At 70.2% G+C, this 115343-nt stretch carries 93 protein-coding genes, 2 pseudogenes and 1 riboswitch (1 of these 96 running past the window's edge); of the genes and pseudogenes, 52 read left to right on the top strand and 43 right to left on the bottom strand.

The window, feature by feature from the left end:
* The 7 genes from NE235_RS02615 to NE235_RS02585 all read left to right on the top strand — a co-directional run.
* On the top strand, positions 1-105 hold the 3' end of the coding sequence (locus tag NE235_RS02615; RefSeq protein WP_252799039.1) for an NAD(P)/FAD-dependent oxidoreductase. Its footprint begins 1047 nt before the window's first position; only the last 105 of its 1152 coding nucleotides appear in the window; its start codon lies beyond the left edge, outside the window; the stop codon is at positions 103-105.
* Between the two features lie 111 nt (positions 106-216).
* The gene (locus NE235_RS02610) at positions 217-1704 is read left to right on the top strand and encodes a hypothetical protein (RefSeq protein WP_252799038.1); all 1488 of its coding nucleotides are present in this window, start codon (positions 217-219) and stop codon (positions 1702-1704) included.
* Positions 1701-2495: a hypothetical protein gene (locus NE235_RS02605; RefSeq protein WP_252799037.1), complete on the top strand. Its 795-nt coding sequence runs from the start codon at positions 1701-1703 to the stop codon at positions 2493-2495. The genes NE235_RS02610 and NE235_RS02605 overlap by 4 nt, the downstream gene beginning before the upstream one ends.
* Positions 2496-2506: 11 nt before the next feature.
* A complete protein-coding gene (locus NE235_RS02600; RefSeq protein WP_252799036.1) occupies positions 2507-7045 on the top strand; it encodes a coiled-coil domain-containing protein in 4539 nt (1512 codons plus the stop codon).
* A complete protein-coding gene (locus NE235_RS02595; RefSeq protein WP_252799035.1) occupies positions 7042-8118 on the top strand; it encodes a DUF2399 domain-containing protein in 1077 nt (358 codons plus the stop codon). Before NE235_RS02600 ends, NE235_RS02595 begins: the two co-directional genes overlap by 4 nt.
* 52 nt (positions 8119-8170) lie before the next feature.
* A complete protein-coding gene (locus tag NE235_RS02590) occupies positions 8171-8788 on the top strand; it encodes a hypothetical protein (protein WP_252799034.1) in 618 nt (205 codons plus the stop codon).
* 125 nt (positions 8789-8913) lie between these two features.
* Complete coding sequence (locus NE235_RS02585) at positions 8914-10713, top strand: WD40 repeat domain-containing protein (RefSeq protein ID WP_252799033.1); 1800 nt, start codon at positions 8914-8916, stop codon at positions 10711-10713.
* Here the strand turns inward: NE235_RS02585 and NE235_RS02580 are convergent.
* Positions 10710-11174 (bottom strand): MarR family winged helix-turn-helix transcriptional regulator, encoded by a 465-nt coding sequence (locus NE235_RS02580; protein ID WP_252799032.1) that lies wholly within the window; start codon positions 11172-11174, stop codon positions 10710-10712. The two genes, NE235_RS02585 and NE235_RS02580, sit on opposite strands and share 4 nt — an antisense overlap.
* 127 nt (positions 11175-11301) lie before the next feature.
* On the opposite strand from NE235_RS02580, the gene NE235_RS02575 reads away from it, so the two are divergent.
* Positions 11302-12039 carry an SDR family oxidoreductase gene (locus NE235_RS02575; RefSeq protein WP_252799031.1) on the top strand — a complete coding sequence of 246 codons (738 nt, stop codon included), beginning with the start codon at positions 11302-11304 and terminating at the stop codon, positions 12037-12039.
* Positions 12040-12119: 80 nt separating this feature from the next.
* Positions 12120-12509, top strand: a complete 390-nt coding sequence (locus tag NE235_RS02570) for a VOC family protein (RefSeq protein WP_252799030.1) — start codon at positions 12120-12122, stop codon at positions 12507-12509.
* 31 nt (positions 12510-12540) lie between these two features.
* On the opposite strand, the gene NE235_RS02565 is transcribed toward NE235_RS02570, so the two are convergent.
* Entirely contained in the window at positions 12541-13263 is a 723-nt protein-coding gene (locus tag NE235_RS02565; protein WP_252799029.1) for an alpha/beta fold hydrolase, read from the bottom strand.
* A 144-nt stretch (positions 13264-13407) separates the two neighbouring features.
* Between NE235_RS02565 and NE235_RS02560 the strand changes: the two genes are divergently transcribed.
* Positions 13408-14349 (top strand): helix-turn-helix domain-containing protein, encoded by a 942-nt coding sequence (locus tag NE235_RS02560; RefSeq protein WP_252799028.1) that lies wholly within the window; start codon positions 13408-13410, stop codon positions 14347-14349.
* Here the strand turns inward: NE235_RS02560 and NE235_RS02555 are convergent.
* Both NE235_RS02555 and rox read right to left on the bottom strand, forming a co-directional pair.
* Positions 14295-14723: a hypothetical protein gene (locus NE235_RS02555; protein ID WP_252799027.1), complete on the bottom strand. Its 429-nt coding sequence runs from the start codon at positions 14721-14723 to the stop codon at positions 14295-14297. The two genes, NE235_RS02560 and NE235_RS02555, sit on opposite strands and share 55 nt — an antisense overlap.
* A gap of 98 nt (positions 14724-14821) precedes the next feature.
* Positions 14822-16252, bottom strand: coding sequence for a rifampin monooxygenase (rox, locus tag NE235_RS02550; RefSeq protein WP_252799026.1), 1431 nt, complete (start codon positions 16250-16252; stop codon positions 14822-14824).
* 216 nt (positions 16253-16468) lie between these two features.
* On the opposite strand from rox, the gene NE235_RS02545 reads away from it, so the two are divergent.
* Together NE235_RS02545 and NE235_RS02540 are read left to right on the top strand one after the other, a co-directional pair.
* Positions 16469-16630 carry a hypothetical protein gene (locus NE235_RS02545; protein WP_252799025.1) on the top strand — a complete coding sequence of 54 codons (162 nt, stop codon included), beginning with the start codon at positions 16469-16471 and terminating at the stop codon, positions 16628-16630.
* A gap of 36 nt (positions 16631-16666) precedes the next feature.
* Positions 16667-17089: a phosphatase PAP2 family protein gene (locus NE235_RS02540; protein ID WP_252799024.1), complete on the top strand. Its 423-nt coding sequence runs from the start codon at positions 16667-16669 to the stop codon at positions 17087-17089.
* A gap of 10 nt (positions 17090-17099) precedes the next feature.
* Here the strand turns inward: NE235_RS02540 and NE235_RS02535 are convergent, their stop codons facing one another.
* The 4 genes from NE235_RS02535 to NE235_RS02520 form a co-directional block, all read right to left on the bottom strand.
* The gene (locus tag NE235_RS02535; protein ID WP_252799023.1) at positions 17100-17573 is read right to left on the bottom strand and encodes a hypothetical protein; all 474 of its coding nucleotides are present in this window, start codon (positions 17571-17573) and stop codon (positions 17100-17102) included.
* A 117-nt stretch (positions 17574-17690) separates the two neighbouring features.
* A complete protein-coding gene (locus tag NE235_RS02530) occupies positions 17691-18170 on the bottom strand; it encodes an ATP-binding protein (RefSeq protein ID WP_252799022.1) in 480 nt (159 codons plus the stop codon).
* Between the two features lie 190 nt (positions 18171-18360).
* A complete protein-coding gene (locus NE235_RS38040; protein ID WP_252799021.1) occupies positions 18361-19602 on the bottom strand; it encodes a PP2C family protein-serine/threonine phosphatase in 1242 nt (413 codons plus the stop codon).
* A 106-nt stretch (positions 19603-19708) separates the two neighbouring features.
* Positions 19709-20023 (bottom strand): DMT family transporter, encoded by a 315-nt coding sequence (locus tag NE235_RS02520; protein WP_252799020.1) that lies wholly within the window; start codon positions 20021-20023, stop codon positions 19709-19711.
* Positions 20024-20057: 34 nt separating this feature from the next.
* Positions 20058-20122, bottom strand: a riboswitch (guanidine-III (ykkC-III) riboswitch).
* A 177-nt stretch (positions 20123-20299) separates the two neighbouring features.
* On the opposite strand from NE235_RS02520, the gene NE235_RS02515 reads away from it, so the two are divergent.
* Complete coding sequence (locus NE235_RS02515) at positions 20300-22561, top strand: P-loop NTPase family protein (RefSeq protein ID WP_252799019.1); 2262 nt, start codon at positions 20300-20302, stop codon at positions 22559-22561.
* Positions 22562-22566: 5 nt separating this feature from the next.
* Here the strand turns inward: NE235_RS02515 and mscL are convergent, their stop codons facing one another.
* A complete protein-coding gene (gene mscL / locus NE235_RS02510; protein ID WP_252799018.1) occupies positions 22567-23016 on the bottom strand; it encodes a large conductance mechanosensitive channel protein MscL in 450 nt (149 codons plus the stop codon).
* 191 nt (positions 23017-23207) lie between these two features.
* Positions 23208-24326: an endonuclease/exonuclease/phosphatase family protein gene (locus tag NE235_RS02505; protein WP_252799017.1), complete on the bottom strand. Its 1119-nt coding sequence runs from the start codon at positions 24324-24326 to the stop codon at positions 23208-23210.
* Positions 24327-24571: 245 nt separating this feature from the next.
* Here NE235_RS02505 and NE235_RS02500 point away from each other — a divergent pair, with 245 nt between their 5' ends.
* The 4 genes from NE235_RS02500 (at position 24572) to NE235_RS02485 (ending at position 30659) form a co-directional block, all read left to right on the top strand.
* A complete protein-coding gene (locus NE235_RS02500) occupies positions 24572-26014 on the top strand; it encodes a hypothetical protein (protein WP_252799016.1) in 1443 nt (480 codons plus the stop codon).
* A gap of 7 nt (positions 26015-26021) precedes the next feature.
* On the top strand, positions 26022-28916 hold the full coding sequence (locus NE235_RS02495; RefSeq protein WP_252799015.1) for a DEAD/DEAH box helicase: 2895 nt from the start codon (positions 26022-26024) through the stop codon (positions 28914-28916).
* Positions 28913-30097: a hypothetical protein gene (locus NE235_RS02490; protein ID WP_252799014.1), complete on the top strand. Its 1185-nt coding sequence runs from the start codon at positions 28913-28915 to the stop codon at positions 30095-30097. Before NE235_RS02495 ends, NE235_RS02490 begins: the two co-directional genes overlap by 4 nt.
* Positions 30098-30200: 103 nt before the next feature.
* A complete protein-coding gene (locus tag NE235_RS02485) occupies positions 30201-30659 on the top strand; it encodes a DUF488 domain-containing protein (protein WP_252799013.1) in 459 nt (152 codons plus the stop codon).
* Here NE235_RS02485 and NE235_RS02480 read toward each other — a convergent pair.
* A complete protein-coding gene (locus NE235_RS02480; RefSeq protein ID WP_252799012.1) occupies positions 30653-31498 on the bottom strand; it encodes a hypothetical protein in 846 nt (281 codons plus the stop codon). The two genes, NE235_RS02485 and NE235_RS02480, sit on opposite strands and share 7 nt — an antisense overlap.
* A gap of 297 nt (positions 31499-31795) precedes the next feature.
* Between NE235_RS02480 and NE235_RS02475 the strand changes: the two genes are divergently transcribed.
* On the top strand, positions 31796-32881 hold the full coding sequence (locus NE235_RS02475; protein ID WP_252799011.1) for an HNH endonuclease: 1086 nt from the start codon (positions 31796-31798) through the stop codon (positions 32879-32881).
* A 73-nt stretch (positions 32882-32954) separates the two neighbouring features.
* On the opposite strand, the gene NE235_RS02470 is transcribed toward NE235_RS02475, so the two are convergent.
* Together NE235_RS02470 and NE235_RS02465 are read right to left on the bottom strand one after the other, a co-directional pair.
* On the bottom strand, positions 32955-34808 hold the full coding sequence (locus tag NE235_RS02470; protein WP_252799010.1) for a DUF262 domain-containing protein: 1854 nt from the start codon (positions 34806-34808) through the stop codon (positions 32955-32957).
* Positions 34809-34870: 62 nt separating this feature from the next.
* Positions 34871-37015, bottom strand: a complete 2145-nt coding sequence (locus tag NE235_RS02465) for a UvrD-helicase domain-containing protein (RefSeq protein WP_252799009.1) — start codon at positions 37013-37015, stop codon at positions 34871-34873.
* A 261-nt stretch (positions 37016-37276) separates the two neighbouring features.
* Here NE235_RS02465 and NE235_RS02460 point away from each other — a divergent pair, with 261 nt between their 5' ends.
* Both NE235_RS02460 and NE235_RS02455 read left to right on the top strand, forming a co-directional pair.
* Positions 37277-37792, top strand: a complete 516-nt coding sequence (locus tag NE235_RS02460; protein ID WP_308206006.1) for a DUF4365 domain-containing protein — start codon at positions 37277-37279, stop codon at positions 37790-37792.
* On the top strand, positions 37789-38901 hold the full coding sequence (locus NE235_RS02455) for a hypothetical protein (RefSeq protein ID WP_252799007.1): 1113 nt from the start codon (positions 37789-37791) through the stop codon (positions 38899-38901). Before NE235_RS02460 ends, NE235_RS02455 begins: the two co-directional genes overlap by 4 nt.
* Before the next feature lie 171 nt (positions 38902-39072).
* On the opposite strand, the gene NE235_RS02450 is transcribed toward NE235_RS02455, so the two are convergent.
* Genes NE235_RS02450 through NE235_RS02440 form a run of 3 tightly spaced genes read right to left on the bottom strand, consistent with a single transcriptional unit; the run spans position 39073 to position 41701 of the window.
* Positions 39073-39321, bottom strand: a complete 249-nt coding sequence (locus NE235_RS02450) for a hypothetical protein (protein WP_252799006.1) — start codon at positions 39319-39321, stop codon at positions 39073-39075.
* Positions 39318-39983 (bottom strand): restriction endonuclease subunit S, encoded by a 666-nt coding sequence (locus tag NE235_RS02445; protein ID WP_252799005.1) that lies wholly within the window; start codon positions 39981-39983, stop codon positions 39318-39320. Before NE235_RS02445 ends, NE235_RS02450 begins: the two co-directional genes overlap by 4 nt.
* Positions 39980-41701 (bottom strand): HsdM family class I SAM-dependent methyltransferase, encoded by a 1722-nt coding sequence (locus NE235_RS02440; RefSeq protein WP_252799004.1) that lies wholly within the window; start codon positions 41699-41701, stop codon positions 39980-39982. Before NE235_RS02440 ends, NE235_RS02445 begins: the two co-directional genes overlap by 4 nt.
* A gap of 657 nt (positions 41702-42358) precedes the next feature.
* Between NE235_RS02440 and NE235_RS02435 the strand changes: the two genes are divergently transcribed.
* A complete protein-coding gene (locus NE235_RS02435) occupies positions 42359-42631 on the top strand; it encodes a hypothetical protein (protein WP_252799003.1) in 273 nt (90 codons plus the stop codon).
* Positions 42632-42859: 228 nt separating this feature from the next.
* Here NE235_RS02435 and NE235_RS02430 read toward each other — a convergent pair whose 3' ends face one another.
* On the bottom strand, positions 42860-43744 hold the full coding sequence (locus NE235_RS02430; protein ID WP_252799002.1) for an ATP-binding protein: 885 nt from the start codon (positions 43742-43744) through the stop codon (positions 42860-42862).
* A gap of 364 nt (positions 43745-44108) precedes the next feature.
* Here NE235_RS02430 and NE235_RS02425 point away from each other — a divergent pair, with 364 nt between their 5' ends.
* Entirely contained in the window at positions 44109-44987 is an 879-nt protein-coding gene (locus NE235_RS02425; protein WP_252799001.1) for a helix-turn-helix domain-containing protein, read from the top strand.
* 162 nt (positions 44988-45149) lie between these two features.
* On the opposite strand, the gene NE235_RS02420 is transcribed toward NE235_RS02425, so the two are convergent.
* The 4 genes from NE235_RS02420 to NE235_RS02405 all read right to left on the bottom strand — a co-directional run bounded on the left by NE235_RS02420 (position 45150) and on the right by NE235_RS02405 (position 58477).
* The gene (locus tag NE235_RS02420) at positions 45150-46223 is read right to left on the bottom strand and encodes a DUF3644 domain-containing protein (protein ID WP_252799000.1); all 1074 of its coding nucleotides are present in this window, start codon (positions 46221-46223) and stop codon (positions 45150-45152) included.
* A 44-nt stretch (positions 46224-46267) separates the two neighbouring features.
* Positions 46268-50329 (bottom strand): Eco57I restriction-modification methylase domain-containing protein, encoded by a 4062-nt coding sequence (locus tag NE235_RS02415; RefSeq protein ID WP_252798999.1) that lies wholly within the window; start codon positions 50327-50329, stop codon positions 46268-46270.
* Positions 50326-53166, bottom strand: a complete 2841-nt coding sequence (locus tag NE235_RS02410; protein ID WP_308206005.1) for a helicase-related protein — start codon at positions 53164-53166, stop codon at positions 50326-50328. Before NE235_RS02410 ends, NE235_RS02415 begins: the two co-directional genes overlap by 4 nt.
* A gap of 109 nt (positions 53167-53275) precedes the next feature.
* The gene (locus NE235_RS02405; protein ID WP_252798998.1) at positions 53276-58477 is read right to left on the bottom strand and encodes a DEAD/DEAH box helicase; all 5202 of its coding nucleotides are present in this window, start codon (positions 58475-58477) and stop codon (positions 53276-53278) included.
* 741 nt (positions 58478-59218) lie between these two features.
* Between NE235_RS02405 and NE235_RS02400 the strand changes: the two genes are divergently transcribed.
* Together NE235_RS02400 and NE235_RS02395 are read left to right on the top strand one after the other, a co-directional pair.
* Complete coding sequence (locus NE235_RS02400; RefSeq protein WP_252798997.1) at positions 59219-60673, top strand: hypothetical protein; 1455 nt, start codon at positions 59219-59221, stop codon at positions 60671-60673.
* 273 nt (positions 60674-60946) lie between these two features.
* Entirely contained in the window at positions 60947-63463 is a 2517-nt protein-coding gene (locus NE235_RS02395) for a DEAD/DEAH box helicase (RefSeq protein ID WP_252798996.1), read from the top strand.
* Between the two features lie 217 nt (positions 63464-63680).
* Here NE235_RS02395 and NE235_RS02390 read toward each other — a convergent pair whose 3' ends face one another.
* From NE235_RS02390 to NE235_RS02375, 4 genes and pseudogenes are all read right to left on the bottom strand, one after another.
* Entirely contained in the window at positions 63681-64349 is a 669-nt protein-coding gene (locus NE235_RS02390; protein ID WP_252798995.1) for an RloB family protein, read from the bottom strand.
* A gap of 119 nt (positions 64350-64468) precedes the next feature.
* On the bottom strand, positions 64469-65740 hold the full coding sequence (locus tag NE235_RS02385; protein ID WP_252798994.1) for an AAA family ATPase: 1272 nt from the start codon (positions 65738-65740) through the stop codon (positions 64469-64471).
* A gap of 247 nt (positions 65741-65987) precedes the next feature.
* Positions 65988-67613: a restriction endonuclease gene (locus NE235_RS02380; RefSeq protein WP_252798993.1), complete on the bottom strand. Its 1626-nt coding sequence runs from the start codon at positions 67611-67613 to the stop codon at positions 65988-65990.
* Between the two features lie 193 nt (positions 67614-67806).
* Positions 67807-68711, bottom strand: a pseudogene (locus tag NE235_RS02375) (helix-turn-helix transcriptional regulator).
* A gap of 183 nt (positions 68712-68894) precedes the next feature.
* On the opposite strand from NE235_RS02375, the gene NE235_RS02370 reads away from it, so the two are divergent.
* Together NE235_RS02370 and NE235_RS02365 are read left to right on the top strand one after the other, a co-directional pair.
* Complete coding sequence (locus tag NE235_RS02370; protein ID WP_252798992.1) at positions 68895-69209, top strand: SDR family NAD(P)-dependent oxidoreductase; 315 nt, start codon at positions 68895-68897, stop codon at positions 69207-69209.
* The gene (locus tag NE235_RS02365; protein ID WP_252798991.1) at positions 69128-69847 is read left to right on the top strand and encodes an SDR family NAD(P)-dependent oxidoreductase; all 720 of its coding nucleotides are present in this window, start codon (positions 69128-69130) and stop codon (positions 69845-69847) included. The genes NE235_RS02370 and NE235_RS02365 overlap by 82 nt, the downstream gene beginning before the upstream one ends.
* A gap of 42 nt (positions 69848-69889) precedes the next feature.
* On the opposite strand, the gene NE235_RS02360 is transcribed toward NE235_RS02365, so the two are convergent.
* Together NE235_RS02360 and NE235_RS02355 are read right to left on the bottom strand one after the other, a co-directional pair.
* Positions 69890-70252 (bottom strand): beta/gamma crystallin domain-containing protein, encoded by a 363-nt coding sequence (locus NE235_RS02360; RefSeq protein ID WP_252798990.1) that lies wholly within the window; start codon positions 70250-70252, stop codon positions 69890-69892.
* 257 nt (positions 70253-70509) lie between these two features.
* Complete coding sequence (locus NE235_RS02355; protein WP_252798989.1) at positions 70510-70659, bottom strand: hypothetical protein; 150 nt, start codon at positions 70657-70659, stop codon at positions 70510-70512.
* Between the two features lie 22 nt (positions 70660-70681).
* On the opposite strand from NE235_RS02355, the gene NE235_RS02350 reads away from it, so the two are divergent.
* Entirely contained in the window at positions 70682-70921 is a 240-nt protein-coding gene (locus tag NE235_RS02350; protein WP_252798988.1) for a hypothetical protein, read from the top strand.
* A gap of 100 nt (positions 70922-71021) precedes the next feature.
* Here the strand turns inward: NE235_RS02350 and NE235_RS02345 are convergent, their stop codons facing one another.
* The 6 genes from NE235_RS02345 to NE235_RS02320 all read right to left on the bottom strand — a co-directional run bounded on the left by NE235_RS02345 (position 71022) and on the right by NE235_RS02320 (position 76394).
* Positions 71022-71399: a beta/gamma crystallin domain-containing protein gene (locus NE235_RS02345; RefSeq protein WP_252798987.1), complete on the bottom strand. Its 378-nt coding sequence runs from the start codon at positions 71397-71399 to the stop codon at positions 71022-71024.
* A gap of 1275 nt (positions 71400-72674) precedes the next feature.
* Positions 72675-72923 carry a beta/gamma crystallin domain-containing protein gene (locus NE235_RS02340; RefSeq protein WP_252798986.1) on the bottom strand — a complete coding sequence of 83 codons (249 nt, stop codon included), beginning with the start codon at positions 72921-72923 and terminating at the stop codon, positions 72675-72677.
* A gap of 132 nt (positions 72924-73055) precedes the next feature.
* Positions 73056-73418 (bottom strand): beta/gamma crystallin domain-containing protein, encoded by a 363-nt coding sequence (locus NE235_RS38035; protein WP_252798985.1) that lies wholly within the window; start codon positions 73416-73418, stop codon positions 73056-73058.
* Positions 73419-73995: 577 nt separating this feature from the next.
* On the bottom strand, positions 73996-74598 hold the full coding sequence (locus NE235_RS02330; RefSeq protein ID WP_252798984.1) for a G1 family glutamic endopeptidase: 603 nt from the start codon (positions 74596-74598) through the stop codon (positions 73996-73998).
* 418 nt (positions 74599-75016) lie between these two features.
* On the bottom strand, positions 75017-75493 hold the full coding sequence (locus NE235_RS02325; protein ID WP_252798983.1) for a hypothetical protein: 477 nt from the start codon (positions 75491-75493) through the stop codon (positions 75017-75019).
* 313 nt (positions 75494-75806) lie between these two features.
* Positions 75807-76394: an HD domain-containing protein gene (locus NE235_RS02320; RefSeq protein ID WP_252798982.1), complete on the bottom strand. Its 588-nt coding sequence runs from the start codon at positions 76392-76394 to the stop codon at positions 75807-75809.
* Between the two features lie 259 nt (positions 76395-76653).
* On the opposite strand from NE235_RS02320, the pseudogene NE235_RS02315 reads away from it, so the two are divergent.
* A pseudogene (locus NE235_RS02315) lies at positions 76654-77172 on the top strand (transposase); the annotation flags it as partial.
* Between the two features lie 184 nt (positions 77173-77356).
* On the opposite strand, the gene NE235_RS02310 reads toward NE235_RS02315, so the two are convergent.
* Positions 77357-77818 (bottom strand): beta/gamma crystallin domain-containing protein, encoded by a 462-nt coding sequence (locus tag NE235_RS02310; protein ID WP_252798981.1) that lies wholly within the window; start codon positions 77816-77818, stop codon positions 77357-77359.
* Between the two features lie 128 nt (positions 77819-77946).
* On the opposite strand from NE235_RS02310, the gene NE235_RS02305 reads away from it, so the two are divergent.
* Positions 77947-78189 carry a hypothetical protein gene (locus NE235_RS02305; RefSeq protein WP_252798980.1) on the top strand — a complete coding sequence of 81 codons (243 nt, stop codon included), beginning with the start codon at positions 77947-77949 and terminating at the stop codon, positions 78187-78189.
* Between the two features lie 67 nt (positions 78190-78256).
* On the top strand, positions 78257-79186 hold the full coding sequence (locus NE235_RS02300; RefSeq protein WP_252798979.1) for a LysR family transcriptional regulator: 930 nt from the start codon (positions 78257-78259) through the stop codon (positions 79184-79186).
* 43 nt (positions 79187-79229) lie between these two features.
* On the opposite strand, the gene NE235_RS02295 is transcribed toward NE235_RS02300, so the two are convergent.
* Positions 79230-80483, bottom strand: coding sequence for an ROK family transcriptional regulator (locus tag NE235_RS02295; protein ID WP_252798978.1), 1254 nt, complete (start codon positions 80481-80483; stop codon positions 79230-79232).
* A 197-nt stretch (positions 80484-80680) separates the two neighbouring features.
* On the opposite strand from NE235_RS02295, the gene NE235_RS02290 reads away from it, so the two are divergent.
* The 11 genes from NE235_RS02290 (at position 80681) to NE235_RS02240 (ending at position 93599) form a co-directional block, all read left to right on the top strand.
* A complete protein-coding gene (locus NE235_RS02290) occupies positions 80681-81751 on the top strand; it encodes a Gfo/Idh/MocA family protein (RefSeq protein ID WP_308206004.1) in 1071 nt (356 codons plus the stop codon).
* Between the two features lie 14 nt (positions 81752-81765).
* Positions 81766-82962 (top strand): ABC transporter substrate-binding protein, encoded by a 1197-nt coding sequence (locus tag NE235_RS02285; RefSeq protein WP_252798977.1) that lies wholly within the window; start codon positions 81766-81768, stop codon positions 82960-82962.
* Positions 82963-83015: 53 nt separating this feature from the next.
* Positions 83016-85751 (top strand): branched-chain amino acid ABC transporter permease/ATP-binding protein, encoded by a 2736-nt coding sequence (locus NE235_RS02280; protein WP_252798976.1) that lies wholly within the window; start codon positions 83016-83018, stop codon positions 85749-85751.
* Positions 85748-86449: an ABC transporter ATP-binding protein gene (locus NE235_RS02275; RefSeq protein ID WP_252798975.1), complete on the top strand. Its 702-nt coding sequence runs from the start codon at positions 85748-85750 to the stop codon at positions 86447-86449. Before NE235_RS02280 ends, NE235_RS02275 begins: the two co-directional genes overlap by 4 nt.
* 2 nt (positions 86450-86451) lie before the next feature.
* Positions 86452-87729: a C-glycoside deglycosidase beta subunit domain-containing protein gene (locus tag NE235_RS02270; protein WP_252798974.1), complete on the top strand. Its 1278-nt coding sequence runs from the start codon at positions 86452-86454 to the stop codon at positions 87727-87729.
* A complete protein-coding gene (locus NE235_RS02265; protein ID WP_252798973.1) occupies positions 87726-88742 on the top strand; it encodes a sugar phosphate isomerase/epimerase family protein in 1017 nt (338 codons plus the stop codon). Before NE235_RS02270 ends, NE235_RS02265 begins: the two co-directional genes overlap by 4 nt.
* Entirely contained in the window at positions 88742-89128 is a 387-nt protein-coding gene (locus tag NE235_RS02260; protein WP_252798972.1) for a C-glycoside deglycosidase beta subunit domain-containing protein, read from the top strand. The genes NE235_RS02265 and NE235_RS02260 overlap by 1 nt, the downstream gene beginning before the upstream one ends.
* A complete protein-coding gene (locus NE235_RS02255) occupies positions 89125-90126 on the top strand; it encodes a sugar phosphate isomerase/epimerase family protein (RefSeq protein ID WP_252798971.1) in 1002 nt (333 codons plus the stop codon). The genes NE235_RS02260 and NE235_RS02255 overlap by 4 nt, the downstream gene beginning before the upstream one ends.
* The gene (locus NE235_RS02250) at positions 90123-91580 is read left to right on the top strand and encodes a GMC oxidoreductase (protein WP_252798970.1); all 1458 of its coding nucleotides are present in this window, start codon (positions 90123-90125) and stop codon (positions 91578-91580) included. The genes NE235_RS02255 and NE235_RS02250 overlap by 4 nt, the downstream gene beginning before the upstream one ends.
* The gene (locus tag NE235_RS02245; protein ID WP_308206003.1) at positions 91577-93046 is read left to right on the top strand and encodes a GMC oxidoreductase; all 1470 of its coding nucleotides are present in this window, start codon (positions 91577-91579) and stop codon (positions 93044-93046) included. Before NE235_RS02250 ends, NE235_RS02245 begins: the two co-directional genes overlap by 4 nt.
* A gap of 61 nt (positions 93047-93107) precedes the next feature.
* Positions 93108-93599: a cupin domain-containing protein gene (locus NE235_RS02240; RefSeq protein WP_252798969.1), complete on the top strand. Its 492-nt coding sequence runs from the start codon at positions 93108-93110 to the stop codon at positions 93597-93599.
* A 19-nt stretch (positions 93600-93618) separates the two neighbouring features.
* Here NE235_RS02240 and NE235_RS02235 read toward each other — a convergent pair whose 3' ends face one another.
* Complete coding sequence (locus tag NE235_RS02235; RefSeq protein ID WP_252798968.1) at positions 93619-95115, bottom strand: glycoside hydrolase family 76 protein; 1497 nt, start codon at positions 95113-95115, stop codon at positions 93619-93621.
* 210 nt (positions 95116-95325) lie between these two features.
* Between NE235_RS02235 and NE235_RS02230 the strand changes: the two genes are divergently transcribed.
* Complete coding sequence (locus NE235_RS02230) at positions 95326-95685, top strand: DUF6086 family protein (RefSeq protein ID WP_252798967.1); 360 nt, start codon at positions 95326-95328, stop codon at positions 95683-95685.
* Positions 95686-95875: 190 nt separating this feature from the next.
* Here the strand turns inward: NE235_RS02230 and NE235_RS02225 are convergent, their stop codons facing one another.
* Complete coding sequence (locus tag NE235_RS02225; protein WP_252798966.1) at positions 95876-96751, bottom strand: hypothetical protein; 876 nt, start codon at positions 96749-96751, stop codon at positions 95876-95878.
* A 75-nt stretch (positions 96752-96826) separates the two neighbouring features.
* On the opposite strand from NE235_RS02225, the gene NE235_RS02220 reads away from it, so the two are divergent.
* On the top strand, positions 96827-97063 hold the full coding sequence (locus NE235_RS02220; RefSeq protein WP_252798965.1) for a winged helix-turn-helix transcriptional regulator: 237 nt from the start codon (positions 96827-96829) through the stop codon (positions 97061-97063).
* Positions 97064-97091: 28 nt separating this feature from the next.
* On the opposite strand, the gene NE235_RS02215 is transcribed toward NE235_RS02220, so the two are convergent.
* On the bottom strand, positions 97092-100481 hold the full coding sequence (locus NE235_RS02215; protein ID WP_289848088.1) for a phosphodiester glycosidase family protein: 3390 nt from the start codon (positions 100479-100481) through the stop codon (positions 97092-97094).
* A 183-nt stretch (positions 100482-100664) separates the two neighbouring features.
* Here NE235_RS02215 and NE235_RS02210 point away from each other — a divergent pair, with 183 nt between their 5' ends.
* The 8 genes from NE235_RS02210 (at position 100665) to NE235_RS02175 (ending at position 107909) form a co-directional block, all read left to right on the top strand.
* On the top strand, positions 100665-102131 hold the full coding sequence (locus NE235_RS02210) for an FG-GAP-like repeat-containing protein (protein ID WP_252798964.1): 1467 nt from the start codon (positions 100665-100667) through the stop codon (positions 102129-102131).
* A 169-nt stretch (positions 102132-102300) separates the two neighbouring features.
* Positions 102301-103113 carry an SAM-dependent methyltransferase gene (locus tag NE235_RS02205; protein WP_252798963.1) on the top strand — a complete coding sequence of 271 codons (813 nt, stop codon included), beginning with the start codon at positions 102301-102303 and terminating at the stop codon, positions 103111-103113.
* A gap of 95 nt (positions 103114-103208) precedes the next feature.
* Entirely contained in the window at positions 103209-104300 is a 1092-nt protein-coding gene (locus NE235_RS02200) for a hypothetical protein (RefSeq protein WP_252798962.1), read from the top strand.
* Between the two features lie 160 nt (positions 104301-104460).
* On the top strand, positions 104461-105144 hold the full coding sequence (locus NE235_RS02195; RefSeq protein ID WP_252798961.1) for a hypothetical protein: 684 nt from the start codon (positions 104461-104463) through the stop codon (positions 105142-105144).
* The gene (locus tag NE235_RS02190) at positions 105144-106109 is read left to right on the top strand and encodes a J domain-containing protein (protein ID WP_252799492.1); all 966 of its coding nucleotides are present in this window, start codon (positions 105144-105146) and stop codon (positions 106107-106109) included. Before NE235_RS02195 ends, NE235_RS02190 begins: the two co-directional genes overlap by 1 nt.
* 113 nt (positions 106110-106222) lie before the next feature.
* Entirely contained in the window at positions 106223-106798 is a 576-nt protein-coding gene (locus tag NE235_RS02185) for a hypothetical protein (RefSeq protein WP_252798960.1), read from the top strand.
* Positions 106795-107415, top strand: a complete 621-nt coding sequence (locus NE235_RS02180; RefSeq protein WP_252798959.1) for a DUF4352 domain-containing protein — start codon at positions 106795-106797, stop codon at positions 107413-107415. The genes NE235_RS02185 and NE235_RS02180 overlap by 4 nt, the downstream gene beginning before the upstream one ends.
* Positions 107412-107909 (top strand): hypothetical protein, encoded by a 498-nt coding sequence (locus NE235_RS02175; protein ID WP_252798958.1) that lies wholly within the window; start codon positions 107412-107414, stop codon positions 107907-107909. Before NE235_RS02180 ends, NE235_RS02175 begins: the two co-directional genes overlap by 4 nt.
* Here the strand turns inward: NE235_RS02175 and NE235_RS02170 are convergent.
* Positions 107863-108993: a hypothetical protein gene (locus tag NE235_RS02170; RefSeq protein ID WP_252798957.1), complete on the bottom strand. Its 1131-nt coding sequence runs from the start codon at positions 108991-108993 to the stop codon at positions 107863-107865. The two genes, NE235_RS02175 and NE235_RS02170, sit on opposite strands and share 47 nt — an antisense overlap.
* A gap of 42 nt (positions 108994-109035) precedes the next feature.
* Here NE235_RS02170 and NE235_RS02165 point away from each other — a divergent pair, with 42 nt between their 5' ends.
* Complete coding sequence (locus tag NE235_RS02165; RefSeq protein ID WP_252798956.1) at positions 109036-110235, top strand: epoxide hydrolase family protein; 1200 nt, start codon at positions 109036-109038, stop codon at positions 110233-110235.
* Between the two features lie 6 nt (positions 110236-110241).
* On the opposite strand, the gene galT is transcribed toward NE235_RS02165, so the two are convergent.
* From galT to mmsA, 4 genes are read right to left on the bottom strand one after another with little or no spacing between them, the layout of a single operon-like run.
* Complete coding sequence (gene galT, locus NE235_RS02160; RefSeq protein WP_252798955.1) at positions 110242-111291, bottom strand: galactose-1-phosphate uridylyltransferase; 1050 nt, start codon at positions 111289-111291, stop codon at positions 110242-110244.
* Between the two features lie 34 nt (positions 111292-111325).
* Positions 111326-112363, bottom strand: coding sequence for a LacI family DNA-binding transcriptional regulator (locus NE235_RS02155; RefSeq protein ID WP_252798954.1), 1038 nt, complete (start codon positions 112361-112363; stop codon positions 111326-111328).
* 34 nt (positions 112364-112397) lie between these two features.
* Positions 112398-113642 carry a multiple monosaccharide ABC transporter permease gene (mmsB, locus tag NE235_RS02150; RefSeq protein ID WP_252798953.1) on the bottom strand — a complete coding sequence of 415 codons (1245 nt, stop codon included), beginning with the start codon at positions 113640-113642 and terminating at the stop codon, positions 112398-112400.
* Positions 113639-115186, bottom strand: a complete 1548-nt coding sequence (gene mmsA / locus NE235_RS02145; RefSeq protein WP_252798952.1) for a multiple monosaccharide ABC transporter ATP-binding protein — start codon at positions 115184-115186, stop codon at positions 113639-113641. Before mmsA ends, mmsB begins: the two co-directional genes overlap by 4 nt.
* Positions 115187-115343: the final 157 nt, after the last annotated feature.

Raw genomic sequence — 115343 nt, 5'->3', positions numbered from 1 at the left:
GAGGCCATCGTCCGCAGCGCCCTCGCCGCCCAGCGCCACCCCGGCCTCGTCGCCCTCACCCCCGGCGGCGGCCCCTCCCGCGCCCGCGTCGACCTCCCCGGGTGAGATCGAACCGGCCGCACCAGGGGACCGCCAGGGGCGGGGCCGGTCTCGTGCGATGACGGCGCGGGGCAAGGCGGTCACCCGTGTCACTCGTCGCGACTAGAGTCACTCTTCGTGAGTGACGAATCGGACTCCGGGCGTGTCGCCGCCGCGGCCCTGCTCGACGACGGTCTCGTCCGGCGGCTCAAGGCGCTCGCGTGCACCGGGCCTCTCCACGATCTGGACACCCGCAAGACGCGGCTGGACTTCGCGGACGCGTCGGTGTACGCGATGGCGGAGATCGCGTTCCAGATCATCGACCAGGTGACCATCACCATGGACTTCGACCGGGGCGCGAACCACGACGCCGTGATCAGGCGGGTGCTGCCGTTCATCGCCGCCCAGGCGCCGGACCGGTCGCCGCAGGAGCACGAGAAGGTCGCCCGCTGGGTGCTGGAGAACCTCATCAACGTCGGCAGCGTCGACCGGGGCTTCCGCGTCTTCTACGGGACGTTCGCCGCGGACGGGGCGTACCAGCGGCTCGCGTTCGACTTCAAGCTGCTCACCGAGCTCGCGGACGCCGACGGCGAGGTGTACCTCCGGGCCTCGGACGAGGCGATCAACGTGCTCATCGGCGCGCTCGACACCGACGTGGAGTCCGCGCAGATCGCCGCGGAGATCAAGCTCGGCAACCTGATCGAGCGCGGGAAGCTCTCGGACGCCCAGGCCGCCGCGCAGCAGGCGAGGTACGCCACCGTCCAGTACGCCGAGCGGCTGCGCCGCAAGCTGGAGGCGACCCGCCGTGACGTGCGCTCGGTCGACTGGGAGGAGGAGATCCCCGAGCTGATCGACGCGGCCCTCACCCACGTCACCGCGCGGTACCGCGCCGAGACCGCGATCCTGGCGAACATCCGCAACGCCCGCGACGAGGCGACCGATCCGGAGCGCAAGCGGCGGGCGGCGATCCTGGTGGACATCGTCGCCGACTGCGTGAAGCGGCACACCCAGCTGCAGGCCCGGCTGATCGAGGCGAACGCGATCTTCCGCGCGGAGCAGGACCGCCAGCAGTTCTCCGGGCCGCCGCAGCGCGCGACGGTCGACCTGTTCGGGCAGCTGCTCGGCCCCACGCTGCAGTTGAGCGTGGCCGACGCCGCCGGGCCGGCCGGCGCGTTCTTCCACGGGGCCGCCGGCCTCGCGACGCCGACGGTGGTCCGGCTCCGCGACGTGGTGCGCATGCTGATCGCCCCCGGCACCGAGCGCGACGACCTGGCCGGGGCACTGCCCGAGCCGGACCTGATGCCCCCGCCGGACCCGGACGTCTTCGGCGACGAGCAGTGGACGCGCGCCGACGACCTGCTCGACCTCACCGGCGCCCCGCGCCGGCTGTCCGCGCTGCTCGCCGAGGCGCGCGCCGAGGACCCGGCGCTGCCGCACCTGGTCCTCCTGCGGGTGCTGCACGCGGTGTCCCCCGAGATCGGGGTCGCGGTCCGGCAGGGCGACGACCGGGTCCTGATGGCGATCGACGACGGCACGCGGCTGGCGGACCCGGAGTTCGGCGGCGCGGACCTGCTGGTCGGCCTCGCCCGCGTGTCGGACGAGTTTGAGCGAGGAGCGGTCGCGTGAGCGTGAACGTCCCCATCACGGATGCCGCCGAGGCCGCGAAGTTCATCACCCTCGGCATGCGGCCCCGGCTGCTGCCGGCCCGCGACCTCGCGTACGGCGACTACGTCCGCCGCTACCGGGAGGACGAGACCTTCGCCGAGCTGACCAACGCCGTCGCGAACGGCCTCGGCCTCGCCGTCCTGGCCTGCTCCCAGCAGACCGGTCTCGTGCTCGCCGCGACCGACGGGTCGCTGTTCGAGATCAAGATGGAGGACTACTCCCGCCGCGCCGCCGCCCGGGACCGCCGGGAGAAGATGCTGCACGGGCTGGTGCACCTGGCGGTGGCCGCGGTCGCCTACCCACGCCCGGCCGACCTGGCGAACGACTCCTACATCGGCCGGGTCAGCGTCGAGCAGGTCGACGCGGTCGTCCGCGAGGCGTGCCGGGTCCTGGACGAGAAGGCCGCCGCGGCGGAGGAGAGCCTGGACCCGCTGGAGGAGGCCCCCGACCTGGAGAAGACCTGGCGGGTGTACGCGCGCCGCCCGTCCGCGGCGGCGACCAAGGACGGCCGGCTCGCCCCGGACGCCACCCGGTCGATGGTCACGAAGGCGCTGAAGTTCCTCACCGAGCAGGGGTTCCTGTCGCAGGTGGGCGGCGAGGGCGGCGGCACGTACCGCACCACGCCCCGCTACCAGGTCCAGGTGCGCGAGCTCGCCGCCGACCGCGCGTTCGCGGAACTGCTCGACCTGGGCGTCGTCACGGTCACCGACGGACACGGCACGCTGCGCGCCGTCTCCTCCGACACTCTCTGAACGGAGTCCTGGTGTACGAGCTCGCACGGGTCCGGCTGTTCTCGGTCGGCCCGAAAGGCGCCCGGTACCAGAACGTCACGCTCGACCTGCGGGACGTCGGCGCGCCCGTCGCCCGGCCGGAGCGGGAGGCGCTGTTCGACCTGATGGCGGAGGAGCCGGGCCGTGCTCTCCCGCGCCGGCCGAGCCCGGCGACGGTGCTGTTCCTGGAGAACGGCGGCGGCAAGTCCGTCCTCATCAAGCTGATCTTCTCGGTGATGCTGCCGGGGCGGCGGCAGGTCGTCGGGGCGCGCGGCACGCGCGTGCTGGACAAGTTCGTGCTGGCCCAGGACGTCGCGCACGTCGCCCTGGAGTGGCAGCACGTGCGGACCGGGCGCCGGGTGGTCGTCGGAAAGGTGTCGGCGTGGCGCGACCACGTCGTGTCGACCGACCCGAACCGCCTGAACGAGGCCTGGTACTCCTTCAGCCCGACCGCGTCGTTCGGTCTCGACGCCCTGCCGTTCACGCAGGACGGCCGGGTCGTGTCGATGAGCGGGTTCCGCGACCGGCTGGGCGAGGCGGGCAAGGCCGAGCCGCACCTGCAGGTGGTCTGGGAGACCAACCACGGTGAGTGGCGGATGCGGCTGACGAACCTCGGGCTGGACCCGGAGCTGTTCGACTACCAGCGCAAGATGAACGCCGGGGAGGGCGAGGCCGCCGACGCGTTCGCGTTCAAGAACGACGAGGCGTTCGTCGACTGGCTGCTGACGGCCGTGTTCGACGAGGACGACCTGCGCAGCCTCGGTGACGTCGTCGAGCAGTACGCCGCCGGCCTCGCCCGCCGGGACGGCCTGATGGCCGAGCGCGACTTCGTGCAGGGCGCGCTGGACCGCCTCGAACCGCTGACCGAGGCCGCCCGCGCGCTGCGGGACGCCGAGACCGCGCGGGAGCGGGCGCGCGGCGCGGCGGAGACGTTCGGCGCGGCGATCACCGTACGCCACCGGCAGGAGACCGCCCGGCTCACCGAGCTGAGTGAGCGCGAGCGCACGGCCGTGGAGCGCGAGCAGCACGCCGGCCGCCTGGCCGGGCGGCTGGGCCGCGTCCACGGCGAGCTGCGCCGCGAGCTCGCGGGCCTGCGCCTGACCGCGGCGACCGCCGAGCTGGAGCGGTTGCGGACCCGGCGCGACGAGGCCCGCGAGACCCTCACCGCGTGGCGGGCCGCCGAGACGATCCTCGCCTACCGCCGCGCGTACGACGACGCCGAGCGCGTACGCCGCCTGGTCGCCGAGGGCGAATCGAAGGCCGCTCCACTGCTGGCCGAGCGGGACGAGGCCGCCCGGCGGCTCGCGCGCGGCCTGTCCGCGCTCGCCGCCGCCGCGGAGGAGGAGGCCGGCCGCCTCGACCGGGCCGCCGCCGAACACGCCGGGCAGGCCCGCCACGAGGACGCCGCACTGGAGGACGCCATCACCCAGGCGACCCGCGAACGCGGCCGGGCCGCCGAGGCCGAGGAGCGGATCACGACCGCGCTCGCCGCGGTTCGTACCTCCGCCGAGGAGGGGCTGCTGCCCGGCGCGGACGCCGACGTGCGCGCCGCCGCAGAGGAGGCCCGCGAGCGCGCGGCCGAGACCGCCGAGCGGGTCGCCGCCGCCCTGCGGGACCTGTCCGAGATGGCCGCCGACCGCAAACGCCTGGGCGGGGAGGTCCGCGCCGCCGAGCAGGACCGCCGGAAACGGCAGAGCGCGGCGCAGACCGCCGCCGACGCCCTCGACCGCGCCGAGACGGCCGCGCGGGCCCTGTCCGGCGACCGGCGGGCCGCCGAACTGCTGGGCGCCGACACGATCGACCCCGAGACCGACGCGCCCGTCCTGCTGCAGCTGCTCGACGACGCGATCACGCAGGCCGAGCGGGAACAGGCCGACCTGCGCATGGAGGCGGCGGCCGACGACCGCGTCCTCGACGCGCTCGGCACCGGCGGCCTGCTACCGCCCGCCGCCCACGTGACCCGGGCCCTCACCGTCCTCGAACAGGAGAAGATCACCGCCTGGTCCGGCTGGCGGTACCTCTCCACGCTCCCGCCGCAGGACCGCGAGGGGGTGCTCGCCGCCCACCCGCACCTGATCGACGGCATCGTCCTCAACAACCCCGCTCACCTCGAACGCGCCGAGGAGGTCCTCACCGCCGCGCGGATCCTGCCCTGCGGGATCGTCGCCGTCGGCACCACCGCGGACCTCGGCGACCCCGACGCGCCCCCGGCCGCCGGCGTCGGGTTCCTCGTCCCCCCGAACCCCGCCATGTACGACGAGGAACGCGCCGAGGAGGAGCGCGCGGCCATCATGGAGCGCCGGCGCGAACGCACGGACCGCCTCGCCGCGCTCACCGACCGCCTGCGCGCCGACCGCGACCTGCACGACCGGCTGCGCCAGTGGCAGCGCGACCACCCGCCCGGCACCCTGGAGCGGCTGCGTACGGACAAGGCCGGGGCCGACGAGGCCCTCGCCGCCGCCGAGACGCGACTGGCGGACCTGGAGACGCGCATCGCCGCGATCGAACAGGCCGAGGACGAGATCCAGCGCGGCCTCCCCGCCTGGCGCGAGGACGAGGCGCGGGCCGGCGACGCCGCCGGGCGGCTCGCGCGGCTCGCCGAGACCACCGCCCGCCTGCCGGAGTGGCGCGAGACCGGCCGGCGCGCCCGCGCGGCGGCGGACGCCCACGACCAGGCCGCCGAGGAGCACCGGCGCACCGCCGGACGTCTGCGCTCCGCCGCCGACGAGGCCCGCCGCGAGGCCGACGACCAGCGGCGGACCCTCAACCACGCCCGCGACGAGCTGAGCCGCATCCCCGGCGCCGGCACCCTCGACCCGTCCGCCCCCGCACCCGAGCAGGCCGCGCAGCCCGTGCAGGTGCTGCGCGACGCGTACGAGTCCGCCGCGCGGGCGTACGAACGCGCCGGGATCGGCCACGACCTCCGCGAGGACCTCACCTACACCGAGGCCCGCGAACGCGAGACCCTCGCCGAGGTCGAGACCGTCGACCGGCGGATCCGCGACCTCGCCGAGCGCCTCCTCGCCGGCCCGGACGGCGCCGACGCCTCCGCCCGCGCCGCCGCCACCGGCCGCGCCGAACGCGCCATCACGGCCCGCGAGGAGGAACACGACGCGCAGGTGGACCTGCGCGCCCGCCTGCAGGAGGAGCACCGCCGGCTCCCGCCGCAGGAGGTCACGCTCGAAGCCCCGTACGAGCGCCCCACCACGATCGGCAAGGCCGAGAGGCTCGTCGCCCGCGCCGAGGCCGAATGGGACACCGCCCGCCGCACCCACGAGGAGCTGCGCTCCGGCCAGGAGCGCCTCGCCGGGCAGGTCGAGTCCGCGGGCCGGACGGTGGAGCGGCTCGCCGCGTACGCCTACCGGCTCGGCGAGCTCGTCCCGCAGGAGACCGGCGCCGACGTCGCGCCGTTCCGCGGCACGATGGACGAGGCCGAGGCACGGCTCGACGAGCTCATGGGGCGGGTTCGCGACACCGCGCAGGCGGCCGACGACGCCGCACGCGCCGTGCGCAAGGCCGCGGACGCGCTGGCCCACTACGCCGCCGACGACCGGTTCGCGCAGGTCGACAGCCCGGTCCGCCGCCAGATCGTCGGCGTCGACCGGGAGAGCCTCCCGCAGTACGCCGAGGAGTGGGAGCCGGCGCTGCGCCCCCGGCTGCGCAGCCTCACCGACGAGCTCGCCCAGATCGACCGCCACCGTTCCGCCATCGTCGACCGGCTGCGCGGCATGGTCGACCAGGCGCTCGCCATCCTGCGGACCTCCCGGCGGCTGTCCACGCTGCCCGACGGCCTCGGCGAGTGGTCCGGCCAGGAGTTCCTCCGGATCCGGTTCGACACCGCCGAGCCGCACCTGCTCGACGAGGCCCTCGGCGCCGTCATCGACGACGCCACCTCCGCCGACCCCGCCCGCGCGAAGGGCGCCGGCCGCCGCGACGGCCGCACGCTGCTGCTGCGCGGCGTCCGCGCGGCCATGCCGAAGGGCGTCCGCGTCGACATGCTCAAACCGGACGCCGTGCTGCGCACCGAACGCGTCCGCGTCGCCGAGATCGGCGACGTCTTCTCCGGCGGCCAGCTCCTCACCGCCGCGATCATCCTGTACTGCACGATGGCGGCCCTGCGCGCCAACGACCGCGGCCACACCCGCCGGCAGCACGCCGGCGTCCTGTTCCTCGACAACCCGATCGGCCGCGCGTCCGCCGGGTACCTCCTGGAGCTGCAGATCGCCGTCGCCGAGGCCCTCGGCGTGCAGCTCGTCTACACGACCGGGTTGTTCGACACGGGCGCGCTCAGCGTGTTCCCGCTCATCGTCCGGCTCCGCAACGACGCCGACCTGCGCGCCGGCCTGAAGTACCTGTCGGTCGACGAGACGATCCGCAGGTCCCTGGACGACCTCCCCGACCCGGACGAGACCGGCGAGGTCACCGCCACCCGCGCCTTCACCCGCCCACCCGCTCCCGGCCGAACCGGTGAGGCCGACGTTGACGAGGGTGGCGCCGGGGTGCCCGCCACCGCCGACGACGTGGAGGCATGATGACGACGACCGGCGCGGCGAACGGTACAGGTGAGCTAAGCCCCCGCTCGGAGCGCATGGCCGCGCTGCTGCGCGGCCGTAAGGGTCGTCGGGTCCACCTGCGCGACCTGTGGGCGATCCTCGACGAGGCCGACCCGGCCCTCGCCACGGACGCCCGCCGCCGGTCCGTCCTCGCCGAGGTCCTGGAGGAGCTGGACGGTGCCAGGCTGCTCACCCGGCCGCACGGGGACTCCTATGACCGTACGGAGCAGCCGCCGCTGCCCCGCTTCGTCACCCTGCCCGCGCGGCCCGCACCCGCGCCCGCGCACCACCAGGTGGTGTGGCACCACACGCTCAACTGGGTCCCCGAGACCCGGATCACGCCCGTCCAGCGGAACCGCCTCGAAGCGGTCGACCGGTGGCTCAAGACGGCCCGGCGCGACGCCACCCCGGCCCCACTGCGCGAACGCTCGCTGGAGATCTTCGGCGACGAGAAGGTCCTGGACCGGTTGCTGCCGACCGGTCTGTTCGGGCCGGGCCGGCTGACCCTTGACCTGCTCGTCACCTACCGCGCGGTCGTCCGCTTCACGAGCGAGACCGTGGGCCCCGGTGACCTGCTGCTCGTGGTGGAGAACGCCGACACGTTCGACTCGCTGGTCCACGTGCTCCGCGACCGCCCCGGCCATCGGGTCGGCGCGGTCGGCTGGGGCGCCGGCGCGGCGTTCGAGGCGTCCGTGCTGTCCGTCGCCCGGCTCCCCTTTCCCGTCGCCGAGGTCGCGTACTTCGCCGACCTGGACGAGAAGGGCCTGCGCATCCCGGCGAACGCCGCCGCGATCGCCGCCGCCGAGGGCCTGCCCGCCGTCCGGCCCGCCACCGGCCTGTACGGCGCGCTGCTGGAGCGGGCCCGCCCGCAGAGCGGCCGGCGCAAGCTCACCGCCACAGCCGCCGACGAGGTCACCGCCTGGCTGGACCCGGCCCACCGCGCCCCGGCCCGCGAACTCCTGATGGCGGGTCAGCGTGCCGCCCAGGAGGCGGTGGGCCGCGAGTACCTGACCACGACCGAGAGCTGGTGCGCCGACCTACGATCCCGCTGAGGCGTCGGGCGAAGCGCCTTTCCGTCGGCTGGTGCCTCTAAGCTCCCGACTCATGTCCATTCGCTTCGATCAGACCGGCTGGGAGCAGTTGCAGCCCGGCGCGTACCGCAACTCCGACGGCGACATCGCCGAGTTGCACGTCTTCGACATTCCTCCCAACCTGGCGGCACCGTTGGAGGACCTGGACGCGCTCCGGCGCGACACGGTGGCGCGCACGGCCGCCTCCGGCGGAGGCCTGATCGAGCTCGACCCGGTCACCCTGCACGGCCTCCCCGCCTTCCAGCAGATCGTCAAGCTGCCGCTGCCCGACCGGCCCGGGGTCGCGTACATCCCGTCCTTCACCCTGCCACGGGCCGACCGCAGCCTGGTCTTCAAGTTCCTGTGCGTCGAGCAGGGCGTGACCGGGATGCGGGACACGGTGGCGCTCGACCGCTTCATGGCGGAGCACGGCAAGGGCCGTCCCCCTGAGGAGATGATGCGCTACTGGGCCCAGCACCCGTACGCGCCCGAGGTGCAGGGCGGTCTCCCGCGCAACTGGTCCGAGGATCCGTGGTGGGACCAGCACTTCCCCGACCATCCGCTGTCCCGCGCCCGCCGGCTCCTCCACGGCCTGGCGCCGACGATCGAGGTTCACCCGGCGTTCCACTCGGCACCGCCCTGGCGCGGCTAGACGGAGGCATACGTGGAGGGGCGCGACCGCCCTCGCGGGGGCGGATCGCGTCCCGTGGGCGAGATCTCACCGAGAGAGACCGCGATCGTGTGATCTTCACCGGGGAGCGTTCCTAGGATCTCCGCATGACGGAGATCATCGACTACGGGCGGTTCGCGGAACGGCTCGCCCGGCGGCAGTCGCGCTGGGAGTTGCTGGACGAGGTGCAGCGCGAGTGGGGATATGAGGACCCCGGCGGCGAACCCCTCGTCACGCGGGAGGGCGAGGCGCCCGGGTACGAGCCCGACGAGTCCGATCCCATCCCGGCGGCGCTCCTGGAATGGTGGGACTCTCCCGTCAACTCCTTCGCCTTCCGGCCGCGGCTGTACTGGACGCACTCCCAGTGGCCGCCCTCCTCGTCCGACACGGTCGAGGATCCGCCGGACGACCGGATTCGGGTCATCATGGCCGAGTACGAGTACGTCAACGAGTGGGGTTACCTCGCCTCCGAGGCGCACCTTCCCGACCCGAAGGTCATGGTCAACACCCACGACGGCTGGGTGATGCAGAGCCGGTCCATCTCCGAGTTCTTCCTGCACCTGGCGCTGGAACGGCTCCCCGCGCACTTCGGCTGGACTCTGCCGGTCTCCCGCGCCGCCGTGGACGGTGACCCCGCGATCGTCCAGCGGCTGCAGGCGGCGTACCGGGAGCTGGGCCTGCCGCCCTGGCAGGAGATGGACGCCGACGCCCTGTCGTACGGGGCTCCGGACGCGCTCATCCGCCATGGCCGGGGCCCGGGCGCCGGCCACCCGATCGTGATCCACGGCCGGACCCGTGCGGCCGTCGTCCAGGTCGCGGAGACCTTGGGTCTCACCTGGACGGACGAGGACCTCAAGGCTCCGAGCGAGGTGCCGTCTCCCGTCGAGGACCTTCCCGCCGCGTCCTTCACCGAAGGCGGCACCGACGACCGGTTCCGCTGGACGGTCATCTCGACGGGGGGCACGCCGCCGGTTCCGTCCGTCCCCGGCGTTCCCGGGCTCCGCGAGCTGCCGGGCCGTACGGCGATGGCCGCCGACCAGGACGGGACGACGGTCGTCGCGGGAGACTCCACCGGCCGTGTCCACGTCTGGGCGGCCGACGGATCGCGGATCGCGGACCGGGCCCTGCATCGCGCGCCGGTCACGGCCGTCGCCTGCCACCGGCCCGACGGCGGCGGCCCCGTGGTCGTGAGCGGCGACTCTCATGGGGTGCTCCGGTACTGGGCGGCCGACCGGGCGCCGGCGCGGACGGCGTTCGACCGGCGGAGGGCGCCGGTGGCCGCTCTCACGTCCGCGCGCCTGGAGACCGGCCCGGCACTGGTCGCCGGCTGGGCGGACGGGCTGGCGCGGGTCTGGGACCTGCGCTCCATGGATGTCGCGGACCTGCCGATCGGGACCGGTGTCGAGGCCCTCACCCTGACCTCCGACGGTGTGCTGCAGGTGACCACCGGGCAGGGCACCGCGGCGCTCCGGCTCGACCGGGACCGGCTGTGGCCGACCCGCGGGTTGCGGCTGCGCCTCGGCGAGATCGACTGGGGTTCCCTCTGGGGGAACCGCGGCCCCGCCTACGAGGTCCCCGGTCTGATCGCCGAGGTGGCCTCCGATGACGAGGACACGGCGCAGGCCGCGGTCAAGAGGCTCTACGGGCTCCTGGTCTCCAAGCACACGCCGGTCAGCGCGGCCGCCGCCGCAGTGCCGTTCCTGGTCGAGCGGATGCTCATCCCCACGAACCGGGCGCGCAACACCCTGCTGCTCCTCATCGCGGACATCGCCGACGGCCCCGGTGAGGAGCGCGAGGCGGTCATCGCCGCGGTCCCCTCCCTGCTCCACCTGCGGGATGACGAGCATCCGTCCATCCGCTGGGCGGCGGGGGAACTCGTCCGCATCTGCGGCGTCCCGACCGCCTAGTCGGATCGGGTGCCCCGGTTCTCTGTGCCGCTGCGCCGGGCTATGAGTTCGTCCTCGATACGCCGGAGTGTGGCGTTGACGATCTCGATGGTGGCGGGGTCGTCGATGATGCCCTGGAGGGTCTGATCCCAGTTGTCGCGGAGGTACTGGAGATTCTGGTGGGCCTTCTCCGTGGGGTACAGACGCACGCCTCTGGGGTTGCGGTCGTCCACGATGCGATCCACAAGACCTCTTTTCTCCAAGCCACGAAGCACCCGGCTGAAGTTGCTCGACGGGAGCAGGGTCGCCTCCGACGCGGCCCGCGCCGAGGTGCCGGGGTTGCGGTTGATGAACCGCATGACGCTGATCTCGATCGGCGTGCACGGCTCGAAAGCGGGGTCGGCCGGGGGTCGCAACTGCCGCCCCACGGCGAAGATCAGGTCGGCCAGCTCGTGGAGGCCGGCGGCTTTGACATCGCTCATGCCGCGAGGATACCTTCCTATCGCATGATAGCTATCATCCGATAGCATCGAACACGCCACTCGGCTCCTGAAGGCCACGGCACTGCTCGCGGGTAATCACCCCCGATTCACGGAAGAAGGAACCTCCATGGACATCAACGGAGCCGTAGTGCTCGTGACCGGAGCGTCGTCGGGCATCGGAGCGGCCACGGCACGAGCCGCCTCCCGAGCCGGCGCGCGAGTCGTGCTCATCGCTCGCCGTGAGGAGCGCATTCGGCAACTCGCCAAGGAACTCGGCGAGTCCGTGGCCCTGGCCGTGCCGTGCGACGTCACGGACCGGACCCAGGTTGAGGCGGCTGTAGGAGCCGCGATCGAGGAGTTCGGGCGGATCGACATCCTGGTGAACAGCGCAGGGCAAGGACTCCAGGCCACCGTCGACGCCATCGACCCCGACGACTTCCGGGCCGTCCTCGAACTCAACCTCGTCGCACCCCTGGTCATGACGCAGGCAGTCCTCCCGCACATGCGGAAGCAGGCGACCGGGGCCATCGTGAACGTGGGCTCCGGCATCATCTGGTCGACGCTGCCCGGGTCCGGTGCGTACTCCGCTTCCAAGGCCGCTCTCCAGAAGCTCTCGGCCATCGCCCGCGCCGAGCTCGCCGACGAAGGCATCGCCGTGTCGATGATGTTCCCATCGATCACCGAGACCGAGTTCGTCGGAACGGTCCGCGGAAACGTCGAAGACGCGCTTCAGATGGAAGCCTCCAGCGGGCTGGTGCCCCAGTCGCCCGAGCGGGTCGCCGACACGATCCTCGACCTGATCAGGAGCGGCGCCGAGCAGGCCGACCTCCTCCCGGAGGAGTTCGGCGGCACGCTCAAGAGCTGATGCGCCGGGAGCCGGCATGTTCCAACGCACACCATGAGGCCCGGCCAGGACGCTGCGCATCCCCCGCTGAAGGAGCCGAGATGGCAAACGAGCTGAACCACTTCATCGTCCACTGCCGTAACCGGCGAGAGTCCGCTGCGTTCCTGGCCGACCTGATGGCCGCCCCCACCCCCATCGACTACGGCCGCTTCACCCAGGTGAACACATCGAACAACGTCGGCATCGACTTCGCCGACGATCTGGTCCCCCCTGGCCGCGTCAACGAAAGCCACGTCGCCTTCCTCGTGACCGACGACGAGTTCGACATGATCCTGGCGCGTCTGAAGAAGGACTCCGTCCCCTTCTGGCCGAACCCAGGCAAGTCCCGTGAAGGCGAGATCAACCACCTGTTCGGTGGTCGTGGACTCTACACACTCGACCCCGGCGGCACAGTCCTGGCCGAGTTCATCACCACGCCCTACAGCTACTAGCCGGGCCGGTGCGGTCGGCGCGGGACGAGCGTCACCCGAGTTCGAGCAGGAGCGACGCGAGCTCGGCCGGCATGGTGACCATGCAGTCGTGGCCGGTCGGCAGTTCCCAGACCTGTGCCGGGGATCCGTTGGGCTGTACGGCGGGGACGGGTCGCCGTTCATAGCCTTCCGGCACGTCGGCGACGCAGTGGATGTGCGTCCGCGGGATCAGGTTCACGGCCGGATTGTCCAGCCGGACCGGTTGCCGGAGGCAGCGCACCGACTGGTCCGACAGCATCGTGCGCAGCCAGGCGACATCCGCCGGGTCGGTGACGCCGAACAGGCCCGAGGACGGCGGCGGCTCGGGAGGCGGCACCCGCCAGCCACCGCCTGACCTCGCCGCGCGGTCGATCAGGACCTGCGTCACGGGCATGACGTCCGCGGCGCTCTCGCCGTCCTCCGGGACCATCGCGTCGAGGTAGACCAGGTGGGCGATCCGGTCCGGGACCTGGTTGGCCGCGGAGGAGATGACCAGCCCGGCGTAGCTGTGCCCGACGAGGATCACCTCGGTGAGCTCCTCCTCGGTGATCAGCCGGACGATGTCGTCGGCGTGCGTGTCGAGCCCTACCTCGGGGCCGAGCAGATGCGCCTTGTCTCCGTGGCCGGTCAGCGACGGGGTGAGCACCCGGTGTCCGGCCGGCGTCAGGAACGGGACCACCCGCTCCCAGCACCGTCCGCTGTGCCAGGCCCCGTGTACCAGAACGTACGTTGCCATGTCTCGCTCCTCGTCGTACTCGTCGGCGTCGATCGGTGGATCGCCGATCACGCTGCCGCCGAGGCTCCGGCCGAGCCAGGGCCCCCGCGCCCCTGGGGATGACAGGACCAGGCACGCACGGAGTACGCGAACTACGGTGGACGGATGACCGAGGCATCGAACCTGCTGGGCGACTACATTCGCGCCCGCCGCGAGCGTGTCACTCCCGAACAGGTCGGCATTCCCGTCTTCGGAGTACGGCGCGTGCCGGGCCTGCGCCGTGAGGAGGTCGCGATGCTCGCCGGCATCAGCGTCGACTACTACCTGCGACTGGAACAGGGCCGCGATCGCAACCCCTCCGCGCAGGTCCTGGAGTCCCTGGCCCGCGTGCTGCTGCTCAACGACGACGCGACGGCCTACCTGCTACGCCTCGGCGCGGGCGAACCCCGGAGGCGCCGGCGTCGCCCGCGCAAGGAGACCGTCGCCCCCGGCATCGCCAAGCTGGTGACGACACTCCCGCTGCCCGCCTTCGTCGAGAGCCGCTACCTCGACATCCTCGCCGCCAACGCCCTGGCGACGGCGCTGTCACCGCGCATCGCACCGGGGGCCAACCGCCTGCGGGACGTGTTCCTCGACCCGGCCGAGCAGGCCCTGCACCCGGACTGGGAGAAGGCGACCGCGGTCATGGTCGCCGGCTTCCGTAACTCCGTCGGCACCGACACGGACGATCTCCGGTTCATCGAACTCGTCGGCGAGCTCTCTCTCGCCAGTCCTCGTTTCAGCCGGCTCTGGGCCCGCCACGACGTACGCGTGTGCGAGGGCGCGCCCGTGCACATCGACCATCCTCAGGTCGGTGACCTCCGGCTGAACGTGGAGCGGCTGGGCGCCGGCGGCACGACGGGCCAGAAGCTCGTCATCTACCACCCGGACCCCGGCAGTGACAGCGCCGACAAGCTGGCGCTCCTCGCCTCCGCCGTGCGGACACCGGCCGCGCCTCGGCGCACGACCGAGGACGCGACCGATGCGGTCGTCGCCCACCCCGGGGTCGGTCTTCAGACGACCTTGGAGATCCGGCACTCGATACCGGCCGGGCCGAGCGGCGCCTGAGCCGGAGTGGTACCACCGAACTTCGTGGTGCCGCGGACCTCGAAAGTCCGCACCGCGAGCCGCTGCTTCGTCGCGGCGTCGAGCACCTCGACGGTCACCGTGAAGTGGGGCGCGTCCCCGCTGATGGTGCCGTCGATCGTGACCGTCCCGGAGTCTCCCGAGCTGTCCACCTGGCAACCGACCTTGGCGTTGTAGGTCCGGTGGCCGAGCTTCGGCCCGCCCTGCTCGCCCAGTCCGGGAGCGAACGGGCGCAGCACGACGAACAGCGCAATGGCGCCCACGATGACCAGGACGGCGATGAGTGCCTTTCTGCCCTTCCGCGGGCCGCCCATGCCGGGGCGGTCGTCGGCCAGCGTCCACTCATGCGTCGGCATGCAACCTCACTCGCCTCGTCCAGAACGGGCACATCCGCCCTGATCCGGACATGCAAGGCTGGAGTGTATAGGGGAAACACGCCCGAGAGTCGTGCCGTTCAGGCGGCGGGCGCGCCGAACCACCTCGCCATCGGGCCGAGCAGGTCCGCCTGGTCCTCGCCGGCCCAGGCCACGTGACCGTCGGGTCGCAGCAGTACGGCGGGCACGTCCAGTTCCTCGCTGCCGTCGACGACGTGATCGACCCGGTCGGCCCAGCCCGCGACCGAGAGCCGCCCGGTCTGGTCGAGCAGCAGCCCGCGGCCGCCGTGCATCAGCTCGTAGAGGCGGCCCCGCTTCAGGCCGAGGTCGCGCATCCGCCGGCCGAGCAGGTCGTGCCCGTCGCCGAGGTCGTACCGGACCCCGATGGCGGTGATCTTCTCGGTCAGGTACCGGTTCACCTCGTCGAAGTCCATCAGCTCCGTCATCAGCCGGCGCATCGCCTGGGCGCCCGGTTCGAGGGACATCAGCGCGGCCTGCGCGCGGGTGTTGTCCAGCACGTCGGCGGCCACCGGGTGCCGTTCGGCGTGGTAGCTGTCCAGCAGCCCCTCGGGCGCCCGGCCCTGGACCTCGGCGGCGAGCTTCCAGCCGAGGTTGAACGCGTCCTGGATGCCGAGGTTGAGCCCCTGCCCGCCCACGGGCGGGTGGACGTGCGCCGCGTCCCCGGCGAGCAGGACCCGCCCGACCCGGTAGCGTTCGGCCAGCCGGGTCGCGTCGCCGAACCGGGAGAGCCAGCGTGGTGAGTGCACGCCGAAGTCGGTGCCGGCGACCGCCCGCAGCCGCTGCCTGACCTCCTCGATGGTCGGCGGGACCGAGCGGTCCTCGGTCACCCCCGCGGCGGTCACGACGACGCGGAACGCCCCGTCGTCGCCGATGGGCCCGACGCCGAACCACTTGTTGGTCTCGCGGACCTTCGTGACGATCGCGGCGACCGTCGCCGGGTCCTCGGCCACCTCCATCTCGCCCAGCAGCGTCTGCATCCTGGTCGGCTCGCCGGGGAAGCCGACGCCGAGCAGTTTGCGCACCGTGCTGCGGCCGCCGTCGCAGCCGACGAGGTAGCGGGAGCGCAGCCGCGTGCCGTCCGCCAGCTCGGCGGTCACCGCCTGGTCGTCCTGGCTTAGCGCGACCACCTCACGGCCGCGCCGGATCTCGGCGCCGGCCTCGATGGCGTGCTCGGCCAGCAGACGCTCGGTGACGGGCTGCGGGATGCCGAGGACGTACGGGTGCGTGGAGTTCAGCCGGTCGGGCCACGGCTTGCTGATGGCGGCGAAGAAGCCGCCGACCTGGTATTGCTTACCGTGCGCGAGGAATCGCTCCAGCAGGCCTCGCTGGTCCATCACCTCGATGCTGCGCATGTGCAGCCCGAGCGCGCGGACGTACGGCGTCGGCTCCGCCTCCTTCTCCAGCACGAGCACGTGCACCCCGTGCAGGCGCAGCTCCCCGGCCAGCATCAGTCCGGTCGGCCCGCCGCCGACGATGATCACGTCGATCATGAGTACCCCCCGTTCGAGGAGGCTCGGCCCGCGGAATTCATATCCGCAGGTTCCGGCCCCGGCCGCCGATTCTGCGGTACGACCCGGGTCTTGCCGCAAGCCCCGGGGTGCGCTATAGATTGAAAATGGAGGGGAGTGCGAATCCCTCCTTTTTCGATGGCGGGCATCCCGCTCTTTCTCCCACCGGACTCGGCCGAACTCGGTTGAATGGTCCGCATGACCGTGACGACCACCGCCGGCCCGTCGGCGACCTCCACCGAACGCCGGGGGACGTGGATCGCCCGGGCCGTCACCGAGGTCTTCGCCCCCTGGGTCCTGATCATCGTGTTGTTCCTGGCGGTCGGCTGGCACTCGGCACACGTGCCGGGCCTGGCCTAGGGGCTGGCCGGCGCGGTCTGCGCGAGCCTGGCCCCGATGGCCGTGATCCTCACCGGCGTCATCCGGCGGCGGATCGGCGACCATCACCTGACCAGCCGCGAGCACCGTAAGGGACCGCTGCTCATCGCCCTGATCCTGGTCGCGGCGGGGATCGCCGGGCTGGTCGCCGCGGGCGCGCCCCGCGACGTCATCGCCGTCGAGGCGGCGATGCTGGCCGGCCTGCTGGTGATGATCCCGATCACGCGCTTCTGGAAGATCAGCTTCCACAGCGGTGTCGCCGCCGGGACGGTGGCGGTCCTGACCATCGTCCAGGGGCCGTGGTTCCTGCTCGGCCTGCCGGTCGTCGCGGTGATCGGCTGGTCGCGGGTCCGTCTCGCCCACCACACTCCCGCCCAGGTCATCGCGGGGGCGCCGGTGGGCGCGCTCGCCGTGGCCGCGACGTTCCTGCTCACGCGCTGAGACGGGCCGCTCAGCGCCGGCCGAGCGGACAGCGCGCCTCGATGTCGCGGTTGGGGCAGCAGATGACGGCGTAGTTCGCGACGTTGCCGCCGGTGAGCCACCAGGCCCAGACCACGTCGTTGCCGCGCCGGAGGGTGTCGAGGGCGATCGCGGCCATCGCCCGTACGGCCGGGGCGTGACGTCGCATTTCGGGGTGGGCGATCGACGGCTCGAGTTCGGCGTGCCGCCGTTCCAGCCAGGCGACGGCGTCGGCCGGGTCGTCCCAGGTGCCCTTGATGAATCGGGCGGGTTTGGCGAGCCAGGCGGAGGTCCGCTCGGGCGGGACGGGTGAGGTCTCGAACCCGGCCCCGCCCGGCGTCCGCGCGACGTCGTACGGCCGGACGGCCTCGCCGGGCCCCCGGTAGCCGTACGCGTGGAAGTGCACGGCGTCCCCTCTCGTGGGCGCGGCCCGGGGCGGGACCCGGGGCCGCCACCCGTCGCTCACGGCCGGTCCGTCTCGACGACGGCGACGAGCACGCATGCCTCGCCGTCCTCGCCCGTGTAGCCGCCGCACCGTGCCGCCTTGCGCCACGACACGCCACTGAGCTGGTATTCCATGGTTTCACCTCCCCTCGGCCGTCGCGGGGGACACCGGCTCCGGGCAGGGGCGGACGGCCGTCGCGGGCGGTTCCGCGGTGAAGACGGCGGTGACCGTACGGCCCTGGTCATCGCCGTGCCAGCCCCAGCCGTCGGCGAGGAACGCGATCGTGCGCAGGCCGCGCCCGCCTTCGGCGAGGTCGTCGGCGTCGGTGACCGCGGGTTCGGCCGGGCCGCCCTGGTCGGTCACGGAGATCTCCGTACGGCCGGCCGCGTGGTAGACGTCGACGGTGAACGAGCCGCCCTGCCCGGAGCGGGTGTGCCTTAAGGCGTTGGCGACGAGTTCGCCGACGGCCAGGATGATCTCGTCGAGCCGCGGCCGGCCGGGCAGCAGTGTGGCGACGAACGCCCGTACGGCGTGGGCCTGGTCGGGGGTGCCGGGGAACACCGCCCGCCAGTACATGGCGGGCGCGGCGGCGGCCGGGTCCGGTCGCGTGAGAAGCATGGTCACCTCGTGGGGGTGGAGGATCGGCGGCGTACCGCCGGAGTGCTTCTCAGCTCACACGAACCGCACGGCCCGTCACAGTGGGTAGGCGGACTCGGGTGGCCGGAACCGTGATTCGCACGCGCGGCCGTGGCACGCCGTCGTCCGGCATGCGCCGTGCCGGGGCGTCACCGCGGCGAACGTTCGCCGGTCAGAGGCGGACGACCACGAGGGCGACGTCGTCGGAGGCGCCGCGGCGGAGCCGGGCCAGGATGGCGTCGGCCAGGGCCTGCGGCGGCAGCGCGCGGTACTCGGAGACAGCGCCGGTGAGCCGGGCCAGGCCGGCGTCGATGTCCTCACCGCGGCGTTCGATGAGCCCGTCGGTGTAGAACACGAGGGTGTCCCCCGAGCGGTAGTGCAGGGTGGCCTGGGGCCGGGGAACGGGTTCGGGGCGGACGCCCAGCGGCGGGTCGGTCGCCTTGTCGAGCAGTTCGTGGCCACCGTCGGCGTGCGCGAGCACGGGCGGTGGATGACCGGCGCTGCTGTAGGCGATGAGGTGGCTGCGGGGGTGGATCACCGCCTTGACGGCGGTCGCGGCCAGCGCCCCGTCGACGGATCCGGCGTACTGGTCCAGTGACTGCAGTGCCTGCGCGGGGCTGTGGGTGTTCCGGACGGCGCCGCTGAGGACGAACCGCAGTGTCCCCATGACGGCGGCGGCCTCGAGCCCGTGGCCGACGACGTCACCGACGGCCATGGAGAAGACCCCGTCGCTCAGGTCCGCCACGTCGTACCAGTCGCCGCAGACGTGCAGCGACTCGGTCGCCGGCTCGTACCGCACCGCGATCTCCGGGTGCCGGGCCAGGTCCGGCGCCTGCAGCATGCGGGCCTGGATCGCGAGGGCGACCTCACGTTCCCGGGCGTAGGAGAGGCGGAGCTCGTCGTTCAGCCGCTGCAGCTCCCGCGCGCGGTAGAACAGCTCGGCCGCCATCGCCTGCTCCCGCCCGGTCAGGCTCTCGTTCGGCGGCCGGTCGCCGTAGCCGCTGAAGCCGACGAACGCGGTGACGTCCGCGAGCCGTACCAGCAGCCACGCGAGCGCGCCGTCCCGGCCGGTCACGGGCGTGACGGTCAGCGACCACCAGCGTTCTTCGAACGCCTCTGACCGCCCGGCTGCTCGAACGTCATAGCGGACGGGCGCGATCGTGTCGGGCTGCCGTGACAGCGCCGCCCAGCGCAGTGAGTCCTCCAGCCTGCGCCGCCCGGCGCCGTAGGAGTCCGCGGGGTTGGCCGGGAAGACGTCGAACACGCCGCTTCCGATCAGCTCCTCACGGGTCCTGCCCGTCACCGTGAGGTACGCGTGATTGACCTCCGTGATCACGAGGTCGGGGTCCAGCACCGCGTACGGGGTCGGAGCCGCCGCGAACAGCGCCCCATAGTCGATCTCCGAAGTGCTCACGGACGTCCCGCCCGTCCCCCGACAGACTGCACTTACGAGAAATGCTAATTCAGGCGAATCAGTAGTTCTTTGAGGCCCTGGGCATCGATCGGACCCGGACGTGGCGTCAGTGCAGGAACTTCAGCCCCACGACCCCGCCGATGATCAGTGCCAGGCAGACCAGGCGGGCGGCGGTGGCCGGCTCCCCGAGGACGGCCATCCCGTACACGGCCGTGCCGACGGCCCCGATCCCCACCCACACCGCGTACCCGGTGCCGATCGGGATGCCGCGCAGCGCGTACGACAGGCCGGCCATGCTGGCGATCAGCGCGGCGAAGAACAGGGCGCTCGGCCGCAGGCGGGTGAGGCCGTGCGAGGACGACAGGGCGGCGGCCCAGACGGTCTCCATGAGACCCGAGACGATGAGGACGATCCACGCCACGACGACGTACCTCCGCGGAGAAGACGGGCTTGTGCCTACGTCGTCTTGTCCTGACCGGGTACGACGTGCTCGTCCGGGGCCGGCCCCGGGCAGGTCACGAGGCGGCCGATCCCGAGGTTAGCAAGCGCGGACGCGGGCCGGGCCACCGCCGGCCGCCCCGCTCGGGCGGCGGGCTCGGAGGACTCACAGGGCTGCGCCGCGATGCGAGCGCTGGCGACCCCGACTGCGGCGGCATAGGGTGCTGGCGATCACGCTTGCCCGTGCGCGGGAGGACTCGTGACCGTTGCCGCCCTGAACGATCCGGCGAAGCCCGCCGCCCACGAGCAGAGGATCTACGAGGAGGAGCTGGCCACCGCACTGCGGTCGGCCGAGATCCGGCCGTGGCTCGACGAGGGACTGATCGACGAGGGGACGCTCCGCGCGGCGGCGATCGAGCCGAACGCGGTGCGCGAGGCGTTCGCCACCGTGGCGGACGAGTACGCGCGGCTCCAGCGGCTCTCCGACCGCATCTCCGAACTGCACGCCGAACTGTCCCGGTACCGCCGGCGCATTCCCGACTGGGTCGTCGGGGTCACCGCGGCCGTGGCCGTCCTCGGTATTCCGGTGACGGTCATCTGGGCGGGCCAGGTGACCAGGCTCCTCTACATGATCGTGGTCGTGGCCGTCCTCTCACTCGCGGCCTCACAGCTCACCGGATTCGTCGGCACCCGCGAACATCCCACCCTGGACGAGATGATCCGCGCGAACGAGCTGACCGAGGTGAAGCGGCAGCTGATCGCGAAGGAGAAGGCGCTGCGGCGGCAGCTGCGGGCGACGATGGACGAGCGGGCCGCGGCCGAGTCAGAGTGGCGTTCGGCGCTGCGGGAACGGGCGATCGTCCCGCTGCTCCGGCTCGCGGTCAACGAGACGCTCGACGGCGGCTCGTCCACGACGCTCGTGGTCCGGGACCGGCGGGGCCTCGGCAGCACCCCCGACCCCGCGCGCACGATCGACACCACGGCCGCGCCCCGCGTACGGCGCCTGATCGAGGAGATGTCGAGGGCCACGATCGCGGTGGCCGGCCCGCACGGCGTCGGCAAGAGCACCCTGCTGCGGGCGGTGTGCGCCGGACGGTACACCCGCCCCGGTGAGCCACCGGACCTCGCGGTGTCGGTCGCGGCCCCGGTCGGTTACGTGCCGCGAGAGTTCCTCCTGACGCTGTTCGCCGTCGTGTGCCGGGCCGTCCTCGCCGACCAGGGCCGGGAGGCGCCGCCCCCGGCCGTACCGGTCCCGGGCCGACGGCGCGGCCAGGCCCTCGCCCGGATCCCGCCGCTGCTGCCGCCCGTCTGCGGAGCGGCCCTGCTGCTCTGGCGCTGGTGGGACGAGGGCGTCCGGACGGCCCGCCACCACGCCCCGTGGATCGGCGCCGGCCTCCTCGCCGGTTCCCTCGTCTGGTGGCTGACGACCGGAGTCCGCCGCCGGCGCGTTCCCCCGGACGCCGCTCTCGGCGACCGCGCCGTCGAGCACCTGATCCGGCTGCACACCGTACGCAGCATCGCCCGCGGCAACACGGGAACGGCCGCGCTCCCGCTGGGGGCGACCACCCAGCTGACCAGGACCCTCACCGTCACCACGCAGACGCCGACCTATCCGGAGCTCGTCGGGGAGTTCCGCGGGTTCCTCGCCGAGCTGGCCGCCCACCTGCGCGGACACGGCCGTCGCCTGATCATCGCCATCGACGAGGTCGACCGCATCGGAAGCAAGGCGCCCGAGTTCCTGCAGGAGCTCAAGGCCGTCTTCGGCGTGCCGAACTGCTTCTTCCTCGTCTCGGTCGCCGACGACCTGGCCACCGGCTTCGCCGGCCGCGCCACGCCCGCGGTCGACTCCCTGGAAAGCGCGTTCGACGAACTCGTACGGATGAACTTCCTCACGTGGCGGGAGAGCAGGGACCTGCTGCAGCGCCGCGTCATCGGGCTGCCCACCCCGTACGCGCTGCTGTGCCACATCCTGAGCGGCGGCGTCGCACGGGAGCTGATCCGTACGACGCGGCGCCTGCTGTGGACGTACGACGCGCGTTCGGTCTCCGATCTGCCGTCCCTGGCGATGGCCGTGGCCGATGAGGACCTGGCCGAGCGCATCGACGCCGCGCGGTCGGCCGCCTGCCTCACGAGCGGATCCTCGGACCCCGGCGACGGGCGGGACGCGCTGCTGCGGGAGCTGGACGACGCCGAGCGGGAGATCCGCCGTGCCGACGAGCGGGGCTGGCGGGCGGCACGCCTTCGCCTGGCCGCTCCCCGGCAGTGGCCGGACGACGCCCAGGATTCCCGCACGCGCTGGGAGTCGATCGCGGCACGCGCCTACCTCCACGTCACCGCCGTCGAACTGCTCACCACTTGGGCCGGGGACGGCCTTTCGCCGAGCGCTCATCCACAGGATGTGGAAGAACTGGCGACCCTGGCACGCCTGTGCACAACGGCCCCGGCCCTGACCCACCGGCGACTCGACGAACTACGGCAACGCCACGCCCTCGCGCCGGCGGTGCCGGACGCCCGGCCCTGACGGGGTCAGCGCGGGGGCACGGTGCTCCGCGGATCGGTGGAGGAGTTCCCCTGGTCCGTGGCGTCGAGGCGTTCCCGGAGCAGGTCCCGGATCTCCCGGAGCAGCTCGACGTCGGCGGGCTCCGCCGGGCCGGGCTCCTCGCCGCGCTTACGGCGCTCCCGCAGCTCGTTCATCGGCAGGATGAACAGGAAGTACAGCACCGCGGCCACGAGCAGGAAGTTGATCGCGGCGTTGATCACCGCACCGAGGTCGACGAACGTCGACGGGTTGTGCGGCCAGACCCGGAAGCCCAGCCCCTGCGCCGCGTTGGCGCCGCCGAGGGCGTTGATGATCGGCTGGATGACGCCCTTGGTGACCGCGGTGACGATCGCCGTGAACGCCGTGCCGATCACGACGGCGACGGCCAGTTCGATGACGTTGCCGCGAGAGATGAAGTCCTTGAACCCCTTGAGCACCTGTTCTCCCTTATAGACAGCGCGGTATACCCGTGATCGGACCGGCGCGCTACAGGCTCGCGGTTCGGTCTAGCGGGGGTCAAGGCATCCTACGGAACACTTATCGTCACGGTCTCGTCCGGTTCCGCGACCACCCGCCACGAAGCGCGGATCCGCGGAGCCCGGACCGGAACCGGCGCTTCCTGGCGGGGTCACCAGCCGATTCGGGCCGCCACCGGGAGGTGGTCGCTGCCGGTGGCCGGAAGCACCCACGAACGCACCGGCCGCACGCCTCGGGTGAGGATCTGGTCGACCCGCACCATCGGAAACTTCGCCGGCCAGGTGAACCCGAAGCCGTCCCCGGCCACGTCCTGGGCCGAACGCAGCCGTGAGATGAGGCCGGCGAACACGCGGTCGTCCATGGTGCCGTTCAGGTCACCGAGCAGCACGATCCGCGAGTTCTGCTCGGCGACGATGGCCTTGGCGAGCGCGTGCGCGCCGACGTTCCGCTCGCTCGTCCAGAAGCCCTTCCTGGGCATCACGCGTACGGACCCCAGATGGGCCACGTACACCGCCAGCGGTCCGCGGTCCGTGGCCACGGTGGTGCGCAGCGCCCGGGTCTTGTTCATCGCCGGGTCGCCACCGATGTCGAGCGGCCGGATGTCCGACAGCGGCAGCCTGCTCCACAGCCCGACGTTGCCCTGGACCGAGTGGTACGGGTACGCCTCCCCCAGCACCTTCTCGTACGTGACCGTGGCCTGCCGGGCGCGCAGCTCGGTGGCGTCGACCAGCAGCCGCGCGTCGTTCTGCGCCAGCTCCTCCAGCGCCACCACGTCCGCCCCAGAGGCGATCAGGGCGCGGGCGGTCCCGGCCGGGTCGGCGTTGTCGGCGCTGACGTTGTGGCTGACCACCGTTAGGTCGCCGCCCGGGTGGGACTTGTCAACGAGCAGCCCGCCGAAGAGGCTCAGCCACACCGTGACCGGCAGCAGGAGCGCGGCCACCGCGGAGGCGGAGCGGCGCCACAGCGCCCCGGCCAGCAGCACCGGAATGAACACACCGAACCACGGCAGGAAGGTCTCCACCAGGCTGCCGAGATTCCCGATCCCGTTCGGGACCAGCGCGTGCAGCAGCATGACCAGGCCCAGCAGCAACGCCAGCGCCGCGAGAACCAGTCCACGCTTCCAAGGCCCTGGCCGACAGCCGATGCGGATCACCCGGCGGATGCCCGCATACCCAGCACCAGAGTCGGTATCGGACAGGGCGGCGCCGCCCTGTCCGGTCTGCGCCGTATCCACCTGCGCCATCGTCTGTTCGCGCTCACCGCCGGTCACTGCGGCATCCTCGGGGGTTCGAGCCATACCGCCCAGTCAAGGCGACGTGGTGTTGCGAGAACGTATGCAATCCCCGATTTGCCGCCGGCACGCGCCTGATCCGCCGCTGGCCGAGGCTTACGGCGGGTGACCTGGCGGAAGTCGGCTGAGGGACGATCAGGGCGGCAATCGATCATTTATTCTGCTGGGGAACGGCGGTCGGTGATGTGGGTGGGGGTCGAATGCGGCGTGCCGCGTGGGATGAGGTGACACGCACCGTCCGGGAGGAGCCCAGCCTGTTACGACGGCTGCCCGCGTCCGGGATCCTCGTTCTCCTGGCGTCGTCCGCGCTCAGTCCCGTCCTGGAGGCAGGGCTGAGTGGCGCCTCGGTGACCGAGGCGATCGCCAGTGTCGCGGGGAACGTCGGCAGCGGCTACCTGACGAACCTCATCACCAATGTCGCAGCGCGCGTGCGCGGCGGCGGATCGTCCGATATCGGCGAGGCCAAGCGGCTGCTGACCGACGAACTACAGGCCGCCCTCGACAAGGGTGACGCCCGTGCGAACGAGCTGAACGACTCGCTCATCTCCCTGATTCGCGAGATCGGCGGCCTTGAGGCGGCGACCGATGACCTGCGGGTTCATCTGCTGGCCTGTTTCGAAGAGCTGCATGCGCAAATCCGGGAACGCGACGCCGAACGGCAGCAGCAGGACCGGCGCCGGGACGCCGCGCAGCGCCACCACGACCGGCAGGTGCAGAAGCAGCTTCAGGAGATCCTCGAGCTGCTTCGTTTCCTCATGCGTGACGCCGGTGACCCGGCCAGCCCGCCGACTCACCCGGTCTTCACTCCGGTGGTCGTGCCGTCGGCTGCAGGAACGAGCACGCGCGCCGGCACCGCGTGGGAGGGCGGGATCGAGCACACCGTCGGTGACCGTGTCTATCTGCTACGCGATGTCCTGCTCGACGAGCGCCCGCACCAGGACGGCGCGGTCTTCCGCCAAGCCCAGGCACTGCGGACCATCCCACACGGCGGCCCGGACCGTTACGTCTGGTTGCGGCAGGTCCGGGCGAATCCGGATCTGCCGGAGGGGCGCCGTGCGCTCCGGGCGCTGGACCGGGAGCGGAGGCTCCTGTCCCGGCTCCGCGAACCACGTCTCAGCCAGTACGTGGCGGACGGGCACACGGCCACCATCGCCGTGGTCTGGCCGGTGTCCCGGCGGAACGGCACCGCGAAGCCGCTTTCGCCGTCCGACCCGCCGGGGCTGTTCTCCCTCCTCGGCGGCCTGGCAGGGCTGTGTGACACGCTGGCAGGGCTGCACGCGTTAGGCGCGACGCATCGCCTCGTTACGCCGGATCGGATCGTCGTCCACGACGACGGCCGGTTGTCGTTTCTCGATCTCGGCCTGGCGGGTCACGATCCCGTAGCCGGCGAAAGCACCTCCGACTACCTGGCTCCGGAGCAGCGGCGGCGCGGCAGCGCCCGGCCCGGCCCGTACACCGACGTCTACCAGCTCGCCGCGCTCGCCTATCACCTGGTGACCGGACATCCGCCCCACCCGCGGACCCCGCTGCCCGTAGGCGGCCAGGCACCCGGCCTTCCTGCGCCCGCAGGCGCGGCCATCGACGCCGCGCTGAGCGCCGGTCCCGACGCACGCCCCACAGCCCCTTCGCTCGGTGCCGCGCTCCGGGCGGCCCGCGACCAGCTCTGAGGAACGCATGCCGAACGTCGATCTCCCCGGCCCGCTCGTCCTCGTGCCGAGCCCGAAACTGGACACCTCCCTCCGCGAGCACCGTGACCGTGCTTGGCTGCCCGCCGGTGCCGAGGCTCTCATCAAGGACCTGAACGCCCGGCCGGGCGGCATCCCGGTGACGCTGGCCGAGCCGAGGGCCGCCGGCAAGGACTGGGGCATGCTCGTCTACGGCCGGACGTACGTCGCCCTGATGTACGTCTCGAAGCGCGGCGACGCCTACTTCGTCGCGTCGGTCCGCCCGTTGTGGAAGACCGACCACAGGAACCTCGTGAACGGCCATCTGATACTGCGCCCACGCGGCTGGCGGCTCGCGTACGAGTTCCGCCGGGTGCCTGAGGGGATGAGCGCGCACTGGCCGGCCATCGACCGCGCGTGGCAGGACCTGCTGGCCGAGCAGGCCGCCCGGCAGGGCGCGCCCCGGTTGGATGACGAGCGGTCCGCCTACCTCGCGACGCTGAGTGCGCTGGTCGACGCGGAGCAGCGGATACGGACCGAGACGGCGCCGCGGATGTACCCGTACCGGGCGGTCGCGCCGACCGGTGACCGGCGCTACGGCACGAACGCCTTCTACGACTTCGACCTCGTCGGTGGGCAGGTGCCGGAGGAGCGGACGTTCGTGCAGGTCCACGGCGAACCGGAGCTGCGCGGCCAGGTCACGCGTGTCACCGGTGCACGCGCCGCCGTCCGCTTCCACCAGGCGGTCGGCTGGGATCGGGTCCAGGGCCAGGGCGAGCTGGAGGAGACGCCGAACAGCACCGTCTACGACAAACAGCGCGAGGCGATCGCGGTGCTCCGTGACGGTCAGGCGCGCAACCCGGGCCTGCTGCCCGCCCTCGTCGACCATGAGGTAGGGCCGATCCCCGCCACCGACGACCGGCCCTCCGAGGCCCTGGACGAGGACCAGACCACCGCGTTCCGCAAGGCGCTGCACGTCCCGGACGTCCTGCTGGTCCTCGGCCCGCCCGGTACCGGCAAGACCCGCACGATCAGCCAGATCGCCGACGCCTGCGCCGAGCGGGGCGAACGGGTCCTGGTCACCTCGAACAGCCACCGCGCTGTCGACAACGTGCTGCCCCGGTTGCCGCGGCACCTCGTGGCGGTGCGCGTCGGCGCCGAGGGGAGCGTGACCAGCGATGGCCAGGCCTACCTGCTGGAACGTCAGGCGTCCGACCTGGTGCAACGGGTGCTTGTGAACACCTCACCCGCCCTCGCCGCCTACACGGACCTCCCGCACGCCGAACGCTGGGCGGCGGAGCTCGACGCGAGCCTCGTACGGCAGGCGGCCGCCGCCGAGGAGGTGCGGCGCGCCGAGGCGGACCTGCGCGCCGCCCGGCAGGCCGCCGGTGGCGCGCTGCGGGACCGCGTCGACGGCCTCGCGGCCGAACTCACCGGCTGCGAGCGCGAGATCGCCCGCGCCCGGGAGCAGATCGAACGATGGTCCACCCGGCGAGACCGCGCGGCGGCACGCGTCACGCTGCCCGTGATCGGCCGGTTCTTCGACGTTCTGCGGCGACGGCACGAGCGGCGGATGACCGCCGGCCGGCAACGGGAGCGCGAGGTGGCGGAGGCCGCCGCCCGTACGCGCGCCGAGCTGGCCGGCGCGGAGCGGGAACTCGAAGCCGTCACCCGCGACGACCCGGCCGTACGGAAGGCGCGCGCGACACACGAAGAGAGCATCCAGCGGCACGGCCGGTGCCGGGAGGAGTCGGTCGCCGCCGCGCGCTTCGTCCACGAGTCCGTACGCGCGGTCCCGGGCGCGGCGTCTCCTCCGGAGGACCCCGGTGAACTGCGGGAGTGGGCGGCCGAATGGCTGCCCGTCCTGTCGGCGCGCGGCAGGCTCCTCGCCGAGTGGCACGAGAAGATCTCCACCGAGACCGATGACCTGTATCCCGAGCTGATCAGGTACGCCGAGGTGGTCGCCGCGACCTGCATCGGCGCGGCGTCCCGGCCCGAGTTGGCGGACGTGGACTTCGACGTCGCCATCGTCGACGAGGCCGGCCAGATCGGCACGAACACCGCGCTCGTCCCGCTGGTCCGCGCCCGGCGGGCGGTGCTGGTCGGCGACCACAAGCAGCTCCCGCCGTTCCTGGACACCGAGCTCGAGGAGTGGGGCGCGGCGGACGACGATCCGCGCGTCCGTGACCTGCTCGCCAAGAGCGTCCTGGAGCTGCTGTGGGACGGTTTTCCCGACAGCCACCGGGTGCTGCTGTCCCGGCAGCGGCGGATGCCCGCCACGATCGGCGACTTCATCTCGGCGGAGTTCTACGGCGGCCGGTTGCGCACGGACGTCCGGCGTGAGCACCGGGACCCGCTGTTCGGCAGCCCGATGGCCTTCATCGACACGTCGGCCCTGCCCACGGCGCAACGGCGGGAACAGCGCACCGGCCTCGACCACGTGAACCTGTCCGGCTACACGAACCCGGCCGAAGCCGAGCTCATCGCCCTGCTCGCCGCCTTCTACCACCGGCTGAAGGTCGAGTGGGCGGTCATCCTGCCGTACAAGGCGCAGGTGAAGGACGTCAGGGCGCGCATCGACCGGCTCACCGGGCGTGAGGCGGACACTCTCCTCAACGTCGGCACGGTCGACGCCTTCCAGGGCGGCGAACGCGACGTCATCCTGCACGGCTTCACCCGCAGCAACGAGCGCGGGAACGTCGGCTTCCTGGCCGAACTCCGCCGCGCGAACGTCGCCTTCACCCGGGCCAAGCAGCAACTGGTCCTGGTCGGCGACCTGCGGACGCTGACCGGCGCCCGCGACCCGGGCTTCCGCGCACTCGCCCGCTCCCTGCACGACTACCTTCGCGCCCATGGCGAGATCCGCCCGTACGCCGAGATCCGATCCCTCCTGGGAGACGCGTGAACGACCGCCTGATCCGGTACGGAGAAGACCGCGCCCTGGAGCACGTCGCGTACGTTCTAGGCAGGACGCCGACCCGCATCGTGCGACTGCTGCTCCCGGTGCACCGCGTCGAGGTCGAGGCGACGGTCACCGAGGGCCGCCCGTACGCGCTGATCGACCGCTTCCTCGAACACGGCATCGCCCAGGGCCGCCTGCGGTCCGTCGCAGAGCTGGCCGACTTCCTCTTCCTCGACCCGAACCTCGTGGACCGGGCGATCCGCTTCCTCACCGCGATCGGTCACGTGCAGGAGGCAGGCGGTGTCCTGTCGCTGACCGAGCTCGGGTACCGGTCGGTCCGCGACGACAAGCGGTACGAGAGGGTGGAACGGGACCGGCGCGCCCTGTACTTCGACGGCTTCGGCTCCCGGCCGCTCAGCCGCCAGTATTACGGCTCGGGCCGCGTCACGTTCCTGTCCCTCGCCGACCACCATGACCGGTTCGCCCCGGTCTTGAGCTTCGAGTCCTTCACGCCGAAGGCACTCACCGACCTCGCGCGCGATCCGAAACGCGACCACTACAACCTCCCCGGCCGCGTCGACGATCTGCGGATGCTGCACGTCGAGCAGGTACTCCTGCCGGCGTACATCGTCCGCACGCTCGGACCGGAACGTGACCGCTACGTCGCCTACACACAGATCGGCGAGGAGGACGACGCCGAGATCACCGCCCTGTACGGGAGCACCCCCGAGGTGGCGTCGCTGCTGGAGCTGGGGGAGAACGCGAGCGAAGGCGGCCTGGACCTCGCCTACGCCCGGAAGTGGCTGGCGAAGAGGGGCCTGGGCGAGTTCGAGCCGAAGCGCCGCGCCGATGGCACGTGGCAGCTCGTCCTTCCCGCCACGGCGTTCGGCCGGGCAGGCGGGGAGAACGGCCTGTCGGTGTTCAAGGTGGGCTCCTTCATCGTGCTCGGCAGCGACCTGATCCACGTCTGGTGCCCCGACGAGAAGCTGAGGACCGACGTGCTGCTGAAACGCATGGACGCCTTCGTCTCCCAGCGGTCGCGTGTCGGCGCGTCCGACGTCGAGGCATTGCTGTCCCGGCTCACGCGCCAGCTGCAGCTCGGGCCGATCGACCTACCGGGTCTTCGCCACATGGCCGCAAACGCCGGCCTCCACGGTCTCGCAGCCCAGCTCTCTGAGTTCTGATGGGTTTTCGAGGACCAGACGATCTGTGCTGCACGCGTGTTATAGATAGTGCATCATTACCGGGCGCTGGACCAACGTGAGACACAGTGGGAGGCTGGCGATCATGGCCCCAGGGGAGCAACGCACCGGTGTCATCGGCATGGGCTACGAGGGGCAGGATCTGAACACCTTCATCGAGAAGGTGCTGGCCAACGGGGTGTCGACGGTGGTGGATGTACGCCTTAACCCGATTTCCCGGAAAAGGGGGTTCAGCAAGCGAGCGTTCGCGGCGGCACTCGCCGAGCATGGCGTCGGCTACCTGCACGCGCGAGAGCTGGGCAACCCCAAATGGAATCGGCCAGGGTTCGGCGGGTCGGCATCTGAGCTTTCAGCAGCCCGCGCGATTTTCGCTGATCAGATCTCCGCACCGATTTGCCTCGCCCAACTCGACGAGATCGCGAAGTCCGCAGCGACGGGTCTTGCGGCCGTCGTCTGCTTCGAGGCCGACGAGCGCCGATGCCACCGCTATGTGGTCCTCGATCGGCTGCGTACCCGTCTCGCGGAGTTGGTTCCCGCTCACTGACGTCGTGGGTACGCCACGCCCAGCACGCTGAACACGTGCTGGTTCTTGGCCTGGTTGCCGACGAAGAACATCACGTCGCGATCGGGGGCGCACATTTCCTCCAGCCATCGCCGACGCAGCAGCCTCTTCGCTTCGGCGTCGTCGCGATCGGTCAGGCGACGCTGGTGCGCGACCCATTCCCAATCGAGCAGTCCTTGGCGGTGGCCTTTGCAGCCGGCCGCCTGGCATCGGTAGCGGTACCACGCTTTGAACCTCGGCGCCTCCAACGCCGTTCGGGGACCTGCGCTTCCGAGCACTTCCTGGCTGACGTACCGATCGATCTTCGTCCGTTCCTCCGGCGTCCATCCTGGGTGCGATTGGATGTGCAGGTCACCGACGTCTCGGGGCCGGACCACGCCGAGGGACCTGGCAGGCGGGCCGGTCCGGACCGCCGCCAGCATCCCGCACATGGATTCATCGATGTGATCGGTTATGAACGCGAGGCGGTGCTTCCACTCCCTCAGGTGCCCTTCCTTCTTCAAGGTGGTCACCAGCGGTCGCCAACTCTCTCGCCGTGGATCGCGATGGTTGGGCCTCGCGTCCAAGGACACGATGTCGTACTTGTGAAACTGATCCGGCTTATCGAGCTCACGGAAGTTGATCGGATACAGCCTCACCCATCCAGGGCTTTCGAAGTCCAGCCGGAGAGCTGCGACGCACACCGTCTCCCCGTAGTTCGAGGACGGGTTCGGCGCAGCCTTCACCGTGATCAGGACTCTCATTCGTTGCACCTGGTCACCAGGCGGCTTGGCCGGCTGCGCACCCGGATCCGGCGCGAACAACGACGGCTGGTCCACCATAAGGAGCTCCTTCGGACAGCATTTGCTCGACCAGGAGTAGCCACCGCAGCGGAGATCTGTGTTGCTTCATTCGTAACCGACCCAACGTGATCTGTCAGCTTCCGCATCTGGCCAACATCATGAGAAGTCGAAGGCAGGTCGCTGCGCCGAACTGCTGCTCCGGGTAAACGGCAGCTCACCTCAAGCACCGGCCCACCCACCGTCGAAGACACCGGAAAGTCTCGGTAACCGGCGATTCGCACGTGCGACGAGAGAACGTGCCGGGCGCACACGTCACCCAGCCGCAGGGCCCTGTTGATGGCGCGACTCCAGCTTTCTGTCCTATTTCTGACGTATTGTTCAGCCATGGCGATAGGGGATGTCACGACCGATGCCGTTCTGTCAGTGAAGGCAGAGTTCGACCGTTCTGGGCGAAGGGCCGTCCCTAAGAAGTACGGCGATCGGCCGGACCGGCAGATTGCTGCCGAGGTCGCGTCGACGATCGGCGGCCTCAAGCGGGCATTCACCGACGGCAAGCCGATGCTCAAGCAGGCCGTCGCCCTGCTGTGGGCGATCGGCTGCGCCCGTGCAGGCAAGCCTCGCCTGCTGAGCTGGCCCGAGACGGTCGCGGAATTGAAGCCCCTATTGGAGACCTACCGACGTGATGGCGAAGGCCGGAAGGGCCGCCCGGACTACCCGATCGCCGCGCTCTTCCACGCCGGACTGTGGGACTTGCCCGGTCACAGCGGTGACGTGCCACGTGCCCACGGTGATGCCGAGCTGAGGGCCTGGTTCGCCGACCATTCGTTGCGGGGTGGTCTGCCGGAACCGGTCTACACGCTCGCACGCCGATCGGGCCCGGCGCGGATCGAACTCATCGAGGCCGTGGCGGCACGCTTCTTCGACGACTTCGATGAGGCCGACCTGCTCAGAGCGGTCGGCCTTTACGACGAGGACATCGCCGCAGACGCGACCGCGTCCGGCGGCCCCGCTGAAGAGGTCCCCGACGGAGATCGTGCGGCCGCCTACTCCCGCCTGTGCACGCTGGCCGCCCGCCGAGCGGCCGGGACGTACGGCCGCCGACGCACCTGTGTCTCCCACGATCCGATCCGGCTCGCGACCGCCCGCCGAGCCGTGCTCCTGCGCAGCGAAGGCCGCTGCGAGAACCCCCGATGCGCCAGGCCGGCCCCGGACCTCAACGACCACGGCCGACCGCTCCTCGAGGTCGACCACGTCGTGGGCCTCGCCGACGGGGGCCGCGACGACCCGGAGCAGATGATCGCGCTTTGCCCCAACTGTCACCGGGTGAAGACCCACGGACGGACCCGCCATGAGCTCATCGTCGCGCTGGCGCGTACGGCGAAGGAGCGCCACGCCCAGTGGATGACCGGCGGCGACGGCTGACCACGGCAGGTCGTCGGATTCGACGCGAATCCGTGGTCCGCCGCGACCGGCCGTCCCCTGCCTTGCCCCGCTGTCAGACCTCCAGCTCGTCCAGATCGGGCCTCACGGCTTCGTCCTCCGGATCGAACATCTCCGGGCCCTCCTCCCGCTCGGCATCGATCAGGTCGTTCTGAACCGGCTTGCCCGTGGCCTGCTCGATGAGGGAGATGATCCTCGCCAGGCGCTTGTCGAAGAAAGCGCTGAAATCATCCGCCCGGAGCTCTGCGGCATCCGCCAGGTGCGTGGCGACGACGGCATCCAGTTGCTCCGACACAATGCCGGCCCGCTTCTCGATCTTCGACAGGTACGCGGACGGCGCGACGCCACCGATGGCGCGGTTGGTCTCCGCCGAGAGCGGGGTCTTGTTGACGATGCTCTCCCGCAGCTCCGGGTCGATGCCGTGGTCGATGCACCACTTCGACGGGAAGATGTGGTGGATGTCCACCTTGAGATCTACGTACTGAACCTTGTCGAGTGCCTTGTCGTACATCCAGTCCTTGGCGCCCTGGGAGAGGATCAGCGCGTAGATGCCCTTGTACGCGGCCGCGTTCCTGGTCCGCAGGGACAGCAGGCGGGAGGCGGCGAAGGTGCAGTCGGCGACGGTCCGGGGCACGGCCGTCTCGGTGCCGCGCGCCCAGCCGGGCACGGATTCGATGTCCCGCACGAAGCGCGTCTCGATCGTCGAGCCGTACAGCTCGCCGAGGATTCCGCACCAGAACCACTGGGCCAGCTTGGCGCGTACGCCGTGCAGGTCGGCGTCGTTGCCGAGGACGACCTTGATCGCCGCGAGCGGGACGAGCTGCTTCGGGTACGGGATGAACTTGGTCTCGAAGATGTGGTGGTCGGCGAGGAAGGTCGCGGTCCAGATGAAGGCGTCGCGGACGGGCTGAACCCATTCCAGGTAGTCGTCCAGGCTCAGCTTGAGCAGGTCCTCCTTCCGGGCGGAGACGGCGCGCGGCCGGTCGGAGGTGTCCGCCTTGGCGCGCTTGAGGGTCGCGAGGAGGCTCACGGCCTGGAGGAAGTCGGTGTTCTCCACCGAGGACAGGACGGGATACGGGGCGAAGGCCTGCTGCGTGGCCTGCCAGTCGTCGTTGAGCCGGAAGTCGGTGCCGTGGGTGTCGTAGTACTTCTTGTCGCCGGCGAAGGTCGCGGTGAGGAGTTCGAACACGTTGAGGGGCAGGCCGCCCGTATTCACCTTCTCGAAGACGGTGGCGACGGCCGCCTTGGTGGTCGTCTTGTCGAGTTCGATGGCGGGGATGGTGTACTTCAGGCAGGGCTCGATGACCTTGGCGTGGAACGTACTGGCCTGCTCCTTGTCCTCGCAGGCGAAGAGCCAGTTGACGGTCTCCGCTCCGGCGAAGAGAAGGCGCGCGGGGAAGTAACCCTCGGCGCGCTCTCGCTCAGGGGTGGACAGATCGCGCACGATGTCCTTGCCGAAGTTGCGCCGCAGGACACCGTCGCCGGGCATGGCGATGACCGCCTCGTCCATCCGGTCCTCGCCGAGCAGCGCGGTCTTCATGTGGATGTAGTAGCGGCGGTCCATGAGCTTGCCGCGGCTGTCCTTGGTGTGGACGACGCCGTCACCCGTCAACGCCTGCGTGAGGGACGTGAGCCGTTGCTGGCCGTCGAGAAGCAGCAGGTTGGGTTCCGTGCTGCCGGGGAGGGCGACGCCTTCGATGGCGCGTGGCTTGAAGCGGATCTGGTCGTTGCCCGTCTCCAGCATCATGACGACACCGAGCGGATGCCCGCGAAGAATCGTGACAAGAAGCTGGCGGATGCGCTCGTCGTCCCACTTGTAACCGCGCTGGAAGTCGGGGAGTTGGAGGGAGCCGCTCGTAGTCCACTCCAGGTATTTGGCCAGCGAGTGGAGAGGAGTCTGGAAGCCCAAAGTCACTCATCCTTTCGGGAACGTGGGTTGCTACGAGCTGTGGTGCGGGTCGAACGGCGGGGTCAGTGGGGCCGTGTGGCGACCGGGATGAAGGTGCTCGGCTTGACGTGCCAGGAGACGTACAGGTCGTCTCGGGCGCGGGTGCAGGCGACGAAGAGGAGTGAGCGTTCGGCGAGCATGTCGACCTCGTGCTGCATCCGGTCGACGTCGGCCGGGGTGACGGCGGGTTCGAACGGGAAGGCGCGGTCGTTGACGCCGATGGCCGCGACGCAGCGGAACTCCAGGCCCTTCATCGCGTGCATGGTCGCGATGCGCACGCCCTCCTTGGAGGGGTCCGGGCCGTCCTTGAGGGCGACCACGGGGATGCCGGCGGCGGCCAGCCGGTCCTTGGCGCGTGCCCCGAACTGGTGGAAGCGCGTCGCGATGGCGATCTCGGACGGTGCGACGCCGTCGTCCACCCAGGAGCGGACCTTGGTGACCAACGCGTCGAGCTCGGCCGCCTGGTTCGTAGCCGGGGTCACGGTCGGGCGGCCACCGTGTAGCGCGGAGCGGTATCCGGCGAGGGTGTCGGAGCCGCCGTCCAGGTCGTCGACCTGCTCGCCGGTCATGATGCCGGACGACCAGGCGAGGATCTCCTGAGTGCTCCGGTAGTTGATCTTCAGTCGGCTCGATCGGCCGACGACGCTGATGCCGAGCGAGCGCAGAGACACGCGGGTGTCGTAGATCCGCTGGTGCGGGTCGCCGGCGATGAACAGGTCGTCCGGTCCCTCGGCGACGACGCCGCGCAGCACCCGCCACTGCGCCGGGTGGAGGTCCTGGGCCTCGTCGACGACGACGTGGTCGTAGCGCGGGCCGGCGGTCTTCAGCAGGTCGGCGGCGTCGGCGCACAGCTGGAGGTACGTCCGCTTCCCCTCGGCGCCGAGCCGGTGGGTGAACTCCTCGATGGCCCGCCAGACCTGTTCGCGCTGCGCGGCCTGGAGCGAGGCGCCGCGGCCGGCCCGGGACGCGCGGAGGTACTCCTCGATCGAGCCGATGCCCTGGGCTAGGACGACGTGCCGGTACTCCAGCGCCAGGAAGTGCTCGTTCCACGGCAGGTCGAGGCGCCGTACGATCCGCTGCCAGCGTTGGCGGGCATCCGCGTCGGCGTCGGGCACCAGGAAGGGTACGGTGCCGTGCTCCGCGACGACCTGGTGGGCGACGGCGTTCACGGTGGTGATGTCGACGCGTCCGAGCAGCGCCGGGTCGTCGACGAGCAGGGCGAGGTTCTCCCGGAGCGAGTCGGCCAGCGCGTTGGTGAACGTCGTCAGGAGGATGCGGGTGTCGTCGTTCTTCTCCAGCAGGTGCTTCACGCGGTGCAGGGCGACGACGGTCTTGCCGGTGCCCGGGCCGCCGGAGACCTGCGCCGGTCCGCTGTACGACGACCGGTAGGCCACCCGGCGCTGCGCCGGGTGCAGGAAGATCCGCCAGGCGCTGAAGGGCTTGGTGAGGATGTCCTCCAGTTCCTTCGGGCCGGACACGAGCGCGATGCGGTCGCGGGTGTTGGCGATCGCGGTGGCCAGGTCGACCGTTTCGGTCGCGGCGGCCTCGGTGGCCGGGCGTCGTACGGACACGACGTCGCGCCAGACCTCGTCCGGGCTGTGGCCCTCCGCGAGGTAGAACAGCACCTCGAACTGGTCCTCGGGGAACAGCGTGGCGAACGCCAGCAGCTGCGGCTTGTCGGTGATCGTGCGTACGGCCGGCAGCACCCCGTCGTCGATGCCGAGGCGGCGCAGCACGGTGTCGGAGTGCTTCTCGAACAGCAGCGACGGCGCCGTCTCGGCCGCGTGCTGGAGCATGGGGGTGAGCTCTTCGATGGCCGCGACGTTGCGCATCTCCAGTCCGCCGGTGGCGGCGTTGACGGTGGCGACCCGTTTCATCGCCCACTCGTACGCGGCGTCGTGCTGCATGACGCGCAGCAGCAGGAACGTCTCGCTTCCGTCGTCGGGGGCGAGGACCACGCCCCGCCAGAACCCTGTGATCCGGATGCTGCGCATCCGCGGGTCGCGCGCCTTGGCGACGGGCTCCAGGTGCAGGCCCTTGTCGGCGTGCAGCTCGGCGACGGTCAGCCGCTGGAACTTGTCCACCGCGTCTCGCACGCCCTGCTTCACCGGTTTCTCCAGGCGCTCGTACTCCTGGAGGAAGCTGATGGCGAAGGCGAGCTGTGGCACTGATCCCCCCGGGCTGCATGATTGACCGTTATGCGAAAACTCAGGGTAATTGATCGATGACGAATCTTCAGCACAGCACGCCGACGAATCGCCCTTTCAGCCCCGCGATGTCCATATCCGGCCACGGACAAAAAAGTCATAACGGTCGGACCGACTTCCGGGGTCCCCGTTGCTTTGCCTTGACGTCGCGTTAAGAGGTGGATTAACGGTAGGACGCTAGAGCCGGATGAGCCGACGCGCGGAGAGGCATCCCACGAGACCGTGGACCGAAACAATCATCAGGGCGGTTACGCGGAGGCCCTCGTCCGGGTGCTGAGCGCCGCCGCCGGCCTGCGGCTCGCCAAGCCGGAGCCCGACCTCGACGGCATCGACTTCTGCCTGTGGCCCGATCGCGTCGGGGCGCTCAGGGGTGCGCGGTCGACGCCCATCAACGTACAGGTGAAGTCCGACTCGGTCGCGGCCGGGAACGCCACCCACTGGCACCACACCCTGAAAGTCCCGCACTTCAACGCCCTCGCCGATCCGGAGACGACCTTCCCGACCTACCTCTTCCTGGTGATCGTTCCGCCGGAGCCACGCCAGTATGTGAGCACGTACCCGGACGGCCTACTGTTGCGCAAGAGCGTGTACTGGCATTCACTGGCGAACGAGAAGCCGGTCGTGAACGCGAAAAAGGACGCGAAGACGAGGGTCGATATTCCCAAGACCAATCTGCTGACCGTAGATTCGCTTCGTACGCTGGTGAACGCTGCCGACCCGGGTGGGGAGCCGTCGTGATCGCGAGCCGCACCGATCTGGAGCGCCTCACGCCGGGCGACATCGAGCGCTACCTGCGTACGTCCGGGTGGCGGCCGGTCGGGGACCTGACCGGCCGCGCGACGATCTGGGCCCTGGAGCCGGACGACCTCGAAGTGATCGTCCCGGTCTCGTCGCGGTTCCGCGACTACCCGCAGCGGGTCAACGACCTCATCCGTACGCTCGCCGAGGCCGAGTCCCGCCCCGAGTCGCAGATCATCCACAGCGTGACCGCATCGTACGTCGACCGGCAGTACATCCGGACGTTCCCCGACGCACCGTCGGGCATGATCTCCGCCGCCGACGCCGCCGAGGCGTTCCAGGGCGTACGCGAGCTGCTGATCGCCGCCGCGTACGCCGAGGAGACCCAACGCGGCGAGCTCGTCCTGCCCCGCCGGAAACCGAAGATCGTCGAGGAGTTCCCGGCGCGCACGCTCGTCACCACCGGGCCGGGCAGCTTCGTCATCGCCACCCACATCGAGCTGCCGCGAAACGACACGCTCTTCCCCGCGACCCCCTTCGAGCGCCGGGCCCTGGTGAAGCTGCGGGAGATGCTGCTCAGCACGCAGGCGGCCGCAGCGGAGGCCGACGAGAACGCCGATCTGTCGCCCTTCGCCGAACGCGTCGACGAAGGGATATCGAAGACACTGTGCCGCGCGCTGGCCCGGCTCGGCGGCACCGATCGTGATCAGCCCGTCGAGATGCGGTTCGCCTGGGCGGAGGACGAGCCGACGGATCTTTCCACCGCCCCTATCCGCTTCGAGGCGGAGCAGATCACGATGCTCAGGCACGCCGCCGACGATCTGGGGCGAAAGGAGACCTCCGAGGAGGCCGTGTTGCACGGTCGGATTCAGGGGCTTCGCAGGGAGGGCCCCGACCAGCCCGGGTGGGCGGTCGTACGAGGTCAGGTCAGCACCAAGCGGGGCGATCTGCAACGGCAGGTCTGGGTGGAGCTACCGTCCGACGACTACGATCGCGCGCTGCGCGCTCACGGTCAGGGCCTCGAAGTCCGTGCCGCCGGCGCCCTCAGACGCACCGGCCGCCGCACCGAGCTGCGACCCGTCAGCTTGTTCCGGGTGCTGCCGACGTGAGGTCCCTACCTCCAGCCCGTACGCCAGACGTCCCGCCTTGCGACCAGAACCGCTGGCCGGCCGACGCCCCGGAGTAGCCGGCCGGTCGGCCTTCGGCACCGGGGCGCATGGGCACCGCCGAGGCACCCATCACTCAGGATCTCCTCTGCCCACCCCAGGGCGGACCGGCCGTCACCTTCCACCGGGCGTACGCTGCCGCACTCCCTTCGCCTGCTTACGCCCGCGCGACGACGGCTTCTCGTCCGGCTCGGGCGGCATGAGGATCCGGAGGGTCTCCTGGGCGTCCCGGCGGCGCCGCCGCTTCTTCGAGCGGGCGGCCGTGAGCGCGACGACGCCGATCGCGCCGGCTCTGATCACCGCGGGCAGGCCTTGGGACGCCACCAGGGCGGTGAGGCTCGTGAGCACCGTCGTCGCCGTCATCGGTCGTCCCCCGGCCGTGCTCCGTACGACGTCGGCAGCGCACCGGTCAGGAGGAGCGGCGAGAGCTGGTCGCGCAGTTCCCCGGCACGGCGGCTGATCTCCGCATGGACGGCCATCTTCTCGTCGAGCGCGCTCAGGACGCCGCCGATCGACTCCTGTACGGGCAGGGGAGGAAGGACGAGCGGTAGCTGCCGGATCGTCTCGCTGTTGATGCTGCGGATCGTCGACTTCAACGAGTTCTGCTCGACCCATTCCCGTACGAGCGGGTTCCGCAGGTAGTGCAGGAGATAGCCGGGATGCACGTGCTTCCTGTCCGGGCGAATCCGCAGGCACGCCGTGTTGAACAGCCAGCCCTCGTGCTCCGGGCCGACGAGCGCATACCGGCCGATGCTGGCCGTCCGGACACCGACGACGTCGCCGGGCTCGAGCCGGTAGTTTCCCAGCCGTTCGGCCCTCTCCCCGGAGACGTACGCGGGTTCCTCTACGACGATCCGGCCCTCGACGATGTTCTTGGGGACGATCAGCGGTACGCGGGCCCCGCCGGTGCCCGGCCTGCGCCGGGTGCGGGCCGCTCCGCCGGACGGCCCGGCCATCACCTTGCAGAACGTCTCCAGCGGCTCCGTCTGCCAGCCGTCGGGCACGTCCCCGATCAGGGTCCTCATCGGAGCACCTCACTCATCCGGTCGTCGACGAGGGCGTCCACCTCGGCCGCCCGGCGGTGCAACTTCTTCAGCTCCTCGTGGAGCCGGCGCACGTTCTCCTCGGCGTACGGGTCGGAGCTCGGCTCGGCGGTGACGTACCTGCTCGCCGCGAGGCTGCACGCCAGGTCCACGATGGTCGCCGCCGAGGCGACGGCGGCGAATCCCGCACTGCCGGTGTACGCGGGGCCGAGCCGCCGCCATTCCTCGTACGCTCCGGCGATCTCGTCGATGTCCTCCGGCCGCAGGACGCGGTGTTTGCGATCGACCTTGACGCCCAGCTTCCTCGCGTCGATGAACAGGACGGAGCGGGAGTCGTCCGAAGGGTCGCTCCGCAGGAGCCAGAGCGTCACGGGCACGGGTGTCGACCGGAAGAGCTGCTCGGGGAGCATGATGAGGCAGTCCACGACGCCTTCCTCGATCATCTTCCGGCGGATGCCGTGCTCGTGGGTGTTGGCGGAGACCGCCGCGGTGTTCGGCATCAGCACGGCCGCCCGCCCGGTCGGGGACAGTTTCGCGACGGCGTGCTGCAGCCAGCCGTAGTTGGCGTTGTGCCGGGGCGGAGACCCGAAACGCCGCCACCGCGGATCGTCCGCCGGATCGCCCCGGCTCCAGTCGCGCATGTTGAACGGCGGATTGGCGAAGATGACGTCGAAGTCCCCGGTGCGGGAGGGGTCATCGCGCAGCGCACTGCCCCGCCGGAGCTCCGTGACCGTCGTCAGGTCGTGAATCGCCAGGTTGAGCGCGGCCATCCGCAGCGACCGCACGCTCATCGTCTGCCCGCCGAACGAGAGCGACGGCGACGTACCACCGCGTTCCTCGACGTGGGCGGCGGCTCCGGCCAGGAACGCGCCGTCCCCGCAGGCCGGGTCGTAGACGTGGTCGCCGGTCTCGGGCGCGAGCAGACGGACCGCCAGCCGGACGATGGAGTCCGGGGTGTGGAACTCTCCGCCGCGTACACGATCGTCGGTGGCGAACCCGTCGAGGAGGGCGCGGCACACGACGGCCGCCCGTGTCATGGTCGACGGCAGGTCCCGGCGCTCGCCGGCGCAGACGTCTTCGAGCTTCCGCACGACCTCGGCGAGTTGCCGGTCCGTCCAGATGTTCAGCCGGACGTGCCGTACGGCGTCACGGACGACGGGGTACCGCTGCTGGTGCTCAGCGAGGGCTGCCCTCAGGACCGTCCCGAAGGGAAGCGGCGCCGCCTGGCGAGCCGCCCGCGTCAGCGGCACCCAGAGCCGCGGATTGTGGCGGCGCAGGTGGAGCAGCACGAGCAGCAGCTCCTCGTACGACTCCGGGTCTCCCTCACCGCGCCACTTCTCCAGGTCCGGCAGGAGATCCCGGGGTGGCTTCCACGCCGTGTCGGCCGCGGAGCGCACCGCCGACTGCGCGGACGTCTGCGCGCGTTCCGGGTTCTCCGTCTGTGGTATGAGGCCGAGCGCCTTGGCGAATCGCTCGCCGTACGTGGTGCCGGCGGGCTCACCGGGCCGTAGCACGTGCGCCGGAATCGGCCGACGCATGAGCCACCGCGCCATCGACTCGATCTCGTAGCGGTCTCCCTCATCGACCGGCCGGGGGAAGTCGGCATGCCGCGTCTCCCAGTTGTTCACAGCCGGCGGGCGGACACCTGCCGCCTTGGCGATCTCGGCCTTTGACAAGCGCCTGCCACTCGCGTCTACCATCGCATCCGCTCCCCTGCCATCTCGTCCAGCGAGAACGAACGTAGCGCGGGGCCAGGGCGCCTCACTAGTGCGCACTGTCGTGCGCTCCAACTGTGAACTCCCCGCCTCCTGGGACTCTCGCCAGCGAGTGCCGTTCGTACGTACGGGCTGGCGGTTCTCATCAGGAGGCTGCCGACGCGTCGATTCCCGCGGGCGGTTGCAGCATCGAACGATCCTCGCCGACCGCGCATAGAGAAACGGCGGGTCGGCCCTTCGTCGCTGCAGCCTTCCCGCCGTCTCCCCCGCGCCCCTGCCGACGGGTGCCTAATCCGCCGCTTCCAAGGAGGGGCTTACGCGCCTGGCGAGACTCCTGGCGGCCTCGCGGAACGACCCGAAAAGAGAAACGACGGGTCGGCCCTCAGACGCTGAAGCCTTCCCGTCGTTCTCTCGCGCCCCTGCCGACGGGTGACTAGTCCGCCGCTTACGAGGAGGGGCTTACGTGCTTACCGAGTCTAGTCAGGGCCTTCGGCCCCGTGCCACACTCGACTCACAACTCCATAGAGAAGAGCCCCCCGGCTCCCTCATGGACGTTGCACCAATATCCACCAGGTGTGACAAGAGGAGCCGGGGCTGACTACCCGGGTTCTTCGCGTTGCGCCGTTGACATGGAAGGACTCCATGCTCAGACGCAACCGGTCCCGGATGGGCAGCGCGGAAGAGGCTCAGCGCTCAGCTGAGGTCGCCAAGTACGAGCACCGAGTCGAGATCGCGAAGTTCAAGACTCAGCTCCTCGCCGAGGCGATGTTGAAGATCAGGGTCGCGTGCGGACTCGACGACGGCACGGGCAAGGTCCCGGCCAGCACGAAGTACGCAATCCTGATCGCCGTAGGTGTGATGACCGACTTCGGAAAGATCACCTCCCTTCTGCAGGCTCTACTCGGGGCCCAGTAGGACCCCCGGGGTTGCACCCTGATCGTTGACACCGACGACCAGGGTGAGGCCCTCCCGTCACTGACGGGACGAGGCTGGTCCTCCCTCGGGTAACCACCCCCGTTGTGATGAGACCGCGTCTCCCTGCGATCTTTCGCCCAGCCTCACGGCTGAACGGAACGAATCGCAGGGAGACAACCATCTCCACCGCTGGGTGTGTTGACCCAAGTCTTCGGTTCCCCACCATGCTCACGGCGCCACCCCCGGAGCCATCGGGTCGGCCGAGGTGGCGGTGTGGTCGTGGCGGAGGCGCGGCACGGCGAAGGTCGCGTGCACGGTGCGGGAGCTGGGAGTGCCGCTCCAGAACCAGGCGGTGGCGAGAGCCGTGACGGTGAGCAGACCACGACCGCACTCGGCGAGGTCGATCGGGTCGATGGCGTCGGCAGGAGGCTGGACACGGGGCTCGGAGGGGGCGCCCTGATCGGTGACGCTGACGAACACCCCCGCAGCGTCGCGGTGAACCGCCACGGTGAACGTGCCGCCGGGACGCCCAGAGCCGGTATGCCGGATGGCGTTGACGGCCAGTTCGCCCAACACGAGAAGCACATCGTCCAGCGACGGAAAGCCGGCCAGGAGGTAGGCGACGAAGGCCCGGGCGGCACCGACCTGGACCGGCTCACCGGAAAAAGTACGACGCCAGTACATCGGCGTGAACGGCTCATCGGATGCGACAGCGGCGGCAGGCAGCGTCATCGGCTTCCTTGAAGTCGTGGGTGGCCGCGGGCGTACGTGGGCCTGATCCGGATTACCCGTGACACGGCTCCGCCGGCCCGGCGCTTCGGCGTCGAGGTCGCGCGTGGAAGGCGAATGGTCGCCCTCACCGCGACGACCGGCGAGTACGGAGCGGGCGGCGGAGGTGTAGGACAGGCGGTCACCGCGCGCTTCGATCAGCGTCGTGACCGCCGGCCAGCACGCCGCGCAGTGCGGGGCATCGACGTCGCCGAACAGCGTGACGGCCACCAGCGACGGACGGCCGCAACCGACGCACGGACCGGCGCACGCGTCCACGGGGAGGGGCGACGACGGGCGTACGAGCCGGGGCACGCCGACGGCCTGGACGCGCACGCGGCTCATGCGCCGTCCCCCGCTCCAGCGGCTCCTCCCTACTGTCCCCGCAACCATGTGATCCTCACCTGCGATTCGGAGGACAGGCCACCGTGGCTCCGTCCGATCGCCGTCAGTTCACACCGGCTGCTCGGCCTCGTACAGCGGGTCACCTAGCCTTGGCGCGAAGATCCGCGGTTCGCACGCGCTGTTGCGGAACCTCTTCTTCCGGCAAGCTCTGCGCCGGAACGTCAGATGGCTGAACGTTCGAGCGCGGCACGGTACTCCTGCGCTCACCTGCGCCGATGTCTACCGATTCCGGAGTGTGTTCGAACAACACCTGCTGTAATCAGACTCAACAGTCAGGTGATCGACGCCCCTCGGGAGGTCGAGGATGAGCAGCCCGTTCGTCCGCCGCCGGCGACTCGCCGCGGAACTGCGTACGCTCCGCGAACAACACGGCATGACCGCCGACCAGCTCGCCTGCACGATCCACCAGTCGCGCATGAAAATATCGAAGCTGGAGAACGCGCACATCCGCCCTGACCTCGCCGAGGTGATGAAGATCCTGGACGTCTTAGGAGTCACCGGCGAGAAGTGGCACGAGATCGTCAAGATCGCCCGCGACGCCGCCGAGCGCGGCTGGTGGGACTCGTACGGCGACGCGATGGGCGACCGGCAGCGGCTGTACGCGGACATCGAGTCGGGCGCGAAGACGATCCGCGAGTACCAGCCCGGCGCGATGCCCGGCCTGCTCCAGACTCCGGACTACACGTGGGCTCTAATCGAGCATGCCAAGGCCGAAGGCCCGATTACCTACATCCCCGAGCGCCTCATCGAGGCACGGCTTCAGCGACAGCGCACTGTCCTACGCCCCGACGGCCCAGAGTACGAAGTCATCCTCGACGAGGTCGGCCTCCGCCGCTTCAGCGTCCCCCCAGAGGTGATGTACGCCCAGCTCCACCACGTCATCAAGATCGCCGAGACCCATGCACGGGTGACCGTACGTGTCTTCCCGCTGGTCACTGGCATGATTCCAAGCCTGGTTCCGGCGGGCCTTGTCTTCCTCTATACGTTTCCGGACTCATGCGATCCACCGATGACGCTGACCGAGACGGTATCTGCAGATCTCGTATATACGGACGCAGAGCGGGTAGCGCGATTCGCACGAAGGTACGAGTATGTAAGGAACGCGGCACTGTCCGAAGTAGCCACGCTGACGTTCCTCAGCGAACTCGCAGATCAGATCATCGAAGGCAGGCACGGCACGTGACAACGTTCCCCGAGTGGCGGAAGTCTCGCCGCAGCGAGCCGAACGCGAACTGCGTTGAAACAGCAATCTTCGAAGAAGCAGACGCTGAGAGCGCGAGCTCTTCAGCAAATCCAAACCGAGCTCACATCCCGATCCGCAAAGCCGAAACGTCACCTTCGACACTTAAGTTTGAGAGCTAAGTTTCCAGCGCTCCCAAATTTCATGTATGGATTCTTCCTGCATAATCTGCCGAATGCGAGGAATGATGTTTTGTGAGTACCGCTTGAACACGGAGCTTCCTATCCTCAGCTCCTTCGCCAGATCGGGGTCCGATTCCAGGTCGTGAAGGCGAATGAGGGCAGTCAGCTTGGGCTGCGTAAGACCAACTTTTGCAGCAATCTGCTTGTGTCCGAGATTATAGAAATCAAGTTCATTTACTTTCTTTACTGCAATAACAGATTCGCCAACTGTGCCCTCTGGAACGACCTGTACTGGAATCCCTTCTTTCTTTGTAATCCGAAGGCTCAGTGTAGCGCCAGCGCCTTCCGACGTCAGCTCGACGGCCGCGGCGCCAGGGAAAACATCCTCCCAGGCGACACCCTGAGCGAGACGATTTGCTAGCTTATGCAGTTCAGCTTCCGATGGCTGCAACTTAACGCCGCGAAGATTGCTATCTAGTATCGCAAGAGGGCGAAGACGAACGCTGGCCTCGGTACGGCGTCGTGTCCCCGGCCGCATCAACTTTCGAACTTCCGCTACTTCGTTTGCGAATAGCATAGCCATCCCTGCAGGCGCGACCGTACTCAGTGGCAGTGCACGCCGGGGCAACAGGTCGGCGAGATTCTCGGCAAACACCTTATTGACTATGCCCCGAAAAAGCGTCACTCCGCTCATCGCATGGATGTAGAGCTGTTCCTCGCTAATGTCAAGTAGGTAATGCTGAGCAGCATTACGCAAGCCATTGATCGCTTGCAACCCAATAGCCTGATCGGCATCCAGAAACCGATTCGCTCCACTATAGGCTCGTCGAACACACGCGTCAAAGCCTATGGTATTCGAATCTCTTCGCTCACGAATCTTCGCACCGCAGTGCAGTAGGCTTGCTTTTAGGATCAGCTCTAGTCCCCTGTCGAGCAAGACCAGGACGGCCTCCGGCCTCCCTACATCTCCTACACGATTGAAGTGGTCGACCGAAAGGATAAGAGACTCCTGAGCCTTACACTTAAGCAGGCGAACTTCTTTTTTCGTTGCACTCACCTCATGATATGCATCGCCTCAACACAAGCCAACGGCTCGTGATTTCAAGGTTCAGCAGGCACTGGAACGCTTCGGTGACGAGGGCCTTCGCCAGGAAGGGGATTGAGGAAACTCCGATATGGTTTCCCCGTCCTGATTGCGGATGTCATCGCATCGTATACCTCCAGAATCAACTCCTTGGTCCGATAAGATCCGAACTCGACAACGTCCTTTTTTCGGACAAGCGGGAAGGAATCCAAAATATAAGCGACATCATCGCGAGTGATTCCATAAAGAAGGAAATATGCGACATCGAGTTCGGCGCGCATCGCAAGGCGACGCTCCTCGTCCCAAACAAACGGAGGACCCAAGTCCCCCACATCTTCCGCGAAGGCTCGAAGGTCTGTAGCGGTATAGCTGAGCTCAAGGACACGCCTGGTAATCCACACTGATAGTTCTGTTGTCTTATCCCACCAGGCTGCACACTCATAGGACTCAGGCCCCAAGATAGGCAACTGCTTGAGGTATGAATAAGTCATATGCATGCCCCCGATCTTTTGTCGAGCGATGTAATCGACGACGAATGAGGAGAGACAGGCAACAAGGAGATGCGTATTTTCCCCGAGCATGAGCGGCATCGTATGACCAACCGCCGCACGAGGAAGGATAGTAGATATCATCGTCCGCTCATCGCTACTACGGCAGATATCTCTCCAACCGACGAACCAGCCTTTATCTAGGCCCCGCATGCGGCCATCCACTTCCTTCTCAGCGACCCAATAGCGAGGAGCGACCAAGTAGTCACTGCTTCGTTTATCTCTCACAGCGACGCGCGGGAGAACACTATCTTGTCTACCGGCAGCCCGATTCCGATAGTCACCGAACCGGTGATCATAGTGATACGCCATTTTTCCTTCGTAGAGCGGAAGCATGCGGCTTCCACCCTTGCAGAAAACGTTCCCTTCGAGGTGCCATCCATCCATAGAAAGATCATCGCCGGTTTTGAACAGGACGGAATCGCCAGCCATGTGAAACATCGGCAGGAAGGAGACCTGCCATGGGTTGGCCTTTGAAGAATCATGCCAGAGGATCGGAACACGACGATAGACCGACGAGATTATCTCTGCATCCCGAGAGCCCTTGAATGTAGGACAGCTTCCAGTGTTTGGATTGACGAGAGCGATAACATTAGACGCCAACCGATACGTATGATCCCCATACTTTATTTCGTCAGGAATTCCTAGATCGAATCCGAAGTGAATCTCAGACGCGTCTCCTGCCATCCCCCGCCAAGCGAGCAGACAGAACCGCACGTCACCGTGCCCTACTCCTTTGAAGAGTCCACGATTATTACGGAAGCCATAGACATGTATTAGACGATGTCCCGTTACTAGGTCATCGAAGAACGGAGCAGTAGTAGCATCGGTGCAGATGCCGGCCGGGAGAATCATGCCCGTCAATCCGTCGGAGCTGACTACGGAATTCCCAAGTTCAGCGAAAATCGCGTAGGTGTTGATGTCGCCTCGCCCAGCCAAGGGATAGCGACCAGAACCCCTTAGGAAGTGACTCTCACTTTCCGCCTTTCGCCTTGCCCTAAGAAAAGCGCCATATAGATCCGAATCGGCGATCCTTAGTTGCTCAATTAGCCGACTGCGGGCAGCCTTGTTAGAGGTTGTAGATATTTCTTCGTTACGAGTTGCAAAGAATTCCTTCTCCTGTAGTTTGATTCGCTCCCAGGGCGGGTTCCCTAGAACACATTTGAAACCGCCACTCCAGCCGCTACTTTCGTCGATGCCGAGTGCGCCGTCGTCCGGCACGCTGAACACCTCAGGGAACTCCAGATGCCAGTGGAAGAAGCGGTACTGCTCGGCCAGATCTCGAATTCCTGCCCGCGTCAGCACCTCTACGCGGTCAGACTCTTCCCTCAGATCAAGCAGCGTCTGGGTCGTGATGGCAGGGGCGCTGTCGCGTGTCTTGCTCCAAGGAAAGGCTGCACACCAGGCGTCAGCGAGTTCTTTGGCGACCAAATACTCAGGTGACGTTCGCAGTTTCCGGTATGCCCCGGCTTTAGCGTGGACGATCGAAAGGTCATCGTCCTGGGCATCGGCGATGGCCAGCGCCTGACGGGCCAGGCCGTTGTTACCGACGCGCAGGCCCGTCTCAGAGAACAGCTCGCCTTGGACGCCAAGGTGCCGGTTCTCGTACGCCTCCCGTTCGGCCTTGTTGCGCTTCTTGAGCGCGGCGACCCACTTCTTGTCGTCGCCCTCGATCGGCTTGAAGGCGTCGTCGGGCAGCCCCCCGGCGAGCAGCTTCGGAGTCGTACCTAGGAGGGCGTTGCCGACCTTGAGGTGGGCGTCGAGGAAGCCGAGTGGCTTGCCCGGCTCGAGAGCCTCCAGCCAGAGCGACACCTTGGCCAGCTCGATCGCCATCGGGTTGATGTCGACGCCGTAGATGCAGCGGGACACGACCTCACGCAGCGCGCGGCGGACCTCTTCGTTCGAGGGCTCGGGGTCGCCGGTCCGGACGAATGCGAGGCGCTTGGCAATGCGGCGGGCGGCGGCGACGAGGAAGTGGCCGGAGCCGCAGGCCGGGTCGCAGACGGTCAGCGCGAGCAGGGCACGCTCCTGCTCCTCGACCGTACGTCCGGACTTCACCGCGTCGTCGATGACCGGTTCGAGTGCGGAGTCGAGCAGCACGTCGATGAGGGAGCTTGGCGTGTAGTACGAGCCGCTGGTCTTGCGTTCGTTGCCGCCGAGTTCCCGCAGGTTGAACGTCCGCTCGGCCGGGTCGTACTTGGGGACGTACGACAGCAGCCACTCGTACACCGAGCCGAGTTCCTCGGAACCGAGGTGTCTGAAGTCGACCCGGCGGATGCGCCGGGCCTTCTCGTCCCGCACCCGCGACAGTGACCGTACGGCCGTGAACAGGTGCTCGTTGGCGAGGGAGCAGCCGTGCAGGGCGGTGTCGGCGCCGGTGAGTTCGAAGATGCCGCCGAGGGCGGGCAGGCCCAGCTCGGGACGGCCGCCTTCCTGCCCGAGACCGTCCAGGATGAGGGTCAGCGCCTGCCATTCGTCAGAGTGCCGGCCGCCGTGGCGGCGGGCGGCGAGGCGGCGCAGCCGCTCGGTGGAGAAGTACGTCGCGTACCGGTCGCGGGCCTCCTGCGAGGCCGCAGGGTCGAGCAACACCTCGCGGTCCTCGGCGACGAACAGGAACAGCAGCCGGTAGACCGTGCGCAGCAGTGCCCGGTGCAGTGTCTCGGGCGTGACCTCGTCGTTGTGCCGGTCCTCCAGCGCCCTGCGCAGTTCTTCGTTGTCCGGGTGCTGGATGAAGCCGGTGCCGAGGGTCTCGATCGCCGCCTTGACCGTCTTCCGGAGCTCTTCCAGGACGCGGACGCCGGAGTCGATGGCCTCCTGGCGCCACTTCTCCAGCCAGCAGGACGCCGGGCCGGTGTCCTCGCCCTGGGTCTCGAAGCGGGAGACGTGGGTGACGCGGTACAGCAGTATGAAGGCGTCGAACGCCTCGCCTTCGAAGATGGCTTCCAGGTCGAACTCGACGTACGCGGAGCCGGCGAGCGCGCTGGAGTCGCGCAGCACCCGCAGCAGCCGGCCGTTGGTGACGATGCCCCACAGGGCGGCGTCGCTGCGGTTGAGGTACTCCTGCACCAGTGACTGCGGGGCCGCGTCGGCCGCGCCGGGCACGCCCTTGGTGCGCTTGTCGAGGGCGACGCCCCAGCCGAGCTGGTGGATCGGGACGTGCTGCCACTGGTGGCTGATGACGAACTGCTTCTCGCCGTCGTCGCTGGTCAGTCCCCCGGCGGGGGTGTGCGGCAGGCGGCCGAAGCCGAGCTCCTGGCACAGCCGGCCCAGCCAGTACTCCCGGGTGACGCCGATCGCCGGGTCGTCCTCGGGGAGCTTGGCGAGCTGGTCCTTGAACGACGCGTACCGGCCGCGCAGGTAGGTCCAGGCGCGTTCGGCCGCGTCGACGACGGTCTCGTCCTTGCCGAGGTGGTACGCGGCGGGCGCGGTGCCGGAAAGGCTGTTGCCGGTGGACAGGCGGCGCAGCGTCTCTTCGGGCAGCAGGCCGCCGACGGAGGCGACGCCGACGGGGAGGGTGCTGGTGCGGGTCATCGGGTGACCTCTCCGGTGATCGGCAGGTAGACGTACAGGCCGAGGACGTCGGCGTCGGGTTCGGCTTCGACGCGCAGGCCGCGCCGGATCGCGCCGACGGCCTCGCGGACCCGCGCGTGCGACGCGCGCAGGGCGTCGGCGAGGTCGGCGCCGTACTGCTCCAGGTGGGGGCGGATGGCGTCCAAGCCGTCCAGGACGCGGGTCGCGGTGGAGCGGGCGAACTCCGGCGCCGTGTTCTCGTCGGCCCGTGCGTCGAGCAGGGCCAGGGCCTCGTCCTCGGTCAGCCATTCGGCGTTCGCGGGGCTGCCGCGGAACGCGAGTACGCGGGCGTCCTCGGCGATCTGCTGGCGGCGTCCGCCGTCGCGGGTCGGCAGGTACAGGTGGAAGCGGTAGCGGACCAGCAGCAGGGTGGTGCGCTTGGGCACGGACCTCGTACGGATGACGCCGCAGCGGCGGGCCGGGCGCTGCCAGCCGTCCAGCTTCGGGTCGAGGGCGGCGTCCAGGACGAACCGCGCGATGGTGCCGACGGCCGCGTCCGTACGGGTCAGCGCGGCCTCACCGCGTTTGACCGGTGGCAGCGGGTGGAAGGCGATGGTGCGCGCGTGCTTGGCGCCGAGCACGGATTCCAGGCCGCTGAGCAGCGCGGACGGCAGGCCGGCGGTGTCGGCGGTGAAGCCGCCGTCGGCCGCGGGGGCGATCTGCCCGCGCAGCTTGATCAGTGCCGTCTCGGTGAACTCGGCGACCTCCGCGCCGGAGCCGAGCACGGCGCGGACCTCGGCCACCTCGCGGGCCACGTCGTCGGCGCGGATGGCGTGCTGGGCGAAGCGGGCCCGGGACGCCTTCTCGCGTTCGGCGGCGCTGACCCACTCGGCGTGCAGGTCGTCGCGCCGGGAGGTGACGCCGAAGTCGAGGGTGAGCTGTTCGGCGTCCTCGCGGCGCAGCAGCAGCCCTTCCAGGACGGCGTTGATCACGCTGTCGGACTCGTCGAGGACCGCGACGGACACGCCCGTGGCCTTGCGGATCTCGGCGTGCTTGCGGATCAGGACGTCCAGGACGATGCCGTCGATCTGGTTGTCCGCGCCGTACAGGGTGACGGCGCGGACGACGTCGCGGCGCTGGCCATACCGGTCGACGCGGCCCTCCCGCTGCTCGTGGCGGGTCGGGTTCCAGGCCAGGTCGTAGTGGATGACGGCGTCGAAACCCTCCTGGAGGTTCACGCCCTCCGACAGGCAGTCGGTCGCCACCAGCACGCGGCGCTCCGGCGGCTCCCGGTCCTCGATGTCGTCGGCGGTGGCGCCGGAGACCAGGCGCTGGACGCGCGACTCGCGCTGCGCCGGGGACAGGGTGCCGGTGACGGCGGCGACGGCGGTGTTCTTGCCGAGCGCGGCGGCCAGGTGCTCGGCGACGTACTCGGCGGTGGGGATGAAGCGGCAGAAGACGATCGGGTTGTAGCCCTTTTTCAGCAGGTCCTTAACGATGGCCGTCAGCTCGGTGAGCTTCTTGTCGGCCTTGCCCTCCAGGGCGTCGGCCTGCTTGGCCAGCCGGCGCAGCCGCTGCTGCGGGGCGCCGCCGGAGCCGTCCTCGGTGTCCGCGCCCGGCGCGGCGTCGACGACATGCGTGGAGTCGTCGTCGGTGAGGTCCAGGACGGCGGCGCGGCCGAGCGCGTCGGCCTCCTCCTTCGAGGTCGCCTCCAGGTTCGCCGCGCGGGTCCGGAGGGTCTGCGCGGCGGCGCGCGGTGACGACGCCAGGGAGCGCAGCAGGGCCAGCGCCGACCACCAGCGGACCCGCTGCCGTACGACGCCGTCGCTCTCGTCGAGCGCCTGTTCCCGGGCGTAGTCCAGGACGGCCTCGAACAGCTTCCGGTACTCGGCGGACAGCGTGTAGGAGACCTCCAGGCTCTTGCGGTCCTTGGGGAACGGGGTCTCCTCGCCGATGAACGTGCGGATGTCGGCGCGGCGGCGCTGCACGAAGTGCCGGGCGAGCCTCCGGCGGCCGGCCTCGGTGTCCAGCTCGACGGTCTCCAGTTCCGGGGCGAGCAGGCCGAGGAGGGTACGGAACGACTCGTCCTTGCCGCTGTGCGGGGTCGCGGTCACCAGCACCAGGTGGCGGTCCCGGCCGTCGGCCGTCTGCTTCGTGGCGACCTGCCGGACCAGGTCGTAGCGGAGCTGCCTGCCGTCACGGCCACCGGTCGCGGCGGGGACGCAGGTGTGCGCCTCATCGACGATCACCAGGTCCGGGCAGTGCCGGACGAACTCGTCACGGTGCCGCGGGTTCTTGATGTAGTCGGTGGAGACGATGACGTTCGGGTACCGGCCGAACAGCGACTCGCCGACGTCGAGGGAACGCTCCAGCCGCCGTACGGTGGAGGCCAGCACCAGCTCGGTCTCGATGCCGAACTTCGCGCGCAGCTCCTCCTGCCACTGCTCGGCCAGCGCCGGGCTGCACAGCACGGCCAGGCCGGTCGCCTCGCCCTGCGCCAGCAGCTCCGCGGCGATCAGTCCGGACTCGATGGTCTTGCCGATGCCGACGTCATCGGCGATCAGCAGCCGTACGGTCTCCTGCCGCAGCGCCATCAGCAGCGGCACGAACTGGTACGAGCGCGGGTCCACGGCGAGCTGCGCCAGCGAGCGGAACGGGCCCGCGCCGGAGCGGAAGCCGATGCGCAGCGCCGAGCGCAGCAGCCCGGCGGACGACTGGTCGCCCAGGTCGTCGGCGGTGGGCGGCGGGAAGCTGGCCGGCTCGACCTTCTCCAGCGCCGGGAGCACGCCGACCAGGTCGTCCTGGGCGCCGCCCAGCGGGCGCAGCACCAGCAGGTCGGCGTCCGAACCGGGCTGCACGACCCATTCGCGTCCTCGGGCGCGTACCAGTGCACCGGGGGCGTATCGGACGGCTTCCGGCGCGTTCGTGCTCATGAAGTGACGTGTCCTCTCGGGGGGTCGCCAGGGCTCAGTTCTCGCCGGGCCCGAAGATGCTGCGGTTCTCCTGGACGACGCGGTTCCAGTCGTCGTCATGGCGGAAGCGGATGACGTGCCAGCCCGCGTCGATCAGCCGCTCCTCGGCCTCCGCGTCACGGACGCTCACCGTGCCGGTGTGGGCCGGGCCGTCGACGAAGACCGCGACCTTGGCCCCGGGAAGCCGGTAGACGTAGTCGGGCTGGGCAAGGGCCTCGGTGACCAGCACCTGCTGCTCGGTGGGCAGCCGGTAGCCGCGCCCGCTCAGCCAGGTGATCAGCTCGCCCTCCAGGCTGCTGCCGGCCTTCTCGATCAGCTCCTCGGTGCCCTCCTTGCGCCGGACACGGCCCGCCGCCAGGCGAAGCAGCAGGTCGCGGACCGTACGCCGGTCGATCAGGTGGTGGACGCCCTGGTTATTGAAGGACAGCAGGCAGTCGTAGCAGCCGCGCTCGCAGCGGGTGCGGATGAGCGGGCCGCCGAGGTCCGCGCCGGTGTCGGGGTCGAAGTGCGCGATGCGCAGGGCCTCCCGCGCGACCCGCGCCAGCTCCCCCGGCTCGGCCTGGAGACGCCGCAGCACGCCCGCGCCGCCCTCGGCGCTCTCGATGAACAGCATGCGCATCCGGTCGGGACCGGCGTCGGGCGGCAGCGGCTCGCTGTTCAGCTCCGAGTCCTCAAGCTGGAACACCGCCTCGATGCCGCGTTCCAGCGCGTACTGCAGCGACGTCGCGACCTCCACCGGGACCGGCTCGGCGAGGGTCAGCACCAGGATGTTGCGGCGGTCCTCGACGTACGGGATGACGCGCTGGCGTCGTACGGTGTCCTCGGTCTCGCCGTCGGCCAGGCCGGTCTCCTCGTCGGTGATCTCGGTGCCCGGCGTCGGCTTCTTTGGATCGCGCGACGGGAGCCAGCGGCCGTTGACCGTGTCCAGCCAGAAACCCGTCTCAGAGTTGCGGCCCCGGCGGTATCCAAGGTTGGCGACGCGGACCGTGGCGCTGTCGCCGTAGCTGAGCTCGGCGACCCGGCCATCCCCGTCGGCCGCGACGGCGTCCAGGCGTCCCTTCCGCCGGCCGTGGTCCTGGAAGCGGTAGGACGTCTCCAGGTCGAACCCGGCCCGGCGGCGCTCCTCCTCGTCGGAGCTGATGCGCTCACGCCGCTCGGTGAAGACGGTGTGCAACTGCATCAACCCGCTGACCGCCGTGGGCAGCGGCATGTCGCACATCTCGCAGCGGTCGGTGCCGACGACGGGCGTGTGGTGGTAACCGCAGTTGCCGCACCGGCGTGCCTCGCCCGTCGCGACCTCGCCGCTGGCCTCGGTCGGCACCTGCACGCGCCGGACCTGGAACGTACTGCCCTCGTGGTAGATCAACGCGCCGGGGCCGAACTCCCGGATCGCGATGAAGCGGGAACGCTGCAGGTAGTCGCCGTCCCGGTCGGCCTTCAGGCCGCCGCGCCCGGGGATGTACGCGGCGAGCGGCAGCCTCGGGAACGAGTAGCCGGGCAGGAAGCCCTCGGAGGCGAGATACCGGTACGGGTTGAAGTCCGAGAGGATCTCGCCGTCCTGCTCGTTGCGCAGCAACCGGAGCTGGGTCTCGGCCTCCGCGCGGCGGCGCTTGGCGCGGTTCCGGGCCTCCGTCGTCAGGGTGTAGTCGTCGGCGCGCACGTGCTGGGTCTCGCGCTCGGTCTTTGCCTTGCGGTAAAGGTCACGCCACCGCTCACAGGCGGACTTGAATTCACCGGGGGCCGACCGTACGACCCGTTCCAGCCACTCGTCGTCCCACCAGGAGGTCTCCTTGGCGAGCGTCTCCTTCAGGCCGGCGAGCATCCGCTGCGCGCGGGCCAGGGCGCGGTCCTGGGCCTGCGGAGCGCGGAGCTGGTCCCAGACGTGGTCGTGCAGGGGCAGCTCTCGTTCGTCGGACAGGTCGATCAGGTCGGGCATCGCCCGGCCCAGCGGCAGGTCCGTCTCCGCGAGCCAGATGGCGTGGACGTGGGAGCGGATCAGGTCCTCGTTGCTCAGGTCGAGCCGCGGTGGCGCCACCGCCCCGGCCACCATCTCGTCCGAGCGGCGGAAGTAGTACCGGTCGTGGCTGTTGCCGCTGGCGCAGTACGTCGTGACGAGGGCCGCCTGCCCGGACCGGCCGGCCCGGCCGCTGCGCTGGGCGTAGTTCGCGGGCGTCGGCGGGACGTTCCGCATCGTCACGGCGTTGAGGCCGGCGATGTCGACGCCGAGCTCCATCGTCGGCGAGCAGTACAGCAGTGGCAGCTTCGCGGTGCGGAACGCCTGCTCGCGGTCCTGCCGGACCGGGCCGGGCACCTGCGCGGTGTGCTCGCGGGCGAACAATCCGGCGAAGCCCCGCGACCGGCTCCGGTACAGGTTCCGGAAGAACGGGTTCACGCGCGGGCGGTTGTCGGTGCCGTTGAACTGCCAGCGCAGCGGATCCGCCACGCCGTACTCTCCGTCGCCCGCCCGCCAGACGATCGCGGTGGCGTTGATCCGGTAGCCGGGTGCGCCGCCGTCCCGGGGCTGCACGACCTCGGTGACCAGCCCGTGCACGGCCATGGCCGTCAGCAGGTCCGAGATGATCCGCTGCGCGTCGTCGGTGTCGACCCGGTCGGTCCAGGCGGGGAAGCGCCCCGGCCGGCGCAGGTGGCGGCCGAACCTGCTGCGGCCCGACAGGTTCAGCTCACTGCGGCTGCCGCCGGCCCGGCCGGACCGGGCGAACGCCGTGCCGACCGGCGCCATCTTCTCCCGCTCGGCGAGCGCCCACGGGTCCTTCAACTGCCGCGACAGCCGGCTCATCTCCTCGAAGCCCAGGTCGGTGAGGCAGTCGACGTCGATGGCCAGAACGCGCCGCATCTCGTCGAGCAGGATCCGCATCAGCTCCGCGCGCAGCTCGGGATCGGCGGTGCGCAGCGGACCGTACGTGCCGTCCCACACGTTCTCGCGCGCGGCCAGTTCGTCGAGGTCGGCGTAGTCGATGCGGATCAGGCCGGTCTGCTCCAGGTTGGGCATGGTGACCCGCCAGCCGCGCTCCAGGTCGACGTACAGCCGGTACGTGACGACGTCGCGCAGCGCCTTGCCCGTACGCCTGCGCTGGGTCGTCAGCTCATCGGCGTTGGCCGCGTAGTCGGCGTGGGTGAGGTCGAGCTGGGCCGTCACCGCCTGGGCGACGGTCTCGTGGTACAGGCCCTCGTCCCCGGCCTCGACGGCGGCTCGGTAGAGCGCGCCGCGCAACTGGGCGACCTGGGCGAAGTCGTTGAAGTGACCGGCCTGGAGGCTCGCGTCCTGCCGGTTGTCGACGAAGGTCAGCAGCTTGCGGGCGTTCTCGCTCAACTCCTCCGGCGGCATCTCCTGGAGGCTGCGGACGACGCTGCCGCTCAGCACCGACACGGCCGAGCTGCGCCCCTCCTGGTCCAGCCGGGCCAGCTTGCCGAAGTCGTTGCCGCGCATCTGGTCGTACGCGACACCGCAGCTCAGGCAGAACCCGAACGGCGTCGGGACGAACGCCGCCCGTACGCCGCCGGTGCCGCCGAGGTCGCGGTCGAGGATCGTCCCGTCGGGCAGGACGTTCAGGACCTGCGGCACGTACTTGCGCCGGGAGGGGATGACCTCGGGGTTCCCGCCGGAGTCGGCGGTGAGCCAGGAGTCGGGTAGCCGCTGCTCGGACAGGGCCTGGGCCAGGCTGTCCGGCCACGGCGCGGCCTCGGAGATGTAGAGGTACCCGGCCTCGCCGTCCTCGTCGCGGCGATGCCGGATGCGTGGGCGGCCACCGCTGTCGTCCCGCGCGACCGACAGGTACTCCTGGCCGCACTGGCGGCAGAAGGCCAGCGGGAGCAGTAGCTTCTCCGGCTCGCCCGGGACCCAGAGCTGGTAGTCGCGGGTGATGTGGCGGGTGTCCTCGGGTTCGAGTGAGACGTAGACCGTCTCCCCCTTGGACAGGAACTGGTGCAGCCGGAAGGCGAACAGCGCGCGGTTCGTCTGAGGATGCAGGGCCTCGGCGCCCGCCCGGAGCGTCGTCTTGATCGCCTCGGCGCAGTCGCCTTCGTCCCGTGCGGTGAGCGCCGCGAGCTCGGCGGCGGCCCGCCGGATGGTGGTCGGGCGGCGGCGGATCAGCCGGCCGGTGCCCTTCTCGGTGTCCAGGCCGAACGTCGACTCGATCCACCGGGCGAGGGGGTCGCGGGTCAGCTCGTCGTACGTCGCCTTCGACGTCGGCTCGGCGACCTTGGCCGCCAGCTCGCCCGGGTCGTGCCGGCCGTCCTCCGTGGCCCGCCGCAGCGTCTCGCCGATGATCCGGTCCGGCTCGATCGGGACGCCGAACACCTTGCTCGCGACATCGGCGACCTCGCGCCGCTGATCCTCCGTGCTGCCGCCGCTGGCCATGGTCGCGGACGTGCCGACGCACTGCAGGTCCGGGGCCTCGCAGGCATCGCGGACCCGGCGCACCAGCATCGCCACGTCGGCGCCCTGCCGGCCGCGGTAGGTGTGCAGTTCGTCGAGCACGAGGAAGCGCAGGCCCGCCGCGGCCCGGATCAGGCCCTGCCGCTCGCGCGGACGCGTCAGCATCAGCTCGAGCATCATGTAGTTGGTCAGGAGGATGTCCGGCGGGTCATCCAGGATGTCGCGGCGCTCGGCCTCCGTCTCCTGCCCGGTGTACCGGGCGAACCGTACGGGCTCCCGGCCCGGCCCATAGCCGTGGCGGAGGTACTTCGCCAGCTCCTCCCGCTGGCTGTTGGCCAGCGCGTTCATCGGATAGACGATGATCGCCTTGACGCCGCCGCGGATGCCCTGGTCGCGCTCGCGCAGCACCCGGTCGACGATGGGGACGACGTAGGCGAGCGACTTACCCGATCCGGTCCCGGTCGTCAAGACGTAGCTCTCCCGCGTACGGGCGGCCTCGATCGCGTCGCGTTGATGCCGGTACAGCTCCATCGGCTCGCCGTCGAGGGAGTCCTCGGGCTTGTCCCTCCGGAAGATGCGCTCACATTCCGGATGCAGCACGCCCGTCTTGACGAGGTCCGCGACCGTGCCGCCGCTCGCGAAGCTCGGGTTGAGGGACAGCCAGGGGTCGGGCCACTGCTCACCGTCGTCGAGACCCTCCCGCACCTTGGCGGCGATCGTCTCGTCCCTGACGCTGACGGCACCTGAGGTAAACGCTCGGTAGTCGTCGATGAGCTGCCCATGCACCCGAAAGACGTCCACGCACTCCCCTTCGCACCCCGCGCACCCCTGCGGCCCTCCGAGACGCCCCCGGCATCCCCGTCCGCAACCACTCCGTCACGCAAGTTACCGATAAGGCAGAGAATCGCCAATAGTTAGCGCCCGAATCGTTACTGTGCAGCACTATCGGTCGATAGGCCTATATAGCAGGTCAAGAACGGGGAGACCACGGCAAAGACGAACAAGAAATCCAGTTCCGAGAACCTGGCCTCGACTGGCCTGACCAGGGCGGATGACCTCACTCCACCTCGACGAGAGACACGACGGCCCAGGTTTGTCGCCTATAGAACAACGGCACCCAAATAGGCTTCTAAACAACGATACCGTCAGCACTTGGCGGAGGATGCGCACGTTCCAATCTTCGAGTGGCCGCTAGAGGGCACGATACGGCGGCACCTGTCGTCGCATCCTCGCTGCGAGCCGCCTTCAGCCCGGGAACCGAGCCACCCGCGCATCACGACACGCCCGGCCCGGCCGCGACAAGACCCGCACGCAACGCCGCGATCGACAGAGACCCCTCGAAGCTCACGGTCCCGAGCGTCATCCGAAACTCAGAAGCCGGCCAGAGGACGATCCTCCGAACCGCGACGACATGCGAGCGACGCCCATCCAGGCATGACAGCTTCAGACCGCGCCCACGGGAGGGTATGCAGGTTCTGACTTGTTGGTGAAGACACCCCCTCGTACGCTCACTAGAGCCCAAGCTGCGGCCCAGGGGGGACCATGTCGTTCGAGCACATACTTCAAAGTTTCGCTAAGGAAGCCCTGCTCAACGTCATAACCTCCACGGAACTCGCCTCCAAAGTCGACGAAAAAGCTGAAGAGCTGAGCAAAAAGAATCCTGCATACCTATACCGAAAACAACCAAGCCCAGTACAAATATCTTTTCCGGCGGGCCTGCTCACGAACTCAGCCTCTGTGCTACACGAGCTAGGACTGGCAACCACCTTCTTCACCCGCTCCCCGTTCGCCGACATCGCCCACCACTGGGCGAATGTGCGCTACTGCGGGACACTCACGGCAACTAGAAAAGGAATGCTCGCCCTCTCTCGCGACGGAAACGAAAGAGTGGTTCACCACCACAAGACCGCCCAGTCCGAGCATCTCGGCATAGGCCTCGCCTTGATCGTTGCGAAGGAGGTCCTACGGCGGACGGATAAGGGCTGGGAGTTCACCGCCGTAGATGCCGATGTTGCCCTGAAAGCCGGATCCATCGACGGCGTGGGACCCGTCCGACAGCTAGAAGCCACGAAGAACAGGCCAGATTATTTCCTCATCGGGCGCCGCCGCGACGGCCGCTCCCAGCAGATGAAAGTAGTCGTGCTGGAATGCAAAGGGACCCATGAGAAGCACGACCGCGTCCTCCGGCAGCTCGCAAAGGCTTGCGTGCAGCTGCAAACAGTGGAGGTCGGCAATGGGGTTCCACCAGGACTCATGATCGCTTCTTCGCTCTCGCCGGAGGGAATCACTGCACACGTCCTTGACCCTCCAGGCGACGAGAACGTTTGGTCGGGGTCACAAGAACAACTCGACGAACTGCTAGCCGAGGACCCCGGCGAATCAATTCTTCAGATCCGAGAGGTAACTTCAGGCCAGGCGATGGATGTAGAACAGAGAGCGGACGTCGATCGCAAACACGCGCTGATAGAGCACGAAGGTCTGTCCGTGATCGCTTCAGAGACGAGCGCCGACGACGATTTTCGTGGGCCGATAGAAGTCGTCCACATACCAGAGGAGCGGCGTACCTGGTTCATGCGCGTTCTTGCGAGAACAGCGGCGGCGTCGGCACTGCTTTTCGCGGGCGATAAAAGCGTGGCGACCGGATATACGACCAGACGCCAGCGCGGCGCCCCAAGCCCGGACGAACTCCCCTACGAAGGGCTCGTCTACGATGGATCAGCGAGCACCCCCCACGCACATCACAGACTCCTGGACACGAATTTCACCGGGGCAGAATATGTGATGCCACTTCCTGACGGCAGACGGCTGGAGGTCTTCCGGGGTCTCGAGACACAGCTATACGACCTACTGGCCGACGGAAAGGTCGGACCCTATTACCGGAAAGCCAGTAGCAAACATAAGGAGTGGCTCGGCCGAAGTAGAAGGTCTCGCGGGAGCCAAAATGACGTTCTGTCTATGCAGCCCAACGGCACAGTGCTCAGGATGCGCATCGTCTGACAATCACCTGCGAGCCAGCCTGGGAGATCTGCTGTCACCGGACGGCTGCCACTCGGCCGAGTTAACCACCGCCCTTCTTCCGTACGATCACTCAGGCTGAACCGTCGACCATCTCTGTGGCGAGGCATGAATAAAACAGAGCGCGAGCAGATTCGTCACCTCGTAGCGGATTTCCGGCGATGGAGCCAACAGGCCACGGACGTACGGTCCTGGCGCCAGGCGATCTCGGACATCGCTGACGACGCCGAGCGAAATCTGTATGCCCGCAGCCTTATGATCGACCGGGCGGGCGAGGCCGCCTGGCGGGTCGTTCCGCTCGGCAAGGATGACACCGACATCGTCCGGCACCTCCGGAAACGCGCCGGCCTGCCGATGACAACATCCGACGACCAGGCCCTGCTCCGGCTGCTCACCGAAGACGTACCCCGCGCACTCGCCCAGGTGGCCCGCGGACTTGGCGCACGCCGCTTCTTCAGCGGGCCGGTGAAGAAGCAGACGGCCGACGAGGCGGCCGAGTTCCTGCGCCGCAGGCATCCCACTGTCATCGAGGCGGACCCGCCGCGGCGCTTGGAGCGGCTCGGCGTCATCACCGCGTCCGTCGACCGGGCGAGCGCCGGACTCGATGCGCTGCTCGACCCGGCTCTTCACTTCTCTCTCCTCCCAGGGCCGAACGGTCCGAAGCCCGAGCTCCTCGACCGCTCCGCCGTCGACGGCCTGACCAAGGCACTGGACACCATCGACCGAATCCTCGCAGGCGAGGACTCGTATCGCTCGGCTGCGCAGGAGGCGGCGCGGCAGGTCCGGGTCGCCGACGCTCAGCGAATGCTGGCGGAGATGCCGATCGAAAAATTGAGGGCGGCCACGGGTGAACGCCTCCGGCTGGGCCCGCTCACTCAGGCGGGCATCCGTACCGTGCAGGAGGTGCTGGTCTGGGACACCTCCCTACGAAGGCTCCCAGGCGTCGGGGAGACCTCGGCCCGGCGCATGCTCGGAGCCGCGCGGGCGCTCTGGCAGACGGCGTACGACGAGATGTCCGTACGCTTCGACGTCGAGAACCGATATCCGGAGACCACCGAGCTCCTGCGCCGCCTCGCTGAATGGGACGCGTGCCGACAGACCCGTGGCGCGGCGGCCGACCTTGAGCGCGCGACCGAACTCGCGCCGTTGCGTACGGCCATCGGCCGCAAGACGAGTCACCTTCTGGTGATCCCGACGAGGACGCTCCCTGCGGCGGGCCTGCGCGACAGCATCGACATCGTCAAACGGCGCGCCGAACTGCTCGGCACCTCCTCTCCGTCCCGCCGCCGGAGGGATGTCACCGCGGATCCGTGGGAGGACTTCCTCGCCCGGCCCGCCGACTACCTCGCAATGCTCTCCGAGCTCGGCTTCCTCACCGAGGACGAGGACGCGGCGCATGGTGATCTCCCCGAGGACATCATCCAGGCGGTACGCGACCAGGCGCTCAGCGGCGAATACCTGACCGCGTCGCTGCGCGGCTACCAGAGCTTCGCGGCCCGCTTCGCGCTCGTGCAGCGCAAGGTGATCATCGGGGACGAGATGGGCCTCGGTAAGTCCGTGGAGGCGCTCGCCGTACTCGCCCACCTTCGCAGCCGGGGCGAGACGCACTTCCTCGTCGTCTGCCCGGCCGCGGTGGTGACCAACTGGATACGCGAGGTGAGCGACAAGTCCAAACTCCAGGCGCACCGGGTACACGGACCAGAGCGCGAACGGGCGGCCCGGGCCTGGGAGTGCGACGGCGGGGTCGCCGTCACGACGTACGAGACTCTGGGGTGGTGGGAGTCGGCCCTGGCGGAAGTCCGAAACCTGGCGTGTGTCGTGGTCGACGAGGCGCACTACATCAAGAACCCCGAGGCGCAGCGGACGATCAGGACCAACGGCCTCATCGCGCGTTGCAAACGTGTGGTCCTCCTCACCGGCACGCCGATGGAAAATAGAGTCGATGAGTTCCGCAACCTCGCGTCGTACATCCGTCCCGACCTTGTCCTCGACGCCACGGACCTGTCGCCGAGGAAGTTCCGGCGGCAGATCGCGCCCGCGTACCTGCGCCGCAACCAGGAGGACGTGCTGACCGAGCTCCCCGAGCTCATCGAGGTCGCCGAATGGCTGCCCATGACCAAGCCCGACGCCACCGCCTACCGCGCCGCCGTCGGCGACTCCGAATTCATGCAGATGCGCCAGGCGGCCATGCTGCAGGGACGCGAGTCCGCGAAGGTGCAGCGGCTCATCGAGATCGTCCGCGAGGCGGAGGCGAACGAGCGGCGGGTCATCGTGTTCTCCTACTTCCGGGAGGTCCTGGACCTGGTCGCGCAGTTGCTGCCAGGGCCGGTGTTCGGGCCCCTCACGGGGGCGGTGGCGGCAGGGCGACGGCAGCAGATGGTGGACGACTTTTCCAAGGCGGAGCACGGAGCCGTGTTGGTAGCCCAAATCGTGGCCGGCGGTGTCGGGCTGAACATCCAGTCCGCGTCCGTCGTCGTCATCTGCGAGCCACAGCTCAAACCCACCGCCGAGGCCCAGGCCATCGCCCGCGCGCACCGGATGGGGCAGGTGCACTCGGTGCAGGTCCACCGGCTGCTGTCCGAGGACAGCGTCGACCAGCGGATCGTCGAACTACTCGCCGGGAAGCAGCGGCTGTTCGACGACTTCGCCCGGGTCAGCACCATGGCCGACTCCACCCCCGAAGCCGTCGACCTGTCCGAAGCGGACCTCGTCCACCAGGTCATCGCCGCCGAACGCCAACGCCTCGCCGAACGCGCCGCCGCCGGGGACTGAACCGCACGCCCTCTCGGAGCGGCGAGATGTTCGGGACGGCCACGACCTGCCGGTCTCACGCTCAAGGGGAAGCGGGGTGAAGAACCCATGGCAGGGCGGCCACGACGGACGCGTCGGTCTCCTCAAGCAGCTGACCTGACTACAGGAAGGCGATGGGACGTCCGCCGTGTCGGGGTCTCGTGTCGCGTAGACCATGCCGGAACCGCGTCGACTCTGCTCAACGTGTTGTGGGATGAATGCCAAGTGAGACGAGGAGTCGCCATACGTCCGTGGACGGATCACGAACGAGGAGGGGGCAGTCGGGGGCGTGCCCGGAGCGGGCCGCCCACTGCTGCGGAGATCGAGTCCCGGCATCTCGGTCGACCGGATCGGTGACCGCCCTACCTGGAGCACAGGAACCGTGAGGGCAGGACTTCACCAGGCCGCGGGCCCGCGCGACGGCGTTGTCCTGGTTCCTTTCCAGGGCGTCACGGCGAGCCGCCTCGATGCTCTTGTCGCCTCTCTTGCCGTAGTCCTTGAACGCGGCATCGGTCTGCCGCAGTTTTTCGATGACGAGCTTGCTGCTCCCGCTCTGCGTCCCGCCGAAAGCCTGGAAGTGCAGGAGTAACCACAGGTCGAAGGACGGATGCGAGAAAGCGAGGTCGACGTTGCCGGCGGCAGCGCCCTTGACGGCCTTGAGGATGTCGTGATGTTCGTCGCGGTCGAACAGCGCCCAGGCTTCATCCTCCGCAGCGATCTCGCTTACCGCTTCGACGGTCTCGGAGGGCAGCATTCCGTTCTTGCGGTAGATCGGTTGAATACGAAAAGGCGTGCTGCCGGTATCGCCGTATCGCTCGTTCAGGTACTCCAGGTAGTCGGGCTCGGTCGACTCACCCTCGCAGGCCACGTACACAACGCGTACGCGGCGGGACCGCCCGCCGACTCGACGCACCAGCGGGCGTTCGTCCTCCAGGTGACCGCGTCTTCTGCGCTTGCCTCGCCCGTCGCGCTGCTCGCTCCGCCGGGTCACGCCGTCACCTCGTCTCCACGCCGAGACAGTTCCCGAACGATCTCTCCGGCGGTGACCCGCGGCACTCCGCCGTACCGGCCCCGCAGGTAGCCCCGCTCGATGTTCTCCTCCTTGCGCGGTTTCGCAGCGGTCAGCGGGTACAGCTCCGTTTCGCCGGATCGGTTCTTCACGATGAGCCAGACCTGATCTCGTCCGATCGGGCGGTCGAGGACCGCGTTCCCCAGCAACGTCGCGTCGTGTGTCGTGAAGATCAGCTGTGCTCCGTGCGGGTTCGCGTCCGGGTCCTGGAAGATGCGTACCACCTCGGCCGCCAGCATCGGGTGCAGGCTTGAATCAAGTTCGTCCACGACGAGGACCGACCCTTCGTCGAGCGCGATGAGCATCGGGCCCAGGAACCCGAACCAGGCGTGGGTTCCGAGGGACTCCTCCATGAAGTCCATCGGAACATCGCCGCCGTCAGGGGTACGGTGGCGCAACTCGATCTTCCCGGTCTCGCGCACAACCTGAAAGCCGGTCAGCCCCAGGTCGGCCACCTGCAGCATTCGCACAATGCGCCGCGCGTAGTCGGCCCGCTGGTCGGAATCGGTCATCAACCGCATGGTGAAGTTCGTCCGCACGCTGACGTCCGCGTCAGGTGCGATGAACAGTAGGTTGTTCACGAACCAGCGGTACAGCGTCGACAGCTGCGGATCGTTGAGTGCGGCGCCCGTGGACAGGAACAGGGCGTTCGGCCGCGTGAGCGAGACAAGGTCGTCACGGCGCCCTTTGAAGCCCGTGCCGCGGAAGATGAACTCCCCACCCTCGGATTCCGGCCGGTCCGCCTCACGGTCGAACCACACGTTGCGACGGCCGTGTGGGTACGCGTGGAGCCACTCGGCCTCCACTCGCTCGTCCGACAGCTCGAAGCCGTAGGTATAACGCACCGGCTCAGGCCCCAAGACGAGATCGACTTCGAACAGACTCGTCTCCTCACGAGACGCGGGGTCGAGCTTGAAGGGCGCACGCGGCACCACGTCGGGCACCTTCGCCCAATCCGCGAACGAGTCCAGCACCGCTCGCCGCATGAACCACAGGCTCTTCATCAGATTCGATTTGCCGGAGGCGTTGGCCCCGTACAGGGCGAGCGCGGGAAGCGCCGACACGTCCCTGCCCTTGTAGTGCAGCCCGGTGTCTCGGGCGGTGCCCTCGTTGAACTCGGTAGCGATCAATGCCAGCTCATGCTCACCACGGATCGATCGATGGTTGGCCACGCGGAAACGGAGCAACATCGCCGACCTCCCGACCGTAGGCTACTCCTCTTGGCATGTTAGTCGCGGGTTCATGCACGAATCACGCATGAAAACGCCTGTGACCGACTCCAAATGTCCGCCTACACGCCTTGACGCTCGTCAGCGAGGGACACGTTGGCCGGCTTGAGTCCGCATCCGAAGGGCGGATCGGTCCGGCGGCTGCGCGCTGGGCGGCGGTGAGAATGAGCGAGCGGGCGCTGCCCAGCGATCTCCCGGACGGGAGGTGTCAGCGTCGCTTGGGTGGGGGCTTAGGGAGGCTGATCAGCACGTCGAGGCCAAGGTGTTCCTTGCAGAGGTACTTGATCTCTTCGCACTCCATGATCTGAATGCGACCGTGGCGGGTGGCGAACGCGTGGCCGTCCTTGGTGACCCACGAGGTAGTGATCATGATGCCCTTGGTGGCGTGTTTGTCCTCCATGACGCCGGCCAGCGCTCGTACGGCCTCGACATTGACGGGGCCGCTGTAACGCTTGGCCTGGATGACGCACAGTCCGCCGAAGACCGGGTCCTCATTGACGGCGACGGCGTCGACGCCGTCGTCCTTGGACGCCTGGGTCACCCACGACTTCATGCCCATCGTCTCGAACAGCTGACGGGTGAAGTGCTCGAACTCGTTCGGCTTCATGTCGAGCAGGTCGGGGCGGGAGTCGAGGCCGGCGACGGCGTCCATGCCCTCGACGAACTTGTACTGCGACAGCAGCGCCTCAAAGTCGACGACCGGTCGCACGGCCTCCAGATCGTACGGGTGCTGGGAGATCAGCGCGTTGAGCTTCTTGAGGCAGGCGACCGGGTCCACGTCGGCGAGCACGAAGGTGGAGAACAGGCCCTTTTCCGCACTGACACTGAGCAGACATGGCCTGACGGGTTGACCGGTCGCGGGGTCGGTGGTGGACACGTGCCCGTTGAACGACGCGACCTCGATGATGCCGACCGGGTCGCCGGCAAAGACCTCATGCAGCGTGCGCAGCGCGACCTGAGCGATGAGACGGGCGTACCGGTCCTTGATCTCCTTAACCGATCGCGCGATCTTGTCGATCTCGTCGCGGGTCTGTACGTACTTGTAGTCACGTTCGGCGGGGATGACCGACTGCGGCGGTAGCTCGTACTCCACGACCAGTTCCCGGGGCTCGGGCCGGTAGATGGCACGGGTGCGGTGAGGGAAACCCTCCGGATAAGGCGAACTGTCGAGGACCAGGGTGAAGAATCGCGCGACGGCATCGGAGTCACCGGCGCGCACCTGCCGCTCGAAGTCGTCGATCTCGGCGTTGTGACGGCGGACGGCTTCGGACTCTGTGGCCAGCCACTGGTCATAGGCTCCGCGGCGTTCCTCGAGGAGCCGGAGGCGATCGGCCTCGGCGGCGGCATGCTGGGCACGCTCACGCTCGTACGCCTGGCGGGCTGTGGCCTCCTCACGCTCGTACCGGGCGCGGCCTCCGAACAGGTTCCCCATTGCGCCTGGAGGCCGGGGCGGGACCCACTGCGGTGCAGGTATCGGCCGGTCGAGCCCTCCTGGGTCGAACGGCGGAGGCTGGAACGTGTGTTTCAACGACGCGAAGGAGGTGTCCGGGCGTCGCCAGACGCCGGTGACGAGCACCGAGTCCAGTTCCTCGACTCTGTCTCGAAGATCCGCGGCCATGTCGGCGGCCTCTGCCTTGCGCTCTTCTATGTAGAGCCGCTTCCGTTCCCGCTCATCCTGCGCGGCCTGCCGTGCTGCGGCCCGCCGAGCCTGCTCGCGCTCCCGCTCGGCCTTCTTGGCCGCTTGCGCTGCGGCACGGTACGCCTGCTGCTCCAAGCGCTGCCTACGGGCCCGCTCCCGCTGCAGATCCGCCCATACTCCCCGCCGCTTCGCCATGTGACCCTTCCTGCCCCGTCGGTCTCAAGCTCGCTTCACCAAGGGTTACGAGATGTGACCGTAATCGCGCGAGGTCAGGCGTGCAGCGGCGATTGCTGACCGCTTCCGGTCAGCCGTCAGCCACCTGGTGACCTGGTTCAGAAGTGAACCCACCGGCCCAGAATGCCCCGGTCCGACTCCCGGACCACCCGCACTACGCGAAACCTCGGCGGGCGGACGGAATGGCCGTGTCCTTATTGTCCCGGGCGTCGGCGGTCCAGGCGGACAGGAGGCGGAGGGCCTCCGCTGACGCGGTGCCCGGCTCGGCGGTGTAGACGCCCAGGAGCTGGTCGGGGTCGTCGGTGGCCGCGAGGACGTCGTAGGTCAGGGTCAGGTCGCCGACCACCGGGTGGTGGAAGCGCTTCGTACCGTGCGTGCGGCGGGCCACGTCGTGGCCGGCCCACCAGCGGCGGAAGTCCTGGTCGCGGACGGACAGTTCGCCGACGAGTTCGGCGAGCCGCGGGTCGTGCGGGTGCCGTCCGGCGTACAGGTGCAAGGCGGCGACGCTGCTGCGGGCGACGGTCTCCCAGTCGGCGTACAGGCTGCGGGCGGCCTCGTCGAGGAAGATGAAGCGGGCCATGTTGCGGTCGCGGTACGGCAGGGCGTCGAAGTCGGTCGGAGTGCCCGGGCCATGTGGTTGGCGGCCAGGACGTCGGTGCGGTGGCCGACCACGAGCGCCGGGGTGTCGCCCATCGTCTCCAGGATCCGGTGGACGCTGGGCCGTACCCGCTGCGGCGGCTGCGGCCGGGGCCGGCCTCGTATGGGGCGGGCGAGGGCGTGCAGGTGGGAGCGCTCGTCGTCGGTGAGGTGCAGGGCGCGGGCGATGGCGTCCAGGACGGCCTCGGAGACGTTGACGTCGCGGCCGCGTTCAAGGCGGATGTAGTAGTCGGCGCTCACGCCGGCGAGCTGCGCGACCTCCTCGCGGCGCAACCCGGGCACGCGCCGGACCGTGGGCACGGGGGTCAGGCCGGCGTCCTCCGGCGTCACCCGCCCGCGGCGCGTACGCAGGAACTCTCCCAGCTCGGAGCGGTCGCGTCGTGCGGAAGCGCGCACGTCCATGCCGTCCACCGTACGTGCGCGGCGGTGGTGGATCCGGCGTCAGAGGGGTACTGCCGGGCCCCCGGTGGAGCGGGGCCCGTCGTGACGCCCGGCGGCCTCGGTCCGGCTGCTTCGCTGGAGAGGACGGCACTCACCGCCCGGCGCGCGACCGCCGCCGGGCGGCGGCGACAGGAGGGCATTCTCATGGCGGCACGGATCACCACTCCGTTCGGCGCGCGGACCACGGCGGCGGAGGTCGTCGCGGGCGTCGATCTCACCGGGCGGCGGGCGATCGTCACCGGGGCCTCGTCGGGCATCGGGGCGGAGACCGCGCGGGTGCTCGCCGGTGCCGGTGCCGAGGTCACCCTCGCCGTACGGGACGTCGCGGCGGGAGAACGGGTCGCCGCCGGCATCACGGCCGCGCGGGCGGCGTACGGGTGGCGCGGCTCGACCTGGCCGATCGGGCGTCGGTCGCGGCGTTCGTCGCCACGTGGGACGGGCCGCTGCACATCCTCGTGAACAACGCGGGGGTGATGGCCGCGCCGGAGAGGCGGACGGCGGAGGGGTGGGAGTCGCAGTTCGCAGTGAACCACCTCGGTCACTTCGCGCTCACCACCGGCCTGCACGGCGCGCTCGCGAAGGCGGGTGGCACCCGGGTCGTCGTCGTCAGCTCGGTCGGGCACGTCAACGGTGAGGTGCTGTTCGACGACGTCAACTTCGAGCACCACCCGTACGACCCGTGGGCCGCCTACAGCCAGTCGAAGACGGCGAACGTCCTGTTCGCCGTCGAGGCCGCCCGCCGGTGGGCCGCGGACGGCATCGCCGTGAACGCCCTCAACCCCGGGCGCATCGCCGCCACGAACCTCGCCCGGCACATCGGGGAGCCGGCGAACGCCCCGGCCTCGTTCGAACCCGGGCGGAGCAGCGGAGTGTCGGTGAAGAACATCGCACAGGGTGCCGCGACCTCTGTGCTGCTCGCCGCCTCGCCCCTGGTGGAGGGCGTCACCGGGAGGTACTTCGAGGACTGTCAGGAGGCCGGGCCCCACCGGCCGGGCGTACGGCGGGGCGTCGCGGACCACGCACTGGATTCGTCCAAGGCCGCCCGGTTGTGGCGGCTCTCGCTCGACCTGAGCACCGCCGCCGAGCGGCGCTCCTGACCGGTCCCGGCGTCCGCGCTCCTGCCATGCTCACACACTTCACTAATAGAGAATCTCTATGATTCGTGAGTGGAATGGGCGGTTGGGGTAGTTCATGATGGTGTATTTCGAGATGGAGATCGTTTCTCCGTTCTCGTCGCGAAACCGCACGTTGTTATTGCCGGTGGACACCGTGTCGACCCAGACGGCGCCGCCGCCGGGGGCTAGGTCCATCATTCCCGCATTCGCGAAGCACGACTCGCCTGGTCCCGAACTGGCGTGCCACCAGACGTGGACAAACTCAGAAGAGTCGCATGTTACCCGGTTGATCGCGAAAGCTTGTCCTGGGATGAGGGACAGGAACAGTGCGGCTGCTCCGGCGGTGATGCCGAAACGTTTGATCGACTTTCGACTGACGGAGAACACTCGACCACCTCAACTCGTAGTGGATCAGCCTGTCAGGGACGCTACCGTCACCGCAGGCCGTCGACATATCGGCAACGTTGCCTATTCCGCCAAATCGGTAATCAGCCTGCCGCCGGCGTGTCGGCGGGCGGGGACGAGCGGTGCCGGGGCGTGGTCGACGCGCCGCCACCCGGCGAAAGAAGGCCCTCTCTCGGGCACTACTTGTCCTCCGAACGGGGGTCATGCGTCACGCCCCTTGCCGCGGCGGGGCATCCCGTTCAGCCCCTGACGTTCACATCCCGGGCGTCGGCGGTCCAGGCGGACAGAAGGCGGAAGGCCGCCGCCGAAGGGGTGCCCGGCTCGGCGCTGTAGACGCCCAGGAGCTGGTCGGGGTCGTCGGTGGCCGCGAGGACCTCGTAGGTCAGCATCAGGTCGATCGACCACCGGGTGGTGAAAGCACTTCATACCGTGCGCGCGGCGGGCCACGTCGTGGTCGGTGAGGTGCTGCTCGCCGCCTCGCCCCTAGTGGAGGGCGTCACCGGAAGGTACTTCGAGGACTGTCAGGAGGCCGAGCCCCACCGGCCGGGCGTACGGCGGGGCGTCGCGGACCACGCACTGGATTCGTCCAAGGCCGCCCGGTTGTGGCGGCTCTCGCTCGACCTGAGCGCCGCCGCCGAGCGGCCATCCTGACCGGTCCCTGCGGCCGCGCTCCTGCCATGCTCACACACTCCGAGCACGGCGATGGCGGGTGAGAGTCGCGGAGATCACCGAATCGGAGCAGGATTAAGATCTATCCCCAAATCGGAACAGGGTTGATATGTATCTGCCGTGTGTGGAATGGGTGGTTGGGGTAGGTCACGATGGTGTAATCCGGGACGTGAACCCAATCACCATTCTCGTCGGGGAACAACACGTCGTTATTGCCACTGGACACCTTGTCGACCCAGACGGCGCCGCCGCCGGCTATATCCATTATTCCCCCATTCGCGAAGCAAGACTCGGCGCTGGTCACCAATCCGGCGTGCCACCAGACGTGGACGAAATCATCACGATCGCATGGTACCTGGTTGATCGCGAAAGCTTGTCCTGGGATGAGGGACAGGAACAGTGCGGCTGCTCCGGCGGTGATGCCGAAACGTTTGATCGACTTTCGACTGACGGAGAACACTCGACCACCTCAACTCGTAGTGAATCAGCCTGTCAGGGACGCTACCGTCACCGCAGGCCGTCGACATATCGGCAACGTTGCCTATTCCGCCGCATCGGTAATCAGTCTGCCGCCGGCGTGTCGGCGGGCGGGGACGAGCGGTGCCGGGGCGTGGTCGACGCGCCGCCACCCGGCGGAAGAAGGCCCTTGGCGCTCGACCTGTTCGGCGGGAACTCTGGGTCGTGGGCTCAGCGAGGGAACATCGGACAGACCTACGGTGCCGCCGCACTGCTGTCCGCCCTGACCCTGATCGGAGTCGGTGTGTCACTCGTGCTGCAAGGTGGTCGAGGACGAGGCCGATGGGAGCCGGACGGTGTGGGTGCGCACCAGCGATCCGGCGGCGGCGCTGTGCCCGGGATCCGGGGCGCTCTCCGGCGTGAAGGAGCAGATCACGACCACGCCGACCGATGTGGATCAGGGCACCGGCGGACCTGCCCGGATCCGGCGTGCGAGGTGGGGTCGTTCACCGAATCGCTGCCGCAGTTTCCGCCGCGGTGCCGGCCGACCACCCGGTTGCGGGAGTGGTGTGGCGGCCTGGTGGCCGAGGGCGGGCTGACACCGTCGCAGTCCGTCGAGCTGACCGGAGTGTCGTCGCCGACCGTACACGACGCCTTCGCCGACCACGCCGACCCGCTGCTGGAACGCCCGCCCGCTCCGGTGGAGCTACCTGGGCATCGCCGAACACCGCCGGGGCCGTCCCCGCTGGGTGAAGGACCCCGAGACCGGGACGTATCAGCTGGTCAAGGATCGATGGCACGTGCTTTGCCGACTTGTCAGGGGACCAAGGGCTGATCGGGCAGATCGAGGGCCGCACCGCCGACGACACCTCCTACTGGCTCGCCCTGGCCACCCCCGCCTCCCGCAACGCGGTGAAGGTGGTGGCGATCGACATAGCACAATCTACGCCTCGGCGGTACGGCGGATACTCCCGAACGCGACCCTGGTCATCGGCCTGTCCGCGGGGTCCAGCTGGCCGCCAAGGCCGTGGCAGACGTGCGCCGCGCCGCGACCCTGCCAATCCACCGCGGCCAGCCCCGACACCCCGGTCAGCGAAGCGTCCAATTCGCCGATTTGAACGCGCGGACGCACTCGCCCACGAGGCCGTACCCTTTTCACCCTGGAGGTGCCCTCTCAGCCCGGCATGCTTATGACGTCGCAATCACAATCATCCCAGGCAGAAGCGGGCACCTGCCGCCATTTCGCCCGATCGAAGCGGGCGTAACTCGTCGATCTGGGTCAGGGATTGGTGAAGTAATCCAAGGCGAAGGCGTTCGTGGGATGGTAGTCCGTCCACTTCTCCAGCGTAAAGGTGGCGCCATTCGCGTCGTGGATGGTGACCCCGTTGTTCCCAGTATAGAACTCGTCGGTCCAGTACTGATACCCGACAAAGCCCGCGTTGGCCAAGCAGATCTCATAACGATCATTCTGGTGATGCGCGGCGTGAGCCCAGATGTGCACAAGATCCGCGCGATCGCCACAGTCCACGACGTTCGCAGCAGAAGCCGGGCTCGACAGAGTGCCGGATATCAGTGCAGCGATAGCACCGGTGATCGCAACTGTGCGGAGAGTTCTCTTGACACTCTACATGTCCCGACTTCTTCTTTGGCTGGATGGCAACTATTCAAAGTAGATAAAGATGATTCGCGAGTGAAATGGGCGGTTCGGGTAGGTAATGGTGGTGTATTTCGGGATGTTGACAACTTCTCCGTTCTCGTCGTTGAACTTCACGCCGTTATTGCCGGTGGACACCTTGTCGACCCAGACGGCGTAGCCGCCGTCTATGTCCATAGCTCCCGCATTCGCGAAGCACGTCTCGCCTACATCCATGGTGGTGTGCCACCAGACGTGAACGAAATCATCACTGTCGCATGGTACCTGGTTGATCGCGAATGCTTGTCCTGGGATGAGGGACAGGAACAGTGCCGCTGCTCCAGCGGTGATGCCGGCACGTTTGATCAACTTTCGACTGACGGAGAACACTCGACCACCTCAACTCGCTGTGGATCGGACTGTCAGCAACGCTACCGACACCGCAGGCCGTCGAGATATCGGCAACGTTGCCTATTCCGCCTCATCGGTGATCAGTCTGCCGCTGACGCGTCGGCGGGTGGGGCGAGCGCTGCCGAGCTGTGGCGACGCGTGCGGATCCGATCAGGGGTCGAGCGCCGGGAGCGGAGCGCCGCCGCGCCTTCACCGCAGTGAGCCCGGGGACGACCAGTCTCAACATCGCCACGCGCGCCTGTGATGGTGCGGCGCGGCTCTTGGCGCCCTCGGCCAGCGCAACGACGCCGGGATCACCTCGACCGGCCAAGCCGGTCTGCCGTAGCTGCCGGTGAGCGTGGCGGGTTGAGAGCATCCCAGGTGACACCGCGGCCTCGCCGTCCTGCTTGCCGTTCGAAAAGCCGGCTTCGTAGGTGTGGCTGCAGCCTCCGTGCGGCTTACGGAGCATCAGGGGCCCGTCATCGGACGTCTGGGAGCGCTCGACGATCTGCTCCGCGGTGCTCCCGTCGTAGAAGATTGAGGAGAGGAAGCTCCCCTGAGGGGTGTTGATCGCTCCCTAAGGGCCTAGCGTGACCGCCTTGCGCGTCCGGTAGTTGTAGAACGAGAACGAGACCTGCTTCTTCGGAGCGTAGTAGCTGGTGCCGGCGAACACCCGGTCACCGGCTTTGACACTGAAGTTCTTGACCTTCATCTCGGGGAGGCTCTTCTTGGGGTCGTCGCTGAGCACTTCCCACCAGGCGTAGTCGTCGTTGGGCCCTTTGCCGGCAATGTTGTCCACACCGTTCTGCATCAGGCGGCCGTACTTGACCCCACCGAGCCCGGACCAGATGTTGTAGGAGGACGCACCCTTGCAGACCCCGTCGAACGACGGCTCGTCGAAGATGTAGGAGGCTCCTGTGAACGCCGGCGCCTTCTTCACCTTCCTCGCCACGGCTCCCGACCAGACGGGCGCGTGCGCGGTCGGGTATTTCGGGGCGGCCGCGTGGACGTTCGTGGCGCACATGTCAGGGACGACCCAGGACGTCACGTGAGAGTACATCTCCTCCCAGATCCTGCGTTGCGCCGGTGACTTCGGACGGGGATACAGCCCATAGCGCTGGATCTCCGTGTCCGACGCGGTGACGGGATTCCATGCCTTGGGCGGCACGGTGACCGACATCGGGCCGCCATAGACCTCGTAGACACGCGTCGTCGATGAGTTCGCAGAGGGCGCTGCCGACCGTCTTCCCGCCGAGTCGGTGTGGTAGGTGTCGATGACCGGAATCTGCCGACATCGCGTAGCGGCGCTGTCAGCCCCGCCTGAGGCCGGTGCGGGAGTCGCGGCCGTCAGACTGACCACCGAAAGTGCCGTTCCACTCACGATCCCCCATTTAGTGGGCCGCATGTATCCCCCTCGTACGTCGGCATAGGATTTCGCGCCTGCCTGGCGCCTCGCCTGAACCCCGTCACGCCCTAGGCAAGATAAAAGCGCGCTCAACACATTAGTCCGCAAGATCGGCAGAAATTGCGCTCTGACCAGATGCGGACGGCCGGCCCTATCGCCTAAGACCGACCGGAATCACGTCGATGGGGCACCTTTAATTCGCCGGGACGACCCGGACGGGGAGCAGAACGCAGAGGTCCGTGCCAGGGGAGCGAGGTGAAGGGGTCTGATCCGTGCCTACGGAGTCGGGACACGGCGGACCGTAATGGATGTCGAGTCCGGCACTGCCGGGCCGGAGCGCCTCGTACTCGGCGGTCCTGCGGTCACTGCTTCGAGAGACCTCACGAAGCACCCGTTGGTCATCGCTGGAAGGCAGCGCTTCGCCTGCGCGGGCGACGACTTTGATCCGCTGGCCGACGTGGACGGTCTCCGTGGCCTGAGTGATGTACTCGTCGCTGCAGTGGCTCGCTGCGATGCGCTTGCTCCCGATGACGAAGACCACTCTCGGCGACGGGCAGGTGGTCACGTACGGCTCCTTCGCGTGCGCACACCCAGTGAGCAGCGCCGCGGAGACGCCGAGGAAAGGGAGCATCACGACGGTGCGCCGATGGATTCTGACCGCCTTCAGCATCGCCTGTCCTTCTCACTTCTCACATCGACGAACGGAACCGGCCGGCTACGGCTTCACATCTCGCTCACGACGAGAACGCGGCCGGCCCTCGCACCGGGAATTCTCTGCCGCCCATCTTGCGACAGGCCCCTAGGCTTGGTGAGCGCTTCGCGGAAATGTCGCAGTCTGATCGGAGGCTGCGCGTACGCTCCGATGAGCGTGCGCTGGGCGGTGTAGCGGACCAGGAGCGCCAGAGAAGCGAGATGTTCGAGTACCACGCCCGGGTGACGGTCCAGAGCCGAAGACGCGGAGGATCGATGGTGCGGAGAGCGGCTCAGGAGATCGGGTAGGAGGACTGGAAGGCGAGACGGTGGTCGGCGTCGGCGGCGATGTCGGTCAGAAGGTCGTCGAGGTCGCGGAACACCTGCCAGGGCGCCTTCCCGCTCGCCTCCGTCAGGTAGGCGACCGCTCTCTGCTCCAAGTCGGGAAGGCGCTTGGCCTTCCAGATCTTGTCGGCGAGGCTGACGAGCAGGTCCTCGATCGTGATGCCCGGTTCGGTCCAGGAGGCGTGCGTCCGGGCGAAGCGGGCCAGGCGTTCCTCGACGCCGTGGTCGAGGAGGATGCGGTGGCCGGCCTCCTCGTGGGCCGATCCGGGGCCGGACAGCTCCTGCCGGTGAATCGTCTTGCCGATGTCGTGCGAGGCCGCGCCGAACAAGACCGCCTCGCGGTCGGCCGCCAGGTCGCCGTGATCTCGATCGAGCCGGTCGAGGAGCTGGTGGGCGACGTCGTGGACGGCGCGCAGGTGGGCGGCGAGTCTGGGGGGCGCGTCCAGCTCGCGGAGCAGGCCCTCGGCACGTGGAGGAAGCGGGCGCAGGTCCGGGCCGAGTTCGGTGAGGGCACGGTGCAAAGGGGTGGGGGCCACCCGCTCACGATAACCACGAGATCGAATGGCTCCGGTAGGACAATCGGGGTCGGTGGTGTGGGCGAAGTGGTCGCCGTCGAGTTCGGCGAGCCGGGCGCCGGCGCCTTGGCCGAACCCGGGACGGTGCAGGTGCGAGTAGGGACTGCGGGCTCTCTGAGTAGGACTCCAGACTTCGCGAAGCAGGGACTCCAGGCTCTTCCGCGGGACGGAGGCGGCGACGCCGGAGCGGATCTGGGAGCTGGGGGCCGAGTACGGCATCGAGCTGATCGGCCTCCTGGACCTCAGCGACTGGCCCAAAGGCATGAGGGTCATCGTCCGCAAGGAACGCCCCCACCCCGGCGCCCAGCTGCGGTTCACCGACATCGACGGCCACCGGTTCACCTGCTTTGTCACCGGCACCCGGCCCGGCGGTCGCCGCGGCCAGCTCGCCGACCTGGAACTACGGCACCGCCGACGCGCCCGCTGTGAGGACCGGATCCGAGCCGGGAAGGACACCGGGCTACGGAACCTGCCGCTGCGCGGCTTCACCCAAAACCAGCTCTGGCTCGAACTCGTCGCCCTGGCCACAGACCTACTCGCCTGGATGCAGCTCCTCGCCCTCGACGACCACGCCGCCCGAAGGTGGGAACCCAAACGACTGCGGCTACGCCTGTTCTCCGCCGCCGGACGCCTGGCCAAAGGCGGCAGACGCCTGCGCCTCCGTCTCCCCGACCACTGGCAGTGGGCCGGCGTGATCGCCGCAGCGATCAGGCGGCTGCAAATGCTGCCAGCACCCTGACAAGCATCCCGACCACCCCTACCACCAGGAAGGACACTCATCCGGGCTCGTGGAACCCCGCCCACCCGACGCGACAGCCGGGCCCGACCGCTGACCCACCCCCTGAAAAACAACGGTCGGTGGGTCGCTACGCGACCCACCGACCTCACGAAAGATCGAGGCTACCTGACCCGAACGAATCCACTCACCAGTTCGCGTTTTCGGGAGCGATATACGGTTTCGCGTTTTCGGGAGCGATGAACGGGTCTTCAGTTTTCTGATCCATAGGCGTACCTTCGGGATAATCAGGACGAATAAATAGGCCCCGCGTATGGATCGGGCGGTTGGGGTAGCTAATAATGGTGTATCGCGGAATGAAGGGAGTTTCTCCGTTCTCATCGAGAAGATACACCACGTTATTGCCGGTGGACACCTTGTCGACCCAGGGGACCTTGTCACCGAACGCGTTGTCGAGTTGTCCCGCATTCGCGAAGCACGACTCGCCCCCTTCCGATCCGAGGTGCCACCAGACGTGGACGTAATCAGAAGAGTCGCATGATACCTGGTCGATTGCGAATGCTTGTCCTGGGATGAGGGACAGGAACAGTGCCGCTGCTCCGGCGGTGATGCCGAAACGTTTGATCGACTTTCGACTGGCGGAGAACACTCGACCACCTCAACTCGTTGCGGCTCAGCCTGGCCAGCGATGCTACCGTCACCGCAGGCCGTCGAGATATCGGCAACGTTGCCTATTTCGCCTCATCGGTAATCAGTCTGCCGCTGACGCGTCGGCGGGTGGGGCGAGCGCTGCCGGGCCGTGGTCGACGCGCCGCCACCTACTCCCTGTCCCGGGCCACGTCGGCGGTCCTGCTGTTCGTCGCCCTGCACGCGCTGGAGAACCTCGGCGCGGGGGTGGTCTTCACCGGGTCGGCGGTCATCCTGGTGCTGCTGTGCCTGGACGTCGCGGTGCTCGGGCCGCACAGCACCGGCCGGAGCCTCGAGACGGCCGCCCGCCCGGCCGGCGCCGGCCTGGAGTGACGAGCGGGGCCATCAGGAAGACGAATGTATTGATGGCCTCCATCATCGCTGCCTATGCTTGCTGGTCATGGCGGTCGATCGTCTGCTGGTGAACCTTGATCTGAATCTCCTCGTCACGCTGGACGTCCTCCTGCGCGAGCGCAACGTCACGCGGGCGGCGGAGCAGCTCGGGTGCAGCCAGCCGACGGTCAGCACCGCGCTGGCCCGGTTGCGCCGCTACTTCGACGACGAGTTGCTGCATCGGGTGAGCGGCCGCTACGACCTGACCCCGCTGGCCGTCCAGTTGGCGGCCCGCACGCCGTCGGCCGTGGAGGGCGTACGCCGGGTCTTCGACGTCCGGAACGCGTTCGATCCGGCGACGGTCGAACGCGAGTTCACGATCATGACGTCGGACTACGCGGCGGCGGTGCTCGGGCCCATCGTCGCGCGGCTGGTGGCCGAGCGGGCGCCGGGGGTCCGGCTGAGAATGCAGCAGACCAACCCGCAGGCGATCGACCACGCGGCGGACACGCTGCGCACCATCGACGGCGTCATCCTGCCGCACGGTTTCCTCACCGACGTGCCGTACACCGACCTCTACGAGGATCGCTGGGTCTGCGTCGTCGCGCGGGACAACGCGGCGGTCGGGGCGCGGCTCAGCCTGGCGCAGCTGGAGGAGCTGCCCTGGGTGATGCTGTTCCACCGGCCCACGGCGTTCGCTCCCGCGGTGCAGCAGCTGCGCATGATCGGCGTCGAGCCGAGGGCCGAGCTCGTCGTCGACGGGTTCCTGCAGATGCCGTTCCTCATCGCGGGCAGTGATCGGGTGGCGCTGCTGCAGGAGCAGCTGGCCCGCCGGATCGCGGACGCGGCCGGCGTACGGGTCCTGGAATGCCCCTTCGACGCGGTGCCGCTCGCCGAGGCGTTCTGGTGGCATCCGATGTACCGCAGCGACGTCGCCCACGCCTGGCTGCGCGAGCTCCTGGTGGAGGCCGGCCGGGAGCTGACGGCCACAGCGTGACGTGCCGTACGGCGGGTCGCGACCTGACGTGCCGCGCCGCGGGTCAGCGGGCGGCGTGCGTTCCGGCGCCGGACACGCGGGGTGAGCCTTCCGCGAGCCAGGTCTCCAGGTTGGCGGGAGAGAAGACCTCGTCCAGGGCAAGGTGGACGGCCCCGGTGACGCCGGAGAGCTCCTCGGGCAGGGTCGCGACGTCGATCCGCAGGTTCTGCGTCGCGAGAGGCAGGGCCCTGCGGTGGATGGCCTCCTGGATGGTGGCGAGCACGTGTTCCTTGGCGCGGACGATGCCGCCGCCGAGCACCAGCAGCGCGGGGTTGTAGAAGCTGACCAGCGTGGCCAGCGTGCCGCCGAGCAGAGCCGACGTGCGTTGCAGGAGCGCACGGGCGGCCTGGTCACCCTGGGTGGCCGCCTGGGTGACGTCGATCGGGCGGATCGCGCCGGACGCGGCGAGGGCGGCGGCCAGGGCCGGGCTCTGACCGGTCTCGGCGAGCATCCGGCCCTCCCGGGCGAGCGCGGTCCCGCCGGCCACCGCCTCCAGGCAGCCGAGGTTGCCGCACCGGCAGATGGTGTTGCCGCCCTCCGGGATGGCGACGTGGCCGATGTCGCCGGCCGAGCCGTTGGCGCCGCGGTAGAGCCTGCCGTCCATGACGATCGCGGCGCCGATGCCGACCCCGGCGCGGACGTAGAGCATGTGCCCGGCCGCGACCGCCTCGGGGTCGGAGCGCAGCTCGCCCAGGGCCATCACGTTGACGTCGTTGTCGACCCACACGGGGGCGCCGTAGCGGGCGGAGAAACGGTCCCGGATCGGGTACCGGTTCCACCCGGGCATGATGGGCGGCACCACCGGCAGCCCGCTGCGGAACTCCACCGGACCGGGCACGCCGACCCCGACCGCCCAGATCGGCGCCGCGTGAGCGCCGATCAGCTCGTCGGCGAGCCGCTCCGCCAGGGAGAGGACCGCCTCCGGCCCGTCGGCGACGTCGATGGGGTGCTGGCGGGTGGCGAGCAGGGTGCCGCCAAGGTCGGCGAGCCCGACGACCAGCTCGGTGGCGGCGATGTCGACGCCGAGGACCTGACCGCGCTCCGCGCGCAGCCGCAGCCGGCGGGGCGCGCGGCCGCCCGATGACGGGCCGAGCCCGGCGCCCTCGATGAGGCCCGCGCTCTCCAGCTCGGCGACGCGCTGGGCGACCACGCTGCGGCCGAGGCCGACCCGCTCGACGAGCATCGGCTGGGTCACTTGGGAGCCGGTGCGCACGGCGTCCAGGACGGCGGCGAGTCCGTTGATGCGATCGCTTGGCACCCCGTCAGCCTAACAACTTCTTCCGGCCGCCGACAAAAGATCCTTAACGCTTCGCCCGGCGGCCCGGCGACCTCGCGGCCGTCATCAGCGGTTCCGATACCTGTCATTACGCATTTTGCTCGTAACCCCGTTGACTTCTTCCGTTAACAGGAAGAAGTATCGGCGCAACGAGTTGTCCAGCTCACAGAGGAGGTCGTGTGGGCGACGTGGTACGAGCCGGCGTCATCGGCGCCGGGTTCATGGGAACGGTGCACGCGCGGGCCATCCGCCGCAGCGGCGCGGTCCTGTCGCGGGTCGCCGGATCGACGCCCGCGTCGTCCCGCGCGGCCGCCGAACGCCTCGGCGCCGCCCACCCGGGCGACACGGCCGAGGCGCTGCTGGCCGCCGACGACGTCGACGTGATCCACGTCTGCACGCCGAACGCGACGCACGGCCCGCTCGTCCGCGCCGCGATCGCCGCCGGCAAGCACGTCGTCTGTGAGAAGCCCCTCGCCGTCAGCGCCGAGGAGGCCCGCGAGCTGGCCGCGCTCGCCGCGGACGCGGGAGTGACCGCGACCGTTCCGTTCGTCTACCGCTTCTACCCGACCGTGCGCCTGGCACGGGCGCGGATCGCCGCCGGGACCACCGGCGCGCTGCGCCTGCTGCACGGCTCCTACCTCCAGGACTGGCTGGCCGGCGAACACGACGACGACTGGCGCGTGGACCCCGCCTCCGGCGGGCCCTCGCGGGCGTTCGCGGACATCGGGGTGCACTGGTGCGACCTGGTCGAGTTCGTGACCGGGCACCGCATCATCCGGCTCGCGGCCCGCACCACCGTGGCCGTCCCGGCGCGCGGCGGCCGGCCCGTACGCACCGAGGACGCCGCCGTCCTGCTCTTCGAGACCGACCACGGCACCCTGGGGAACCTGACGGTCAGCCAGGTCAGCCCGGGACGCAAGAACCGGCTCTGGTTCTCCGTGGACGGCGCCGCCGAGAGCCTGGCCTTCGACCAGGAGGCACCGGAGACGCTCTGGGTCGGCGCCCGCACCGCCGACCAGCGGATCCTGCGCGCCGCCGGCGACACCACCCGCTACGACGTCCTGCCGGCCGGGCACCCGCAGGGCTACCAGGACTGCTTCGACGCGTTCGTGGCCGACACGTACGCCGCCCTCTCCGGCCCCACGCCGGACGGGCTGCCCACCTTCACCGACGGATTGCGCGCGGCCCGGCTCACCGCGGCGGTGCTGCGGTCCGCCGAAGCCGGCACCTGGGTCGACGTCAACGACTAGAGAGAGGTCCATCGATGGCATCGAAACTCCGGCTCGGCGCCGTGCTGGTCGCGGGGAGCCTGTCCCTCGCCGCCTGCAAGGGGGGCGCCGCGGGGGGCGGCGGCGACACGATCACCGTCGGCATGTTCGCCACCACCAGCGCCGCCACCTCGGCCGCGTTCGTCAACACCTGGTCGGTGGACGGCGTCCAGGCCGGCCTCAAGGCGATCAACGCCGCGGGCGGCGTGAACGGCAAGAAGATCACGCTGAAGGTCTGCGACAACGCCGGCGACCCCAACCGGGACGCCACCTGCGCCCGCCGGGCCGTCCAAGAGAAGTGGGTCGCGGTGCTCGGCGGGTTCGACCCGTACGCGCCGAGCCAGACCCTGCCCGTCCTGGAGGCCGGCAGCGTGCCGTACGTCGGTTTCCTGCAGGGCACCCCGGCCGAGTACCAGAGCAGGGTGTCCTTCCCCGTCTCCATCGGAACGGTCGGCGGATACGTCGGCACGTTCAGCCAGATGGTGCATGACGGCTGTAAGAAGCCCGTCTTCGTCGGCGCCAACGACGCCGGCAGCGACGTCACCTACGCCCAGGCCAAGGACGTCTTCGGCAGCGCGCCCGGCGTGACCTTCAACGGCGCGATCAAGTTCACCTCCGGCACCACCGACGTGACCCCGACCGTGGCCGACGCGCTGGCGCAGCGCCCGGACTGCCTCGCCTTCGGCGGTGGCGGCAACGACGCGGCCAAGTTCTTCGCCGCCGTCCGCAAGGCCGGCAGCAAGGCCACCCTGTACGCCTCGCCCGGCGTCCTGCAGCCGCAGGTCATCGCGGCGCTCGGCAAGACCGCCGAAGGGATCAAGGGCGCCTCCGACACCCCGATGCCCAACAGCTCCGACCCCTCCATGCAGAAGTTCCTGACCGACCTGAAGGGCTACAGCGCCAAGGCGGTGCCGAACGAGTTCTCGCTGATCGGCTACGCGTCGACGCTGCTGCTCCAGCAGGGCCTGACCGGCCTCGGCGACGTCACCGCGAAGGGCCTGCTGAAGAAGCTCGGCGGGATGAGCGGCGTCAAGGTCATGAACTTCCCCCCGCTCGACTTCACCAAGACCCGCGGCAGCAGGCAGTACCCGCGGATGTTCAACAGCAGCGTCTGGTACGGCGTCGTCAAGAACGGCCAGTGGACCAGCAGCGGCTCCCAGACGCCGACCGACATCGGCCAGTACATCAAGTGATCCGATCGGGGCCGGCCACGGCCGGCCCCGGCGCACTGGAGTGAGCCCAGGTCATGAATCTGTTCCTGCAGTTGTTCGCCCTCGGCTGCGCGACCGGCGGCATCTACGCGATCAGCGCGATGGGCGTCGTCGCCGTCTTCCGCAGCTCCGGCGTCATCAACTTCGCCCACGGCGCGGTCGCGATGGCCGGTGGCTACGTGATGTACTCCGTCGCCGACACGCTCGGCCTCAGCCACCTGATCGCCGTCCCCGCCGGGATCCTCGTCTCCGCCGTCCTCGGCTGGCTCGTGTACGCCGTGGTGATCCGCCCGCTCGCGGACACCTCGACGCTGACCCGGGTGATCGCCACCCTCGGCGTGTTCGTCGTCCTCCAGCAGGGCGTCGTCCTGACGTACGGCAGCGCCCTGAAGATCCCCCACCCGTACCTGCCGACCGGGGCGGTCCGCGCCGGGCCGGTCTCGGTCGGCGCCGACCAGCTCATCCTCTTCGTCTTCTCGGCCGCGCTGACCGCCGTCCTGTGGGCCGTGTTCAAGCACACCCGCTTCGGCCTCGCCACCTCGGCGGTCGCCGAGAGCCCACGGTCGCTGGCCGCGCTCGCCTGGCGCGTCGGCAGGCTCCGCGGCCTCAACTGGGCGCTCGGCGGCGCCCTCGCGGGCGTCGCCGGAATCGCCCTGGCACCGAGCCTGCAGCTGCAGCCCAACAGCTTCGCCCTGCTGATCATCCCGACCCTGGCCAGCGCCATGCTCGGCGGCCTGCGGTCGTTCCCGCTCACCCTACTCGGCGGCATCACGCTCGGCGTCCTGCAGGCGGTGTGCGCGCACTACCTGGACCTGCCCGGCGTCGGTGACGCCGTGCCGTTCCTCGTCATCATCGCGGTGCTCATGCTGATGGGCCGCACGCTGCCGCTGCGCAGCCACCTGAACGAACGGCTGCCCCGGGTCGGCAGCGGAAAGGTGCACCCGGTCCGCCTGCTCGTCGCGGTGGCCGTGGTCGCCGTGGCCGCGCAGACCCTCCTCGGCGTGCAGCTCCTCGACGGCCTGACGGTCACCCTCGTCACCTCGATCATCCTGCTGTCCCAGGTCGTCGTCACCGGCTACGCCGGCCAGCTCTCCCTCGCGCAGGTGCCGATCGCCGGAGTCGGCGCCATCATCGCCGGACGGCTCCTCGCCGCCACCGGCCTGCCGTTCCCGCTGGCGATCGTCGCGGGCGGCCTGGCGGCCATCCCCGTCGCGCTCGCCGTGGGCCTGCCCGCACTGCGCGCCCGCGGCGTCAGCCTCGCCATCGCCACCCTCGGCTTCGGCGTCGCGATCAACGCCGTCATCCTGCGCAACAGCGACCTCAACGGCGGGGCCGGCGGCCTGCAGGTCGGCTTCCAGTCGGTGTTCGGCATCGACGTCGACTCGATCGTCTACCCGGCCCGCTACGCGATCCTCTGCGGCCTGGTGTTCGTCCTGCTCGCGCTCGTCGTCGCGAACGTACGGCGCGGCCGGGTGGGCCGCCGGATGCTCGCGGTGCGCACCAACGAACGCGCCGCCGCGGCGCTCGGCGTCGACGTCGCCTCCACCAAGCTGTACGCGTTCGTGCTGGCCGGTGTGGTCGCCGGGATCGGCGGCGTGCTCGGCGCGTTCCGCAACCCGACCCTCACCTTCACCTCGTACGACCCGCTGACCTCCGTCAACGGCCTGATCCAGTCGGTGATCGGCGGCATCGGGTACGTCCCGGGCGCGCTGCTCGGCGGCGTCGGCCAGAACGGCGGGCTGGCCACCGCGGTCGCCAACACCTGGCTGTTCGACATCGCGCAGTACCTCGTGCTGATCCTCGGCATCGGCCTGATCGTCCAGGTGATCGTGCAACCCAACGGCATCGCCGACGTGATCGCCCACCCCAAGCGCAAGAAGGGCCCACGTTCGGCGGCGCCGCGCGCCCGGCTGCCGCGGCCGTTCGCCCGGCGGCGTGCGGCGGCGGTGGACGCACAGATCGCGGCGGCGCGGCGGACGGACCACCACCCGTCGGGCGGCCGCCTCGAGGCACGCGGCGTGACCGTACGCTTCGGCAGCGTCGTGGCCGTGGACGACCTGTCCTTCGAGATCCGGCCGGGCGAGGTCGTCGCCGTGATCGGCCCGAACGGCGCCGGCAAGACCACGCTGATGGACGCCCTCTCCGGATTCGTCCCCGCCACCGGCACCGTGCTCCTCGACGGCTCGCCGCTCTCCGGCCTCCCGGCGTTCCGCCGGACCCGGGCCGGCCTGACCCGCTCCTTCCAGTCGCTCGAACTGCTGGAGGACATGACGGTGCTGGACAACCTGCGCTGCGCGAGCGACCCGACCGACGCGGCGTCCTACCTGATCGACCTCGTACGGCCCGACCGGGGGCGGATCACCGTCGCGACGGTCGCGGCCATCGACACCTTCACGCTCGCCGAGCACCTCCACCGGTTCCCCACCGAACTGGCCTACGGCACCCGCCACCTGGTCGCGATCGCCCGGGCCGTCGCCGCCGCGCCGAAGGTGCTGATGCTCGACGAACCCGCCGCCGGCCTCTCGGAGGTCGAACGCACCGAGGTCGGCGACCTGATCCGGCACCTGGCCGACGACTGGGGCATCGCGGTGCTGCTCGTCGAGCACGACGTCGAGCTCGTACGGCGGGTCTCCGACCGGGCCATCGCCCTCGACTTCGGCCGGCAGATCGCCGCCGGCACCCCGGACGAGGTCCTCGCCGATCCGCGCGTCGTCGAGGCGTACCTCGGACACAGCACCTCGGTCATGAGGCCGACGAAGGAGGTCTCATGACCGCGGCCCTGCGCACCACCGGCCTGACGGCCGGATACGGCGACGTCGCCGTCGTGCACGACCTCGACCTGGAGGTGCACCCCGGGGAGATCGTGGCGCTGATGGGCGCCAACGGCGCCGGCAAGACCACCGCGCTGCTCACCGCCGCCGGAGCGCTGCGCCCGCTCGGCGGCGACCTCGAGGTCCTCGGGACCGCCGACCCCCGCGAGGACCTGCGCGACCGCGCGGCACGCGGCCTGGCGCTGCTCACCGACGACCGGTCGGTCTTCCGCAGTCTCACCACCCGGGAGAACCTGCGCCTCGGCCGCGGCCCCATGGACCTGGCCCTCGCCGCCTTCCCCGAGCTGGAACGCCTGCTCGACCGGCCCGCCGGGCTGCTCTCCGGAGGCGAGCAGCAGATGCTCGGCCTCGGCCGCGTGCTCGCCGCCCGGCCGAAACTGCTGCTCGCCGACGAGCTGTCACTCGGCCTGGCGCCGATCGTCGTGCACCGGCTCCTCGCGGCCGTACGCGAGCTCGCCGACTCCGGCTGCGCGGTGCTCCTCGTCGAACAGCAGGTCCGCCTCGTGCTCGACGTCGCCGACCGCGGCTACGTCCTCCAGCGCGGCCGGGTCGCCCTCGCCGGGACCGGCGACGAACTGCGGCGCAACCGCGCCGACATCGAACGCTCCTACCTCTCCGTGACCGTCGAAAAGGACTGAACGTGCTCGACCGCGACATCATCCAGAACCGCGGCTTCCGCAACGTGCCGGGCGGCTTCGAACTCCGCCTGCGCAACCCCAACTACCGCGGGGTGGCGGGCAGCCTGCTCGACGGCGTCGAGGTGGTGGTGGACGGGCGGAAGTGGGAACACGACGTCCCCCGGATCACCCTGCGGGGCCGCACCGTCACCCTCGACGAACTGCGTGCGGGCACCGGCGTGCGGTGGCAGCTCGACGAGACCGCCACCGTGACCGTGCCCGAGCCCGGCGGCCTGGCGCCCGGCGTGCACGACGTCGAGGTCGCCGTGTACCTGCGCCGGCCGTACTTCCCGCCGTTCGTCGCCCGCTCGGTGTTCCGCGCCACCGCGAAGCGGGTGATCGTCCCAGACGCCCCGGCCGGCGGCCTGCGCTACGGCGTCTCGCTCTACAGCTACTCCGGCGACATGTACACCTCCATGACCCTCGACGACGCGATGGCCGACATCGCCGACCTCGGCGCCACCGGCATCGAGATCCTCGGCGAGGGCAACATCCCGGGCTACCCCTCGCCGTCTCCCGAGTGGATCGACCACTGGCACCGGCTGCTCGGCGACCACGGGCTCACCGCGACCAACTACGGCTCGTGGGTGGACACCGCGATGTGGCGCGACCGCGACCTCACCGCCACCGAGGCCGCCGAGCAGATCCGCCTGGACCTGCGGCTCGCCGCGCGGCTCGGCTTCACCTCGATCCGCCCCAAGTTCGGCGTGGTCTCCGCGGACCTGGACCCGCACCCGATCTGGCGAGAGGCTGTCGAACGCAGCCTCGACCTGGCCCAGGAGCTGGACATCGTGATCTGCCCGGAGATCCACAGCCCGACGCCGATCCGGCACCCGGTGACCCAGGCGTACCTCGACTTCATCGAGCGCACCGGCACCGGCCACTTCAAACTGCTGATCGACACCGGCATCTTCCAGACCGCGCCGGTCGACGACGGGCACGAGGGCATCGAGGGGAAGAAACGCCCGGCGTTCCTGGAGCCCCTGGCCGTGCCGATGGACGACCTCGTCGAGGTCCTGCCGTACGTCCACTTCATCCAGGCGAAGTTCTTCGAGATCGACGACACCCTCGCCGATCCGCACGTGCCCTGGGCGCCGATCGTCGACACGCTGGTACGGCACGGCTGGAACGGCTGGCTGTCCAGCGAGTACGAGGGCCGGCGCGAGCCGTACCGCGGCCGCGACCAGGTCCGCCGCCAGCACGCCCTGCTCCGCATGCTCCAGAAGGAGGCCACCGGATGAGCCGCCCCATCACCCTCTTCACCGGCCAGTGGGCCGACCTGCCCTTCGACGAGGTGTGCCGCCTCGCCGCCGAGTGGGGCTACGACGGACTCGAGCTCGCCTGCTGGGGCGACCACTTCGAGGTCGACCGGGCCCTCGCCGAACCGGACTACGTCGAGCGCAGGCGCGCCCGGCTGGCCGAGTACGGCCTCTCCGTGTACGCGATCTCCAATCACCTGGTGGGCCAGGCCGTCTGTGACCACCCGATCGACGAACGGCACCAGGACATCCTGCCGTCCGAGGTGTGGGGCGACGGCGACCCGGCCGGCGTCCGCGAGCGCGCCGCCGAGCGGATGAAGGACACCGCGCGGGCCGCCGCGCTCCTCGGCGTGGACACCGTCGTCGGCTTCACCGGCTCGTCCATCTGGCACACCGTGGCCATGTTCCCGCCCGTGTCCCAGGCCGTGATCGACCGCGGCTACCAGGACTTCGCCGACCGCTGGAACCCGATCCTCGACGTCTTCGACGAGGTCGGCGTGCGCTTCGCCCACGAGGTCCACCCCAGCGAGATCGCGTACGACTACTGGACCACCCGCCGGGCCCTGGACGCGATCGGCCACCGCCCCGCGTTCGGCCTCAACTGGGACCCGTCCCACTTCGTCTGGCAGGACCTCGATCCCGCCGACTTCATCCTCGAGTTCGCCGACCGCATCTACCACGTCGACTGCAAGGACGTGAAGCTCGCCGTCGGCAACGGCCGCAACGGCCGGCTCGGCTCCCACCTGGCCTGGGCCGACCCGCGCCGGGGCTGGGACTTCGTCTCCACCGGCCACGGGGACGTCCCCTGGGAACGCTGCTTCCGCGCCCTCAACGCCATCGGCTACACCGGTCCGATCTCCATCGAATGGGAGGACGCCGGCATGGACCGCCTCACCGGTGCCCCCGAGGCGCTGCGGTTCGTCCGCGGGCTCTCCTTCACCGCCCCGGACGCCGCCTTCGACAGCGCGTTCAGCACGCGGCGGGAAGGACGCTGATGGGCCCCCTCGACGACCAGGTGCTCCGCGACGACGCGGTCACCGTCACCCCCGACGGCCTCGACATCGCCGTCCACACGCACTGGTACCGCGCGCTGCCCCTGTCGTGCGTCGTCCGCCTCGACGTGACCGTGGACGGCACTCCGGTGGTCCCGGACGTCACGGTCAACGGCGTGCGCCGCACCCGGGCCGAGCTCGCCGACCTGACCGGCGAGTACTGGTTCACCACCGACCCGCTGATCCTCCACGTCCCCGGCACCGCGGGCGAGCACCGCGTCGAACTCGACCTGGGCCTGTCCATCCCCTACATCCTCACCGGCCCCGACCGGCGGCCGCTGCTGTCCGCCAGCCGGGCCGACCGCACCCTCACCGCGAGGCGACCGTGACCGACACCGCCGCCGGGCTCCCCCGTCTCGGCATCACCCTCTTCAGCCTCACCCTCGAACAGCGCCGCCCCGGCACGGACCTGATCGGCCTGATCCGGGAGGTCGGGGCCCGCGGCCTCGGCCCCGGCCTGGAGATGGTCGCGTTCCAGAGCCTGCGCGGCTGGCCGCGCCTGGACGAGACCCTCGCCCAGGCGGTTCGCGGCGCGCTCGACGACGCCGGGCTGACCCCCTCGTGCCTGGCGATCAACCTCGACCTCGCGCTCCGCCCCGGACGGCTGCTCAGTGACGACGAGGCGCACGACTACCTCGCCGTACAACTGCGCGGCGCCGCCGCACTGGGCTTCCCCGTGGTCCGCGTCGGCGCCGAATGCGGACCGGCCGTCCTCACCCGGCTGCTGCCGCTGGCCGAGGAACTGCGCGTCCGGATCGGCGTGGAGATCCACAGCCCGCTCACCCTCGACGCGCCGCCGGTCGCCGCCCTCAAGGAGCTCTTCACCCGCCTCGACACCGAGTGGCTCGGCTTCATCCCGGACTTCAGCGCCAGCATGCGCGCCATCCCCGGCGCGGTGACGGACGCGCACCGCGCCGCGGGCATCCCGCCGGAGCTGACCGGGCTCGCCACGCGGATCTGGGCCGAGCCCGGGCCGACGATGGCCAAGTTCGGCGACCTCGAGCGGCGCGCGGCCGCCCTCGGCGCCCGGCCCGACCAGATCGGCAATCTGACGATGCTGCTCACCATGCACGGCCGGATGCGGCCGGACCGGTGGGCGGACTTCTTCCCGCACGTCGTCCACGTGCACGGCAAGTTCTACGGCGTCACCGACGGGCAGGACCCGTCGATCGACTACCCCGCCGTGCTCGCCGTACTGCGGGAGCAGAAGTACACCGGCTTCATCTCCAGCGAGTACGAGGCGCACGCCTACACCGACCGGCATGACGCCTTCGACCAGGTCGCCGCCCACCAGCGGATGTGCAAGACCCTCCTGGAGGCACGATGAGCGACCACGACGTCGTCATCGTCGGCTCCGGCCCGGTCGGCACCGCCATCGCGCGGGAGCTCGCGGACCGGGACCCCGCGCTGCGGCTGCTCGTCCTGGAGGCCGGCCCGGTGCTCGGCCCCGAGCCCGGCGGGCACGTCAAGAACATCGCGGACCCCTCATCCCGTGCCGCCGCCGTGGCCGCCGTGACGGGGACGCGCACGCCGCCGGGCGCCACCCCGCCGCGTCCCGGCACCGCCCTGGTCGGCACACCCGCCATGCCGAACGCCGCCACCTCCACCAACGTCGGCGGCATGGGCGCGCACTGGACCTGCGCGTGCCCCCGCCCCGGCGACGACGAGATCCCCGGCTTCCTCGACCCCGCCGCGTTCGACGACGCCCTGACCCGCGCCGAAGAGCTCCTGCACGTCACCACGCACGCCTTCGACCAGGCGCCGCTGACCCCGACGGTGCAGAAGCTGCTCGGCGAGCGGTTCGACCGGCCCGGCACCCGCCCGGTCGGCCCCATGCCGATGGCGATCACCATCGGCGCCGACGGTTCACCACACTGGACCGGGCCCGCCGTCATCGCCGGCGACCTCTGGCGGCGGCCCGGGGTGACCCTCCGCTCCGGCACGCTGGCCCGGCGCGTGCTCATCGACGGCGACCGCCGCGCCACCGGCGTCGAGGTCGTCGACCTGGCCACCGGCGCCGTACGGCGGGTCACGGCACGGGCGGTCGTCGTGGCCGGCGACGCCCTGCGCACCCCGCGGCTGCTGTGGGCCTCCGGCGTCCGCCCGCCCGCGCTGGGCCGCTACCTCAACGACCAGCCGCAGGTCATGGCCGCCGCGCTGGTGAACGAACGCGACCTCCCCGACGCCCCGGCGGACGGCACGGCCATCGTCCCCGTCTCCGGCGTCTCCTGGGTGCCGTACGCCGCCGACCGGCCGTTCCACGGTCAGGTCATGCAGCTCGACGCCTCACCCGTGCCCCTCGGCCCGGACGTCACCGTACGGGCCGGGCAGGTCGTCGGCCTCGGCTGGTTCTGCCGCAAGGAGCTCTCCGCCGACGACCGGGTCTGGTTCGACGACGGCGACCTCGACGAACACGGCCTGCCGGCGATCCGCGTCGAGTACCGCCTCACCGCCGCCGACCACGCCGCCATCGCGGCGGCCATCGCCGAGATCAAGGCCGCCGCGGCGGCGCTCGGCCGGCCGCTCGACGAGCCCTTCGTCATGCCCGCCGGCAGTTCCCTGCACTACCAGGGCACCACGCGGATGGGCCCGGCCGACGACGGGACGAGCGTCTGCGACACCACCGGCCGGGTCTGGGGCACCGACAACCTCTACGTCGCCGGCAACAACGTCATCCCGACCGCCACCGCGTGCAACCCGACCCTGACCGCCGTCGCGCTCGGGGTGATGAGCGCCCGGGCGCTGCGGGCCAGGCTCCGTACCGAGGAGGAGACGCCGTGAGCAGAGTCCTCATCGTCGGCAGCGGACCCACCGGCGCCGCCTACGCCCGGCTGCTGACCGAGGCGCTGCCCACGGTCGAGGTGGTCATGGTGGACGCCGGGCCGGTCCTGACCGACCCGCCCGGCATGAACGTCAAGAACCTCCCCGACCCCGCCCTGCAGGCCGCCGCGCGCGACGCGTCCCAGGGGCCCGCGCGGGCGGCCGGTCTGGCCGGCATCCCCGGCGGCAGCGTCGCCGAAGGGACCGTCACCGCCAGGCACGGAACGCATCTCATCGGGCACCCGGCCGAAGGATCCGGCGGGATGCCCGCCGCCGCCGTCGCCACCTGCGTGGGCGGGCAGGGCGCGCACTGGACCTGCGCCACCCCACGGCCGGCCGGCACCGAGCGCATCCCCTTCATCGACCCCGCCGAGTGGGAGGAGCACGTCTCCGACGCCGAACGGCTGCTGCACACCACCGGCTCCGCCTTCGCCGAATCGCCGCAGGCCGAAGCCGTGCTCCGGCTGCTCGCCGGCGAGTTCCCGGACGTCCCGGTACGGCGGCTGCCGATCGCGGCGGACCCACGCCCCGACGGCACGCTGCGATGGAGCGGCACCGACGTCGTCCTCCCCCGCCCGGATCGGTTCCACCTGCGCCCCCGGACGCTGTGCACCCGGCTGCTGGTGTCGGGCGACCGGGTGACCGGCGCCGTCCTGCGGGACCAGGACACCGGCGTCACCGAGCGATTCGAGGCGGACGCCGTGGTCGTCGCCGCCGACGCGCTCCGTACCCCGCAACTGCTGTGGGCCTCGGGCATCCGCCCGGCCGCGCTGGGCCGCCACCTCACCGAGCATCCGCTGCTCTTCGGCGTGGTCGCGGTACGGCCCGGCGCCCTGCCCGCCCCGGCGCGGGCGCGGCGGGTCGACCCGATCACCGCGGCCGTCAACCTCGGGTACAGCGACGCGGAGCACCCGTTCCACGCCCAGCTGATGTTCAGCCCGGTCTGCCCGGTCCCGCTCCCGCCCGATCACCCGCAGGCCGGCAACCCGGCCGGGTACATCGGCATGGGCTGGGGCGTGCGCAAGTGGCCCCGGCCGTCCGACCGCGTCATCTTCGACGACGAGGCACCGGACGACGCCGGCCTGCCCGGCATCCGGATCGCCTATGGACTCACCGAACGGGAGGAGGCGGAGCTGGGCCGGGCGCGGTCCGTCGCGACCCGGGTCGCGGCGCTCTTCGGGGACTTCCTGCCGGGCATGCCGCACGTGATGCCGGCGGGCAGTTCCCTGCACTACATGGGGACGTTCCGGATGGGCCCCGCCGATGACGGCACCAGCGTCTGCGACGCGTACTCCCGCCCCTGGGGCATGAGCGGCCTGGTCCTCGCCGGGAACGGCCTGATCCCCACCGCCAACGCCTGCAACCCCACTCTGACCAGCGTCGCCCTCGCCGTCCGGGGAGCACGGGCCCTCGCCGCACACCTGTGACCATCGGCCGCCGCCCTCACCTCCAAGATCAAAACCGGCCGGACCAGGTCAAGATCGTTTTTTGCGGATACATGAGGACAACGGAACGACGAATCGACCGCCGCGCCCGTACGTCCTGGCCGCGGGCGAGGGAGAGCCGGCGGCGGCACCCGAGGGCTCCGTCATGCGGCTCAAGGCGACAGCGGAGTCGACCGGCGGCGGGATGGGGCTGCTCGAGGGTGTCGACGCACCCGGCTTCGCCACGCCCCTGCACCGGCACGACGTCGCCGAACTCTGGTACATCCTCGACGGGCACTACGACTTCCACGTGGCCGGCGAGTGGCTGCCGGCCGCCACCGGAGCGGTCGTCTTCGTCCCCGGCGGGCTGGTCCACGGGCTGCGCGCCGGGCCGGCCGGCGGGCGCAGGCTGACGATGATCGTCCCCGGCGGGCCGGAGGGCTTCTTCCGCGACGTGCACCGCGCCATCGAGGCGGACGCGGTGACCCCGGAGCGCATGCGGGAGCTGGGCGCCACCTACGGCATCGAACTGATCGGCCCCCTCCCGGATCACTGACCCTTTCGGCAACCGGAGATCACCCGGCGGCGTTCATGAGGTCCAGGGCGCTCTGCTGGCGGGCGGCGTCGGTCGAGTCGAGCGGGCCGGCCCAGTGGTAGCCGTACTGGTCCAGTGGGTTGCGGTCGTGGGCGTAGGCCGAGTCCGCCTGGCGGTGCAGGTAGGCGGTGTACGGATGGTCGCCGAGGGCCTTGTTCAACGCGGCCAGCCCGCGGGCGTACACGCCCTTGAACGACGGGCCGTCGGCGCCGCCGTTGGACTGCGGCTCGCCCGGGTCGGCGAGGACGCCGTTCGGGTTGAGGGCCGCGTCGGTCGTGGAGGCGTTCGCGAGCGTCCGGGCGTCGCTGAGCACGCCGGCGTCGCCGGTGGCGCGGTACAGCTCGGTGAGGCCGTTCAGGATGACGCCCTGGTTGTAGGTGTAGACCGGCTGGCCGTTGTTCTTGCACGTCGACGTGGTCAGGCCGTCGTTGATCAGATGCGCCGAGTTGATCATGCCGGAGGCCTTGAACCACGACCACGCGTTCTTCGCCCGGTTCAGGTACGCGGTGTCGCCGGGGATGCGGTTGTGCAGGGCGGCGGTCAGCTGCAGGTACAGCTCGTTCGTGATGGCGTTCTTGTAGTCGCGCTGCGTGCGCCACCAGACGCCGCCCCCGCACGTGCCGTCGGCGTACGAGGTCATCCAGTCCGCGTCGGCCCTGGCGGTGGTCAGGTACCGGCCGTCACCGGTCAAATCGTACGCGTCCACCCAGGCCAGCCCCCACCAGCCGGTATCGTCCATGTAGTCGTTGCGGAACTGCCCGCCCTGCGCGGACAGGTTGTGGTCGTACGTGGTCGCGATGGCGTACCGGTAGCTGCCCATTCCGCTGACCCGGACGTTGTCGATGACGGCGGTCAGCGCGTTGGCGGAGTTCCACCAGTTGGTGGTGTCCCACAGGCCGGTGCCGTTGTTGTAGTACATCATCAGCGCGGTCGCCGCGGCGGTGGACCGGCTGCCGGCGTTCCACGTCGTACGGGCCCAGGCGGTGCAGGCGACCTCGGCGCGGTCGCCGGCCTTGCCGCAGGCGCGTACGGCGCCGACGCCCCGGTTGTTCCAGTCGTCGACGTTGTACATGAGCGTCCGCCAGCCGCGGTTGCCGCTCGGGACGGTGGTGTCGCCGAGCCTGCTGCCCTGGCTCCAGCTCCGCCCACCGTCGAACGACCGGTCCAGCCACACCTCGTCGGCCGGGTTGCCGTTGGCGATGCTCGCCCAGGCCATGGCATCGGCGTCGTCGAAGTGCAGCACGATCTGCCGCGAGTAGATGGTGGCCTGGACGGGCGTACGGTCGCCCGCGGTCAGCGCCGGGTCACGGCCGTCGCAGTACTTGTCGCAGATGGACGCGGCGGCCGCGCTCGTTCCGGCGAATACGGGGATCGCGGCGGCGGTGAGGAGGGATGCGGTCGTCAGCAGCCGGGCGAACCGGCGGATGGACGGGCGGGCGGGGCTCCGTCGGCCTGGAGCGGGGCGGGGGCACGACATGATCGACTATTGATCGGACCATCGGTTACGTCAATGGTCAAAGCGGACACTGGACGGACGCCTCGCGTCGCGATTCCCTCGGGGGCCCGACGCTGCCGCCGGTGGCCGGGCAGGACTCCTGCAGGTCACGCATGCTCGGCGCTCGAACGGGCATCTACGGGGCCGCTGACGATCAGAGGTCGATCGCGCTCCGGAGTTGGAGGGGTCACGGTGAGCTGCGTGTTCAGGGTCGGGGAAGAGACCGTCTGGACCCCGTCCGCGGAGGCTGGCCGGCTGTACGTCGGGATGACGAAGTGCCTGGCGGCGGGCGGAGGGCGGGCGACCGGCGTGAAGACGATCGCCGAGGACGTCTTCGAGATCGAACCGGAGGCGTTCGGCGCCCTCGTCGAGGTGGCCTACAAGGAGTACTTCACCTCCACCAACCGCGTGTACCGCAGCCAGCTGCACGGGTGGCTGCTCACCTCCCTCGTCCTGCTGGCGCGGGCGGGCAGGCCGGTGACGCCGGCCGGCGAAGAGGAACGCGAGTTCGTCGAGGACATCTCCGAACACGCCAGGGCCATGCCGTCTTAGGGGGTGGAGTCCCGGCACCGGCAGCGTGAGCGCCATCGTCCCCGAGGTGGGTGGCGTCTTTTTCTGGCGCTTCTACTCACGTGAGAGAATTCTCGCTCAGGTGGACGGCCATGCAAACAAGGTGCCTCCCGGTGGGGTCCGGTTACTCCGAGGTCGACCGAAATCAGCTCTCCTGGACGGGACCGCCCGCTTACTTGGCGAGGCGGACGCTGTGCACCATCTTGTCCATGTCAGCGTCGCTGAGAACGCCGGGCTGGCCGGTGTGAACGTACAGGACCCAGGACAGCGAGCCGCCGCCGGTGACCGGCAGGATGACGATGCGGATCGTCGTGCCCGTCGACCCGCAGTTCCCGGGGTCCGGGGCGTGACTGACGCGGGCCCTGATCTGGACGACCTTACGCAGGCCCTTCAGTTTGGTGTTCTCCGGGCTGCCGATGGTCTTCCGCGGACTGCCGACCTTGTGCTCCGCGGACTTGGCCCACTTCTGGGCTGTCTGCGTCGCCGACGAGCGGAGGTCGTCGACGTCCGTCGACTTGAAGCCCGCGCCACCGAGTGTGCAGTGTCCCTTCTCGGACTTGGCGCTGAAGGAGACCGTGGTCTCGGGCATGGCGCTGCCGTCATCGAGGCCGATCGAGGTCTCCTCGTCGTTGACCGTCCAGTTCGCCGGGACGTCGTAGGACAGGCCGTTCTCCTCGGAGGCCACGACCACCTGCCAGCCCGGCACCACCGGCGGGAAGGGGCCACTCGGCGTCGGTGTCGGTGTCGGTGTGGCGGTGGGCGTGACGGGCGGAGTGGTCGGGGCCGCGACCGGGCGCTCGTCGCCGCCCCGGCTCACGAGCACGATGACCACCGCGCCGACGATGACGAGAACCGCGACGACGGCGACGATGATCAGCGGCGCGCTGTTGCGGCGAGGCGGGCCGGGAGGTGGACCGGCAGGCGGGAATCCCGGGGGCGGAGGGCCGCCGTAGCCGCCTCCGGGCGGCCCGCCGTACCCGCCTCCGGGCGGCGGGAACTGCGGTGGCCCGGGAGTGGACCAGTCGGGGGGTGGCGCTCCGTAGCCCACGGGATCTCCTGTTCGGCTGTCTCGGGCGGGGTCCACGACGACCGGCCGTACGCCGCCCGCGGTGGGACGCGGCGAATGCTACTTCGCCCGTACGACGCCGGCTCCGGTTTCGACTCCCGATCCGATCAACGGGTTCCGCGCGTCCACTACCGGCTCACCGACCTGGGCCTGTCCCTCGAAGCCGTGCCGGCCACCGTCCGGAACTGGGCCGAGGAGCGCATGGAGATCCCCTCGCCGAACGACGCTCCCGGTTTCCGGGCGGCCGTCCGAAATCCCGACAATCCACGCGGATTCCGGCCCACGTCGCGGTGACGCGGCCGCATGTCCTCGCGGACTCCGGTCAGGTGGCCGGGGTGATGGTGACGGGGACGGTCTTGGTCTGGGAGCCGGCGGCGACGGTGACCGTGACGGTCCCCGGGCGGAGGGCGGTGAGGGTGCCGCTCTCCGGGTTGAGGACGGCGAGGACGTCGCGGCGGTGGCGGGCGGCCTTGACCTCGGCCGGGGAGGCGGTCACGAGCAGGCCCGGGCCGCCGCTCCAGGTGACGCTGGCCGGGTGGCGCAGCGGGAACTTCAGGCCGAACCCGCTGGTCAGGCCGGTCGCGGTGACCTGTTCGGAGCCGCCTACCGGCAGCGGCGCGGGCGCGGGCAGGTCAATGCCATCGATCAGGGGCCGGCTCTCCGCCTGCAGCCAGTCGCGGGTCCCCGGGTCGGGCAGTCCGGCGGGCACCCTGCCGGGGTGCGGGTCGACGCCGACGCGCATCCAGCCGAAGAAGCCGCCCTGGTCCGGGGAGCCGTACGGGGTCTTGCCGACCGCCGGGGTGTTCACCTCCAGCACGCCGTCCGTCCGGGTGACGGCGGCGGTGTGGGCGTGGCCGCTGAACAGCGCGACCGGCTTGCCGGACTCCTCCCTGAACGTCGCGAGCCAGCGTTCGACCAGGCCGGCCTCGAGCCGGTCGGTGAGCTGGGAGTCGCCGGCGCCGGACGGGTCGTGCGGCGGGTGGTGGAACACCACGACGACGCCGGTGACCGAGCGGTCGGTGGCGGCCTTGTTCAGCTCGTTCTGCAGCGCGGGGATCTGGTCCCAGTCGGAGGTGCGCAGGCTGCCGGTGTGGGAGTCGAGCAGGATGAACCGCGTGCCCTTGTGGTCGAACACCTGCCGGGTCTTGCGGCCGGTCGCGCTGACGAAGGTGTCGAGTCCGCCGCTCGATCCGAGGCCCGCCTCGTGGTTGCCGGGCACCCAGTAGACGGGCAGGCTCGCGGGGACGTGGTCCGTCAGCAGCCGCTGGGCGAAGGCGAAGTCGGCCTTGCCGTCGCTGTCGACGAAGTCCCCGTTCAGGAGGATGAAGTCGGGCTTGGCGGCGACGGCCTGGTCGAGGGCGGTGGCCGCCTGCTTCGCGGCGAACGAGTCGGCGCCCGCGGCGGCGCTGACGTGCAGGTCGGACATCAGGGCGTACGTCCAGCGGCCGGCGCCGACACCGCGCTGCTCCAGGACGTACGGGTCGGGGGCGGGCGCCTCGTGGGTGTCGGGCTGCCGCCCGACCTGGGCGGCGAGCGCGTCGAACTCCAGCTCTCCGGCGTCCTTCTTGTCCTGCGCGGTCTCGACGACGTAGACGTTCAGCAGGGTGATGGGGGCGGCGAAGCCGGCGGGCAGGGTGCCGGTGACGCGGCGCCAGCCGGTCCAGTCGACGCTGAGCGCGAAGGTGAACGGCACGTTCGTGGTGCCCTGGGAGCGGAGGGTGGCGCGCAGCCAGTGCTCCTTGCCGTCGCCCTTGACCCACAGGGCGAGGCCGCTCGCGCCGCCGGGCAGGGTGATGGGGCTCGGCTGGACGACGGCGTACCCGGCGGAGGTGCTGGGCTGCCCGGTGAAGTCGTACGTCAGGCGCAGCGCGTGGTTGCCGGCGGGCGCGCCGGGGCGGTCGGAGGCTTCGACGGTGGTGACCGTGGCGGTGCCGCGGGCGGCCGATGCGGTCCACTTCTCGTCCGGTTCGAACTCGGCGAGGGACCGGTCGACGAGGCCGACGGACACGGGCAGCTTCGCGGTGACGCCGTGCACGGTGGCGGTGAGGGTGGTGCCGGCGCCGGTCGCGTCCGGCTTCCCGGTGACCTTCAGGTCGCCGTCGGGTTCGGTGGTGACGTCGATGGCCGTGTGGTCGTAGTCGAGGGTGACGTCGCGCGGGGCGACGGGCGCGCCGAAGCCGTCGGCGTCGTACCCGGTGAGCCCGACGCTGGTCGCGGTGCCGGGCTGGAGGGTGACGGCGCGGCTCGGGAAGGCGAGCCGGTGCAGCGGGCCGAGGACGCGCAGGTCGTGCTCGCCGGTCGCGGATCCGGCGCGGGCCCGCAGCCGGCCCGTGCCGGGTGATGAGGCGTGGAAGACGCCGCCGCGGACGTGCCCGAGCCGGCCGGGGGCGGCGGTCCAGGAGACGTGCCGGGCGCTCACGGACACGGCCGCGTACGTCTCGTCGTATCCGGCGGCGGTGACGTCGCGGGTCAGGCCGGGGAAGACGCGGTCGGCGCGCGGCCGTACGTCCAGGCCCTGCAGAGTGCCGGAGCCCGTGCGGCTGAACAGGCCGACGCCGTTCGGCACGGGCCGCTCGCTCCCGTCGGAGGGGGTGTTGACGACGCTGACGCCGGAGTCGCCGGGGCGGCGGGCGACGGTCTCGGTGGAGCCGCCGCCGTCGAGCATGTACGCGTTGCCGGCGCCGAGGCGGGCCATCAGCCGGGCCGTGTCGTCGAAGGACAGCCCGGCCGAGAAGCTCGAGGATCCGTCGACGGCGACGAGGAGCAGGCGGCGGCCGCCGTCGCTCCAGCCGATGGCGGTACGGGGCTTGAGCGCGTCGTTGCCGGTGCTCGGCGGGAAGTCGACCGCCTGGCCGTCCCGGACGAGCACCGCGCCGCTGCCGAGCGCCGTCTTCAGCTTCGCGTCGGTCTTGGGGGCGAACGCGATGGCGGCGGTGTCGCCGGGCCGGGCGGTGGCGAGCCGCTGCGCGGCGGCGCCACGGCCGAGGAGGATGAGGCCGTCGTCCGGTACGGGTGTCGTGGTGAGGTGGTCGTTCACCGCGGTGACCTTGCCGCCGGCGACGACGACCTCGGTGTACGGGCCGGGGTCGCGGATGAGGGTGCGCAGGCCGGGTCCCCACTGCGGGGTGAAGGCGTCGATGCCGTCGGCGGGCACGGTGGCGGAGTTGAGCGCGGCGAGGGGGTGTTCGGCGCCGGCGACGGTGGCCGTGCCCTGGAGGGCGAGGTCGGCGAGCCGGGCGAGTCCGTCGGCGCCGATGGCGGCGACGGTGGACGGCTGGGCGGTGCCCTTGCGGAGGGCGCCGTTCTGGATCTCCGGGCCGATGGCGGCGTTGGTCTCGGTGATGTCGAAGTAGTCGCCGTTCACGGCGGCGACCGCGCGCTGGTCGTCGGCGGCCTGGGCGAGGGGCCTGGCCTCGCTGACCTTGCGGCCGATCAGGTCGATGCTCACGGAGTGGTCGCTCAGGTCGGCGCTGAGGACGTGGACGCGGGTCCAGCCCGTACGGCCGAACGTGTCGAAGGTGGTGCGGACGATGCCCGGGGCCACCGGCCGGTCGACGCGGCCGGCCTCGACCGACTCGCCGGGCACGGCGGTCTGGTAGGCGGGGGCCGGTACGCGCGGCGGCCGCTCGGCCCACGCCGGAACGTTCCAGGCAGGTGTGCCGAGAACGCCGAGGGCGAGGGCGCCCGCGGTCAGCAGGGATCGTACGCGCATGGAGGCCTCCGTGAGTGGTGCCGCAGGAGGTTAGCGCTCCGGGGCGGTGATCACTATGACCGATCTTGACGGGGCGTCGTCGCGCGGGTGAACAATCGGGGCCCGGCGGATCTTCCCCCTGAGATGATCATTCTCCATTACGATCCCGAAGTCGGCATTTGTGGTGGATCATTAGGAGATCGGATGAGGTCGTTCGGCAGGCGAGTGCTGCCAGTGGGTTCCGCGGCGGCGCTGATCCTGACCGGCGGAGGCCTGACGGGCACGGCGAACGCCGCGCCGGCGCCCCCGAAACCGGGCGCGAACCTCGTCGCCCGGCCCGCGAAGACGGCCATGGCGCCGCGGGTGACCGCGGTGGCGGCCTCCGCGGCACCGGCGTCGGCGAAGCTGTCCCTGAAGGGGCAGTACCAAAAGACGAACATGAACTGCGTGCCGACGTCCTCGTCGATGAGCCTGTCGACGTTCGGGGTGTCGGTGAGCCAGGAGACGCTGGCCAAGAAGATGGGGACCAGCGCCACCAAGGGCACGACCGGTGCCCAGGCGCGTCCCGTGCTCAACTCCTACGCCGACCCGCTCGGCTACTCGTACGGCTTCGCGGACGCCTCGACCGCCTCCAGCCTGATGGCGAAGGTGTCCTACGACGTCGGCGTGCTGAAGCGGGCGCCCGTTCTCGGCGTGTGGATGGAGAAGCTGCCGTGGAACTCCAAGATGAGCGGCAGCAAGGTCGGGCACGCGATCGTCGCGTACGGGTACGACCGCGGCAAGGGGACGATCACCGTCTTCGACCCGTGGAAGGCCACCGGCGGAACGCACACCATCGCGGCCTCCAAGCTCGCCGCGGACATGCAGCCGACCGGGATGTTCCTGGTCACCGGCCGTACCGACGTGGGGCTGTCCACCCTCGGTGACCAGACCGGGGACGGCACCGCCGACGTGGTGGCGACGGACCGGGCCACCGGCAAGCTGTGGCTGTACCCGGGCCCGAAGTTCGCCGCGACGGGCCGCAAGCTCCTCGGCAGCGGCGGCTGGAACGGCATGAGCGAGCTGACCGGCATCGGCGACCTCAGCGGCGACAAGAAGGCCGACCTGATCGCCGTCCAGAAGAGCGACGGCACCCTCTGGCTCTACCCCGGCGCGACGAACGGCCTCGGCACCCGGGTGAAGATCGGCAACAGCGGCTGGAACGGCATGACCGAGCTGTCCCCCATGGGCGACATCACCGGTGACGGCCGCGCCGACCTGATCGCGGTGCAGAAGAGCGACGGCACCCTGTGGCTCTACCCCGGCGGCGTCAAGAAGCTCGGCAGCCGCATCAAGATCGGCACCAGTGGCTGGAACGGCATGGGGAAGCTGGCCGGCGTCACCGACATCACCGGTGACGACAAGCCGGACCTCATCGCGGTGCGCAAGTCGGACGGCACCCTCTGGGTCTACCCGGGCGGAACCAAGGCCCTCGGGACGAGCAAGAAGCTCGGTTCCGGTTGGGGCGGCATCCGCTCGCTGACCCTCACCGGTGACGTCACCGGCGACGGTCTCTCGGACCTGATCGGCGTCCAGGCGGACACCGGGGTGATGTACGTCTACGCGGGCCGTACCACCGGGTACGCCGCCCGGCAGCAGCTCACGACCGGCTGGAACGGCTCCGCCGGCTGATCCGGACCCCGGCGTTCCCGAACGGGCGCGGTGCCGCGAGGCGCCGCGCCCGTTCGCGTACCGGGCGAACGGTCACAGGGGCCGGGAACAGAACGATCTTCACATTCGTTGCCCCGAGCGACAAACTAGTCCGGAAAAGCACGCGCGTACGGAAAAGAGGGGGACCGCGATGACCGACGAGGAGGCCCCGGTTCACGACCTTCGTACGGACCGGCCCACGCCGGCCCGGATGTACGACTACTACCTCGGCGGCAAGGACAACTTCGCCGTCGACCGGGACGCGGCCGAGGAGGTCCTGTCGGCGGCCCCGGAGGTGCGTGTGCTGGCGCGCGAGAACCGCGCGTTCCTCGGCCGGGTCGTGCGCTTCCTCGCCGCCGAGGCCGGCATCCGGCAGTTCATCGACGTCGGGACCGGGCTGCCGACGCAGGGCAACGTGCACGAGATCGCGCAGGCCGCCGCGCCCGGCGCCCGCGTCGTGTACGTCGACAACGACCCGATCGTCCGCGCCCACGCCAAGGCGCTGCTGCCCTTCGACGGCACCACGGCCGTCGTCGAGGCGGACATGCGCGACCCGGCCGCGATCCTCGACCACCCCCACACCCGCCGCCTCATCCGGTTCGACGAGCCGGTGGCCGTGCTGTTCATGTCGGTGCTGCACTTCATCACCGACGAGGAGGACCCGTACGGGCTGGTCGCCGCGTTCCGGGATGTTTCCGTGCCGGGCAGCCACCTGGCGCTGTCCCACATCACGCCGCCGGAAGAGGGCGCCGACGGCGCGGAGTCGGCCGCCGACGTGTACAAGAAACGCGCCACCTCACCGGCGGTCCTCCGCTCCCCCAAGGAGATCGAGGCGCTGTTCGACGGATACGACCTGGTCGAACCCGGCCTCGTCAACGTACCGGGGTGGCGACCCGACGACCCGGAGGCGGCCCGCGCGGCCGACTCGGTCTGGATGCTCGGAGCCGTGGGTCGCAAGCGCTGACCCGCGCCCGTACGCCCGTTCCCGTGGACAGGCCGGGGTCACCTGCGTAGCCTGCCGGTGATCTTCGTGGCCGCCGCACGTCGAGGGGAACGACCATGGGTCTCACGTCCGAGGACGTCATCACGTCGGCGCCGAGCGTGTACGGCGCGGCGTGCGCGATGGGCGCCGCGAGCCTGTACTGGCCGGCGGCGATACTCGTCCCCATCCTCGGCGGGGTCGTCTCCGACCCCGCCCAGATCTGGCACCTCGGCACCCGGTGCCGGCACGTCGCCGACCGGATCCGCGCGGCGTCCGACGAGATGACCGCCGCCGTGAAGAGCTGCGCCGACGACTTCCACTGGAAGGAGAAGGGCAAGAAGGCCTTCCTGGAGACCCGGCTGTGGCCCTACCAGGACGCGCTGGACGAGGCGGCCGACAACTTCGACTCCCTCGCGAACACCCTGTCGCTGACCGCGGTCGGGTACACCGGCCTCGGGCTGCTCTCCGCGGCGGTCGGCGCGGCGGCGCTCACCACCGTCACCTCGGGCGCGCTCGCCGGGGTGGTGGCCCCCGAGATCACCCTGGCCGTCAACGGCAGGCTCGCGCAGATCATGAAGGTCATCGTGTCGGCCCTGCGCCGGCTCGCCACGTGGAACGGCAAGCTGGCGAAGGCCATGATCGAGGTTCTGAAACGGCAGGAGGTCCTCACCAGGGGCGCGGGACGCGCCGTGAAGCTCGGCACGGGCGGCGTCCTCGCGGTCTCCGAGGTCGGCTCGCTGGCCGTCGGTGGCATCGCCGCCTCGACGATGAAGGACGACGTCGATGACGTGCGGTGGCCGGAGCGGCTCGCCGCCGGCGCCGCCGTCCCCAAGGGGTACAAGGCCGCGACCGCCGACCAGAAGAACGCGCTCCGGCAGATCCGCCACGAGTCCATCGTCGAGCTCGGCAAGAGGCTGGACAGCACGGCGGGCGTGACCCTCGACGCGGCCTGCCGGGAAGCGGCGGACCTCCACGCGGGACAGCCCGGATTCGGCGCCTGCGGCCAGCCCATCGCCAGCGCGTTCAAGACGGCCCGCGACGGGGCGGTGGAGCAGCTCACCGAGGCCCGGGACACCCCGGGGACCTGGCTGCCCGGCCTGCGGACCACCGCCGGCAACTGGGTCACCGCCGAGGACCACTCCATCATCAAGATCAGACGCGAGTTCTGAGAGCTCCGCGCCGTTTCCGGGAGGGGACAGCCGATCACCGCTCCGGACATAATGGGGTCGGCCGTTGACAAGAGGTGGTCAGGAGGCTCGGCGCGTGAACTCGTCGTTTCCCATCGTTCCCGCTGAACCCGGGCGTCCGGCGCGGAGACGCGGCGGCGGGTTGGAGCCCTCGTCGCCCGGCGGCGCCGCTCCGCTGCACCAGGCCGCCGAGATGGGCCTGAACTCGGGCGAGAAGCTCCGCCAGGAGTGCTGGGAGATGATCGGCGGGCGCACCCGGCAACGCCTCATGGAGCTCGCCGGCGGCGTCATCGACTGGTTCGCCCGGCGGGACGCCTCCAGCCTCGACGGCCGGCCGTACGCCGTGGTCTTCGGCGACCGGGGCCTGACGATCGCCGAGCCGCGCATCAGCACCGAGCACCGCCCGGTCTACGCCATCTCGGCGTTCCTGTTCGAGCCCGGCTCGCTGCGGCACGTGCCCGTGGACCACCGGCCGCCGCCGCACGCGCCCATGGCCGGGCCCGCCCTCGGATCCGGGCCGCGGCCACCGGTCGCGCCCGTCGCCGGCCTCGACTCCGCCGACCGCGGGCTGCTCGGCAACCTCCCGCCGCGCGCCCAGGAACTGCTGCAGACGCCCTTCACGTCCGGGCAGCGGGTGCTGCGCTGCAACTGGGCGTACGAGGGGTTCGAGCACCACCTGAACATGTTCATGATCTACCTGGCGGGGGCGCGTGACGTCACCGTCGCGACCGGCACCAAGGTGATCCCCGCGGGACACTCCGACGCGACCGCGCACTGGTCGCTGACGTGCTACCGGGCCTCGGTGGCGCGCCGGATCGGCAAGTGATGTCGGCGGACTTCGCCGAACTTGCGGGACACGACGCGTACGACCTGCTCGGCGTGGACGCTGACGCCACCCCGGAGGAGATCCGCCAGGCGTTCCGCGCCCTGGCCAAGGCGAATCACCCGGACCGGTTCCCCGACCCGCGCGCCAAGGCCGCGGCGGAGGTGCGGATCCGGCTGCTGAACGCCGCTCGCGACGTCCTGCAGCACCGCCGGGCCGACTACGACGCGTTCCGCTCCGCGCCGTTCGACTTCGACGACGATCCCGACGACGCGTACGAGGACGCCGAGATCATCGACGATCCGTGGGCCGGCGCGGCCCCGGGCGCCCCGGCGCCACCGGACCCCTGGGCGGACGCCGGCGCCGGGCCGGCCGCTCCGGCGGACCCGTGGGACACCGCGGGGCCGGGTCATCCTCCGCCCCCGCCGCCCTTCCCGCCACCGCCGCCCTTCCCACCGCGGCCGACCGCGCCGCCGCGGTTCGTCCGGCCCGTACGGCCGCGCCGCTCGGTGCCCGCGCGGATCGGGATCGGGTGTTCGGTGACGTGGGCCGTCGTGTGGATCGGCGGCATCCTGATCGTGCTGCTCGCGGCCGTTCTTCCCGATCACGGCCCGCGGCCGGCCGTGGCCGTCCCCTCCCGGTTCGCGGGCACGTGGGCGGGGACCGTGCAGGACACGGCGAAACAGCACGACGACGGCACGCCCGTCCGGTGGAAGGCCGAGATCACGCTGAAGGCCGGCAGGCACAACGGCAGGGTCCGCTACCTCGACGGCAAGTGCTCGGGCACCGCCGTGCCGCTCGCCTTCGGCCATGACCGGCTGACGGTGAACACCGTGTTCGGGTCGTCGGACTCCGGGTGCGACGTCGGCGACCTGCACCTCACCCCGCACAAGGGCGGGAAGCTCGACCTCGCCTACCGCGACAAGAACGGCAAGGTCACGGCGTCGGCCGTGCTCACCCGGCGCTGAGCCCCTCCGAACGCCCCCTGCAGGGCCCGCCTGCGGATCGAGCCGATCATGCGCCTGATGGATCGGCGCGCCGTGCGCTACCCTCTCCCGGGTCCGAAGATCCGGGAGAGGGCATGGCGCGCCGACTGCTGCTGAGCGTCTCCGTGGTGGTGGTGCTCGGCCTGCTCGCGGCCGTCTGGGCGACCGGCGGCCTGCGGGCCGCGGCCCGGCCGCGGACCCGCCCGCCGGGCGCGCCCGTCGACCTCGGCCGTTACGTCGTCCGCGTGACCGACGCCGTGCTGGTCCACCGGCGGAGGGACGACTCCACCCTGCTCACGGTGAGCCTGCAGGTGACCAGCAAGGATCACAAGTCCGTCCTCCTGGCCGACTTCACCGCCAACGCGATCTCCCTGGCGTCCGCCGGCGGTCCCGCGCTCAAGGCGCTCATGGCCCAGGGGACGAGCCAGGGCGCGGACACGAACATGCTCCCGCCGCGCGTGCCGATCACGGTGACGCTGACGTACGGCATGCCGCGCGGCAGCGTCGTCCCGCCGGGGTTCCACGCCCGCCTGGAGATGTGGCGTTACGACCACCGGGAGGACTTCTTCTACGGCCACATGGTGTGGGTGTCGCGCAAACCGGTCGGCTCGAAGTCGAAGGAGCCGGGCGAGGTCGCCGTTCCGCTGACGCTGCGCCGGGAGGACGGGTGAGGCGGTTCGTCGCCGCGCTGACCGGGCTCGCGCTGCTGACCGCCGCGTGGTGGGTAGCGGGCAGGACGCCGGACGACTACGACCACCGGTACGCCCCGCTGGCCACCGAGGGGCGCGTCGGCGCCCCGGTCCGCGCGGGCGGGTTCGTCGTGCGCGTCGACCGGGTCACGGCGGCCCGGTCCGCGACACCCGACGGAGACGAGTTGGTCCGGCCCGACGGCGTCTTCCTCATCGTCACCGTGTCCGCGATGAGCCGGCGGGCGCCGCTGATCCTGAGCACCGCGCTGCTGCGCACCCGCGACGGGAACGTCTACCGCGACAGCGTCAAGAACATCATCGCGAACGACGGCGATCCGTTCGAGATGACGACGCTCGCGCCGAGCGTCTGGACGCGTGGCGCGTACGTCTTCGAGGTGCCGCCGTCGGAGCTGGCGGGCGCCACGTTCGTCGTCTCCGACCGTCCCGCCAACGAGAAGGACCCGCCGAAGGACTTCCCGGCGTTCGGCTTCGAGCTGACCGCGGAGGCCGACATCCCGCTGGGTCTCACGGAGGCCGGGGCGCGGCGGCTGGTCGCGGGCGCACCCGAACGCGCGACGATCCCGGGGACGACCACATGAGCGCGGAGACGCGCGAAGAGCCCGGGGCCGGGCGCCGGAACCCCTGGACCGCCGTCGCGCTCGCGGTCGTCCTGCCGGTCGCGGTGGGCCTGCCGTTGTGGCGGCAGCTCGGCTACTACGACCGGCATCGCTACCACGAGGCGGTGACGACGGTGCCGGCCGGTGGCGGCGCGGTGCTGAACCACGCCTCCTGGCGGCTGCTGGACCTGCGGCGTACGGGCACCGGGGTCCGCCTGCGGCTGCGGATGACCGCCCTGGACAAGGACGGCACGTCCACGCTCGAGGACCTGTTCGAGGTCCGCGACGAACGAGGGCGGCGCTGGCAGCTCGAGAGCGACCCGCTCAACGACCTCGGGCAGGTCGGGCGTCCCGTGACGATAGCGGCGAGCGGCGTGGTCCCGGCGGACGTCGCGGACCGGGTCTTCCCCGTCGTGCGGTACGCCCCGCTCAAGCAGGCACCGGGTCCGGTTCCGGTGCTGCGGTTTCGCCGCTGACCTCGGACGCGAGCCCGACGGCCGCCGCGAGCAACGCGACGTGCAGCACGGTCCGCACCAGTTCGCGGGCGAACTCCAGCGGCACGAGGATCGGCCGCCACGCCGCCGGGTCGTGACCGGCGCCGATGAGGTGCAGCGCGCCGCGGAAGCCGTACGCCGCCGCGGCGTCGGCGGCGGCGTAGCAGAGGCAGAACAGGCCCAGGGCGGGCGCCCCCGCCCGGAGGATGAGGCGGATCGCGTGAACGAGCGGCACCCAGCGTTCCCGTGAGTCGGCCGTCACCGCGACGAGGACCTTGCTGCGGTCGCCCTTCTCGGCGAACCGGTGCAGCCGGGTGCCTTCGAGCGCCGCCGTGGGATCGTCGACCTGGAACCCGACGCCGCAGGCGACCGCCGCCATCGCCAGCCACACGAGCGGGAGCGTGACCGCGCCGAGCCCGTAGTCGGGCATCGGGCCGCTCAGGTCGATCGACGCCGGCCAGATCCGCCGGGTCGTCACCCAGCCGGTCGCCCTGCCGGCGAGCAGGAAGACCGAGGTCACCGCGAAGAGGTTGAACGCCGTCTCGCAGTAGGCGAGCGCCGGACCGGCCACGCGATGCTCCCGGCGCGGTTCGAGCAGGAGCTTGAGCACCCAGGCGATCGCCACGGCGGCCAGCGCCATCCACAGGTTGTTGAAAAGCGCCCGGCCCGCGACCGAGCCGTGCGCGGTGCTGTAGAGGTTCCGCTCGATGTCGGCGCGCAGGAACGCGCGGACGTCGTCCTTGTACATCCCCCACGCCAGGTAGATGACGACGAATGGGAACAGCGCCCGGCAGATCGCGCCGGTGAGCGATTCGTCCTCCGGGCGGCGGAGCACGCTCAGCATCGCGATGACGGTGGCGAGCGTGACGGTGACCAGCGCGGTGAAGACCAGGGTCGCCGCGACCCGGCGGAGCGACTCGTGGGAGCCGTGACCGACCGTCACGCCCGCCCAGGTGAGGACGTACCGGGCCAGATAGCCGACGCTGAACCACAGCGTCAGCGGCACCAGGTGCCGGCCGGCGAGCCGCAGCGTGGTGACCGGCAGCAGGGCGACCCGACGGTACATATCGGTACAGCCTACGGCGAACCCGGGCGTACGATCCGCTGAATGACGGCAGCCGACGAGGGCATCCACCCGTTCCGCATCGACATCCCCCAGCGGGAGCTGGACGACCTCCACCAGCGTCTCGACCGCACCCGCTGGCCCGACGAGCTGCCGGGAGTGGGCTGGTCGTACGGTGTCCCGCGCGACTACCTCAGGGAACTCGCGCACTACTGGCGGCACGAGTACGACTGGCGGGCCGCCGAGGCCGAACTCAACCGATGGCCGCAGTACACCACCACGATCGACGGCGCGAACCTCCACCTCGCCCATGTCCGCTCGCCCGAACCGGACGCGACCCCGCTGCTCATGACGCACGGCTGGCCCGGCTCGATCGTCGAGTTCATCGACGTGGCCGGCCCGCTCACCGACCCCCGCGCGCACGGCGGCGACCCGGCCGACGCGTTCCACCTGGTGCTCCCGAGCATCCCCGGGTTCGGCCTGTCCGGGCCGACGACGGAGCCGGGCTGGGAGTTCAAGCGCGTGGCCGCGGCGTTCGCGGAGCTGATGGCGCGTCTCGGATACGCGCGGTACGGAGTCCAGGGCGGTGACTGGGGCGCCGTCATCTCCCGCGAGCTCGGCCGTACCCTGCCCGACCGGGTCATCGGCGTCCATCTGAACCTGCTGCCGAACTCCTTCCAGGCCGAGGAACCCGGCGCGGACGAGCTCGCGGCGCTGCCCCCGGAGGAGCGCGAGCGCACGCTGGCCTCCTGGGAACGCCTCAAGGCGTGGGCCGGCGAGCGGCAGGGCTACGCCGACCTGCAGTCCACCCGGCCCCAGACCCTGGCGTACGGCCTGACCGACTCGCCGGTGGGCCAGCTGGCCTGGATCGCGGAGAAGTTCAAGGAGTGGACCGACTCCACGGACCGCCCGGAGGACGCCGTCGACCGCGACCGGATGCTGACCAACGTGATGCTCTACTGGCTGACCGGCACGGCCGGCTCGTCGGGCCGCATCTACTACGAACGCGCGCACGCCGCCTACTGGGGCGAACCCCCCGAGCCGTCGACGGCGCCCACCGCGCTGGCCGTCTTCCCCCGGGACAACTTCGTCCCGCTCCGGCACATCGCGGACCGCACGAACACCATCGTGCGGTGGACGGAGTACGACCGGGGCGGGCACTTCGCGGCGCTGGAGCAGCCGGAGCTCCTGGTCGCCGACATCCGGGCATTCTTCCGCGAGCTCCGGAAGAACGCGACCGGGTGATCGCCCCTACAGCTCGCGGAGGCGGGCGGCGGCGGTCTCCGGGAGGACGTCGTTGATGTACGCGCCGCCGCCGGTCTCGCTCGTCGCCAGGAACTTGAGCTTGTCGGCGGTGCGCTGCGGCGTGTAGATCCGGGCGCACAGGTGGGCGGCGTCGCGCCCGGCGCGCGCCGGGGCCTGGTACCAGCAGGCCATGTACGGCGTCGCGTGGTCGTACAGGGCGTCGAAGCGACGCAGGACGTCGGCGTACAGGCCCATCAGCTCGTCGCGCCGCGCGGCCTCCAAAGCGGGCAGGTCGGGCACGCACGCGCGCGGGGCGACGTACACCTCGTACGGCCAGCGGGCGGCCTCCGGCACGTACGCGAGGAAGCCGTCGGTCTCGGCGACGACGCGCGGCCCGGTGGCCTCGCGGGCGACGACGTCGCACAGCAGGCAGGTGCCGTGCTCGGCGCGGTGCCGCTCGGCGGCGGCCAGCATGCGGCGCGGGACCGGCGGGATGTACGGGAAGGCGTAGATCTGGCCGTGCGGGTGCGGCAGGGTCGCGCCGATGGCGGCGCCGCGGTTCTCGAAGACGAAGACGTACTCCACGTCGGCGCGGGCGCCGAGGTCCGCGGTGCGGTCGGCCCAAGCGCGGCCGACGGTGGCCAGCCGCTCGGGCGGGAGCGTGGCGAAGGACCCGTCGTGGTCGCTGGTGAAGCACAGCACCTCGCAGCGCCCACCGGCCGGGCCGCCGAGCGAGGGGAAGCGGTTCTCGAACGACACGACGTGGTAGTCGTCGGCCGGGATCTCGCTGAGGTGCTCGCCGTGGGACGGGCAGAGCGGGCACTCGCCCGGGGCGGGCTGGTAGGTGCGGTTCTGCCGGTGCGCGGCGACGAGGACCTCCTCGCCCTGCAGCACGTCGTAGCGGAGTTCGGCGGCGGGCGCGTACGGCGGCAGGTCCCGCCGGTCGGGCGCGGAACGGTCCAGCCCGGGCATGTCGTCGAAGTAGATGATCTCTCGTCCGTCCGCGAGCCGCACGGACGTACGAGCGGCGGACGCGGTGACGGCGTGGGCGGACATCGTCTTCCTCTCAGGGAACGAACCGGGCACGGGGCTACTGCGCCGGGGGCCGCCCGGCACTGCTGCGGCTGACCAACTCGGTCGAGATGATTATCTTCTTGTCGCTGCGGCGCCCGGTGTCGATCTGCTCCAGCAGCAGGTTCACGCTGGATCGGCCGACGGCGGCGAAGTCCTGCCGGATCGTCGTGAGCGGCGGAATGAAGTATGCCGCCTCGGGGATGTCGTCGAAACCGATGACGCTGACGTCGTCCGGCACCCGGCGGCCCGCCTCGTGGAGGGCGCGCAGCAGGCCGAGGGCGGTCTGGTCGTTGGCGGCGAACACCGCCGTGACGTCCGGGTCGGCGGCGAGCGCCAGCCCCCGGTCGTACCCCGATCCGGCGCTCCAGTCGCCGGGGATGGTCGGCGGCACCGGCGCGCCCGCCTCGGTCAGCGCGTCGTGCCAGCCCCGGGCGCGTTCGCGGGCCTCCAGCCACGACATCGGGCCGGGCAGGTGGTGCACGGTCCGGTGGCCGAGGTCGAGGAGGTAGCGCGTCGCGGCCTTCGGCCCGGTGTACTGGTCGACCCCGACGGAGGGGATGACCGTCTCGCTCTCCATCACGACGACGGGCAGGTCGGACGGCAGGTGCTTCGTCGTCTGCGTCAGCGGCACGTGCCCGGGGATCACGATGAGCCCGTCGACGCCCTGCCCGCGCAGCCGCTCGGCCGCCGCGGAGATGGAGCGCTGGCTGGCCGACTGCAGCGCGATGACGCTGGTGAAGTAGTCGGCCTCCCGGGCGCAGCGCTCGATCTCGCTGATCATCGACGCCGGCCCGAAGAGGGTCGCGTCGAAGCTGACCACGCCGAGTGTGCGCGACCGGCCGGTGGCCAGGGCGCGGGCGAAGGCGTTGGGCCGGAAGTCCAGTTGGGCGGCCGCGGCCAGGACCTTGGCCCGGGTCTCCGAGCTCACCCTCGGGTGATCTTGGAAGACCCGGGACACGGTCTGGTGCGACACCCCGGCGAGCCTGGCCACATCCCGGAGGCCGGGGCGGGTGGTGACCCGCGCGTCGCCCCGGTCCCCGGGGTCTGCGGTCATGGATCGATCCTATTTTTCGGTGGCGTCCCGGCCGTTACCGGGAGGCGCCGGCGCGGCGCTTGGTCCAGATGTCGAACGCGACGGCGGCCAGCAGCACCAGGCCCTTGATCAGCATGACCCGCTCGCTCGGCGCGCCGAGCAGCGACATGCCGTTGTTGATCACGGCCATGATGAGACCACCGGTGATCGCGCCGACCACCTTGCCGACGCCGCCCTGCACCGCCGCGCCGCCGATGAACGCCGCCGCGATCGAGTCGAGCTCGAAGTTGGTGCCCGCGGTCGGGCCGGCCTGGTTGAGCCGTCCGGCGAAGATGATGCCGGCCAGCGCGGCCAGCACGCCCATGTTGACGAACAGCCAGAACACCACGGACTTGGTCTTGATGCCGGACAGCCGGGCGGCCTGCAGGTTGCCGCCGATGGCGTAGATGTGCCGGCCGAAGACCGCGCGGGTGGTGACGAGGGTGTAGGCCAGGACGAGGACGGTCAGGACGACGAGCACGACCGGCAGGTTCTTGAACCGGGCGAGCTGGATGACGATGAACATCACGACGAGGGCGGCGAGGGCCATCTTCACGATGAACAGCGGCAGCGCCTCGACCTTCTGGCCGTAGCCGGCGCGGCCCTGCCGGGCGCGCCACTGGGTGCCGACGATGCCCACGACGGCGATCACGCCGACGAGCAGCGTGAACAGGTCCGCGCCGCCGAGCGCGCCGAGGCCCACGTTGCCGAAGTAGCCGGGCAGGAAGCCGTTGGCGAGGGTCCGCACCTGGTCGGGGAACGGGCCGATGCCCTGGTTGCCCAGGACGGTGAGGGTGAGGGCGCGGAAGACGAGCATGCCGGCCAGCGTCACGATGAACGCGGGGATCTCGAAGTAGGCGATCCAGTAGCCCTGCCACGCGCCGATGATCGCGCCCGCGATGAGGGTGAGCACGACGGCGAGTGGCCAGGCCATGTGGTGGTTCACCATCAGCACCGCGGAGATCGCGCCGCAGGCCGCGACGACCGAGCCGACGGACAGGTCGATGTGCCCGGCGATGATGATGAGGATCATCCCGATCGCCAGGATCAGGATGTAGGAGTTCTGCACGAGGACGTTGGACATGTTCTCGGGCGAGAGCAGGTCCCCGTGCGTGAGGATCGCGAACAGCGCGACGATCAGCGCGAACGCGACATAGATGCCGTTCTGCCGCAGATTGAGGGAGAAAATCCGGTCGGCCACGCCCCGGGACGGAGCCGGCGCCTCGCCCTGGTCCGAGCGGGCCGGTGCCACGCTGCTCATGAAACTACCTGCTCCTCGTCGTAACGGGTCATGTACTGCATCAGCCGCTCCGGCGTGGCCTCCTCGCGGGAGACCTCACCGGTGATGCGCCCGGCCGACATCGCGTAGATGCGGTCGCAGATGCCGAGCAGCTCGGGCAGCTCCGAGGAGATGACCAGCACGGCCTTGCCCTGGTCGGCCATCTCATTGATGATCGAGTAGATCTCGTACTTCGCGCCGACGTCGATGCCACGGGTGGGCTCGTCGAGGATCAGCACGTCCGGATCGGTGAACATCCACTTGGACAGCACGACCTTCTGCTGGTTGCCACCGGACAGCTTCCCGGTGACCGCGGCGACGGTCGGCGCCTTGATGTTCATGCTCTTGCGGTAGCGCTCGGCGACGTGGGCCTCTTCGTTCTCGTTGACCCAGCCGCGCCTGGCGAGCTTGCGCAGCCCCGCCGTCGAGACGTTGCGCTTGATGTCGTCGATGAGGTTCAGGCCGTACCGCTTGCGGTCCTCGGTGGCGTACGCGATGCCGTTCCGGATGGCGTCGCGGACCGACTTGACGCGGATCTCCTTGCCGTCCTTGTAGATGCGGCCGGTGATTCCGACGCCGTAGCTGCGGCCGAACACGCTCATCGCCAGCTCCGTACGGCCGGCGCCCATCAGGCCGGCCAGGCCGACGATCTCGCCGCGCCGCAGCGTGAGGTTGGCGCCGGAGACGACGAGACGCTCGTGCTGCGTCGGGCTGCGCACGGTCCAGTCCTCGATCCGCAGCACCTCCTCGCCGACGTTCGACTCGTGCTCGGGGTAGCGGTGCTCGAGGTCGCGGCCGACCATGCCGGAGATGATGCGGTCCTCAGTGACGAGGTCCTTCTCCATGTCGAGGGTCTCGATCGTGCGGCCGTCGCGCAGGATGGTCGTCGAGTCCGCGATCGCCTTGATCTCGTTGAGCTTGTGGCTGATGATCACGCAGGTGATGCCCTCGTCGCGCAGGCCGCGCAGCAGGTCGAGCAGGTGCGCGGAGTCCGCGTCGTTCAGGGCCGCCGTCGGCTCGTCCAGGATCAGCAGCTTCACGTCCTTGGACAGCGCCTTGGCGATCTCCACGAGCTGCTGCTTGCCGACGCCGAGGTCCATCGCCGGCGTGACGGGGTTCTCGTCCAGGCCGACGCGGGCGAGCAGGTCGGCGGCGTCGGCGTTCGTCTTGTTCCAGTCGATGAGGCCGCGGTGGACCCGCTCGTTACCGAGGAAGATGTTCTCGGCGATCGACAGGTACGGGCTGAGCGCCAGCTCCTGGTGGATGATGACGATGCCGTGCTTCTCACTGTCGCGGATGCCGGAGAAGCGGCAGAGCTCGCCGTCGAAGTGGATGTCGCCCTGGTATGAGCCGTGGGGGTAGACCCCGGACAGCACCTTCATCAAGGTGGACTTGCCCGCGCCGTTCTCACCGCAGATCGCGTGGATCTCGCCGCGCCGCACCACCAGGTTCACGTCCTGCAGCGCCTTGACGCCGGGGAACGTCTTGGTGATCCCGCTCATCCGCAGAATCGCGTCGTCGGTCATCGGACCTCCTTCGTCGGCCCCATGACCAAGGTGCTGTGCCTGATGATGCCCTCGCTCCGCTCGGTCATGGTGCCGTGCCCTTCATTCACGCCGGAAGGGCGGGCGGCGCCCGCGGCGCCCCCCCCCCCGGTCCCCCACACTGACCAGCGCGGGCGCG

This window comes from Actinoallomurus spadix (assembly GCF_024055725.1).
Taxonomy (GTDB): Bacteria; Actinomycetota; Actinomycetes; order Streptosporangiales; family Streptosporangiaceae; genus Actinoallomurus; species Actinoallomurus spadix.
The sequence above is the reverse complement of the archived record's forward strand: the minus strand, read 5'-3'. Positions and strand labels throughout refer to the sequence as shown.

Excerpts from the sequence above, each read along its gene's own strand:
- NE235_RS02595 (WP_252799035.1), top strand. The coding sequence starts at position 7,042 with ATGATGACGACGACCGGCGCGGCGAACGGTACAGGTGAGCTAAGCCCC.
- NE235_RS02590 (WP_252799034.1), top strand. The coding sequence starts at position 8,171 with ATGTCCATTCGCTTCGATCAGACCGGCTGGGAGCAGTTGCAGCCCGGC.
- NE235_RS02585 (WP_252799033.1), top strand. The coding sequence starts at position 8,914 with ATGACGGAGATCATCGACTACGGGCGGTTCGCGGAACGGCTCGCCCGG.
- NE235_RS02580 (WP_252799032.1), bottom strand. The coding sequence starts at position 11,174 with ATGAGCGATGTCAAAGCCGCCGGCCTCCACGAGCTGGCCGACCTGATC.
- NE235_RS02575 (WP_252799031.1), top strand. The coding sequence starts at position 11,302 with ATGGACATCAACGGAGCCGTAGTGCTCGTGACCGGAGCGTCGTCGGGC.
- NE235_RS02570 (WP_252799030.1), top strand. The coding sequence starts at position 12,120 with ATGGCAAACGAGCTGAACCACTTCATCGTCCACTGCCGTAACCGGCGA.
- NE235_RS02565 (WP_252799029.1), bottom strand. The coding sequence starts at position 13,263 with ATGGCAACGTACGTTCTGGTACACGGGGCCTGGCACAGCGGACGGTGC.
- NE235_RS02560 (WP_252799028.1), top strand. The coding sequence starts at position 13,408 with ATGACCGAGGCATCGAACCTGCTGGGCGACTACATTCGCGCCCGCCGC.
- NE235_RS02555 (WP_252799027.1), bottom strand. The coding sequence starts at position 14,723 with ATGCCGACGCATGAGTGGACGCTGGCCGACGACCGCCCCGGCATGGGC.
- rox (WP_252799026.1), bottom strand. The coding sequence starts at position 16,252 with ATGATCGACGTGATCATCGTCGGCGGCGGGCCGACCGGACTGATGCTG.
- NE235_RS02545 (WP_252799025.1), top strand. The coding sequence starts at position 16,469 with ATGACCGTGACGACCACCGCCGGCCCGTCGGCGACCTCCACCGAACGC.
- NE235_RS02540 (WP_252799024.1), top strand. The coding sequence starts at position 16,667 with ATGGCCGTGATCCTCACCGGCGTCATCCGGCGGCGGATCGGCGACCAT.
- NE235_RS02530 (WP_252799022.1), bottom strand. The coding sequence starts at position 18,170 with ATGCTTCTCACGCGACCGGACCCGGCCGCCGCCGCGCCCGCCATGTAC.
- NE235_RS02495 (WP_252799015.1), top strand. The coding sequence starts at position 26,022 with ATGCCGAACGTCGATCTCCCCGGCCCGCTCGTCCTCGTGCCGAGCCCG.
- NE235_RS02485 (WP_252799013.1), top strand. The coding sequence starts at position 30,201 with ATGGCCCCAGGGGAGCAACGCACCGGTGTCATCGGCATGGGCTACGAG.
- NE235_RS02480 (WP_252799012.1), bottom strand. The coding sequence starts at position 31,498 with ATGGTGGACCAGCCGTCGTTGTTCGCGCCGGATCCGGGTGCGCAGCCG.
- NE235_RS02475 (WP_252799011.1), top strand. The coding sequence starts at position 31,796 with ATGGCGCGACTCCAGCTTTCTGTCCTATTTCTGACGTATTGTTCAGCC.
- NE235_RS02450 (WP_252799006.1), bottom strand. The coding sequence starts at position 39,321 with ATGACGGCGACGACGGTGCTCACGAGCCTCACCGCCCTGGTGGCGTCC.
- NE235_RS02445 (WP_252799005.1), bottom strand. The coding sequence starts at position 39,983 with ATGAGGACCCTGATCGGGGACGTGCCCGACGGCTGGCAGACGGAGCCG.
- NE235_RS02440 (WP_252799004.1), bottom strand. The coding sequence starts at position 41,701 with ATGGTAGACGCGAGTGGCAGGCGCTTGTCAAAGGCCGAGATCGCCAAG.
- NE235_RS02435 (WP_252799003.1), top strand. The coding sequence starts at position 42,359 with ATGCTCAGACGCAACCGGTCCCGGATGGGCAGCGCGGAAGAGGCTCAG.
- NE235_RS02430 (WP_252799002.1), bottom strand. The coding sequence starts at position 43,744 with ATGAGCCGCGTGCGCGTCCAGGCCGTCGGCGTGCCCCGGCTCGTACGC.
- NE235_RS02425 (WP_252799001.1), top strand. The coding sequence starts at position 44,109 with ATGAGCAGCCCGTTCGTCCGCCGCCGGCGACTCGCCGCGGAACTGCGT.
- NE235_RS02415 (WP_252798999.1), bottom strand. The coding sequence starts at position 50,329 with ATGACCCGCACCAGCACCCTCCCCGTCGGCGTCGCCTCCGTCGGCGGC.
- NE235_RS02400 (WP_252798997.1), top strand. The coding sequence starts at position 59,219 with ATGTCGTTCGAGCACATACTTCAAAGTTTCGCTAAGGAAGCCCTGCTC.
- NE235_RS02395 (WP_252798996.1), top strand. The coding sequence starts at position 60,947 with ATGATCGACCGGGCGGGCGAGGCCGCCTGGCGGGTCGTTCCGCTCGGC.
- NE235_RS02385 (WP_252798994.1), bottom strand. The coding sequence starts at position 65,740 with ATGTTGCTCCGTTTCCGCGTGGCCAACCATCGATCGATCCGTGGTGAG.
- NE235_RS02380 (WP_252798993.1), bottom strand. The coding sequence starts at position 67,613 with ATGGCGAAGCGGCGGGGAGTATGGGCGGATCTGCAGCGGGAGCGGGCC.
- NE235_RS02370 (WP_252798992.1), top strand. The coding sequence starts at position 68,895 with ATGGCGGCACGGATCACCACTCCGTTCGGCGCGCGGACCACGGCGGCG.
- NE235_RS02355 (WP_252798989.1), bottom strand. The coding sequence starts at position 70,659 with ATGCTGACCTACGAGGTCCTCGCGGCCACCGACGACCCCGACCAGCTC.
- NE235_RS02330 (WP_252798984.1), bottom strand. The coding sequence starts at position 74,598 with ATGTCGGTCACCGTGCCGCCCAAGGCATGGAATCCCGTCACCGCGTCG.
- NE235_RS02325 (WP_252798983.1), bottom strand. The coding sequence starts at position 75,493 with ATGCTGAAGGCGGTCAGAATCCATCGGCGCACCGTCGTGATGCTCCCT.
- NE235_RS02300 (WP_252798979.1), top strand. The coding sequence starts at position 78,257 with ATGGCGGTCGATCGTCTGCTGGTGAACCTTGATCTGAATCTCCTCGTC.
- NE235_RS02285 (WP_252798977.1), top strand. The coding sequence starts at position 81,766 with ATGGCATCGAAACTCCGGCTCGGCGCCGTGCTGGTCGCGGGGAGCCTG.
- NE235_RS02280 (WP_252798976.1), top strand. The coding sequence starts at position 83,016 with ATGAATCTGTTCCTGCAGTTGTTCGCCCTCGGCTGCGCGACCGGCGGC.
- NE235_RS02275 (WP_252798975.1), top strand. The coding sequence starts at position 85,748 with ATGACCGCGGCCCTGCGCACCACCGGCCTGACGGCCGGATACGGCGAC.
- NE235_RS02265 (WP_252798973.1), top strand. The coding sequence starts at position 87,726 with ATGAGCCGCCCCATCACCCTCTTCACCGGCCAGTGGGCCGACCTGCCC.
- NE235_RS02260 (WP_252798972.1), top strand. The coding sequence starts at position 88,742 with ATGGGCCCCCTCGACGACCAGGTGCTCCGCGACGACGCGGTCACCGTC.
- NE235_RS02250 (WP_252798970.1), top strand. The coding sequence starts at position 90,123 with ATGAGCGACCACGACGTCGTCATCGTCGGCTCCGGCCCGGTCGGCACC.
- NE235_RS02235 (WP_252798968.1), bottom strand. The coding sequence starts at position 95,115 with ATGTCGTGCCCCCGCCCCGCTCCAGGCCGACGGAGCCCCGCCCGCCCG.
- NE235_RS02220 (WP_252798965.1), top strand. The coding sequence starts at position 96,827 with ATGCTACTTCGCCCGTACGACGCCGGCTCCGGTTTCGACTCCCGATCC.
- NE235_RS02215 (WP_289848088.1), bottom strand. The coding sequence starts at position 100,481 with ATGCGCGTACGATCCCTGCTGACCGCGGGCGCCCTCGCCCTCGGCGTT.
- NE235_RS02210 (WP_252798964.1), top strand. The coding sequence starts at position 100,665 with ATGAGGTCGTTCGGCAGGCGAGTGCTGCCAGTGGGTTCCGCGGCGGCG.
- NE235_RS02205 (WP_252798963.1), top strand. The coding sequence starts at position 102,301 with ATGACCGACGAGGAGGCCCCGGTTCACGACCTTCGTACGGACCGGCCC.
- NE235_RS02200 (WP_252798962.1), top strand. The coding sequence starts at position 103,209 with ATGGGTCTCACGTCCGAGGACGTCATCACGTCGGCGCCGAGCGTGTAC.
- NE235_RS02190 (WP_252799492.1), top strand. The coding sequence starts at position 105,144 with ATGTCGGCGGACTTCGCCGAACTTGCGGGACACGACGCGTACGACCTG.
- NE235_RS02185 (WP_252798960.1), top strand. The coding sequence starts at position 106,223 with ATGGCGCGCCGACTGCTGCTGAGCGTCTCCGTGGTGGTGGTGCTCGGC.
- NE235_RS02175 (WP_252798958.1), top strand. The coding sequence starts at position 107,412 with ATGAGCGCGGAGACGCGCGAAGAGCCCGGGGCCGGGCGCCGGAACCCC.
- NE235_RS02170 (WP_252798957.1), bottom strand. The coding sequence starts at position 108,993 with ATGTACCGTCGGGTCGCCCTGCTGCCGGTCACCACGCTGCGGCTCGCC.
- NE235_RS02165 (WP_252798956.1), top strand. The coding sequence starts at position 109,036 with ATGACGGCAGCCGACGAGGGCATCCACCCGTTCCGCATCGACATCCCC.
- galT (WP_252798955.1), bottom strand. The coding sequence starts at position 111,291 with ATGTCCGCCCACGCCGTCACCGCGTCCGCCGCTCGTACGTCCGTGCGG.
- NE235_RS02155 (WP_252798954.1), bottom strand. The coding sequence starts at position 112,363 with ATGACCGCAGACCCCGGGGACCGGGGCGACGCGCGGGTCACCACCCGC.
- mmsB (WP_252798953.1), bottom strand. The coding sequence starts at position 113,642 with ATGAGCAGCGTGGCACCGGCCCGCTCGGACCAGGGCGAGGCGCCGGCT.
- mmsA (WP_252798952.1), bottom strand. The coding sequence starts at position 115,186 with ATGACCGACGACGCGATTCTGCGGATGAGCGGGATCACCAAGACGTTC.